Genomic DNA, 110,458 nt, shown 5'->3' with positions numbered 1-110,458 from the left:
TGACCGCGGGCCTCGGCGCCGAACGCAAGCAAGCCTGCCTGGAGGCGGCGCGGCCGCATGTCCTGCGACTGCTCGGCCCCAATTGCCTGGGCCTGCTCTCGCCGCACCTGGGCCTGAACGCCAGCTTCGCCCACACCGACGCGCTGGCGGGCGACGTGGCCTTCGTGTCGCAATCCGGCGCGCTGGTGACCGCGGTGCTGGACTGGGCCAAGTCGCGCCGCATCGGCTTCTCGCACATGGTCTCGCTGGGCGAGCGCTGCGACGTCGATTTCGGCGACCTGCTGGACCACCTCGCCAGCGACGCGAACACGCGGTCCATCCTGCTGTACATCGAGTCCATCGAGGCGCCGCGCAAGTTCATGTCGGCCGCTCGTGCGGCGGCGCGCAACAAGCCGGTCATCGTGGTCAAGGCAGGTCGCGCGGGCGGGGGCGTGGCCGCCGCCGCCTCGCACACCGGCGCCATGGCCGGCTCGGACGTGGTGTTCGATGCCGCCATTCGCCGTGCCGGCATGCTTCGCGTCGACACGCTGGAGGAGCTCTTCATCGCGGCCGAGACGCTGGCGCGCCTGCGCGGCACCGACGGCCTGCTCGACCGCGGCCTGACCCTGATGACCAACGGCGGCGGCGCCGGCGTGATGGCGGCCGATGCCGCGGCCCTGAGCGGCCTGCCCCTGCGCTCGCTGGGCCCCGCGCTGCGCGAGAGGCTCGACGAGGTGCTGCCGGCCACCTGGTCGCATGCCAATCCGATCGACATCATCGGTGACGCACCGGTCAAGCGTTATGTGGACACGCTGCAGGCCCTGCTCGCCGACCCCGACACCGGTGCCATCCTCTTCGCCCATGCGCCCACGGCCATCGTCCGCAGCGACGACATCGCCCGCGCCTGCGCGCCCATCGTGCGCGAGGCCGCCGGCCGCGTGATGGCCTGCTGGCTGGGCGACAGCGCCGTGGCCGAGGCCCGCCGCCTCTTCGAGGACGCCGGCGTGGCCGACTACCAGACGCCCGAGCAGGCCGTGAAGGCTTTCGGCATGCTCGCCACCTACCAGCGCAACCAGGCCCTGCTGCTTCAGGCGCCGACCGCGAGCGAGAACGGCCCGCCCGATCGCGGCGTGGTGCGCGCGGTGTTCGAAGGCGTGCGCGCCGCCGGCCGCAGCATGCTGAACGAAGCCGAGGCCAAGGCCGTGCTGGCCGCCTACGGCATCCCCACCGTGCGCACGCTGGAGGTGGCGCCGACGGCGGAGGCCGCCGCGCTGGCGGCGCGGGCGCTGGGCTACCCGGTGGCGCTGAAGATCGTCTCGCCGCAGATCAGCCACAAGTCGGATGTCGGCGGCGTGGCCCTGGACCTGCGCGACGAGAGCGCCCTGCGCCAGGCCGCCGACCGCATGCGGGCCCGCGTGCGCGAGCAGCGGCCCGAGGCCGGGCTGACCGGCTTCAGCGTCCAGCCCATGGCCGCCCGGCCGCACGCGGTGGAGCTCATCGTCGGAGCCTCGGTGGACCCGGTCTTCGGCCCGGTGCTGCTGTTCGGCCACGGAGGCACCGCCGTCGAGGTGCTGGCCGACCGCGCCATCGGCCTGCCGCCGCTGAACCGCGTGCTGGCCCGCGAGCTCGTCTCGCGGACCCGCGTGTCCCGCCTGCTGGCCGGCTACCGCGACCATGCGCCGGCGAAGCTCGACGCCATCGCCGACGTGCTGATCGCCCTGTCGCAGCTGCTGGCCGACTGGCCGGAGCTGGCCGAGCTCGACATCAATCCCCTGTGGGCCGATGCCGAAGGCGTGCTGGCCCTCGATGCGCGCGTGCTGCTGTCGGCGCCCGGGGCTGGCGGCGCCGGCGCCTCGCACTTCGCCATCGCGCCCTACCCGGCCGAGCTGGTGCAGCGCGTGGACTGGCAGGGCCGCGAAATCACCCTGCGCCCCATCCGCCCCGAGGACGGGCCGCAGCACCGCGAGTTCGTCGAGCAGCTGACGCCCGAGGACCTGCGGCTGCGCTTCTTCAGCAGCCGGCGCGAACTGCCGCGCAGCGAACTGGCCCGCCTGACGCAGATCGACTACGAGCGCGAGATGGCCTTCATCGCCGAGCTCGAAGAGGACGACGGCCGCCGCCGCACGCTCGGCGTGGCGCGCGCGGTGTGCGACCCCGACAACGTCGACGCCGAGTTCGCGGTGATCGTGCGCTCCGATCTCAAGGGCCGGGGCCTGGGGCGGCTGCTGATGGACGCGCTGATCCGCCACCTGACGGCACGCGGCACGCAGCGGATGGTCGGCTTCGTGATGCGCGAGAACTCGGCGATGCGGGAGCTGTCCCGTTCGCTCGGCTTCACCGCCGACGGACCGGCCGCCGAGGCCGACGTCCTGCGCTACGTCAGGCCGCTGGCCGCGACGGCCGGAACCGCGCTGGCTTGAGCCGCGTCAAGGTCCGTGCGGTGCCGCTGCCTAGGATGGAATGACCACTTCACCCGAGGACGAACGGCATGGACACCCCCACCCTGGACAAGCAAGGCCTGGCCCAGAGCCTGCGTCGCATGATCGACGAGGCGGACGGCTTGCTCAAGAGCGCCGCCCGCAGCGGCGACGAAGCCTTCGACTCGATGCGCGACCAGTTCACCGACCAGGTCCAGCAGATGCGCAGCCAGCTCGACCAGCTCGAGGAGACCGCCGTCTACCGCGCCCGCCGCGCCGCCCGCGCCGCGGACCACAGCGTGCATGAACACCCCTACGGCGCGATGGGCGTGGCCGCGGCCGTCGGCCTGCTGGTCGGCGTGCTGATCGGGCGTCGCTGACGCGACCCGCCATGGACGCGACTGCCGGCCTGCGCGGCGCGGCGCAGCAGGTGCTGGCCGACGTGATCGAGATCGGCCGCACCCGGCTGGAGCTGGCCACGGTCGAGCTGGAGGAAGAGCGGCTGCGCCTGGCCCGGCTGTGGGTCGGCGCCATGGTGACGCTGTTCCTGCTCTTCGCCGGCGTGATCCTGGCGGCGGCCTGGCTAGTGATGTGGTGCCCGCCGGAGCAGCGGCTGCTCGCGCTGGGCCTGCTGGCGCTGGGATTCCTGGCGGCCGCGGGGGCTTCGGCCTGGCGCTGGCAACGCATGGCCAGCACGAGGCCGCCGCTGCTGCAGGCCACGCTCGCCGAGTTGCGGCGCGATGAACAAGGATTGAGCCGTGGAGCCACTGCTTGAGCGCTGCCGCCCAACGCGCCCGAGTGCTGGCGGCGCGCCGCCATGCGCTGGTCGCCCGCTCTGCCCAGCAGCGACGCAGCTTGCACAACGATGCCGCCAGGCTGCGCCTGGCCCTGTCACCGGCGGCCTGGCTGGCCCGGGGTGCCGCGGGCGTGCGGCGCCATCCCGCGTGGCTGCTGGCGGGCATCGCAGGCCTTTTCGCCCTGAGACGTTTGGGCACACGTCGGTGGTTGGGTCATGCGTTGACGGCCTGGCAGTTGTGGCAGACCATGCAGCGCTGGTGGCCCGCCGATCGCGCGGGCGCCGGGAGCCGCGCGCCATGAGCTGCCGCCTTGTGCCCGGCCGCCACCCCGACACGAAGTCCTTTTCCCCATCGACCAGGAGAAGTTGCCATGGCCGTTCAAGCCGAGCACGAGTCGCCCTTGCCGTTCCCGCCGAACTGGTTCACCGCCGTGTCCGAGAACTGGTGGGCCCTGCAGTCCGCCCAGTGGCAGGCCGCCTCCGCCTGGCAGCAGGCCTGGGCCTCGATGCAGCAGGAGTGGTGGGATGAGTGGACCGCCCGCTGGGCCGGCGGGGCGCCCATCGATTGAGCCGGCCCCCTACGTCGCCTTCGGCGCCGGTCCCCCCGAGGGGGAGCAGTCTCCTAGGGGCGGCCCGTCGGAGACCGGGCCTGCCCTGTTCAGCGTCGAAGGATTGCAGAAGGTCTACGGCAGCGGCGAGGTGCAGGTGGTCGCCTTGCGCGATGTCGACCTCGACATCGCCCGCGGCGAGTTCATCGTGCTGCTGGGGCCCTCGGGCAGCGGCAAGTCGACGCTGCTGAACATCCTCGGCGGGCTGGACACGCCGAGTGCCGGCCGCGTGGTGTTCGATGGCGGTCCCGCCGGCTCGGCGGCAGTCGACCTGAGCACGGCGGGCGACGCGGCGCTCACTGCCTACCGCCGGCGCCACGTCGGCTTCGTCTTCCAGTTCTACAACCTGATCCCCAGCCTCACCGTGCGCGAGAACATCGCGCTGGTGACCGACATCGTCGAGGCGCCCATGCCGGTCGACGAGGCCATCGCCCGCGTGGGCCTCACGCCGCGGGGGGATCACTTCCCGGCCCAGCTCTCCGGCGGCGAGCAGCAGCGCGTCGCCATCGCGCGCGCCATCGTCAAGCGCCCGCAGGTGCTGCTGTGCGACGAGCCGACCGGCGCGCTCGACTACCAGACCGGCAAGCTGGTGCTGGAGACCATCGCCGACATCAACCGCACGCTCGGCACCACCGCGGTGGTGATCACCCACAACGCCGCCATCGCGGCCATGGCCGATCGGGTGGTCTACCTCGGTGACGGGCGCATCCAGCGCGTGGTCGCCAACGAGCACAAGCTCAGTCCTGCCGAGCTGGCCTGGTGAGCACGACATGAAGGCCCTGGACCGCAAGCTGCTGCGCGACCTGCGCCTGATGTGGAGCCAGGCCATCACGATCGCCCTGGTCGTGGCCACCGGCATAGGCGGCTTCATCGCGAGCCTGTCGGCCGTCGACTCGCTGGAACGGGCACGCGACGACTTCTATGCCGACGGGCGCTTCGCCGACGTCTTCGCGGCCGTCAAGCGCGCGCCCAACGCGGTGGCGGAGAACCTTCGCGCAGTCCCGGGCGTCGCGGACGTGCAGACCACGCTGGAGGAGTACGTCCGCGTCACGCTGGCCGGCGTGCCCGACCCGATCATCGGCCAGTTGATCGGGCTGGATCCGCGCGCCGCGCCGCGCATGAACCGCCTGAGCGTCAGCAGCGGCAAGCCGCTGGAGGCGAGCGGGCTTCGCGCCGACGGCGAGCTCGAGGCGCTGGTCTCCGAAGCCTTCGCGCAGGCCCGTGGCCTGAAGGCCGGCTCGCGCGTCACCGCCCTCGTCAACGGCCGGCAGCGCACGCTGCGCATCGTCGGCACGGCCCTGTCGCCGGAGTTCATCTTCGCGGGGCTCTGGGGCATGCCGGACATGCGCAACTTCGGCATCTTCTGGGTCGACCACGAGGCGCTCGCGGCCGCCTACGACATGCGCGGCGCCTTCAACCACGTCGCGGTCAAGCTCGCGCCCGCAGCCGCCCAGGCGCCGGCAGTGGATGGCCTGGCCCGGGTGCTGGGGCCCTACGGAGGGCGCGAGGCGCATGGCCGCGAAGAGCAGATCTCGAACTCGATGCTGAACGACGAGATCAGGAGCCAGCGCACGATAGGCATCACGCTGCCGGCCATCTTCCTCGGCGTGGCCGCCTTCTTGCTGAACGTGGTGGTGTCGCGCCTGGTCTCGACCCAGCGCGAGCAGATCGCGGCCTTGAAGGCGCTGGGCTATCCCAACCTTGCCATTGGCGTGCACTACCTGAAGTTCGTGCTGCTGGTCGTGGTCGCCGGGCTGGCGCTGGGGGTTCTCCTGGGCGACCGCCTCGGCAGCTTCTACACCGGGCTGTACGCCGAGTTCTACCGTTTCCCCCGCTTCGAGCACCAGGTGGCGCCCTGGTTGCTGCTGACGAGCGCGGCGATCACCGTGGCGACTGCCGTGCTGGGCACGCTCAACGCCGTCCTGGCCACGGTCAGGCTCGCCCCCGCCGAGGCGATGCGCCCGCCCGCGCCCGGCCACTACCACCGCACCCTGCTGGAGACGCTGGGCATCCAGCGCATGGGTCCGGCGCTGCGGATGATCGTCCGCACGCTGGAGCGCCGGCCCCTGCGCTCCGGCCTGTCGGTGGCCGGCATCTCGGCGGCGGTGGCCATCGTGATCCTGGGCGGCTTCTTCCGCGACGCGATCGACGCCATCCTCGACACCCAGTTCAACCTCTCGCTGCGCGGCGACGTGACGGTGTGGGCCGACGAAGCGGTCGATGCCGGCGCCCGGCTGGAACTGGCGCGGCTGCCCGGGGTGCGCGGGGTGGAGGCGACGCGCTTCGTCCCGGTGCGCTTCCAGAACGGCCCCCGCCAGGAGCGGGTGACGGTCCGCGGCTACGCGCCGCGCGCCGAGCTGTACCGCGTGATCGATGCCGACCAGCACCAGGTGCTGCTCGACGGCCGCGGCCTGGTGATGACCGACCGCCTCGCCACCAAGCTGGGCCTGGAGGTGGGCGAGCCGGTGCAGGTGGAGGTGCTCGAAGGCAAGGTGCGCCGTTTCAGCCTGCGGCTGGGCGGCACGGTGCAGGAGACCATGGGCCTGAATGCCTACCTCGACCGGCCGACGCTCAACCGGCTGCTGGGCGACGGCGATCTCGGCGGCGGCTACGTGCTCTCGATCGAGCCTGGCCGCGAGGCCGAGCTGCTGGAGGCCACCCGGGCGATGCCCCGCGTGGCGGGCGCCTTCAGCAAGGCCTCGATGCGCCGCAACATGGAGGAGATCAGCGCCCGCAACGTGCGCATCAGCAGCATCATCATGACGACCTTCGCCGTCGTCATCGCGGTCGGGGTGGTCTACAACAACGCCCGCATCGCGCTGGCCGAGCGCGGCTGGGAGCTGGCCAGCCTGCGCGTGCTGGGCTTCACCCGCGCCGAGGTCTCGGCCCTGCTGCTGGGCGAGCTGGCGATCCTCATCGCGCTGGCGCTGCCGCTGGGCATCGCGCTCGGCATCGCGCTCACCCATGGCCTGACGCTGCTGCTGCAGTCGGACCAGTTCGCCTTCCCGGCGGTGGTCAGCGCCTCCAACGCCGCCTGGGCGGCCCTCACCGTCATCGGGGCCGGTGTCGCCAGCGCACTGGTGGTGCGACGGCGCATCGACCGGCTCGACCTGGTGGCGGCCCTGAAGACACGGGATTGAAGATGCAACGCAAGACCTGGATCCTGCTCGGCGCGGGGGCCGCCGGTGCCATCGCCCTGTTCGCCTGGGCCTTCGCGCCGCGGCCGCTGAACGTCGAGACCGCGACCGTCTCGCAGGGGCACTTCGAGACCAGCATCGAGGAGGACGGCAAGACACGGCTGCGCGACCGCTACGTCGTCTCGGCACCGCTGGCCGGGCGGCTTTCGCGGCCTTCCTTGCGTGAGGGCGATGAGGTGCAGGCCGATGCCGTCGTTGCGCAGCTGAACCCCGTGCTGGCCCCGATGCAGGACGACCGCACGCTGCGCGAACAGCAGGCACGCGTCGAGATGGCCCTGGCGCAGGTCCGCAGCGCCGCGGCGCATGCCGAGGCCGCGCGCCTGGCCTGGGAGCAATCGCGCAACGACCTCACCCGCAACGAGCGCCTCGCGCTCGAGGGCTTCGTCTCGCCGACCAAGCTGGACAACGACCGGCTGGGCACCCTGGCGGCGCAGAAGGAGCTCGACGCGGCACAGGCCCAGCGGCGCGTTGCGGAGCACGAGGTGGAGCAGGCCCGCGCGGCGCTGAGCGCCGTGCGCAGCCCGGGCGGCGCCGGGGCACGGGTGTTCGAGGTCCGCTCGCCGGTCGCCGGCCGGGTGCTGCGCGTGACCCAGGGCAGCGAGGCCACGGTTGGCATAGGCGCGCCGCTGCTGGAACTGGGCGACACACGGCGGCTGGAGGTGGTCGCCGAGCTGCTGACGACCGATGCGCTGCAGGCCCTGCCCGGCAACCGCGTGGCCATCGAGCGATGGGGCGGCGCGGGTGTGCTCGAGGGCCGCGTGCGGCTGGTCGAGCCGGCGGCCTTCACCAAGGTGTCGGCCCTCGGCGTGGAGGAACAGCGCGTGGAGGTGCTGATCGATCTCACCAGCCCGCCCGAGCACTGGCAGGCCCTCGGCGACGGCTACCGCGTCGGTGTGCGCATCATCACCGCGGCGGTCGACCAGGCGGTCAAGGTGCCCTTGGGCGCGGTGTTCCCCCGGCCGGATGGCCAGGGCGGCGGCATGGCGGTGTTCGCCCTTCGCGGCGGCCGCGCGGCACTGGTACCGGTGACACTGGCGGCACGCAATGGCAGCGAAGCCTGGGTGCAGCAGGGGCTGAAGCCGGGCGACGAGGTGATCGTCTACCCGAGCGCCGCCGTCCGCGACGGAACTCGCGTGCGCCGCCGCACGGTCTGACGGCCGCCACGCGGCATCGACAGGAGCAAGACGACATGCAGGCGATGGTCCTGAACCGCCCCGGCCAGCCGCTCGAATGGACCGAGCGGCCGGACCCCGAGCCCGGCCCCGGCGAGCTGCGGCTGCGCGTGGAGGCCTGCGCCGTCTGCCGGACCGACCTGCACGTGGTCGACGGCGAGCTGCCGCTGCCGAAGCTGCCGCTGGTGCCGGGCCACGAGATCGTGGGCATCGTCGATCGCGTCGGCGAAGGCGTGGCCCAGGCGTGGCTCGGCCAGCGCGCGGGCGTGGCGTGGCTGGGCCACACCTGCGGCCACTGCCCCTACTGCCGCGGGGGCCAGGAGAACCTGTGCGACACGCCGGTCTTCACCGGCCACGGCCGCGACGGCGGCTTCGCCACCCACGTGCTGGCCGAAGCCGCCTTCTGCCTCCCGCTGCTGCTGCCGCTGGAGCCGGTCCGGATGGCGCCGCTGCTGTGTGCCGGCCTGATCGGCTGGCGCGCCCGGCGCCTGGCCGGCGAGGACATCCGCACGCTGGGCCTGTACGGCTTCGGCGCGGCCGCGCACCTGATCGCCCAGGTGGCCACGCACGAGGGGCTGCGCGTGTTCGCCTTCACGCGCCGGGGCGACGTGACGGCACAGGCCTTCGCGCGCGAGCTCGGCTGCGTGTGGGCGGGCGACAGCGACTCGCCGGCTCCGCAAGCGCTGGATGCCGCGATCATCTTCGCGCCGGTGGGCGCGCTGGTGCCGCTGGCCCTGCAGGCCGTGCGCAAGGGCGGCCGCGTGGTCTGCGGGGGCATCCACATGAGCGACATCCCGGCCTTCGCCTACCGCCTGCTGTGGGAGGAGCGGCAGCTGATGTCGGTGGCCAACCTCACGCGCGCCGATGCCGCGGAGTTCCTGGCGGTCGCGGCGCGCGTGCCGCTGCGCATCGAGACCACCTCCTATCCGCTGCGCGAGGCCAACCGGGCGCTGGCGGACCTGCGCGAAGGCCGGCTCGTCGGGGCGGCGGTGCTGGTGCCCTGAGCCGCTCGTTTCCCCCCTTGCGGCGCATCAACACAAAGCGGAGGGTTGGCCGAACAATCGGTTCATATTCACCTCGCCGCCTTGGAACCCCGATGTCTGCCGCCACCAGCCCCTCCCTGGAAGCCGTCCGCCAGCGCCTGGACGAGCGTGCCCGTCAACTCGAACAGCTCATCGCCGCCGAGCAGGTGCGCGAAGAGAGCGGCCATGACGTCACCGACCTCAAGGACGGCGCCGACGAAGAGGTGCAGGCCGAGATCGAGAGCGCCGACATGGGCCGCCACCTGGCCGAGTTGCGCCAGATCGAGCTGGCCCGCGCCCGCCTGCTCGCCGGGCGCTACGGCGAATGCACCGACTGCTCCGAACCGATAGCCCCGGCCCGACTCGCCGCCCAGCCGGCGGCCAGCCGCTGCACGGCCTGCCAGGCGCTGAGAGAGAAACGTTAGCCCCCACGGCCCCTCCCGGGGCCTGCCCCCCGAGGGGGCTCGCGCAGCGGAAGGAATGTTGGCCCCCACGCCCCCTCCCGGGGGCTGCCCCCCATGGGGGCTCGCGCAGCGGACCGGCAAAGCCGGATCCGCGCACGCCCTGGTAGGAGGCGGCTCCTGCGGAGCGCCTCGGGCGTCGGGGAACAGGCACGCTAGCGGGCGGCGTACAGGGCCATGGCGCCGAGGGCGGCGATGGCGTAGGCGGCTGCCAGGCGGCGGGCGAAGGGGCCGCTGCCTGCGGTGATGGCCAGAGCGGTCTTGGTGACCAGGCTGGCGAGGGCGGCCAGGGCGATGCCGGTGGCGGGGACGCCGGCGCCGTCCGCGTCGCTGGCGTGCAGGCGCGCGAGCGAGACGACCACCGGGTCCACGTCCACCAGGCCGGACAGCGCGGAGATGGCGTACACGCCGGCGTCGCCGAAGGCTGATTTCGCGAAAGCCACCGCCAGCGCCACGCCGGCCAGCAGGGCGCCGAAGCCCAGTACGGTGCCCAGGTCGAAGGGGGCCATCCGGGCGGGCGGGGATGCGGCCGGCGCACGGCCGCGGCGGCGCCAGTGCCAGGCCGCGGTGGCGAAGAGCAAGGCCCCGGCTCCCAGCAGGGGCGGCGCCACTTGCAGCGCAAGCGCCGGCCGGAGCACGGCCGCGATGACGACGATGCGAACCGACATCATGCCGCTGGCCGCCAGGGCGCCGGCCAGCGCCGGGGCCAGCAAGGCGCTGTCGCGCCGGGCGTCGCGAGCCAGGGCCAGCGTCGCCGCCGTCGAGCTCGCCAGGCCGCCCAGCACGCCGGTCCACAACAGGCCGCGCTCCGGGCCCGAGAAGCGCATGGCGGCATGCCCGGCGAGCGACAGGCCGGCGAGCAGCACCACCGCCCACCAGAGCTTGTACGGGTTCAGCACGCCGTCCGGCCCGTAGCCGGCGTCGGGCAGCAGCGGCAGCACCACGACGGAGAGCACCAGCAGCTGCAGGCCGGCGCGCAACTCCCCTTGCTCGACCAGTCGCAGCCAGCCGTGCAGCGTGGACTTGTAGTCCAGCAGCACAGCCGCCACCACTGCCGCCGCCAGTGCCGGCAACGCGTGGCCGGAGGCGGCCAACGCGCCGAGTGCGTAGGTCAGCAGCGCCGCCACGGCGGAGGTGGCGCTGAGGTCGCGCTCGGCGCGCACGGATTCCCGATAAGACACTGCGAGCAGGAGGGACAGGCCGACGGCGCCGCCCGCCAGCGGCAGCCCACCGAGCGCCTCGGGCAGGCTGGCCAGCACGCCTCCGGTCAGCCCGATCAGCGAGAAGGTGCGCAGCCCCGCCACGCGCGCCCCTTCCGCCCGGTCGCGCGCGCTCCAGCCGCGCTCCAGCCCGATCAGCAGGCCTGCCACCAGGGCGGCGGCGAGGCCGGACGCGGCGGGAGGCAGCTGGACGTCAAGCATCGGCGCATGATGCCGTGGCCCGCTGCCGACAGACTGGTGCCGCATCAAAGCTGCTACGCTTTGCGGCCTCCGCCACTCCGGGTCCTGCCTTGGCTGCCGTGTCGACTGCCCAGCACATCGCCGTCCTCGACGACGAGCCCGACATCACCACGCTGCTGTCGGGTTACCTCCAGAGCCAGGGCTTCCGGGTCAGCGCCGTGCACAACGGCCCGGCACTGATGGCCCTGATGGCCGCCGACGTGCCGGCGCTGGTCCTGCTGGACCTCGGCCTGCCGGGCGAGGATGGCTTCTCCATCGCCCGCCAGCTGCGCGAGCACCACCGCTGCGGCCTGGTCATCGTCACCGGCCGCGGCGATGCGATCGACAAGGTCGTGGGGCTCGAAGTGGGCGCCGACGACTACGTGACCAAGCCTTTCGACCTGCGCGAGCTGCTGGCGCGCATCAAGGCCGTCCTGCGCCGCATCGCGCCGGCCGAGCCTGCGCCGGCCGCCGCGGCCCCGGTTGCCGCCTCGCGCGACCAGCTCCGCTTCATCGGCTGGACGCTGGACGTCGCGGCCCGCCGGCTGGTCTCGCCGGACGGCCAGGACGTGGCGCTGACCACCGGCGAATTCGACCTGCTGCTGGCCTTCGCCCGCCACGCCGGCCGGGTGCTGTCCCGCGACTTCCTGCTCGAGAACACGCGCGGCCGCGAGGCCGGGCCCTTCGACCGCACGATAGACGTGCAGGTGGGCCGGCTGCGCAAGAAGCTCGAGCCCGACGCCGAGAATCCGCAGATCATCAAGTCCGTGCGCGGGGCCGGCTACATCTTCGTCCCGCCCGTCACCAACGCCTGAGGATGCCGATGACGCCGCCGCCCTTGCCTGACGTGCCGGCGCCGGCGCTGCCCAGCGGCATCGAGGAGCGGGCGGTCTTCCGCTCGCTGTTCCTGGCCAACCCGGATGCGCTGCTGCTGGTCGACCAGTCCGGCCAGATCGTCATGGCCAACCCGGGGGCCAGCGGCCTGCTGGGCTACAGCATCGAAGAGCTCACCCGCATGGGCGTCGACGCCCTGGTGCCCGACAGCATCCGCCCGCGCCATGCGTCCTACCGCGAGGCTTATGGCAAGGCGCCGCGCTCGCGCCCGATGGGCAACAACATGGACCTCGTCGCCAAGCGCAAGGATGGCAGCGAGGTGCTGGTCGAGATCGCGCTGAGCCCTCTGCAATCGCAGGGCCTGCCCTTCACGGTGGCGGCCATCCGCGACATCAGCGCCTACCCCCGCGTCAAGCAGGCGCTGCAACGCGCCCGCTACAGCGAGCACCTGGCGCAGCTCGGCCGGCTGGCGGTGGACACGCGCGACCCGCAAGTGTTGCTGGAGCAGGTCCCGGCGATCGCGGCGCAGGCGCTGCAGGTCGAGGTGTCGGTGGTCTTCCTGCTCGACGAGGACCGGCAGGCCTTCCGCGTCGCCGGCGTCGCGGGCGGCATGCCCGGCGAGCAGCTCGGCGACAAGATCCCCAACCGGCCCGACACGCCTCCCGGCTTCGTCGTCCACGGCGGCGTGCCGGTGGTGATCGACGACTACCGCAGCGAGCAGCGCTACGTCGTCCCGCAGCGCTACATCGAGGCCGGCCTGGTGAGCGCAGTGGCCGTGCCGCTGTTCGACCGCGGCCGCACCATAGGCGCGCTGACGGCCCGCTCGCGCACCGCACAGCGCTTCGGTGACGAGGAGAAGCGCTTCCTCGAATCGCTGGCCAACCTGCTCGCCACCAGCCTTCAGCGTGCCCATTCGGAAGAGGCGCTCAACCACGCCCAGCGGCTGGAAAGCGTGGGCCAGCTCACCGGAGGCATCGCGCACGACTTCAACAACCTGCTCACCGTCATCCAGGGCAACCTGCAGGTGCTCGAGGAGCGGCCCGCCGTCGTCGAGGATGCGTATGGGCAGCAGCTGGTGGATGCAGCCATGCGCGCCACTCGCCGCGCCGCCGAGCTGACGAGCAAGCTGCTGGCCTTCTCGCGCCGGCAGGTTCTGCAGCCGACGCAGGTCGACGTCAGCGCGATGATCGGCTCGCTGGCCGACATGCTCCGGCGCACCCTGGACCAGCGCATCGTGATCCAGGCCGACACCGCCGCCGGCTGCCCTCCGGCCATGGCGGACCCGGGCCAGCTGGAATCGGCGCTGCTCAACATCGCCATCAATGCCCGCGATGCGATGCCCGAAGGCGGGCGCCTGAGCTTCCGCTGCGAGGCGGTCGACCGCCTGCCGCCGGGCCTGCGCCGCGAGCTGGACGATCCCAGCGCCCGGGAGGAGCACTTCGTCGCCATCTCCATCGCCGACACCGGCTGCGGCATGCCCGAGGAGGTCAAGGAACGGGTGTTCGAGCCCTTCTTCACCACCAAGGGCGCCGGCCGCGGCACCGGCCTGGGCCTGTCCACGGTCTACGGCTTCGTCAAGCAATCCAGGGGCGCCATCCACATCGACAGCTCGCCCGGCGCCGGGACCACGGTGTCCCTTTTCATCCCGCAGCCCTGGGCCGATTCGGTGGGCGCCACGGGCGAGGAGCGAGCCGAGGCGGACCTGCCGCGCGGGCTGAAGGTGCTGCTGGTCGAGGACGACACCGAGGTGCGCAAGGTCGTGCAGGCCTTTCTCGACGCACTCGGCTGCCAGGTCACCAGCGCCGCGAGCGCGGAGCAGGCCCTGCTGTTGCTGGGCCCCGAAGCCAGCTACGACCTGCTGCTGACCGACATCGCCCTCGGCCCCGGAATGCGCGGCACCGAGCTGGCGGCTGAAGCCCAGCGGCGCTTCCCGCGGCTGGCCATCCTGCTGATGTCGGGCTTCTCGGCCGAGCTGATCGAGGCCGACCGCGACTCGCCGGCCAGCTGGGAGCTGCTGCGCAAGCCCTACAGCCGGGCCGAGCTGGCTCGGGCGATGGCGCGGCTGCTGTCTTCGCCGGCCGCCGGCTGAGACGCTCTACTCGAGCAGGCTGCCGGTCGCCAGCCAGTTGCCCAGCGCTCGCCGCCGGGCACGCAAGGCCGAGACCTCGGCCGCGCACTTGCGCAGCGCCGCGACCTCCGCCGTGTTCCAGCGGCGAATGACGGCGCTCGTGCAGCTGATGAGGCCCCACACTTCGCCGCGATCGCCGTACGAGGCCGCCAGCAGGGCCCGGATGTTGAACGGCACCAGCATCGTTTCCTTGACCCCTTGCAGCGCTGGATCGGCGAAGGTGTCCTCGCAGACATAGCGGCCCTGCCCGACGAGCGCGCCGAAGAACCCGCCGCCGGACTCGGGGAAGGCCGCGGCGCCCCGCACGATGCGCTGGCTGCCGCCGTCATAGGCCGCGACGCTGCGCATGACGCGCCGGCCGGGTTCGCCCGAGACACTCCAGAAGGTCACGTGCATGCAGGCCAGCGTCTGCTGGATGTGCTGGGCCACCCGGCCCGCCGCCTCGAGCTCGGTCATGCGCTCGGCCTCCAGTTCATGGGCCAGGTCGCGCAGCAGGAAGTGGAACTTCGGGGCACTCGTCACGTCTGCACTCGCCCCTTCGGGCTGACGGCCGCTCCACGCTCTATGACGCCGCCGGAAAGGACATCGGCCCGCAGCCCGCCGCGGTGCACGAAGCGCTTCACCACATCGGCGGCGGTGAGAGTGGCCGACGCGAGCGCACCCCCGAGGCCCAGGCAAGGCTCGCACAGGTCGACGCCTCGCAGCAGGACCCCTCCCACCTCGAACTCGACGCCCACCAGCTCGTTGAGCCGGACCCCGCGCGTCAGGAGGTTGCGATGCGTCACGGACAGATCCATGGCCCGCTGCTGCTCCTGCAGGAAGGCCTCTACCCGCTCGATCTCGATCAGGGTCAGGTTCTGGCCCGGTTCGTCGTGGCGGCCGAAATAGCGGTCCCCCTCGATGCCCGAGCCGGCGACGACGCGGACGAACTCCTGCTCGACCTGGGCGTCGCCGCAGCGGGGCGACGTGAAGATGCGTTCGACTTTCATGGGCTGGCCTTCCTGGAAGGCGACCATTCTCGCCAACCGCCAGGCCCCGGCGACGAAGGGTTCACGGCCGGCGACCTTCCTTCTCGACGCTCGCCCGCTTCGCGAGGGTGAACGGAATCAAGGCCGGCACGCGGCGCCGGTAGGTTTCATACCGCTCGCCGAAGGCCTCGACCATCCAGGCCTCCTCCAGTCGGAGCTTGCGCCGCAGCGCCGCCCAAGCAATGGCCACCGCCAGCAGGCCGCGCCACTCCCCTCGTGCCAGCGCGGACCCGACGAGGGCGAGCAGCAAGCCGGTGTAGATGGGGTGGCGCACCAGGGCGTAGGGGCCGCTCACCACGAGTTCATGCCCTTGCTTCAGCGTGACCGTGCCGCTCCAGTTGCGGCCGATGTGCACCCGCGCCCAAACCGTGAAGGCCAGCCCCGCCGCTGTCAGGAGCGCCGCCAGCCAGAACTCCCAGGCGGCCCAGGCGAACAGGCGCTCGTTCAGCCACCGGCCCGGGACGCGCCGGGCGCCCAGCAACCACAAGGCCACGAGCAGCGGGACGACGTGAAGCAGCCGCGAGCCCAGCGGCTCCCGCCGCTCGGTGGCTTTCATCCCCACGGCGGACACGCACCAGTACAGCACCCAGGCAAGCCACATCGCGTGAATGAGCTGGCGGTAGACGAGGTCCGGCATGGCGGGTCCAGTTTGCCGGACATCCCCGCTGCCGGTCGGGCACCGGCCCGAAGCGCTGCGCCCCTCGGGCGCGGCTCGTCTTACTGCAGGGTCGCAGGCGCCGGCGCCACGGCGCTCTGCACGAAGCTGACCAGCGCCATGACGTCGGGAATGTGCACGTCGCGACGGCCCTTTTCGGTGAAGCAGATGAGCTGCTGGCGGGCCAGGCGGGAGAGGGAGCGGCTGACCGTTTCCAGCGTCATGCCGAGGTAGTTGCCGATCTCGGCACGGGTCATGCGCAGGGTGATCTGGTCGGTGCGCAGGCCGCGCTTGGCGAGCGACTCGGCCCAGTACCGCAGGAAATCGGCCACGCGGGCGTCAGCGGGCAGCGAGCAGACGGACATCAGCGAATCGCGGTCGCGGCCGATCTCGCGGCTCATGGCCTCGTGCAGCACGCGCAGCAGCGCCGGGCGCAGGGCGCAGGCGGCGAGCACGGCGTCGTAGCGCATGACCCAGACTTCGCCGGTGTCCATGGCCACCGCGTCGCAGGCGTATTGACCGGCGGCGATGCCGTCGAAGCCCAGCCAGTCGCCGCGGAACTTCAGGGCCACCACCTGCTCGCGTCCGTCGGAAGACAGGTTGATGAGCTTGAACAGGCCGGAGTTCAGGACGTACAGGTTGCCGAAGCGCTCGCCCGCCTGGTAGAGGGTCTCGCCGGCGCGGACGATGCGGCGCTGGGGCTGGAGCTGCTCCTGGATCAGCCGCAGGACCTCGGCGATCTCCTGGCCGGCGGTCTGGAACTCGGCGGCACGCGCGCTGCGGGCGGCAGCGGTCATGGGCGCAGCGGCTTGGGAGACGGCGGGGTTCAGCATGGTGGGCTCCTGAGGGGTCTGTCTTTCGTCGGTGAAGCCACTGTAGAAACCGGCCTGCAACGGCGTGCCAACGGCGCGAGTCGCTCGGTAACACTCGGTCAACGCTCGGTGACGGCCGTGTATCAGCACAATCGGCCGGCCCAGCCGTTGATGCGGGTCAAAGCTCCCGCATCTCGGGCAGGTAGCCTTGCATCACCCCTGCAGAAGGTCAGTTTCGGACCTTGCGGACCCTGATGCCGACCTTGCCCTTCGATTTCCACGACAACGCCGACCGCCTGTCCGACAGCCAGCGCCGCGCCCTGGCCGCGACCGCCCTGGCGTTCAAGCAGGCGGCCCAGGCCGGCCAGACGGCCCGGCCGTTGCAGGGCAAGAACCTGGGCCTGATCTGCGAAGCGGACGACGCCCCCGACGCCGCCTTGTTCGAGGACGCCGCCAAGGCGCTCGGCGCGCACGTGGTGCGGATCCGCCCCAGCGTGGCCGGCCTGGGCAACGATGCCTCCCTGCCGCAGACCGCCCGCATGCTCGGGCGCCTGTACAACGCCATCGAGTGCCAGGGCCTGACGCAGCAGATGGTCGACCGGATCCGCCGCCATGCCGGCGTGCCCGTCTACGACGCCCTGTCGCGCGACAGCCCCAGCCATCGCGCCGTCGCCAGGATGATCGACGGCCAGAGTGACGGCGCCGACACCCTCGTCTACGTGCTGCAGGCGCTGCTCGTCGGCAGCGTGCCCTGAGTCCGCGCGGCCGTGCCGCTCGGACTTGAGCGACGGGTCGTCCTCACGAAGTCCTCCGTAGAAGGCAAGGCCTCACTCCCCGACGGTCAGTGCCTTCACCGCCTCCGCCAGCAGCGGCGTCAGGTCGATGGCGTTGCTCGGATGGGCCACGGTGTTGCAGCTCACGATGCGGGCGGCGCCGGCAGCCACCAGCAGCGAATCGGCGCCCGGCGTGAACAAGGCATGCACCCCGACGCACACCGGCGCGTCGAAGCCCTCGCCCCGCAGCAGCCGCACCGCCCCGGCCATGGTGTGGCCGCTGGCGACGATGTCGTCCAGCAGCACCGGCGTGTGGCCCCGCAAGCCGGCCAGTTCGGGCGCGGACTGGTCGATGTCGAAGTCGCCATGCCGCTGCTTGCTCAGCACGGCGAAGGGGCAGCGGACGCGGCGGGCCACCTCGCCGACCCATTGCGCGCTCTCGGCATCGGGGCCGATCAGCGCCGGCCGCTCGACCGATGCCTGCACCCAGTCGGCGATGGCCGGGGCGCTGGCCACGGCTCGTGCCGGGATGTCATACAGGGCCCGCAGGCTGGGGTGGCGGTGCAGGTGCGGGTCGACCGTCACCAGCCAGTCGAAGGCGCGTGAGACCAGGCGCGCGAAGCTGCGCGAGGTCACGGCCTCGCCGGGCCGGAAGCGCGTGTCCTGCCGCATGTAGGGCAGGTAGGGCGCGACCAGGCCCACCCGCGCGGCGCCGAGCTCGCGCAGGGCATCGGCCAGGAACAGCAGCGCCGGGATCTGCGGATCCGGCTCGTGCAGCGCCGCGACCACCGCCACCGCCTGCCCCGTCACGTCGCCGGCCACCCGCAGGTAGGTCTCGCCATCGGGGAAGCGCCGGTGGTCCAGCACGCCATAGGCGGCGCCCAGCCGGGTGGCCAGGCGGTCGGCGGCATCCTCGGCGCCGGGCAGCGCCATCAATTGCAACTTCATGCCGATTCCTCCGGCGGATCGATGGCGACGATGGGCGACGCCTGGCCGATCACGTAGGCCTGGGCATAGGCAAGCTCGCCCGGTGCGCCGGCGTGCAAAGTGAAAAGAGGCTGGCCGGCGGCGACCCGATCGCCCAGGCGAACGTGGATGACCGCGCCCGCGGCAGCGTTGCGCGGTGCGCCCGCGAGCTTGGCGGCCCGGGCCAGGCGCCGGTTGTCGACGGCACCGATGCGGCCGGCGGATGCTGCCGCCACGACTGCCGTGTGCGGCGCCCGTGGCGGCTCGCGCACGCCGCCCTGCGCCTCGCACAGGGCGATGAACTTGGCCAGGGCGAGGCCGCTGTCGAGCGTGCGGGTGGCCAGTGACAGGCCGTGGCCGGCAGGCGCGCGACCGGCCATCTCGAGCACCCGGCCGGCGAGGAACAGCGAGCGCTCGCGCAGGTCGCGCGGGGCGCCGGCCTCGCGGTGCAACACGGCCATCACGTCCAGCGCCTCCAGCGCCGGGCCGATGCCTCGGCCCACGGGCTGCCGGCCGTCCGTCTCGACCACCTGCACCTGCAGGCCGATCGCCTGCCCGACCTCGGTCAGGTTCGCGGCGAGCGATTGCGCCGCCGCGCTGCTGCGCACCTTGGCCGTCGGCCCCACGGGGATGTCGATCAGCACCCGCTCTGAGCCGACCGCGAGCTTCTTCGACAGCACCGAGGCCACCAGCTGCGCCTCGCTGTCCAGGTCCAGCGGCCTCTCGACGCGGATCAGCAGGTCGTCGGCCGGCGACAGGCGCGCCGAGCCGCCCCAGGCGATGCAGCCGCCTTCCCGCTCGACCACGCGCCGCATGGTGGCCAGGTCGAGCGCCACCGGCGCCAGCGTCTCCATCGTGTCGGCCGTGCCGGCCGGCGAGGTGATGGCCCGCGACGAGGTCTTGGGCATGGTCACGCCGCAGGCGGTGACGATAGGCACCACGATCAGCGTCGTGCGGTTGCCGGGCAGGCCGCCGACGCAGTGCTTGTCCATCACCGGCGTGCGCGGCCAGCGCAGGCGCTCGCCGACGTCGACCATGGCCCGGGTCAACGCGATCGTCTCCGCCGTGTCGAGCCGGCCGCCCGCACAGGCGGTGACGAAGGCCGCGAGCTGCAGGTCCGACAGCCGGCCCTCGCCGATGTCGGCCATCAGCGCGCGCAGCGACGGGTAGTCGAGCTTGCGGCCGTAGACCTTGGCGCGCACGAAGCGCAGAGAATCCAGCGGCGTCGCGTGGCGCACGCGCACCTCGTCGCCGTCGGCCACCTCCAGCAGGCTCCACGCGGCATCGGAAAGCGCCGCCTCGTCGTGCGCCAGCCAGTCCGCGTCCACGCGGTGCAGCAGGGCGGGCACCTGGCGGCCGTGGGCCAGCAGCTCCACCTGCGCCTGGGCCTCGAAGCCTTCGGCCCGGCAGACAGCACAGTCGCGCCGCATGTAGACCACCGGCTGCTGGTAGGTGTCGATTCGGGCGCGCCTGGCCTTCAGCGGCAGCTCGCTCACAGGTTCACCGTGTCGCGGTATTCCGGCACCGTGCAGGGCCAGTGGTGGCGCTCCTCGATCGCCTGGCGCAGCGCGTCGGCGGCCACCGGCTCGCCATGGGTGACGAAGATCTGGCGGGGGGCGGCCGGCAGCGCGCCGGCCCAGGCCAGCAGCTCGTCGCGGTCGGCGTGGGCCGAAAGAACGTCCAGGTGCGTCAGCTCGGCCCGCACCGGCACCTGCTCGCCGTGGATCTTCACGGTCGGCGCACCGGCCAGCATGGCGGCGCCGCGGGTGCCGGCGGCCTGGAAGCCGACGAAGAGGATGCCGTTCTTCGGATCCGGCGCGTAGGCCTTCAGGTGGTGCAGCACCCGCCCGCCGGAAGCCATGCCGCTGGCCGAGATGATGACCGCCGGCTCGCTCAGCAGGTTCAGGCGCTTGGACTCCTCCACCGAGTCGACGATGTGAGCAGCGCGCGCCATCACCTGACACTCGCCGGCGCCGAGCCGGTGCTCGCCCGGATGGTCGACGTAGATCCGCGTCGCCTCGGCCGCCATGGGGCTGTTGAGGTAGACCGGCACGTTGGCGATGCGCCGCTGGCGGCGCAGCTCGGCGACGATCCACATCAGCGTCTGGGCGCGGCCGACGGCGAAGGCCGGCACGACCAGCACGCCGCCGCGACTGGCAGTGCGGTTGATCACCTCGGCGATGGCCACCATGGCATCGCCCGCGGCGTGCGGGCGGTCGCCGTAGGTCGACTCCATCACCACCCAATCGGCCGCCTCGGGCGCCTCGGGCGGCCGCATCAGCAGGTCGTTGCCGCGCCCGAGGTCGCCCGAGAACAGCAGCGAACGGCCGTCCCACTCGACGCGCACGCTGGCCGCGCCGAGCAGGTGGCCGGCCCGGCGGTACACCACCCGCACGCCGGGGATGGGCTCGAAGCCGCGGTCGAAGTCGCGCGTCGAGAAGTGCTCCATCGCCTCGCGCGCCGCCTGCTCGGTGTAAAGGGGCAGCGCGGGCTGGTGCTTGGAGAAGCCGTGGCGGTTCGCGTAGTCGGCCTCCTCCTCCAGCAGCCGGCCCGAGTCGGCCAGCAGCAGGCTGCAAAGCGCACGCGTGCCCGGGGTGGCGTGGATCCGCCCGCGGAAGCCCTGGCGCACCAGCCGCGGCAGGTAGCCGCTGTGGTCCAGGTGAGCATGCGTCAACACCACCGCGTCGATCGACGAGGGCAGCACCGGAAAGCTGTCCCAGTTGCGCAGGCGCAGCTGCTTCAGGCCCTGGAAAAGCCCGCAGTCGACGAGCAGCCGCCGGCCCTCGTGCTCGAGCAGGTATTTCGAACCGGTGACGGTGCCGGTTCCACCGAGAAAGGTGAGCTTCATCGCGGTCGACCAGGAGGTGGCGCTTGCCAGTCAGCCGACGATAGGCCGCCCGGCGGCGGCCGGGTTGACCGCGGTCAACCGGCGGCGCGAGCCCCCGGCAGGCGTGCCTCAGCGCAGGGTCTCGTCGATCACCGACGGGGCGAAGTCCGGCATCGCTTCGGGCGGCACATCGGGTGCACGGCCGAGCGCCCACTGCAGCAGCTCGGCCGCGGGCATGGGCCGCGCAAACAGGAAGCCCTGCAGCTCATCGCAGCCGAAGCCCATCAGGATGTCGCGCTGGCCCGCCGTCTCCACGCCTTCGGCCACCACGCGCAGGCCGAGGGCATGGGCCAGGCGGACCACCGCGTCGACGATGGCGCGGGCGTCGGCACTGCGCTCCAGGTCCATCACGAAGCCCCGGTCGATCTTGACCTCGCGCGCCGGCAGCTGGCGCAGGTAGCTCAGGCTGGAGTAGCCGGTGCCGAAGTCGTCGATCGACAGGAACACGCCGATGCGCGCCAGGCTCTCGAAGGCGCGCTGGGTGGCCTCGATGTCCTCCATCGCCACCGATTCGGTGATCTCGCACAGCAGGTGGGCCGGGTCGACGCCGTGCTGCTCGAGCGCGCGGCAGATTCGCTGGGCGAGGTCATCCTCGCGCAACTGGTGGACCGACAGGTTGATGGCCACTCGCATGCGCATGCCGCGGTCGTTCCACTCGCGCATCTGGCGGCAGGCCTCCTCGATCACCCAGTGGCCGATGGCGCCTATGAGGCCGAAGCGCTCGGCCAGCGGGATGAAGGTGGCCGGGCTGATGGCGCCGCGCTGCGGATGCTGCCAGCGCAGCAGCGCCTCCACGCCGTGGATCAGCCCGCGATGGCCGTCGACCTTGGGCTGGTAGTGCAAGGACAGCTCGCCGCGCTGGGCGGCATGCCGCAGGTCGCCCTGCAGGCTGAGCTGGTTCAGCGGATCGGCGTCCATGTGGGGCTCGAACAGCACGAAAGTGTTGCCGCCGGCGTGCTTGGCCGCGTACATCGCCGCATCCGCGCGGCCGATGAGCTTGTGTCCGGCGCCATGGTCAGGATAGAGGGCGATGCCGATCGAGGCGGCGATCTCTATGCGCCGCCCCTGCAGCTCGAAGGGCTGGCGCAGGGCCGCGATCACCCGGCGGGCGAGCGTCGCGCAATCGGCCTCGTTGACGCCGCCCTCCATCAGCAGCAGGAACTCGTCGCCGCCGACGCGCGCCACGGTGTCGCTCTCGCGCGCGTTGCGGCGCAGGCGGTCCGCGGCCTCTTTCAGCACCACATCGCCCACGCCATGGCCGTAGGAATCGTTGACGGGCTTGAAGCCGTCCAGGTCGATGAACAGGACGGCGAGCCTTTCGTGATGGCGCTCGGCCATTCGCTCGTGGCTGCGCTCGGTGCGGGCCACGGCCTGGGCCAGGCGGTCCTCGAACAGCACCCGGTTGGGCAGCTCGGTCAGCGGATCCACGAAGGCACGGCGGCGCAGCTCCTCGTTGGCGACTTGCAGCTGCGCATTGGCCAGGCGCAGCGACTCGGCCAGTGCCAGCGCACGGCCCTGCAGGCGGGCGTCGAGGATGGACACCAGCCACGTCATCGTCAGCAGTCCGACCGACGCCAGCATCAGCAGCGTGCCCAGGCGGGACCCGGACAGGCCCGACGCGCTGAGGCACACCGAGCCCGTCGGGAAGGACGCCGCAGCCATGCCGGTGTAGTGCATGCCGCTGACGGCCATGCCCATCACGACCGAGGCAGCGACCTGGACCGAGAGGCTTCGCTGGTGCTCGAGCCGGCGCAGGAAGAAGAAGATGAGCAACGAGGCGGCCGAGGCGCCGACCGCGACGCCGGCCGAAAGGGCGACGAGCGCCGGGTCCCACACGATGGCGGGCGACATGTCGAGCGCCGCCATGCCGGTGTAGTGCATGGCGCAGATGCCCGCCCCCATGGCCAGCGAGCCCGCGACCAGTCGCACCGCGGTCAGGCGCCCGCGGCTGGCGACGCCCAGCGCGACGCCGCAGACCAGGACGCCGGCGAGCCACGAGGTGAAGGTCCATCCCGCCGTGTAGCCCAGCGGCACTGGAAGCGAGAAGCCCAGCATGCCGACGAAGTGCATCGCCCAGATACCGGTGCCCATGGCGATCGAGCCTGCGACCCACCAGGACAGGGCGACGAGCCGGTCGGGGGTGCGCACCCGCCGGGCGAGGTCCAGCGCCACGTACGACGCGAAGCTGGCGATGAGGAGGGACGCGGCGACGGTCCAGGGGTCGTAGCGGCTGGGGGCGAACGGCATGCGGTTCCAGGAACAGGCGAGCCGTCACGGCCCTTCGGAACACTATCGGCCAACGGTGGTCCATCCTGAGCCTGGCGTTCGCGACCTGCTGCCACATCCCCAATGAAAAGGGTCCGCCCCCGGCCTCACCGGCGGCACACTCGCCCTCTTCTGGCCGGACCATGTGGAGGTGGGCGATGGAGCTGAGGCAAGGGCTGCGGATTCTCGGGTTGCTGCTGCTGGCCTTCGGCGCGCGGGCCCAGCCGGCCTCGCCCGCGCCGACGGCCTCGGCAGCCTCGGCGCCTGCAGCCGCGCAGGCGGCGCCGGCGGCCGAGGCGGCGGCCAGCCAGCCCCCCGGCCAGCTCTACGCGCCGCGGGTGCAGCTCGACAGCTGGCCGATGCGCATCTTCGTCACCCGCGACATCTCGCCCGACACCCAGCCGATCCTGCGCCTGTACTACGCCGACGGCGCCTACCGCCAGGCGCTGTACTGCGACGTCGTGCCGGTCAACATCGCCCGGCGGCAAATCTGGGTGGGTGGGGCGGACAGCGACGGGCAGGATGCGCAACACGTCGGCACCTGGTTGCTGTTCATGCTCAAGCCGCACGGGCCGGCGGCGAACGCTGCCCCGGGCAGCGGCCCGGTCCGGCACGACTGCTCGGTGCCCGGGATGAAGTCGGTCGCGCGCGTCCAGCCGGTGCTGAGCTGGACCGAAGCCGGCTGCAACGGCGAGTGCCAGATCTTCGCCTCGGTGCCTCACATCTACCTCGGCAACGCCTGGAAGGCCACCGCCTACGCGCTGGCGGTGCTGCTCGCCTTCATCGGCCTGACCTGGCTCGGCGTGCGGCTGGCCTCGAAGGCGCCGGGCCTCGGCTACGCGCGGTTTCGCAGTTTCTTCGTGGTCGACCACGCGTTCTCGCTGTCGCTTTTCCAGATGGGGCTGTGGACCTGCGCGGTGGGCTTCATGGTGCTCTACCAGCTCTTCGCGGCCTTCGACGCGGCGAGCATCCCGGAGTCGCTGATCACACTGATGGGCACCAGCCTGCTCACGGCCGGGGCGAGCGCCGTGCTGAGCCAGAACGCCAAGGAGGCCCTGACGCGCCAGCTGGCCGGCATCCGCGAGTCGCTGGCCGCCACGGCCGCCGGTGCGGCCGAGCTCGCCACCGCCAAGCTGGCCCTGTCGCGCCTGGAAGCGGCCGTCAGGACGCGCTCCATGAGCCGCGGGCTCGCCGTCGAATCCGACGCGCTGGTGGCGGCCCTGGTGCCGGTGATGGCCGCGCCCGTGGCGGGTGCCCTCGACCCGGCCAAGGCCCAGGCCGCCGTGGATGCGCTGCAGCAGGCGGTGGCGCTGCTGCAGGCCAGGATCGAGCAGCTGCCGGATCCGGACGAAGGCCATGTCTCGCTGCGCCAGCGGCTGGTCGAGATGCTCACCGCCGAGGGTGACGCGGCGGAGGGCAAGACGCTGTCGCTGTCGCGGCTGCAGATGCTGTTCTGGACGGTGATCATCATCATCATGTTCATCGCCAAGAGCATCATCGCCGGGCTGCTCTGGGACATCCCGTGGACGCTGGTGGCACTGATGGGCGTGAGCCAGCTCGGCTACATCGGCGGCAAGTTCGGCCAGACGACGCCGGGGCAGGCCGCCACGCGCTGAGCGGCTGTTCATGCCGGATTCATCTGGGGTTCATCCGCCGGCGGCACGCACTCGCTAGAGTGCCGCATGTATCGACTGCGCCTTTCCATCGCCTTCGCCGTGCTGGTGGCCCTGGTCTTCGGCCAGGCCGCCTTCGTGTACTGGGGCGCCGAGCGGGTCAACGACTATGCGCGGCACAGCCGGCTCACGAGCGACATCCTGTCCGGGCTGCTGGAGCTGTCGGCCAACAAGCAGCGCCTTCGCGTCTGGACCTCGCAGCAGCTGATGGGCGCCGGCGCGCTGCCCGAGACGCGCGACAGGCTGCTCGAGCGGATGCACGCCGGCGCGGCGGATCTGGCACAGATGTCGCAGCGCCACCTGGAGTCCTGGCACCGGATCGCCGCGAGCGGCGACGGCCACGTGCCACCCGAGGTGGAACAGCTGGTCGACATCAGCCGCCTGCTGGACGACAACATCGCGGAGCTGCAGTCCCAGCTGCAGCGACTGCAGCCGCTGAGCGACAGCGCCCAGTTCTCCAGCGTCTGGCAGCAGATCAACCAGGTCTTCGACACCACGCACGGGCGCGACCTGCGCGACCTGCTCAACGGTGCGATCGAGCGCCAGCAGCGCGCCATCCCGATCGCCCGGGCGGCCACCGAGCAAGGCCTGGACCGCCTGCGCCTGCAGGCGTTGGTGATGGCCGCGGTGACCCTGGCCGTCGCACTGGCCTGGGCCTTGCACCTGAACCGCCGCCTGCAGCGGCCGCTGGACCGGCTGCTGGAGGGTACGCAGGCCCTGCAGGCCGGCGCGCTGGAGCACCGCATCCCCATCGGCTCGGGCGACGAGTTCGACCATGTCGCCGGCCACTTCAACGCGATGGCGGCCGAACTGCAGCACCACCGCCTGGAAGCCGACGCGGCCCTGCGCCGGCTCGAGGACGCGGTGCAGGCTCGCACGCAAGAGCTGCAGGATGCGCACGAGACGCTGCAGCGGCTCGATCAGCGCCGCCGCCAGCTCTTCGCCGACCTGGGCCACGAGCTGCGCACGCCGGCCACCGCGATCCGTGGCGAGGCCGAGATCGCGCTGCGCGGCGGCGACAAGCCGGCGGACGAATACCGCCAGACGCTGGCGCGCATCGTCGGCGGCGTCAAGCAGCTCACCGGCGTGGTGGAGGACCTGCTCCTGGTGGCGCGGGCCGAGGCGGACCAGCTGGTCATGCGGCCACGGCCGCTGCCGCTGGCCACGCTGCTGGCCGAGGCCATCGACCAGGCCGACGCCCTGGCGGCGCTGCGCGAGATTCAACTGCATGCCGAGCCGCCGCCCGCCCGCAGCCTCATCGTCCACGCCGATGCGGAGCGGCTGCGCCAGGCCCTGGTGATCGTGCTCGACAACGCGATCCGCTACTCGCACCCCGGCGGCGCCGTGCACCTGGGCTGGCGACGCACCGGCCAGGAGGTGGAACTGATCGTCCGCGACCAGGGCATCGGCATCTCTGCGCAAGAGCTGCCGCACGTGTTCGAACGCTTCGTGCGCGGCGAGCGCGCCCGCGAGCACAGGGCCGATGGCACGGGCATCGGCCTGTCGATTGCACAGGCCATCGTGCAGGCGCATCACGGCCGCATCGGCATCGACAGCGCGCCCGGCCAGGGCACGGTGGTCTCCATCGCCCTGCCCTGTGGCGACGACGCCGGCGCGACAATGCGCCCCGCATGAACCGGAACCTGCTTGTCGTCGAAGATGACCCCCGCGTCGCCGACTTCCTCGTCCGCGGCCTCAAGGCCGAGGGCTACGGCGTGCAGCTCGCGCGCACAGGCCCGCAGGGCCTGGAGATGGCCCGTGACGGCGAGTTGGCGCTGCTCATCCTCGACCTGATGCTGCCCGGCCTGAACGGCCTGGAGATCTGCCAGACCTTGCGCGCCGAGGGCCGGCACCTGCCCGTCCTGATGCTCACCGCCATGAGCACGACGGAGGACAAGGTCAAGGGCCTGCGCCTGGGCGCCGACGACTACCTCACCAAGCCGTTCGACTTCGAGGAGCTCCTCGCGCGCATCGAGGCCCTGCTGCGCCGCGGGCGCGAGCAGCGCGCCCAGGCCACCACGCTGCAGGTGGCCGACCTGGTGCTGGACCGCGAACGCATGCAGGTGCAACGCGCCGGCCGGCAGCTCACGCTCACCGCCAGGGAGCTGGCCTTCCTGGAGCTGCTGATGAGCGCGCCCGGGCGCCTGTTCAGCCGCGAGCGCATCCTCGCCAACGTCTGGGGTACGCACGAAGATCCGCTGACCAACATCGTCGACGTCTACGTCCGGCGGCTTCGCAGCAAGATCGACGAAGGGCATGCACTGCCGCTGCTGAAGACGGTGCGAGGCCTCGGCTACCGGCTCGACGACAGCACGTCCTGAACGGCCCGCCGCCGCGTTCATCTGCGGTTCATCGAGGCCTCATCGACCCTTCATCGGCCGGCCCGCCGCGGTTCATCTGGCCCTCGAAGAATGACTTCCGTACCGCGCTGTTGCGGTACGGCGCCGGACAAGAACGGCGTCATGTGCATCAGCCAAGAAAGGACTCTTCGATGAACCACCGCCGTGCCTTCGCCGCCGCCATCGCCGCCGTGGGCCTCTGCGCCGCCCTGCCCGCCCTGGCCCAGGCCGGCAGCACGCAAACCTGCGCCGCCACCGACGAGCGCCAGGTCGCCGCGCTGTTCGACCGCTGGAACGCTTCGCTCGCGACGCTGGATCCGGACAAGGTGGTCGCCAACTATGCGAGCGATGCGGTGCTGCTACCCACCGTCTCCAACCAGGCTCGCACCAACCCGCAGGAGATCCGCGACTACTTCGTCAAGTTCCTGAAGAACGGCCCGCAGGGCACCATCGACAAGCGTGTCATCAGGATCGGCTGCAACGTGGCCCAGGACGTCGGCACCTACACCTTCGCGTTCAAGGACGGCCAGACAGTGAACGCGCGCTACACCTACGTCTACGAATGGCGCAACGGGCAGTGGCTGATCGCCCACCACCACTCGTCGGCCATGCCTGAAGTCGTGGCGAAGAAGTAGGCGTCGGCGGCGGCAGGGGATTGCGCGGTCATGGCCGGAACGATATAAACCGTATATATCGTTTTCAGGAGTACTGCACCATGGCCGAGACCTCCCCCGCCGCCGCCAATGACGCCGACAACGCCGACACCCCCAAGAACAAGCTCGTGCGCGACAGCTTCACCATCCCCAAGGCCGAGTACGCCGTGCTCAACGAGCTCAAGCAGCGCGCCACCCGGCTGACCCAGCCGGCCAAGAAGAGCGAGCTGCTGCGGGCCGGCATCGCGCTGCTCAAGGGCCTGTCGGACCCGGCCTTCCTCGCGGCGCTGGCCGCGGTGCCCAACCTCAAGACCGGCCGGCCGAGGAAGGATGGCGAAGGCGAGGCGGACGAAGCGGGCGAAAAGATCAAGCGGCACGTCAAGGACAAGACCGCCCCCAAGGCCGGCGCGAACGGCGCCGCCGCCCCCGCGTCCAAGCCCGAGCGTGCAGCGGCCCGTGCCGCACGCCAGGCGGCCAAGCCCCAGAAGGCGGCAGACAAGGCGGGCAAGGTGGCGGCCCGCGCCGACAAGCCCAGCAAGCCCGAGAAGCAGGCCGCCAAGGCGGCGAAGGCTGCGGCCAAGGGGCGCAGCACCACCTGAAGCGCAGCCCCGACGCCGCCGATTGACCAGGGCGAAGGCGACGCCGGGGCGATTCAGTCGGCCCGAGCTTCGCGCGCCTGCCGGCGCAGGGCGACCGCGTCGGCCCTTACGATGTCGGCATCGTCGGCTCGCCCGAGCTTGAACACCCGCACGGCGGCCGACACGGTCTCGGCACGATCCTGCAAGCCGACGGCCGAGGCGGCCACCTGCTCCACCAGCGCAGCGTTCTGCTGGGTGATGGCATCGATGTGGCCGACCGCGCCGTTGACCTGCGAGATGCCGGCCAGCTGCTCCTGGGCGCCGCTGCTGATGGCCTGGATCAGGCGGGTCACTTCCTGCACCGAGCCGAGCACGCGATCGATGGCAAGGCAGGCGTCCGCGGCCTGGCGCGTGCCGGCCTGCACGCCCTCGCCTGACCTCTCGATCAGCGAACGCACCTCCTTGGCCGCGCCGGTGGTCCGCCGGGCCAGCGCGCGCACCTCGCCCGCCACCACGGCGAAGCCGCGGCCGTGCTCGCCGGCACGGGCCGCCTCCACCGCCGCATTGAGCGACAGCAGGTTGGTCTGCATCGCGATGCTCTCGATCACGCCGATGATCTCGCCGATGCGTTGCGAGGAGACGCTGATCTGCTGCATGGTGGCCGACAGGGTCTGCACCGCTTCGCTGCCGGCCTGCGTCACGGCATCCGCGTCGGCGGCGAGCCGGGCCGCACGGCACGCCGACTCGGCGCTCTGGCGCACCGTGGCGGTGATCTGCTCCATCGACGACGCGGTCTGCTCCAGGCTCGAGGCCTGGGACTCGGTGCGCGCCGACAGGTCGCGATTGCCGGCCGCGATCTCGTGCGTGGCCTCGCGCATGCATTCGACCTCGTGCCGCGCATCCCCCACGACCGACAGCAGGTTCACGTTGAGCTGGTTGAAGGCCACCGCCACCTCGCCCTGGAGCCCCGGCCGGCTCGCATCCAGCCGCTGGCGCAGGTCGCCCGCGGCCATGCGGTTGCAGGCGTCGAGCGCCATCTCCAGAGGCCGCAGGCTCAGGGCTTGCTGGCGCCACCAGGCCCAGGCGACCAGGGCCGCCAGGGGCAAGGCCGCGGCCGCCCACCGCACCGGGTCTCCCGCGGTCCACCCACCGGCGACGAAGGCGGCGACCGCCGGGACGATGGCCAGCCCGGCCAGGCGCCACCGCGGCGAAGGATGGCACCAGGCGGCCAGGCGGCCGCGCCATCCGGTCCGGACGACCCGGCCGGCCTGCAGGCAGATCGAGGGCTTCCCCTGCGACTGCTCGTCCCGCAGGCGGGCGTACAGCGCTTCGGCTCCGGCCACCTGCTCGCGCGTCGGGTGGACGCGCACCGACATGTAGCCCACCGGCGCGTCCCCCTCGATGATGGGCGTGACGTTGGCCATGACCCAGTAGCAGCGGCCGTCCTTGCGCCGGTTCTTCACCGCCGCCGACCAGGGCCGGCCCGACTGCACCGTGGCCCAGAGGTCGCGGAACGCCTCCGGCGGCATGTCGGGATGACGGATGAGGTTGTGCGGCTGGCCCAGCAGCTCGTCGCGCTCGAAGCCGCTGACGGCGACGAAGGCCGGGTTGCAGTAGACGATGCGACCCTTGAGGTCGGTGATGGAGACCAGGGTCTGGTCTGCGGGGTAGTCGAACTCGCCGTCGACGATCGGGCCGTTGTACCGCATGTTTGCTCCACGCCCCGGGGCGGGGCTGCCAGCAAGATCGGCACGCCCTGGCAAACTTCAACGGCGGCCTCGCGGCGACGACGGCCTCGTTTGCGCCAGGTCAACCCGGCACGTTTTCGGTCAATTCGATTCCTTGATCAGGCGGCCCGCCACGCGCTGCACCGGCCGTGCATTCATCGGATACAGGTGGGCGAAGATGTCCACCTGTGCGGGCGACACCGGCACCGGCGTCTTCATGACCATCCACAACACGCCCTCGCTGCAGGGCGGCGTGGTGAGCGAGCCCATGTAGGTGTAGTAGCGCCGGTCCTCGGGCAGGAGCTGGTTCAGGTCGATGGTGCCCGTGGCGGCCTGGGCCTCGTTCTTCTCCAGCGGCAGGGCGTTCCACACCGCCTGGATCACCGGCTGGGCGGCACCGCGGTCTAGCAGCACGGCGACGATGGCCAGCCTGCCCTGCGCGTCCTTGTGGACCAGGTGCGCCACCATGTCGTACTGGCGGCCGTTGATGCGCTCTTCCGACGGCCGATGAAAGTGGAACTGCAGCAGCTCGAAACGACGGGCCAGCACCGTGATCGCGTTGCCGGGCGGCAGGTTGACCTGCACCGTGTGGCCGTCGTCGATCACCGAGAAGCCGGTGGTCCGGTAGTCGAACTGGATGGGCTCCAGCTGCACGGCGATGCCGCCGCGGATGTCTATCGGGCTCTGGCGTTGGCCGGAGGCGCATTGGGCGTACTCGGCCTTCAGGTGGCCCCAGGCCTCGGGACCCGCCTCCCCGGCGTAGTCCCAATGGCCATCCGCCGAGGCGCGGCTCGGCGATGAACGGGCGGACGGGGCTTCCGACCGCCGGGCGGCGGCGGGCGTCGCGGCCACAGACCTGGGCACCGCGTTCGGCAGCGGCGCGGCGGGCGTGGCGGGCGTGGCGGGCGCGGCGGGCGTGGCGGTGGCAGCGTGGTTGTCGACGCGCATGACGCTGCCGCTTCGCGTGTCCGGCTTCTGCGCGCCCAGGCGCTCCGCCAGCTTCTGCCGCAGCACGTCCATCGGATCTTCGGCCGCTGCCCGCGGGCTGCTGGCGGCGGGTCGCGCCGGGCTGCGTTGCTCGGCCTCGGCGGCGTCTGCCCGCGGCAGCGAGGCCCCGGCCAGCACGAAGGCCAGGGCCGTCCAGGCCGAACGGCGCAGGGTCGGCGTGGCCAGGCGTGGCGCGGGCGCAGGGCGAAAGGGCTGGTCAAAGGGCATGGGCGGACTCCGGCGCCCCGGGATGTGGCACCGGGGCATCGCCCGGATTTCGGCGTCGCGCAGGCGTTCTTGAGGCCGGTGCAGCGGCCCTCAGAGCATCTCGAGCGGCGAGGGGCCGGCTGGCGGCGCGAAGAGCTCGTCGAGCCGACGCAGTTGCGCAGGCGTCAGGCGCACCTGGGAGGCGGCCGCGTTCTCCTTCAGGCGTTCGCGCTGGCCGGTCTTCGGGATGGCGATGACGCCGTCCTGCGCGAGCAGCCAGGCGAGCGCCACCTGGGAGGGCGCCATCCCGTGTTCCCTCGCGAAATGCGCCAACCCGCGCTGCCGCAGCAGCCGGCCTTGCTCGATCGGAGAGTAGGCCATGGCCGGGATGCGGCGCTCGCGCAGCCAGGGCAGCAGATCCCATTCGGGCCCGCGGCGCGACAGGTTGTAGAGCACCTGGTCGGTCTGGACGGCATTGCCGCCGGGCAGCGACCAGAGCTCAGCCATCTCGCCCGCATCGAGGTTGCTGACGCCCCAGTGGCGGATCTTGCCCTCGCGCTGCAGCGCCTCGAAGGCCTGCACCGTCTCGCCGAGCGGCACGCTGCCGGACCAGTGCAGGAGGTACAGGTCTATCGTCTCGATGCCCAGGCGCCGCAGGCTGTTCTCGCAGGCCGAAGGCATGGCGCGGCGCGAGGCGTTGTGGGGGTAGACCTTGGTGACGACGAAGACTTCTTCGCGACGGCCGCGGATCGCCTCGCCGACGAGCTGCTCGGAGGCCCCGTCGCCGTACATCTCGGCGGTGTCGATCAGCGTGAGGCCGAGATCGATGCCCAGTTGCAGCGTCGCCAGCTCCTCGGCCCGGCGCGAACGGTCTTCGCCCATGCACCAGGTGCCTTGCCCGAGGGCCGGCACGGAGACTCCGCAAGGCAGGGTGACGCGCTTCATCGTTGAACCTCCCAGCCCAGTCTCGGCTTCACCCAGGCCCAGGCGACGACGCCTATGCCCATCATCAGCAGCGAGGCCAGGGCCAGGCTGCGCGAGGAGTGCATCACCAGCGGGGCGATCGCGCCGGCCACCAGCGCATTGGCCACGCTGCCGATGCACGCCTGCAGCGAAGAGGCCATGCCTCGGCGGTCGGGCGCCTGGTCCAGCACCAGCAGTGTCACCACCGGCACCATCAGGGCCCAGCCGAAGGCGAACAGCGCGATCAGCGGTATGGCCCAGGCGGGATGCGGTGGCAGCACGAAGTTGAGCGCCACGTTGAGCAGCGAGACCGCGCCCATGATGCGAAAGCCGCGCCGGATCTGCCGTTGCGGCGGCAGCCGTCCGGCCAGGCGGCCCGACCACCAGGCCCCGGCCATGATCCCGCTGATGGTCGACAGGAAGAACCAGAAGAACTGCGTCGGCCCCAGGCCCAGCAGGTCGCCGAGGAAGACCGGCGCCGACAGCACGTACAGGAACATGCCGTTGAAGGGCACGCCCGAGGCGAAGGCCAGCGCGATGAACTTCGGGCTGGAGCCCATCTGCCAGTAGCCTCGCAGCAGGCTCCTCACGCCGAAGGGCTGCACCTGCGTCGGATGCAGGGTCTCGGGCAGCATGCGCCACATCGTCGTGCCGAGCAGCGCGCCCACTCCGACCAGGAACCAGAAGATCGAGTGCCAGCCGATGTGGACGAAGAGAAAGCCGCCGACGATGGGCGCGATGGCCGGTGCCACGCCGAAGTAGATCGTCACCTGCGACATCACCCGCTGCGCTTCGGAGGGCGGGAAGAGGTCGCGGATGATCGCGCGCGACACCACCATTCCGGCGCCCGCCGACATGCCCTGGACCGCGCGGAAGAACACCAGCGCCCCGATCGACTGGCTCAGCGCGCAGCCCACCGAGGCCAGCGTGAACAGCGCCAGCCCGCCCAGCACGATGGGCCGGCGGCCGAAGCTGTCGGCCAAAGCGCCATGGAAGAGGTTCATCACCGCGAAGCCGAGCAGGTATGCCGACAGCGTCTGCTGCATCTGCACCGGCGTGGCGCCGAGGGAGCCCGCGATGCCGGTGAAGGCCGGCAGGTAGGTGTCGATCGAGAACGGCCCCAGCATGCCGAGGCAGGCCAGCAGCGCAGCGAGCAACCAGCGCGGACCGCGCCAGACTTTGGAGGCTTCGGGGTTCATCGGCGAAGCCTGCGAGTGTAGGGGGCACTGTGGCCCGGCCCGTCCCCCAAGGGGGTTTGAACGGTCAGGCAAAGCGGGACCCGCCCAGGGCGGCCGCGCGTTCAGCCATCGATCCGCTCGTGCGGAAGTGAAAAGTGTGAAGCAGGCCGGTAGGCCGGATTCTGTGCGGCCATCGCCTCTTGCGAAGCGAAGGCCGTGACCGCCATTCCTCTGGGCCAGGCGGTTGCCCGCCTGGCTCGGTGCCACCTACCCGCCGGCTCAGCGAGCCGCGTCATAGCCGGCCTATTTGGTGTTGCTGCGCGTAGAGATTGCCGCGTTTCACCCTTGCCGGGGCTGAGCCCCGGCAAGGGTGGCTGCCCGGTTCGGGCTTGCGCCCGAGCCCATGGGCCTGCGCCCATGGGCGGCCGGCTTGCGCCAGCCCCGTGCAGAGCACCCCTGGTCGGGAACCCCGGCAAGACTCGTCTCTGTGGCTCTGATCCGCACCTCGCGGTGGACGGGCGTTACCCGCTACGCTGCTCTTTGCAGTCCGGACCTTCCTCCAGTGCCATCTTTCGATGCTTGCACCAGCGGCGGTCTGGCCTGCTTCACGGGTCGGATTGTCCCATGCGGGCGCATGCGCACGGCGGCAGGCACGACGCATCCTCAGACGAAGGGATGTGTCGCCTCCACTGCAGCGGGCACAAATGCCACCGCCGCGCGCGAACGCGGCGTCAACCCTGGATGGAGGTACCGCATGAAAGAACTCTCGCGTGTCGTGGCCGGCTTGTTGACCGTGGGGGCCTGCGTCGGCGCACAGTCCGCCAAGCTGCCGCTGTATGACGATTTCTCGACCACAGGCATCGACCGGTCGAGATGGTTTGAAACCGAGACGTGGCGCCTGGTGGAGAACGGCAAGGCCAAGCTCGGCCGCTGGATCTACGGCTCGACGGCGTCGAACGCCGGCACGACCACCGAATCGTTCAACCTGACCCTGGCCGGCGTCGCCATGCCCAAGGGCCTGGGGGCCACCATCAAGGTGACGGACCTGTCCATCAACGAGGGCTGCGCCGCCAACAGCTCGCCCAGCCTTCCCCGCGCGCGCATCATCGCCTCGTACTTCAACATCCGGCCCGGTGGCCCCGTGCCCGGCGACCGCACGGGGGATGTGCTCGCGCTGATCCATCTCATCCGCGCTTCCAATTCGTCGGATCCGCCCGACGTGTTGCGGGTGCAGGGACGAGTGGCCGAATGCACCAATGCCGATTGCAGCGGCACCGCGCTGCTCTACGCGGTGGAGCTGGGAACGGCAGCGAAGGGCGACCCGGTGCTCGCCCAGGTCGACTGGGACAAGAAGAACAACAAGTTCCGCTTCACCCGTGACAAGACGACGATCCAGGAGACGCCCTATACCGAGGACGACTCGTTCGAGCCTTCCCTGGGCTTCGCGAACCTGAGCCTGCGCAACGAGGCGGCCAACTGCACGGCCACCAAGGTGAAGTCCGGCCTGTCGGCGGAGTTCGACGACGTGCGCCTGAATCCTTGACCGCTCCACGGCGGCCGGGGGCGGGCGCCGGAGGACGTCAGCCCTGGGCCGTGGCGGCGGTTTGCGGGACGACCTGGGTCGGCGTGACCTGGCCGTAGTAGCGGTACTTGTAGCGGTAGTAGCCGCGGGCCGGAACGACCACGCAGGCGGAGACCATGCTGCCGACGACCAGGGCGGCCGTCAGCGCGATGAGGGGGCGGCGGTACTTCTTCATCGGGCATCCCTTGGGGGGTATGTGGTGATGACCAACCAACGCCCTGCGCGGCCCAGGGGTGGACCGCCGCTGCCCCTCTTTACACCACGTTGCACTGGCGCCAGGCCAGGGTCTCGCCCCCTCGCAACGGCTTGATACTGGCCTCGTCGGCAAACGGCATCGATTCGGGCAGCGTCCAGGGCTCGCGCTTCAACGTCACGGTGCCGGTGTTTCGTGGCAGGCCGTAGAACGCCGGACCGTGGTGGCCCGCAAAGGCATCGAGCTTGTCCAGGGCGCCGATCGATTCGAAGGCCTCGGCGTAGAGCTCCAGCGCCGAAGGCGCCGTGAAGCATCCCGCGCCGCAGACCGAAGCCTCCTTCATGACCGCGGCATGCGGGGCCGAGTCGGTGCCGAGGAAGAATCGATCCGAGCCCGACGCGATCGCCTCAAGGAGCGCCTGGCGGTGCACCTCCCGCTTGAGCACAGGCAGGCAGTAATAGTGCGGGCGCAGGCCACCCTGGAAGATGGCATTGCGGTTGTAGAGCAGGTGGTGCGCGGTGACGGTGGCCGCCGTGTGCGCGCCCGCGCTGGCCACGTACTGCGCCGCGTCCCGGGTGGTGATGTGCTCGAAGACGACCTTCAGTTCAGGGAAGTCGCGGCGCAGCGGCTGCATCACCTGATCGATGAAGACCGCCTCGCGGTCGAACACGTCGATGGCCGGATCGGTGACCTCGCCGTGCACCAGCAGCAGCAGGCCCTCTCGCTGCATGGCCTCGAGCGTCGTGTAGGTCTTGCGGATGTCCGTCACGCCCGCGTCGCTGTTGGTGGTGGCCCCGGCGGGGTAGAGCTTGAGCGCGACGATGCCTGCCTCCTTGGCGCGGCGGATCTCTTCCGGCGGCGTCAGGTCGGTCAGGTACAGCGTCATCAGAGGCTCGAAATCCGCCCCCGGCTGGCCGGCCTCGGGGCGGGCGGCGAGGATGCGCTCGCGGTAGGCCAGCGCCTGCCCGGTGGTCTTCACCGGCGGACGCAGGTTGGGCATGACGATGGCGCGGCCGAACTGGCGGGCGGTGTAGGGCAGCACGCTGGCCAGCGCAGCGCCGTCGCGCACGTGCAGGTGCCAATCGTCGGGGCGGGTCAGGGTGAGGGTGTCGGGGACTGCGGAAACGGGCATGGCCGGATTGTCGCAGCCGGCTCCTGCATCCGGCCGGCTTGTGGCGTCGTACACCCTCTTGCGACCGACTTTTGAAGGAGACCCTCATGACCTCGCCCCTGACCCTGGTCCAGAACGCCTACGCCGCCTTCGGCAGCGGCGACATCCCGGGCCTGCTGGCCCTGCTGTCGCCCGACGTTCGATGGGAGTTCGCCGGCGACAGCAAGGCCCCCTACACCGGCCGCTTCAGCGGCCATGGCCAGGTGGGAGAGTGGTTCCAGTGCGTCGCCCAGGCGGATGGCATCCAGGCCTTCGAGCCGCGGGAGTTCCTGGAGGGCCCGGACCACGTCACGGTGCTCGGCTGGGAGCGCACCCAGGCCCTGCCCGGCGGCGGCGTGTTCGAGTGCCAGTGGGTGCACGTCTGGCAGGCCCGCGACGGCCGGCTGACGCGCTTCTGGGGCATGCTGGACACGGAGGCGGCAGTCCGGGCGCGTCCCTGATATCCGCGCGGAGCGCTCGGCTTGATGCGGCGGCGAGGCGCGGGACTATGATCGATCGGACTGGACGCGACCCACCCCAAGCAGACATGTCCGAGCAGCCACCGGCCCCGCCCGCGGAAGAGTTCAGCGCCGACCAGTTCCGGCTGCTGGCGGACAACGTGCCCGCGCTCATCGCCTGCTACGACGCCACGACCCGGCGCTGCCTGTTCGCCAACAAGCAGTACGCGCGCACCTTCGGTTGCGACGAGCGCTCCATCGTCGGACGCACCTTTGCCGAAGTGATAGGCGAGACGGCCGCGCGCGAGATCGCGCCGCAGGTCGACCACGTGCTCTCGCAGCTCGAGCCGGTGATGTACGAGCGGCGCGTGCAGGGCGGCCAAGGCCAGCCGCACTGGCTGGAGGTGAACCTGCTGCCCCACGTCGGACCGGATGGCACGGCGCAGTCGTGCTTCGTGCTCATCAACGACATCACCAAGCACCGTCTGGCCGAGGCCGCGGTCCGCGAGTCGGAAGAGCGGCTGGCCAAGTTCATGCAGGGCAGCGCCGAGGGCATCGTGTTCCACAAGGACGGGCTGGTCACCGACGCCAATCCGCCGATCTGCACGCTGATCGGCTACAGCCTGCAGGAGCTGCTGGGCCGCCACGTGCTGAGCTTCATCGCGCCCGAACACGTGGCCCGTGTGCTGGCGGTGATGAGTGCGGGCCAGGAGACGGCCTACGAGCTGGCCATCCTGCACAAGGACGGCACGCCGATCCCGGTCGAATTCATCGTGCGTACCATGGTGCGCAACGGCGAGCGCTACCGCATGACCATCGTGCGCGACATGCGCGATCGCCACGCCGCCCAGGAGCGCATCCACCACCTGGCCCACCACGACGTGCTCACCGGCCTGCTGAACCGCGTCGCCTTCATGGAGCGGCTGGACCAGCTGATGGACGCTGCGCGGGGCAGCGAGGGCCGCCTAGCGCTGCTGTTCGTCGATCTCGACCACTTCAAGCGGGTCAACGACTCGCTCGGGCACCTGGTCGGCGACACGCTGCTGCGCACGGTGGCCAGCCGCATCACCGAATGCCTGCGCGCTTCGGACGTGGTGGCGCGCTTCGGCGGCGACGAGTTCATGGTGCTGCTGCCGGCCGCGCAGCAGCGCGAAGATGCCGAGGAGGTCGCTCACAAGCTGCTGCGGGCCATCGAGGCTTCGATGGAGGTCGAGGGCCAGTCGTTGTCGGTCACCCCGTCGATCGGCATCGCCTTCTTTCCAGATCATGGCGAGACACCGGCCACCTTGATCAAGCACGCCGACACGGCGATGTACGTGGCCAAGTCACGCGGCCGGGCGAACTGCCAGTTCTTCGAAGCATCCATGGCCCACATGGCCTATGAGGCGCTGCTGCTGGAGATCCAGCTCGGCCACGCGCTCGAAAGAGGAGAGTTCGAGCTGCTCTACCAGCCGATGGTGCGCGCCGGCGACGGCAGCTGCGTCGGCGCCGAGGCCCTCATCCGCTGGCACCACCCCGAGCGCGGTCTGCTCGGCCCGCAGGAGTTCGTGCCGGTGGCCGAGCAGCGGCGGCTGATGCAGCGGATCGGGCGCTGGACGACGCGCCAGGCCCTGCGCGCGGTCAAGGCCTGGCGCGAGCAGCATCCGCATTCGGCGCCGCTTCCGGTGACGGTGAACTTGTCCAGCCACGAGTTCCATGCCGCGGAGTTCGTGGACGACGTCGCGGCGCTGCTGCGCGAAGAGGGCGTGCCGGGCGGGTGGCTCGAATTCGACCTGACCGAACGCGTGCTGATGGACGACATCGACGGAGTACAGAAGTCGCTGGGAAGGCTGCGGCGGCTCGGGGTGCGGGTCGCGATCGACGACTTCGGCACCGGCCACTCCTCGCTGGCGCACCTGCGCGAGCTGGCGGTCGACCGCATCAAGATCGACCACTCCTTCGTCGGCAGCGTGCCCGGCGACACCAGCGCCGAGGCCATCGTGCAAGCCGTGGTGCAACTGGCCCACGGCCTGAAGCTCACGGTGACGGCCGAAGGCGTCGAGACCGAGCGCCAGCGCGCCGCCCTGGCCGCCATGGGCTGCGACGTGCTCCAGGGCTATCTGATCAGCCGCCCCCTGCCCGCCACGGCCTTCGGCGACTGGCTGGAGCAGCGGGCGAAAGTCGGCTGAAGGTCAGTGCTGGAGAATCTTCGACAGGAACTCCTTCGCACGCGGTGAGCGGGCGTCGGGGTCGCCGAAGAACTCTTCCTTCTTGCAGTCCTCGATGATCTTGCCCGCGTCCATGAAGACGACGCGGTGGCTGACCTTGCGGGCGAAGCCCATCTCGTGGGTCACGCACATCATGGTCATGCCTTCGTTGGCCAGCTGGACCATCACGTCGAGCACTTCGCCGACCATCTCGGGGTCGAGCGCCGAAGTGGGCTCGTCGAACAGCATCACGATCGGGTCCATCGACAGCGCGCGGGCGATGGCCACGCGCTGCTGCTGACCGCCCGAGAGCTGGCCGGGGTACTTGTCCTTGTGCGCCGTCAGGCCCACGCGCTCGAGCATCTTCAGCCCGCGCGCCTTGGCGTCGTCCACATTGCGACCCAGCACCTTCACCTGCGCCAGCGTGAGGTTCTCGGTCACCGAAAGGTGGGGGAACAGCTCGAAGTGCTGGAACACCATGCCGACGCGGCTGCGCAGCTTGGGCAGGTTGGTCTTGGGGTCGGCCACCGACACGCCGTCGACGACGATGTCGCCTTTCTGGAAGGGCTCGAGCGCGTTGACGGTCTTGATCAGCGTGGACTTGCCGGAGCCCGATGGGCCGCAGACCACCACGACCTCGCCCTTCTGGATGGAGGTCGTGCAGTCGGTCAGCACCTGGAAGCTGCCGTACCACTTGGAAACGTTCTTGATATCGATCATCGAGGGCATGGCGAGCCTTCTGGTTCAGCGAATGATGGCGATCTTCTTCTGCAGCCGCTTGACGACGGTGGACAGGGAGAAGCAGATGACGAAATAGACGACGGCGGCAGCGAGGTAGGTCTCCACCGGGCGGCCGTAATTCTTGCCGAGCGTCTCGAAGCCGTGCAGCAAGTCGTAGGCGCCGATGGCGTAGACCAGCGAGGTGTCCTGGAACAGCACGATGGTCTGCGTGAGCAGCACCGGCAGCATGTTGCGGAAGGCCTGCGGCAGGATCACGTAGCGCATGTTCTGCGCGTAGCTCAGGCCCATCGCCTGGCCGGCGAACACCTGGCCGCGCGAGATGGACTGGATGCCCGCACGCATGATCTCGGAGTAGTAGGCCGCCTCGAAGATCGTGAAGGTGACGATGGCCGACACCTCCTTGCCGATCGGACGGCCGAGGAACAGCGGGATCAGCAGGTAGACCCACAGGATCACCATCACCAGCGGGATCGAGCGCAGGCCGTCCACGTAGATGCGCGCCGGGATCTCGAGCAGCTTCAGGCCCGACAGGCGCATGAGCGCCAGCACGGTGCCGAGCAGGATGCCGCCCAGCATGGCGATGACGGTGAGCTGCAGGCTGAACGCCAGGCCGGACGCAACGAAGCCCTTCAGCAGGTCGAAGCTGAAGACCGAAAAGTCGAAATTGCTCATTTCGCCGCCCCGACAGTGCCCGGCACGCGCACGCGGTGCTCGATGAAGGCCATCACGCGGTTGACCGCGAACGCCGAGACGACGTAGAGCGCCGTGACACCGAGATAGATCTCGATGCCGCGCGAAGTCTCTTCCTGCGCCTGCATGGCGAACTGGATGAGCTCGGCGATGGACACCGCGAAGGCGACCGACGAGTTCTTGATGATGTTCATCGCCTCGCTGGTCAGCGGCGGCAGGATGACGCGGAACGCCATCGGCAGGATGACATAGCGGTAGGTCTGCGTGATGGTGAGCCCCATCGCCGAACCCGCCATCATCTGGCCGCGCGGCAGGCTCTGGATGCCGGCGCGCACCTGCTCGGCCACCCGGGCCGACGTGAAGAAGCCAAGCGCGCAGACCACCAGGACGAACGAGGGCACGCTCTTGAGCGCCGGCACGAGCGCGGGAATCACGTGGTACCAGATGAAGATCTGCACCAGCACCGGAATGTTGCGGAACAGCTCCACCCACGCGTTGCCGAACCACTGCAGGCCCTTGTTCGGCGCGGTGCGAAGCACGCCGATCAGGGAGCCGAAGACCAAGGCGACGATCCAGCCCAGCCCGGCCACCGAAAGTGTCCAGCCCCAGGCCGACAGCATCCAGTGGAGGTAGGTCTCACCCCCTCCGGTGTCCTGCAGGAAGACCTGCCAATCCCATGGATATGACGTCATGCGTTTTCTCCCGCCCGTCCCCTCGCCCGGGCGTCTCCACTCTTTCTCATGCTCTTGTTCGTACTAGCCAGTTCCGTGCCGCCCCGGCGCCGCGCGGCGCCCAGTGGACATCGCAGCGGGGGGGCTGTCAATCGGATGCAGCCTGCAAAAAAACGCCCACCCGGTGGCCGGGTGGGCGCCTCGGGTCGACTGGCTTACTTCTTGGCGTACTCTTCCGCCGGCTTGTCGTTCGGGTTGGCGATGGCGTTCTTCAGCGAGGCCGTCATCGGCATGTTCACCGTGACGTTGCGCGGCGGGATCGGGCTCATGAACCACTTGTTGTAGATCTTGTCGATCTCGCCGCTCTTCATCATCGCCTTGACCGCGTCGTCGACGACCTTCTTGAAGTGCGGGTCGTCCTTGCGGTACATGATGGCGATCGGCTCTTCCGACAGCGTCTCGCCGACGATCTTGAAGTCCGCCGGATTCTTGGCGTTGACGATGTTGCCGGCCAGGATGTTGTCGTCCATGACGAACGCATCGGCGCGGCCGGTGTCGAGCAGCAGGAAGCTGTCGGCGTGGTCCTTGCCGAACACCTCTTCGAAATTCACGCCGTTGGCGCGCTCGTGCTTGCGCAGCAGCTGCACCGAGGTGGTGCCGGTGGTCGTGGCGACCTTCTTGCCGTTGAGCTGGGCGATCGAGGTGATGCCCGAGTTCGCCTTGACGGCGATGCGCACGTTGGTCACGTACGTGGTGGGCGCGAAGGCGACCTGCTGCTGGCGGGTCGCGTTGTTGGTGGTGGAGCCGCACTCGAGGTCCACCGTGCCGTTGACGACCAGCGGAATGCGGTTCTGCGAGGTGACGAGGGTGTACTCGGTGGCCAGGGTGGGCAGCTTCAGCTCGCCCTTGAGGGCGTCGACGATGCGGTTGCAGATCTCGACGTGGTAGCCGGTGTACTTGCCGTCGCCGGTGGTGTAGGCCAGAGGGGCCGATGAATCGCGGGTGCCGATCACCACCTTGCCCGCGGCCTTGATCTTGGCCAGTGAGTCGCTGGCCTGGGCATGGGCCGAACCCACGGCGGCCAAAGCCACGGCGACCGCGAACAAAGACTTCTTCATGCGTGCTCCTTCAAAGGAAAAACGAGGTTCTGGTGTAACGGCAATCCGCGCCGCCGCGTCTACGTGCAAGCCCGTAGCGGCGGCGACAGCCCGCTCAAGCAGGAAGCAGGCCGCCACGCTGGGCGCGGACTGTAGCGGCTGCGCCCACTGGCCGGCCAATGCCGATTGGCTGAGGGGTCATGCGCGGCGTGCATGACGAGCAAGGGTTTCCACCATGCCCGCGGAGGATCAGCGCCGGGCCTGCAGGAAGCCCCAGAGCTCCTGCGCGCCGGCCTTGGCGTGGCGCGCCACCTCGGGGCGCTCGCGGTAGATGCGCACCTCCATGGTCAGCTCGTAGTCGGCCGAGCCGGCGGCCACCAGGCGCCTCGCCTTGAGCTCCTTGCGCACCGAGCTGGCCGGCAGGAAGGCCAGGCCGTGGCCCTCCAGCGCCATCGCCTTCAGGCCCTCGGCCATGTCGGTCTCGTAGATCGGATCCAGGTGCGGCGGCACCGGCGCGTGCTTGATGATCTGCTCGACGAGCCGACCCATGTAGGCGCCGGAGGCGTAGCTGAGGAAAGGCACGGGCGCCCCGGGCCGGCCCGGCAGGCGGACCTGCGGCTGCGCATCGCTGCTGGCCTTGGCATAGGGCGCGATGGTCTCGGTGCCCAGGCTCAGCATCTCGTAGCGGTCGGGGCTGAGCTGCAGCGGCTGGCTGGGGTGGTGGTAGGCGATCAGCAGGTCGCAGCTGCCTTCGGTCAGGCGCATCACGGCGTCGTGCACGTTCAGTGCGATCAGGCGGCTCTTCAGGCCGGGCAGGCGCTTGCGCAGGTCCATCAGCCAGTGCGGGAAGAAGGTGAAGGCCAGCGTGTGCGGCACGGCGAACTCCACCATGTCCTGGCCGCTCACCTGGTGGCCGCGCATCATGTTGCGGGTGGCCTGCAGGTTGCCGAGGATCTCCAGCGCCTGCGCGTGGAAGGTCTCGCCGGCGGGCGTCAGCCGCGTGGGGTAGGAGGAGCGGTCGACCAGGTCCAGCCCGGCCCAGGCCTCCAGGGCCTGGATGCGGCGCGAGAAGGCGGGCTGGGTCACATGGCGCAGCTGGGCCGATCGGGAGAAGCTTCGCGTCTCGGCCAGGCTGACGAAATCCTCAAGCCACTTGGTGTCCATCCGCGCGCGTCTGTTGTTGTGTCGTGTGCTGCAACTGCCACATGCGAGCATAGCGCCCGCCCTGCGCCAGCAAGGCCGCATGCGAGCCGCGCTCGATGATGCGGCCGGCCTCCATCACCAGGATCTCGTGCGCATCCACCACGGTGGACAGCCGGTGCGCGATGACGAGCGTGGTCTTGCCTCGCGAGGCGCTCTTCAACTCGGCCTGGATGGCCCGCTCGTTGGCCGAGTCGAGCGCCGAGGTGGCCTCGTCGAAGATCATGATCGGCGGGTCCTTCAGCAGGGTGCGGGCGATGGCCACGCGCTGCTTCTCGCCACCGGACAGCTTCAGCCCCCGCTCGCCCACCACCGTCTGGTAACCCTGCGGCTGGGTGGCGATGAACTCGTGGATGTGCGCCGCCTTGGCAGCGCCGATCACCTCCTCCTGCGAAGCGCCGGCGCGGCCGTAGGCGATGTTGTATTCGACCGTATCGTTGAACAGCACCGTGTCCTGCGGGACGATGCCGATGGCGCGCCGCAGGCTGTCCTGCGTCACGCTGCGGATGTCCTGCCCGTCGATGGTGATGCGGCCGGACTGCACGTCGTAGAAGCGGTAGACCAGCCGTGCCAGCGTGCTCTTGCCGGCCCCGCTCGCGCCGACCACGGCCACCGTCTTGCCGGCCGGCACCTCGAAGCTCAGGTCCTTCAGGATCGGCCGCGCCGGGTCGTAGGCAAAGCCCACGTCCTCGAAGCGGACGGTGCCGCCGCGGACCTGCAGCGGCGTCGCGCCCGGCGCGTCGGCCACCTCGCGCTCGCGCTCGAGCAGGGCGAACATCTTGTCCAGGTCGGTCAGGCTCTGCTTGACCTCCCGGTACAGCACGCCGAGGAAGTTCATCGGGATGTAGAGCTGGATCAGCAGCGCGTTGATCAGCACCAGGTCGCCCAGCGTCAGCTGACCGTTGACGACCCCCAGCGTGGCCCGCCAGAGCATGCCCAGCAGCGAGGCGGCGATGATCAGTTGCTGGCCAGTGTTGAGCAGCGACAGCGAATGCTGCGACTTGATCTGGGCGCGGCGGTAGGCATCCAGTCCCTCGTCGTAGCGCCGGGCCTCGAACTCCTCGTTGTTGAAGTACTTGACCGTCTCGTAGTTGAGCAGAGCGTCGATCGCCCGCGTGTGGGCCCGCGAGTCGAGCTCGTTCATCTTGCGCCGGAAGTGCGTGCGCCACTCCGTCACGGTGATGGTGAAGGTGATGTAGGCCGCCAGGGCGGCCAGGGTGATCCAGACGTAGCCGAGGTCGAACTTCGTGCCCAGCAGGACGAGCGCGAGCAGCAGCTCCACCAGCGTCGGCAGGATGGTGTAGAGCGAGTACGAGACCAGCGACTGCAGCGCCCGCGTGCCGCGCTCGATGTCGCGCGTCATGCCGCCGGTCTGCCGCTCCAGGTGGAAGCGCAGGCTCAGCGCATGCAGGTGGCGGAAGGTCTCCAGCGCGATCTGCCGCGAGGCGCCATGGGTCGCCTTGGCGAAGACCAGCTCGCGCAGCTCGGTGAAGACGCTGGTCGACAGGCGCAGCGCCGCATAGGCCAGCAGCAGGCCCGCCGGCACGACCAGGAGCGCGTGCGCATCGTTCGCCGGCACGTTCAGCGCGTCGACGAGGTGCTTGAGCAGCAGCGGCACGCCCAGGTTGGCCACCTTGGCCGCGATGAGGAAGACCAACGCCGCGCCGACCCGCCACCGGTAGGCCCACAGGTAGGGCACCAGTCGCTTGAGGGTCTGCGTGTCGGTGTGGGTGCGGGGGGAGACGGGGGCCGGCTCGCCGGACCCGGCCAGGGATTGACGACGCATCGTGGAGAATCGATCGGTTGACTGCTGCAATGTTTCAGGACCGGACATGACCGACCCCTCTGCCACCGCGACTCCCAGTGTGCCCGACGCCCTCGCCCAGCGTTTGCCCGATGACAAGGACCTGGTGTTGCGCGTGATGCCCATGCCGGCGGACGCCAATGGCAATGGCGACATCTTCGGCGGCTGGATCATGGCCCAGGTGGACCTGGCCGGCGCGGTGATGCCGGCCCGGATCGCCAAGGGCCGCATCGCCACCGTGGCGGTCAACGAGTTCGTCTTCAAGCAGCCGGTGTCGGTGGGCGACCTGCTGAGCTTCTACGCCAGCGTCGTTCGCGTCGGCAACACCTCGGTGACCGTGCACGTCGAGGTCTACGCCGAGCGCAACCCGCAGGACCTGTACGTGGTCAAGGTGACCGAGGCGAAGCTGACGTACGTCGCCATCGACGACCAGGGCCAGCCCCGCAAGATTCCGAAATAAGGCCCCCACGCCCCCTGCCGGGGGCTGCCCCCCATGGGGGCTCGCGCAGCGGACCGGCAAAGCCGGATCCGCGCACGCCCTGGATGCGAGCGGCGCTGCGCGCGCTCGGAAAGCGACGCAGAGCTGGCCAGAGGTGCGCAGCGGACCGGCAAAGCCGGATCCGCGCACGCCCTGGATGCGAGCGGCGCTGCGCGCGCTCGGAAAGCGACGCAGAGCTGGCCAGAGGTGCGCAGCGGACCGGCAAGGCCGGATCCGCGCAAGCGACTTGATTTGCAGTGCGTCACCGCGGCTCGGCAGCCGCGTCCCGATGCCGGCGGATCAAGAGAATCTTGAAAAGTCGGGCTGCCGCTTCTGGAAGAAGGCCTGGAAGGCCTCCATTGCCTCCGGGCTGCGGAGGCGCTGGCCGAAGAGCTGGGCTTCCTCGGAAATGACCTGCAGCACGCGCTCGCGGCGCGGCCCGTGCATCAGGCGCTTGCTGTCTCGCACGGCGCCCGGTGGCAGGGTGTTGAAGCGCTCGGCGATGCGGCGCGCATGGTTGACCACCTCGCCCGCGGGCAGCACGGCATTGGCGATGCCGCACTCCACCGCCTGCTCGGGCGTGAAGGGATCGCCCAGCAGCAGCTTCTCGGCGGCGCGGCGCGCGCCCATCAGCTCGGGCACCAGCAGGCTGGAGGCGAATTCAGGGACCAGGCCCAGGCCGACGAAGGGCATCGCGAGCCGCGCCTCGTCGCTCACGTAGACGAAGTCGCAATGCAGCAGCATCGTGGTGCCGATGCCGATCGCCGCGCCCGTGACGGCGGCGATGACGGGCTTGTCGCAGCCCAGCAGCGTCTTCATGAACTGGAACACCGCCGATTCCTCGCTCTGCGGCGGGCGCTGCATGAAATCCTCGATGTCGTTGCCCGAGGTGAAGATGCCCGGCTGGCCGGTCAGCAGGAGGGCGCGCACCGCGCCGTCGGCCTGAGCCGCGTGGATGGCATCGGCCATCGCCTGGTACATCGCCTGCGTCAGAGCGTTCTTCTTTTCGGGGCGGGCGATTTCTATCGTCGCCACGCCGTTGAGCGTGGCTGTCTTGATGGACATGGCGTCTCCTTGGGGTGGCCGCCGGCCCGGCACAGGCCAGTGAAACGGGCCGCGGGCGGTGCCGTCGATTCTGACAGCGCCATCCGCGGCCCCGACACGGGGCCATGGAGAGGGCTCTCCAAAGGAGGAGAGGCTGACAGCCGCTGAGGTTCAGCGCTTCGGATCCGGCTTGGCCGGCGCGGCAGTGGCTGCGGCCGCGATGGGCGACGCATAGCGCGTCACCAGCTCGTACGCGTTGGCGGACTTGCGCCGCCAGACGTCCACCAGGAACCACTCGCGCTCCTTGCCCTTGAGGCGGAAGCTCGCGATGGCCAGGTCGCCGCGGTCGTGCACCGCCAGCTCCCAGATCTCGGAGTCGGCTGCAATCGGCAGGTCGCCCGACTTGAGCCACTCCTCCCGCGGCACCGGCTCGCCGGGCCGTGCGGCGTTGCGCTGCTCGAACTCGGCGGCCAGGAGGCGATCCACCGCCTCCTTGTTGCCGCCGCGCAGCGCATCCATGAGGTCGTACTCCAGATCGTTGAAGACCTTGACGAAGCGCGTCATGGTCACGACCCGCTGCCGGGGCGGCGGACTCGCCGGCTCGGCAGCCGAGGCCGTCCCGATCAGGAGTACGGCGCCGGCCACCGCCAGCGCCATGCGCTCACATCGCCCCATCGTCAGGGGTACTGCATCGAGCACTTGCCGCCATTGGCGTTGACCCAGTTCTGCTGGATCAGGAACTTGCGCGGGCCCCATTGCACGTTGTAGTCGGAGCCGTTGGGCGCCGTCTGCGTCGTGCCGAAGGTCCAGGCGCACTTGTCGGCGTTCTCCATGCCGGTCGCCGTCTGCCACCAGGCGTTCAGGTCGGGGTCGGTCGCGGCCTCTTCCATCTCGTGCATGATCACGCTGGCCATGCCGTCCACGCCCGGGTTGTCGTTCGGGCTGGTGTTCTGGGCCGCGCAGGAGTTGATGCAGCGGGCCGCGTCACCGACGAACGAGTACTTGATGTCGGTGGACAGGACCGACGTGTGGGTGTGCCAGCCGCAGTAGGCGGTGCAGAAGCCCGAGGTCGCGTTGACGTCCTTGGTGGTCAGCAGGAAGTAGATGCCGTTCTTGTCGGCCGGGAACTTGCCCGAGGTGATCGCGTTGGAGATCAGCGTGCGGATCGCCGTGTCCGACAGTGCCGAGCCCGCCGACTTGGCCACGTCGTAGGCCTCGCCCCTGAGCTTGACGATGTTCTTGACGTTCTTCGTCGGGACGTTGTCCTGGTAGTAGGTCGTGTTGATGTTGTAGTAGGGGGTCCCGGTGATGTTGTTGATCATGTCCCGGATGATCCCCTTGCCAGTCGGGCTCTGGTTGTCCCAGTCGCCGTACCAGAGGATGTAGATCTTCTGCCCGCCCTTGGCCTTCATCACGGGGCCACCGTGGTAGTCGATGCCGTTGGCATCCGGCACGTTGTTGCCCTGGAGCTGGTAGCCCTGGGCAGCCGGCACGCCGTAGCCCTTGCCGGACGGCACCATTTGCACGCCTTGAGCCGCTTCGGAGGCCTGGGAGGCCTTCTCGCGCGTCGCGGCGGCTTGCGCGGTGGAAGCCAGGCCCAACATCAGGGCACAAGCCATCCACACGGTCGAGGAACGTGAATGCATGAACAGTCTCCAAAAGATCAAGGAAGCCGGCACCTGGCGGTTGCTGGGTACCGAACGCACCCGGTCCCGGACACACAGGTCGTGATGCCCGGGACGAGAGCCTGCATCCTAGAAAGACCGTTATGAGGCGGCAATGCCGCATCGGGCCTCAAACAAGGGGGACCGCGACAGCCAATGATCAATTTCTGTCCACAGCTGGGGTTGATGCTGTGGACGGAAGAATCCGAAGTGACCGATGCGTGGCAGGCCCCGCTGTTGCGGCGCGATGTGCTTCATCGCCTTGGGCGCGTTCGCGTAGAAGCCGTGCAGCGATTCGATGTTCCGCCGTGACATGAATTCGTCGTCGGCACCATCGCCGCCATTGCGCCAACACGCCGCCAGGCAGGTCGCCCACCTGGACGACTGATCCCCTTGGGGGACCGACGCCGAAGGCGGCGTAGGGGCCGACTCAGTCGTCGACGGGCCGATCCCTAGACGACTGATCCCCTTGGGGGACCGACGCCGAAGGCGGCGTAGGGGCCAATTCACGCCGGCTGGAACTCGGACCAGTGCTCGGCCAGGTGCATCAGGTGCGCGCGCGCGTACGTCGGCTTGTCGAGCGCGCCGTAGGCGAAGTGCGGCTGCAGGGCGCCGGCGTGGCGCTCGAAGCGGTCGAAGGCGGCAAGCAGGCGCTGCACCGCGCCATCGAGCGGCGCGTGGGCATCGAGCGCTGGCGCGCCGGGAATCGGCGCATCCAGCGGATGCTTCATCGCGCCTCGGGCATCGAAGACCTTGAAGGCCAGCGGCCCGACGGTGGCGCGAAACCACGCCGGCTTGGGCTGCGGAAAGCCGTCGAGCGAGTATTCGACGCTCTGCGCGGCGTGGTTCAGCACCTGCGCCAGACTCCAGGCGCCCGTCATGCGCGGTGGCTGGCCTGCCAGCGCGGCGATCGCAGCGCGGGCCTCGTCAAGCGTCTTGAATCGCATCGAACCACTCCAGATCCAGGCCACGGTACCCGCCGCCGCGGCAGCCGTGACCACACCGGCGGCGACCAGCACGTGCCGGCGAGTCACCACGTTCACACCGCCTCGAAGATGCCCGCGGCACCTTGGCCCGTGCCCACGCACATCGTCACCATGCCGTACTTCAGCTTGTGGCGACGCAGCGCGTGCACGACCGTCGAGGCGCGGATGGCACCGGTGGCGCCCAGCGGGTGGCCCAGCGCGATCGCGCCGCCCATCGGGTTGACCACCTCCGGGTTCAGCCCGACCGTGCGGATCACCGCCAGCGCCTGCGCGGCGAAGGCTTCGTTCAGCTCGATCCAGCCCATGTCGGCCAGCGACAGGCCGGCGGCCTTCAGCGCGACGGGGATCGCCTCGATCGGGCCGATGCCCATGATCTCCGGCGGGACGCCCCGGCTGGCGAAGCTGACGAAGCGGGCCAGCGGCTTCAGGTCGAACTGCTTGACGGCCTTCTCGCTGGCCAGGATCAGCGCGCCGGCGCCATCGCTCGTCTGCGAGCTGTTGCCCGCGGTGACGCTGCCCTTGGCGGCGAACACCGGCTTGAGCTTGCCCAGGCCTTCGAGCGAGGTGTCGACGCGCGGGCCTTCGTCCAGGCTCACCGTGCGCGTCTTGATCGAGACCTCGCCCGTGGCCAGGTCGGGGAATCGCTCCACCACGTCGACCGGACAGATCTCGTCGGTGAACTCGCCGGCCTGTTGCGCCTTCAACGCCTTCTGGTGCGAGGCCAGGGCGAAGGCGTCCTGGTCTTCACGGCTGACCTTCCATTGCTGGGCGACCTTCTCGGCCGTCAGGCCCATGCCGTAGGCGATGCCGACGTTCTCGTCCTTGAGGAACACGTTGGGGTTGAACGAAGGCTTGACCCCGGTCATGGGGATCATGCTCATGCTCTCGGCGCCGCCGGCGATCATCACGTCGGCCTCGCCTACGCGGATGCGATCAGCCGCCATCTGCACGGCCGACAGGCCGGAGGCGCAGAAGCGGTTGACGGTGATGCCGCCCACGCTGTTCGGAAGCCCGGCCAGCAGCATCGCGATGCGGGCCATGTTGGCACCCTGCTCGCCCTCGGGCATCGCGCAGCCGATGATGGCGTCCTCGATGGCCTTCGGGTCCAGCGTGGGGACCTGGGCCAGCGCGGCTTGCACGGCGCGCACCAGCAGGTCGTCCGAGCGGGTGTTCCTGAAGTAGCCGCGGCCGGACTTGCCGATCGGGGTGCGGCTGGCGGCGACGATGTAGGCGTCTTGAACTTGCTTCGTCATGATCTTTTCCTCGCTCAGTTACGCACCGGCTTGCCGGTCTGCAGCATGCCCATGATCCGTTCCTGGGTCTTGGGGTGGTCGAGCAGGCTGCAGAAGTGCTTGCGCTCTAGCGTCATCAGGTACTCCTCGGTCACCAGCGAGCCGGCCTCGACCTCGCCGCCGCAGACCACGTCGGCGATCAGGCTGGCGATGTGGAAGTCGTGCGGGCTGATGAACCCGCCGTCGCGCATGCCGACGAGGCTGGCCTTGATGGTCGCGATGCCCATGCGGCCGGCGACCGGGATCATCGACCGGGCCGGGGCGCGGTAGCCGGCGTCGGCCATAGCCTTGGCCTGGCTGATCGCGACGTGCAGCAGCTCGTCCTTGTTCGGAACGATGACGTCGCTTTCCAGCAGGTAGCCCAGCTTGCGCGACTCGAGCGCGCTGGTGCCCACCTTGGCCGTGGCCGCGGCCTGGAAGCCTTCCTTCAGGAAGTTCAGCAGGTCCGAGCCCGGGCCGGTCTGCGCGTTCTCGGCCGCACGGCGCGCGATGTAGGTCAGGCCACCGCCACCCGGCAGCAGGCCCACGCCCACCTCGACCAGGCCGACGTAGGTTTCCATCGCCGCGACGCGCTTCGCGCAGGCCACCGCGATCTCGCAGCCACCGCCCAGCGCGATGCCGCGCATCGCTGCGACCACCGGCACGCTGGCATAGCGCACGCGCAGCAGCGAGTCCTGCAGCTTTTTCACCTCAGGGGCGATGCCCTTGCTGCCGCTCTTCATGAAGACGGGCATCAGCGCCTCGAGGTTGGCGCCGGCGGAGAACACGTCGTCCGGCGACCAGATCACCAGGCCCTGGTACTTCTCTTCGGCCAGTTCCACGGCCTTGAGCAGGCCCTCGGTCACCGCCGGGCTGATGAGGTGCAGCTTGCAGGTGATGCTGGCGATCAGCACCTCGCCGTCCAGCGTCCAGACGCGGATGTCGTCGTTGCGGAAGACCTCCGTGCCGGCCTTGAGCGGGTCGGCCGCGCCGGCACCCACCAGGCTTTCCGGGAAGTGCTGGCGAGCGTAGACGGGCAGGTTCGAGCGCGGGATGTACTGGCCCTGCGCGGCGGACCACGAGCCTTCGGGGGTGTGGACACCGGTGCGGCCGTCGAACACCCACGCCGGCAGCGGCGCATTCGTCAGCGCCTTGCCGGCCTCGATGTCTTCCTTCACCCAGTTGGCCACCTGCTGCCAGCCGGCCTCCTGCCACAGCTCGAACGGGCCCTGCTTCATGCCGAAGCCCCAGCGCATGGCGAAGTCCACTTCGCGCGCCGAATCGGCGATCTCGGCCAGGTGCACGGCGACGTAGTGGAAGGAGTCGCGCAGGATGGCCCACAGGAACTGGGCCTGCGGGTTGGTCGACTCGCGCAGCAGCTTCAGGCGCTCGGCCGCGGGCTTCTTGAGGATGCGCTCGACGATCGGGTCGGCCTTGCCGCCGGCCGGCACGTAATCCGCCTTGGCCGGGTCCAGGCGCAGGATGTCCTTGCCGACCTTCTTGTAGAAGCCGGCGCCGGCCTTCTGGCCCAGGGCTCCCTGCTCGATCAGCTTGGCGAGCACGGGCGGCGTGGCGTAGCTTGGGAAGAAGGGATCGTCCTTCAGGTTGTCCTGCAGCGTCTTGATGACGTGGGCCATGGTGTCCAGGCCCACCACGTCGGCGGTGCGGAAGGTGCCGGAACTGGCCCGGCCCATCTTCTTGCCGGTCAGGTCATCCACCACGTCATACGACAGGCCGAACTTCCCGGCTTCGTGGATGGTGGCCAGCATGCCGGCGATGCCCACGCGGTTGGCGACGAAGTTGGGCGTGTCCTTGGCCCGCACCACGCCCTTGCCGACCGTGCTCGTCACGAAGGTCTCGAGCTGGTCCAGCACGGCCGGCCCGGTGGTCGGGGTGGGGATCAACTCGACGAGGTACATGTACCGCGGCGGGTTGAAGAAGTGGATGCCGCAAAAGCGCGGCTTGATGCTCTCGGGCAGCGCTTCGGCCAGCTTGGTGATCGAAAGGCCCGAGGTGTTGGAGGCGACGATGGCGTGCGGCGCCAGGAACGGCGCGATCTTCTGGTAGAGATCCAGCTTCCAGTCCATGCGCTCGGCGATGGCCTCGATCACCAGGTCGCAGTCCTTGAGCAGCTCCAGATGCTCCTCGTAGTTCGCCGGCTGGATGCGCGCGGCGTCCTCCGACACACCGAGAGGGGCGGGCTTGAGCTTCTTCAGGTTGTCGATGGCCTTGAGCGCGATGCCGCTCTTGGGGCCCTCTTTCGCCGGCAGGTCGAACAGGACGACCGGGACCTTCACGTTGACCAGATGGGCCGCGATCTGCGCCCCCATCACGCCGGCGCCCAAGACGGCGACCTTACGAACCTGGAATCGACTCATGGGTTCTCCTTTGGAATCGTGATCATTCAGCGGCCAGGAAGTCCCGGACCGCAGGCCAATAGCGCTCGCGCTCGTCGCGCAGGCCATGGGTGTGTTCGGCGCGTTGCAGCACCGTTCGTTCGATGTGGCGGCCCGCAGGCGCGGCGGCGGCCAGGCGGTCGCCATGCGCCACCGGTGTCCACGGGTCGCCGTGGCTGTGAATCAGCAGGACGCGCACGCCGGCCGGCAGGCGGGCCATGCCGAGTTCAGGCCGCAGCTTCTTTTCGACCGAAGGCGCAATGAGCCGGCCCATCTGCAGCACCGCATGCGCCACGGGGAACTGCTTCCAGAACATCGGCAGCGTGGGCGCGCAGCCCTCCGCCACCACGCGCTCGAAGGGATTGTCCGGTGCGCCCAGCGCATCGAGCGCGATCATCGCCCCGAAGGACGCGCCGAGCAGGTGCACCGGCAGGCCTTCGAAGCGATCTCGCGCCCACCGGCCCGCGGCCATCAGGTCGGCCGGCCAGTCGAAGTTGGTCGAAGGGCTTTCGCCGAAGCCGTTGAAGTCGAAGGCCAGGACGTGGAAGCCCTCGGCCAGGAGCATCTCGGCGTGGCCATGGCGCAGCCAGAAGCCCTTGGCCGCGAGACCCATCGGATGGGCACAGACGACCACGCCGCGCGCCCGGTCTTCCTCAGGTGATCGCAGCAGTCCTTGAAGCGTGGCGTGGCTGCCGCTTTCGATGGTCACGCGCTGCCAGCCCTGCTGGCTGACATCCGCCGGCCAGCGCCAGCCCTGGCCCATGAAGCGGCCGAAGAAGGGCTTCTTCAGCTGCCGATGCCAGAACCAGCGCGCACCGTCGCGCCCGGAGTGGGCGCGTTGCCAGGCCTGGGCGACGACCTCGCCCATCACTCCACCCGGATCCAGGTCTGCGAGCGGTAGAACGGGCCGATGTAGCCGCGCAGCTGAAGCTTCGCACCGCCATCGATCGGCTTGAGCCGCGTGCGATAGACCTTGCCGTTGTCCGGGTCGAGCACGTCGCCGCCGGTCCAGATCTCCTTGTCGTCGGCGTCCTGCTTGAGGTTGCGGATGATCGTCAGGCCGACGATGGGCTGATCCTTGCGATCGTCGCTGCACTTGTCGCACTTCGCGGTCTGTCGCTTGGGGTCGAAGACTTTCTCGATCCTGCCGGTCAGCACGCCGCCGTTGTCGGTGATGCGCACCAGCGACTTCTCGGTCTTGCCATCGTCGTCTATGGTCTTCCACAGGCCGACAGGGGTCGCGGTATCGGCCCAGGCGCCGGCAGCAGCCGTGGCCAGGGCGAGACCCATGCAGAGTTGGCGGATCGTCAAGTTCGTCTCCTCGAAAGGGATCAGAAAAGGGCTTCGTCCATCGCCATCAGCGGCTGCAGGCCTGCGCGGCAGCTGCGGATCAGGCCGGCCGTCTCGGGCAGCAGCTTGGCGAAGTAGAAGCGTGCCGTGATGAGCTTGGCGGTGTAGAACGGATCGGTGTTGCCGGCCTTCTGCGCGTCCAGTGCCACCTTCGCCATGCGGGCGAAAAGGTAGGCGAAGAGCATGTGCCCCACCACGCGCAGGTAGTCCACCGCCGCGGCGCCCACCTCGTCCTGGTTCTGGAAGGCCTTCATGCCGATCTCGGTGGTCAGCTTGGTGACCTTGTCGCCGATGTCGCCCAGCGGGTTGACGAACTCCTGCATGTCCTCGCGCACGCCCTCGTCCTCGACGAAGGCGGCTATTTTCTTGCCGAAGGCCTTGAGCTTCTTGCCGTTGTCCGACAGGATCTTGCGGCCCAGCAGGTCCAGCGACTGCACGGTGTTCGTGCCCTCGTAGATCATGTTGATGCGGGCGTCGCGCACGTACTGCTCCATCCCCGACTCGTGGATGTAGCCGTGGCCGCCGAAGACCTGCATGCAGTGCGAGGTCGCGATCCAGCCGTTGTCGGTGATGAAGGCCTTGATGATGGGCGTCAGCAGCGCGACCTCGTCGTCGCACTCCTTGCGCACGTCCTCATCGGGATGGGCCAGCGCCTTGTCCAGCTGCACCACGGTGTGGATGGCGAGGGCGCGGCCCCCCTCGGCATACGCGCGGGCGGTCAGCAGCATCTTGCGCACGTCGGGATGCACGATGATCGGATCGGCCGGCTTGTCCGGCGCCTTGGGGCCGGACAGCGAGCGCATCTGGAGGCGGTCCTTGGCGTAGGCGACGGCGTTCTGGTAGGCCACCTCGGTCAGGCCCAGCGACTGGTTGCCCACGCCCAGGCGGGCGGCGTTCATCATCACGAACATGGCCATCAAGCCCTTGTTCGGCTCGCCGACCAGCGAGCCGACGGCATCCTCGAGGATGAGCTGGCAGGTGGCATTGCCGTGGATGCCCATCTTGTGCTCGATGGCGTTGCAATGCACGCCGTTGCGCGCGCCGGGCGTGCCATCGGCATTGGGCAGGAACTTGGGCACGACGAACAGCGAGATCCCCTTGGAGCCCTGCGGCGCCCCGGGCAGGCGGGCCAGTACCAGGTGGACGATGTTCTCGGCCATGTCGTGCTCGCCGGCCGAGATGAAGATCTTCTGGCCGGTGATCTTGTAGCTGCCGTCGGCCTGCGGCTCGGCCTTGCTGCGCAGCATGCCGAGGTCGGTGCCGCAGTGCGGCTCGGTCAGGCACATCGTGCCGGTCCACGCGCCGCTGGTCAGCTTGCTCAGGTAAGTGGCCTTCTGTTCCGGCGTGCCGTGGGCGTGCAGAGCTTCATAGGCGCCGTGCGACAGGCCGGGGTACATCGTCCAGGCCTGGTTGGCGCTGTTGAGCATCTCGTAGAAGCACTGGTTCACCGTGTAGGGCAGGCCCTGGCCGCCGAACTCGGGGTCGCAGCTCAGCGCCGCCCAGCCGCCCTCGACATACTTGGCATAGGCCTCCTTGAAGCCCTTGGGCGTGGTGACCTCGTGCGTGGTCTTGTCCAGCGAGCAGCCTTCGGCATCGCCGCTGAGGTTCAGGGGGAACAGCACCTCGGACGCGAACTTGCCGCCCTCTTCCAGCACCGCGTTGATGGTGTCGGCGTCGACCTCGGCGAAGCTCGGGATCTGCTTGAACTCGCTGGTCACGTCGAGCACTTCATGCAGCACGAACTGCATGTCGCGCAGGGGCGGGGTGTACTGGGCCATCGAGAGCTCCTTGGGGCTTGTGACGAGTTATCGCCGCGCGGGGGCGGCAGCGGGCAGCTTCGCGCGCTCGAAGGCGCCCGCCGCTGCGTAGTGGGAAACGGTGCGGGCAAAACCCGCGCGCGCACGTTCGACGGCGCCGGGGCTGCGCAGGAATCGCGCGTCATGGTGCAGCGCGAGGATCAGGCCATGCACTTCGAACAGCAGCTGTGCGGCATCGGTGTCGGGCTGCAGATCGCCCACCTCGACCGCGAGTTCGATCGCACGCTTGAGGGCCGACTGCCACGAACGGACCATGTCGGCCAGCGCGTCGCGCACCGGCCCGGGTCGATCGTCGAACTCGACGGCGCCGCTGATGTAGATGCAGCCGGAGTCGATCTCGACCGACACCCGCTTGATCCAGTTCTCGAACAGCGCCATCAGGCGCGGCAGGCCGCGTTCCTCTCGGATCGCCGGGAAGAACACCTCTTCCTCGAACTTGGCGTGGTACTCGCGAATGACGGAGATCTGCAGCTCCTCGCGCGAGCCGAAGTGGGCGAACACGCCCGACTTGCTCATGCCGGTCACTTCGGCGAGCGCCCCTATCGACAGGCCTTCGAGGCCCATGTTCGACGCGAGGGCCAGTGCGGCATCGAGGATGGCAGCGCGCGTGGCCTGGCCCTTCTGGAGCGAGCGGGCGCTGGAACTCGAGCGGCGGTTGTCCAAGGGCAGTGACATGGCCAAGCCATGAAGCGAACGAACGGTCGTGCTATTTTGCAGAAATCCCTCGCTGCTGGGCGCCGGCGGCCGAGACTTTTTTAGGGTCGACGGCCTAGAGCCCGAGCGAACAGCCTCGAAGCAAGGGTTAACCCGCACCCTTCCTTCGCTCTTGTGCAAGCCCGATCGTCAAGGCCTTGGTGTTGAGGCCTGTCATGCCAAGGCGCTATGCTGCGAGTTGAACCTTTTCAGGTTCTCAGAACTGAGGTGCCCCGAATCATGGAGGTGTTGCAGCTCGACGTGTCCGGCCGCCCGCAGGCATGGATGACCGTCCGCGAAGCGGCCGTGCTCTATGCCAGCGACAGCATCGCCTGGACGCTCGGCGACACCTGCCACGTGCTGCGCGGCGGCGTGCAACGCGCCACCGGCGTGCAATCGCGCATCGAGGTGCATCCGATCATCGCGGTGCGCGGCGCGGTCCCCGCGCGCGCCTGGCGCCTGGCGCCGGCTCTGACGAATCCGAAGCTGTTCGTGCGCGACCGCGGGATCTGCGCCTACTGCGGCCACCGCTATGCCTTCGACGACCTGACGCGAGAGCACATCGTGCCCGTCTCGCGCGGCGGCCAGGACACCTGGATGAACTGCATCACGGCCTGCCGCTCCTGCAATGGCCGCAAGGGCAGCCGGCTGCCGGAAGAGGCCCACATGAGCCTCATCTACCTGCCCTACGTGCCCAGCCTGCATGAGGACATGATCCTGCGGGGCCGCCGCATCCTGGTCGACCAGATGGATTTCCTGCTCGCCAGCGTGCCCCGCAACAGCCGGCTGCACGACTGAGGCTCTCCTGAGCGGGCTCGGCCGGCCCCACGCTTCTTTACACACCGGGCGTACCGCCGTCGCGGCCGGGTTCCACAATCGACAGGCAACCTCTGTCAACGCCGCTCGCGGGCAGCCCGTTGGCCTGGGATCCCCTGAATTCCGTCCGGACGCGACGCCATGAAACGCATCACCCTCACCGCCGCCGCGCTGGCCGCCCTGGCCGGCCTCGCCGGCTGCATGACCACCAGCCCAGACGTCGTCCACCCGTACCACGCGCAACGCATGTCGCACGTGCAGGACGGCACCATCCTGTCGATCCGCCCCGTCACCGTCGAAGGTCAGCAAAGCGGCGCGGGTGCGGTCACTGGCGGCGTGGTCGGCGGCATCGCCGGCTCCTCGGTCGGCGGCCCGCGCGAGGGCGCCGTGGTGGGCGTGATCGGCGCGGTGGCCGGTGCCGTGATCGGCAACGCCATCGAGCGCGACGCCACGCGCGAAAGGGCCTACGAGATCATCGTGCAGCTGCGCAACGGCGATCGCCGAGCCATTGTGCAGGCCCAGGGCAGCGAGCCGCTGAATGTAGGTGACGCGGTGCTGCTGGTCACCACCGGCGGCCGCACGCGCGTGATGCTCGCCCCGGCCGGCACTGCGCCGGTTTCCGCCGCCCCCCCGCCCCCGCCGCAGGCCTACGCCGCACCGGCCGCGCCCGCCCTGCCGCCGCCGGTGGCCTCGCCGCCGCGCCCGCCGGCGCCCCCGGCCCCCGTGCCCGCCCGCGGCGCCGAGCCGCCGCAGACCAGCGCCTCCGCGCCCGTCTACACCCAACGCTGACACCGAACGCGGCCTGACCGCCGCTATGCTCGCCCTCCTCTTGAGGAGTGCGAGATGGCGATGGCGGACGGCCCGGCGGCCGGGCAACAGCCCGGCCGGACGGCAGCGAACGGCTGGTCGATCACCCCGCTGGCCTGGCTGGCCGGTGGCGCCGCCCTGGTCGGGCTGGGGCTCTTCACGCTGCAGCTCGCTCTGCGCCTGCCCTCGGGCCTGGGCATGGAGGACCTGCTCGGCTGGTCGCGCCGCGACAGCGTGTCGACCGCCGTCCAGCTCTGGTGCCAGTTCGCCTTGCGCTGGCGCAGCGCAGCCGCCTACGTGCTGGCGGACAGTGCGCTCTTCGTTCCGCTGTACGCGTCGCTCCTGCTGGTGACGCGCCAACGCCTGAGCCGGGCCATCACGCCGGGGCCGGGCCTGGCCGCCCGCGCCCTGTCCCGAGCGTTGGCACCCTTGGGCACCCTGGCCATCGCCCTGCTCGTCCTCGTCGATTTCGGCGAGAACGTCGTCGGCGCGCTGCGCCTGGGCATCTCGCCCGGTGTGACGGCCACGAGCGTGTTGACGGGTCTGGCCTTGCTGTTGCTGTTGTGGCGCTGGGCCGCCGCTGCGCCGGCTTGGCAGCGGTCGTTCACCTGCCGCGGCGCTGCTGCCCTGGTCGCCGCTGGCATCGTCCTTTTGCTGCTGGTGGGCCTGGCCGACGCCGGCGGCGCCTGCGTTCGAGCGGCGCGCGGCAGCCTGCCCGCGCCGTGGGCCGTTCTGCATGCCGCCAAGCCGGCGGCGATCACGCTGGCCCTGCTGCCGATCGGCGTCGCGGCGCTCGTCTGGTGGTTCGGCCTCGACCTCAACCTGGGCGTGCCGGACCAGCGGCGCGAGGCGGCGTTTCGCGCCTCCTGGCGGGCCGGCGTGGCGGGCGTCGTCGGCCGCAGCCGCTACGTGCTGGCCGTGCTGCTGATGTTCGGCCTGCTGACACTGGGGCTGGACCAGTGCCGCGACGTGCTTCTCGGCCTGGCCTATCCCGACCCCGCCGCCAGCCCTGGCGCGCTCCTGTGGCGGCGCGCGGTGCAGGGCCTCTGCGCGCTGTCGGTCGCGATGCTGGCCTACTCCTGCTGGCTGTGGACTCGCCTGACCGGCATGGTGCAGCGGCCGGGACTTTCGCTGGAAGGTGAACCGCGCGTCGCGGACGCGGTCGGCGCCTTCGCGCGCGGCTGGGCGCGCGTGCTGTCCATCGTGCCGCTGGTTCTCGTGGCGGCACTGGTCGCCTACACGGTCGGCGATGCCGTGACGGCGGGTTTGCGGGCCGCCCGGCCCGGCACCGTGGCCGGCCAGCTCGCCGGCACGCTGGTCGCCCTGCTGGGCTTCGGCATCGCGGCGTTGGCCTTCGGCGCATTCCTCCTGCAGTGGCGACGCTGGCATGCGCTGCCCCGGGCCGCCGACTACTACAACAGCGAGCCCGACATCTACCGCCTGCTGTGGGGCGAAGCCATCGCCTGGCGTGGTCGAGCCGAGCCGCCGGCGCCGGCCTCCGCCGCGCCAGGCTGCATCGCGCGGGGCCAGCGCCTGGCGGCATGGGCCGCGCCCCCGGTGCAATGGATCTCGCGCCTGCTGTGGCCCCTCGCCCACCCCGTGCTGTGGCCGCTCACCGCGCTGCTGCTGATGGCCGGCTTGCGATTGGCGATGGCCTGGCGGCCCGACGTCACCGCGCAGGCGCCCGCGACGATCGCCTTGCTGGCCCTGGCGCTGAACTGGTGGCTGGGCGTCGCGGGCCTGCTCACGCTGGCGGAGCAGCGCCGCGCCGTGGCGTGGAGCCTGGCGCTGCTGGCGTTCGTCGGCGTCTTCGCCGCGCTGGGTTGGGCCGACAACCACCGCCTGCCGCTCACCGCCCCACGGGCGGAGGACCTGGCGGCGCTGCGGTGGCAGGGTCTGGCGGCGACGGCCGTGCTGCTCGTCCTCGCCGCCGCGCAGTGGCTGCTGTTCTGCGCGCGGCACCAGGGGCCCAGGCGCTTGCTCGCCGGCTGGAGCACGACCCGCTTCAACGTCGCGCGCACCGGACTCGCCCTCACGCTCGCCCTGCTGGCCACGCTCGCCCTCAAGGCCATCGACCGCTGGAGCTCCCCGCTGGCCGCGCGCGCCGACACCCGTGCGCCGGGCCCGCGCCAGCCGCCCGGCCAGTCGCTCGCCAGCTGGGTGCTGCAGTTGCCGGATCCGCCCCCCGAGCAGGCCACGGTGCTGCTCGTCGCGGCAGAGGGCGGCGGCATCCGCAGCGCCTACTGGACCGCGCAGATCCTGGCCCGCCTGCATGATGCCGATCCGTCGATCGACCGCCGGATCGCGGGCCTCAGCGGCGTCTCGGGCGGTGCCGTCGGCATCGCCGTCTACCGCGCCTGCCTGGCCCAAACCGCCACGGGCGGTTCGGTCCGCAGCTGCGTCGAAACGGGCTTTCGCCGGCTCGACGCCCTCTCCCCGCTGATGGGCGGATTGCTGTTCGAGGATGCCTTCGCCCGGGTGCTGCCCACCACGATGAAGTGGGGCCCGATCGACCTCGCTTGCCGCCAGCCCGGCTGCACTCACCTGAGCCGGGCGCTGCCCTTCGAGCGGGAGTGGATCCGCCAGTTCGGCCACCTGGGCGATTCGCTCGGCGACCTCCCGGCCGCCGGCGGGCACCCCGTGCCGGTGCCGCCGCTGCTGTTCAACAGCACCTGGGTGGAATCCGGCAACCGCGCCGTGCTGGGCAGCTTCGATGCCCTCGCCCTGCCGGCCAGCAACGACCTGGTGGCCGAGCTGGGATCGTGGCCTCCGCTCATCACCGCGGCCCATGCAGGCGCGCGCTTCCCTTTCATCAATCCACTGGCCGCCCTGCCGCCCGAGCCCGGCGGCCAGCGCTCTCGAGGTCACCTCGCCGACGGCGGCTACCACGACAACAGCGGCACGGCGAGCCTCGCCGACCTGTGGCGCAGCCTGCAGCCGCTGCTGCAGCCCCCTTGGCGTGCGCGCCTGCTGCTCATCCGCAACGGCAGGCCCCGGATCGATTGCGAACAAGCCCCGCGCGACGGCCCGCCCGCGATCTGCCTGGACCCGCACGCCCGTCCGAGCGATGCCGAACTGCAGGCCGACCTGCTGCGCCCGGCCGATCGACGCCGGCTCGATTTGTTGTCCGACCTGATCGGGCCGGTGGTGGCGCTGGCCAATGTCTCGGGCATAGGAGCACACGGCCGCGAAGCCCCGGCCGGCCTGGCCGCCAGCCTGGCCGGCCAGCCCGACGCCGAAACCCCGTTGTTCTTCGACCAGCTCGACGACAACGAGCTGGTGCCGCTGGGCTGGTACCTCTCGCCTGCCGCCCGCGAGGCCATCGAAGGCCAGGCCGCGCTGTACTTCCGGCAATGGCCGGTGGCCATTGCCTCCGGCGAACATTCAGCTCCCCCGAGCCCCCTCCAAGCGGGGGCTCCAGCCAGTTCGACGACACCTCCCAGCCCTCCTCCACGAGGAGGGCACTAGCCAGTTCCTCGAAGGGCACCTACCGATCGTCAATCAAGCCAGTGCCTCCCTCTCGGAGGGAGGCTGGTGGGAGCTCATTGCTTGCTGGAGCCCCGCTGTTGGAGGGGGCTCGGGGGAGCCTGACGTTCGGCCGCCGGCCGCGGGCTTGGAGCCCGCGGCCTATCATCTTCCGCCCCATGAACCTCAAGCAACTCGAATACTTCGTCAGCGTCGCGGAGCTGGGCAGCTTCAGCAAGGCCGCCGTGGCGCTCGACATTGCGCAGCCGGCGCTGAGCCGGCAGGTGCGCGCACTCGAGGTCGACCTGCGAGAGACCCTGCTGCTGCGCAATGGCCGCGGCGTCACGCTCACCCCGGCCGGCCAGCGGCTGTTCCAGCACAGCGTCACCATCCTCAACCGCGTCTCGCAGGCCCGCGAGGACATGGGTGCGCAGCGCGACGAGCCGGTGGGCCGGATCACCGTGGGCCTGCCGCCGAGCATCAACCGGCAGCTCACCCTGCCCTTGATAGACGCCTTTCGCCGCCAGTTGCCGAAGGCTCGCCTGGCGATCGTCGAGGGCCTTTCATCACATATCGCCGAATGGCTCACGAGTGGCCGTGTCGACCTCGGCCTCGTCTACAACCCAGAGCCCGCATCGCACCTCACCATCGAGCCGCTGCTGCAGGAGCCGCTGTGCCTTGTCGGCGCGGCGAAGGATCATGAGCCGGCACGCGGGCCGGTCCCGCTGAAGGCCCTCGCCCGCTATCCGCTCGTGGTGCCCGAGCGGCAGCACGTGATGCGTCGCATGCTCGAGGCGCAGGCCACGCTCGCGGGCCTGACACTCGACATCGCGTGGGAGGTGTCCAGCATCGCGGCGATCATCGACCTGGTGTGTGCAGGTTATGGACACGCGGTGCTGCATGCGAGCGCGGTGCTCGCCTCCGGCCGTGCCGACGAGCTGGTGGCACGGCCCATCATCGAGCCGCCCCTCATGAGCGTGCTGTGCCTGGCCACTTCGGCCCACAAGCGTGCGACACCCCTGCAGCGCCACACCGCGCAATTGCTGGCGGAGCTGGTGCGCAGCCTGCCCCAGGGCAACGCGGCGCAGTCGCGCCCCGGCTGAGCCGGGCACGCCCCCCGGCGTGCGTTCGTGCAGCCTCATCCTGCGGGCTTCGCTCGGGTTCGCCCCATTGCCGTTGGAGCGGCGCGTGTCGACAGTCAGAGACAGCGCCAGTCAGCAGGAGTGCTCGGGCGCATCCGATCGACTTTCAGAAGATCAGTCGCCGCCAAAGGAGACAGCCATGAGTTCCGACACCCCGGTTCCGGCCTCGCGCCGGAGATTCCTGAAGAACGCCGCCACCGGCGCCGTTGCCACTGGCGCGCTGGCCGCACCCATGGTCTCGCGAGCGCAGACGACGAGCCTGCGCTTCCAGTCCACCTGGCCGGCGAAGGACATCTTCCACGAGTACGCGCTGGACTTCGCCAAGAAGGTCAACGACATGGCCGGCGGGCGCCTGAAGATCGAGGTGCTGCCCTCGGGTTCGGTGGTGCCTGCCTTCCAGCTGCTGGAGGCGGTCAACAAGGGCACGCTGGATGGCGGCCATGGCGTGGTGGCTTACCACTACGGCAAGAACTCCGCGCTGGCGCTGTGGGGCTCGGGCCCGGGCTACGGCATGGACCCGAACATGCTGCTGTCCTGGCACTACTACGGCGGCGGCAAGGCCCTGCTGGAAGAGATCTACAAGGCCATCAACATGGACGTGGTGTCGTACCTCTACGGCCCCATGCCCACGCAGCCCTTCGGCTGGTTCAAGAAGCCGATCGCCAAGGTCGAGGACATCAAGGGCCTGAAGTACCGCACCGTCGGCCTGGCGGTGGACATCTACACCGAGCTGGGCGCGGCGGTGAACCCGCTGCCGGGCTCGGACATCGTGCCGGCCCTGGATCGCGGGCTCATCGATGCCGCCGAGTTCAACAATGCGTCCAGCGACCGCATGCTGGGCTTTCCCGACGTGGTGAAGAACTGCATGCTGCAGAGCTTCCACCAGAGCACCGAGCAGTTCGAGATCCTGTTCAACAAGGGCAAATACGACGCGCTGCCGGCCGAGCTCAAGGCCATCATCGACTACGCCGTGCAGGCAGCCAGCGCCGACATGAGCTGGAAGGCGGTGGACCGCAATTCCAAGGACTACGACGAGATGAAGAAGTCCGGCGTCAAGTTCTACAAGACGCCTGATGCCATCCTGCGCGCGCAGCTCGCGGCCTGGGACAAGGTGATGGCCAAGAAGTCCGGCGAGAACCCGCTGTTCGCCAAGGTGCTCGCGGCGCAGAAGGCCTTCGCGCAGCGGGCCGGCCAGTGGCAGAACGACTACCTCGTCGATTTCAAGGTGGCATGGAACCACTACTTCGCGAAATAGGACCCCCGGCATGACGAGTACGTCATACCGTCCCCGGCGGGGGCTGCGCTGAAGCCATGTCGACCGACGCCATCCTGCACGCCGCCGAGAACCTGTCCACCTGGGTCGGCAAGGCTTTCGCCTGGCTCATCGTCGCGCTGATGGTGGTGGTCTGCGTCGAGGTGTTCAAGCGCTATGCGCTGAACGCCCCGACGGCCTGGATCTACGACGCCAACAACATGATGTACGGCACGCTGTTCATGATGTGCGGCGCCTACACGCTGTCCAAGGACGGCCACGTGCGCGGCGACTTCCTCTACGGCAGCATGAAACCTCGGCTGCAGGCCAGCCTCGACCTGGTCCTGTACATCGTGTTCTTCCTGCCCGGAGTCGGCGCCCTCACCCTCGCCGGTTGGGACTACTTCCAGGACTCGCTCGCGATGCGCGAGCAGACCTTCAACGCCACGCCGCTGCCGGTCTATCCCTTCAAGTTCATCATCCCCGTGGCCGGCACCATCGTCCTGCTGCAAGGGCTGGCCGAGATCCTGCGCTGCGTCGTCTGCCTGCGCCAGGGGGCATGGCCGGCTCGGCTGAAGGACGCCGAGGAGATGGACGTGGTCGAGCAGCAGCTGGCCGGCAGCACGTACATCGATGAATCGATCAAGGCCGAGGTGATCGAGAAGGCGCACGAGATCGACGAATCGGCGCGGCAGCGCAGCACCTGAGCCAGCGTCTCCAAAGCGCCGAAGACAACAAGCAGAGGGAACAGCAGATGTCACATGAAGCCCTCGGCATGACGATGCTGGTCCTCATCATCGTGGTGATCATGCTGGGCTTCCCCACGGCCTTCACGCTGATGGGCCTGGGCATGTTCTTCGGCTTCATCGCCTTCTACGAGCCTGCGCTGCCCTGGTACGACAACCACGTCTTCGACCTGTTCGTGCAGCGCGCCTACGGGGCGATGACGAACGAGACGCTGCTGTCGATCCCGCTGTTCGTGCTGATGGGCTACGTGATGGAACGCGGGGCGCTGGTGGACAAGATGTTCCATGCGGTGCAGCTCGCCTTCCGCCGAGTGCCGGGCTCCCTCGCGGTGGCGACCTTGATCATCTGCACCTTCTGGGGCATCGCCTCCGGCCTGGTCGGCGCGGTGGTGGTGCTGATGGGCGTGATCGCCATGCGTCCCATGCTCAACGCCGGCTACGACACGCGCCTGGCCGCGGGCGTCATCACCGCCGGCGGCACGCTGGGCATCCTCATCCCGCCCTCGGTGATGATCATCGTCTACGCCGCGGTGGCCGGGCAGTCGGTGGTCAAGCTGTACGCGGCGGCCATGTTTCCCGGCTTCTTCCTCGCCTTTCTGTACCTCGTGTACGTGATCGGCTGGGCGTTGATCCAGCCGCAGGTCGCGCCCAAGCTGCCGCCGGACAAGCAGCGCGCCGAGGTGACGCCCTGGGTGGCCCACCTGTCGGCACAGTATTCGACCCGCCTGCTGCCGGCGCTGGTGAAGGCGTGGTTCGCGCCGACCCGCGCACTGGCGGCCAACATCCCGGGCGTGCAGCCCGGCCGCTGGCTGCTCACCAAGAACCTGCTGAGCGCGCTGTCTCCAGCCATCCTCGCCGGGATCACGCTGGGGGCGGTGTGGTGGTACGTGACCATCTACTCGCAGCAGCAGGACGACGGTGGCGCGCCGGCGGCCGCGGTAGTCGAAGCCGCACCGGCCAAGGGGCCCAGCCCGACCGGCCTCGCGGAGCCGCCGGGCGCCGAAGAGCCTTCGACTTCCGGCACCGGCCTGGCCGCGCCGCCGGGCGCCGAGCCCGATGCCGCCGCCGGTGCCGAAGGCGCGCTCAAGCCCCTGGGCGAGCCGGTCGCCGCTCCGCATGCCGAGCCGGTCCCCGATGCCTTCTATGCCTGGTTCGCGGCCGCCTGCGTGCTCACGCTCGCCCTGCTGGCCTGGTACTACTGGCGCATGGACGCCGAGCAGTACGAGATCCTGCGGATGCTCGTCAGTTCGGTGATGCCGCTGGGCGTCCTGACCTTCGTCGTGCTGGGGGTGATCCTGTTCGGCATCACCACCGCCACGGAGTCGGCGGCCGTCGGCGCCGCCGGCGCGTTCCTCATGGCACTGCAGGCCCGGACGCTGAACTGGCAGCGCGTCAAGGAGGCGGTGTTCCTCACCGCCAAGACGACCGCCATGGTGTGCTGGCTGTTCGTCGGCTCGGCCCTGTTCTCGGCGGTGTTCGCGCTGCTGGGCGGGCAGCGCATCGTCGAGCAGTGGGTGCTCGGGATGAACCTGTCGCCGCTGCAGTTCCTGCTGCTGACGCAGGCCATCATCTTCGTGCTCGGCTGGCCGCTGGAGTGGACCGAGATCATCGTGATCTTCGTGCCCATCTTCCTGCCCTTGCTGCAGCACTTCCAGATCGATCCGCTGCTGTTCGGCACGCTCGTGTTCGTCAACCTGCAGGCGGCCTTCCTCTCGCCGCCGGTGGCCATGTCGGCCTTCTACCTGAAGGGCGTTTCACCGCCGCACGTGACGCTGAACCAGATCTTCGCGGGGATGATGCCGTACATGCTCATCGTGATCCTGTGCATGGTGATCATGTACGTGTGGCCCGGCATGACGCTGTGGCTGCCAGCTTGGCTTTACCACTGAGTCAATGGGGCCCCCACGCCCCCTGCCGGGGGCTGCCCCCCATGGGGGCTCGCGCAGCGGCCCGGCAAAGCCGGATCCGCGCACGCCCTTGAATGGGGCCTGCTCCATTGGAGCGCGAATCAGGTGGCGGCGTATGCTGAGCGTCTGCGCGCGCTTACCGGCGCACCACTGCAACGTCCGAGCCGACCACCCGTCGGCCGGGCAATCAGCCTGAAGCGAAACCATGACGCCACCTGATGCCATCGCGGCCCGCCCGGCCGTGCTCGACCTCATCGGCAACACGCCGCTGCTCGAAGTGACGCGCTTCGACACCGGCCCCTGCCAGCTCTTCCTCAAGCTCGAGTCGCAGAACCCCGGCGGCTCCATCAAGGACCGGATCGGCCTGGCGATGATCGAGTCGGCCGAGCGCGACGGCCGGTTGCCGCCCGGCGGGACCGTCATCGAGGCCACCGCGGGCAACACCGGCCTGGGCCTGGCGCTCGTGGCCCGCGCCAAGGGCTACAAGGTGGTCCTCGTCGTGCCGGACAAGATGAGCGCCGAGAAGGTGCTGCACCTGAAGGCGCTCGGCGCGGAGGTGCACTGGACGCGCTCCGACGTGGTCAAGGGCCATCCCGCCTACTACCAGGACATGGCGGCGCGCCTGGCCAAGGAGATCCCGAACAGCTGGTACAGCGACCAGTTCAACAACCCGGCCAACCCGCTGGCGCACGAGACCACCACCGCGCCGGAGATCTGGCAGCAGATGGGCCACTGCGTCGATGCCGTCGTCTGCGGCGTGGGCTCAGGCGGCACGCTGACCGGCCTGAAGCGCTACTTCAACCGGGTCTGCCCCCCGACCGAGATCGTGCTGGCCGACCCCAAGGGTTCGGTGCTGGCCGACTACATCGCCACCGGCAAGATAGGCGAGGCCGGCTCCTGGGCCGTCGAAGGCATCGGCGAGGATTTCATCCCGTCCATCGCCGACCTGAACGGCGTCCGGCAGGCCTTCACGATCGACGACGAGGAGAGCTTCTCCACCGCCCGCGAGCTGCTCAAGCGCGAGGGCATTGCGAGCGGTTCGTCCACCGGCACCCTGCTGGCCGCGGCGCTGCGCTACTGCCGCCAGCAGACCACGCCGAAGCGCGTGGTGACCTTCGTCTGCGACACCGGCACGCGATACCTGTCCAAGGTCTACAACGACGCCTGGATGTTCGACCAGGGCCTGCTGCACCGTCATGCGGTGGGCGACCTGCGCGATCTCATCTCGCGCCGCATGGAGGACGACGCCGTGATCAGCGTGACGCCGGAGGATGCGCTGCTCACCGCCTTCCAGCGCATGCGGGCGGCCGACATCTCGCAGCTGCCGGTGATGGAGGGCGGCAGGCTCGTCGGCCTGCTCGACGAGTCGGACGTGCTGCTGCGCGTGCAGGGCGACGCGGCGAAGTTTCGCGAACCCGTCAGCAGCGCGATGAGCACCCATGTCGAGACACTCGCCCCGACCGCCGGCTTCCCGGCGCTCACCGGCACGCTCAAGCAGGGCCTCGTCGCCGTCATCGCCGACAAGGACCGCTTCTATGGTCTGATCACGCGCTTCGACCTGCTGAACCACCTCCGAAGGAACCTGGCATGAGCCTGGAAAGAAACCCCAAGCACGGCTTCGCCACCCGCACCATCCACGGCGGGCAGGCGCCCGACCCGACGACTGGCGCCGTCATGCCGCCGATCTACGCCACCTCGACCTACGTGCAATCGAGCCCGGGCGTGCACAAGGGCTACGAATACTCGCGCTCGCAGAACCCGACCCGCGAAGCTTTCGAGCGCTGCATCGCGAACCTGGAGAACGGCCAGCGCGGCTACGCGTTCGCCTCGGGGCTCGCGGCCATGTCGACCGTGCTCGAGTTGCTGGACAGCGGTGCCCACGTCATCGCCAGCGACGACCTCTACGGCGGCACCTTCCGCCTCTTCGAGCGCGTGCGCAAGCGCTCCGCCGGCCACCAGTTCAGCTTCATCGACATGACCGACCCGGCGGCGGTGCGAGCCGCCATCCGGCCGAACACGAAGATGGTCTGGGTCGAGACGCCCTCGAATCCCCTGCTCAAGCTCATCGACCTGGAAGCGGTGGCGGCGATCGTCCGCGAGCACGATCTCCTCGCGGTGGCGGACAACACCTTCGCCAGCCCCTGGGGCCAGCGCCCGCTGGAACTCGGCTTCGACATCGTCGTCCACTCGACGACCAAGTACCTCAACGGCCACTCGGACCTCGTCGGCGGCGTGGCGGTCGTCGGCCGCGAGACGCGGCACGCGGCGATCGCCGAGCAGCTCGCCTTCCTCCACAACGCCGTCGGTGCCATCGCGGCACCCTTCGATTCGTTCCTCGCCTTGCGTGGCGTGAAGACGCTGGCGTTGCGCATGGAGCGGCATTCGAGCAACGCGCTCACGCTGGCCCAGTGGCTCGAGGCTCAACCCCAGGTGGCCAAGGTCTACTACCCGGGGCTGGAGAGCCACCCGCAGCACGCACTGGCCCGGCGCCAGATGCGCGCCGGCTTCGGCGGCATGATCTCCGTCGACCTGAAGGGTGACCTCGCGGGCGCCCGGCGCTTCCTCGAGACCTGCGAGCTGTTCTCCCTGGCCGAGAGCCTGGGCGGCGTCGAGAGCCTGATCGAGCACCCGGCCATCATGACCCACGCCTCCATCCCGGCCGAGCAGCGGGCGCGGCTGGGCATCGGCGACACGCTGATCCGCCTGTCCGTGGGCGTGGAGGACGTGAACGACCTGCGCGAGGAGCTCACCCGCGCGCTGGCCGCCGTATGAGCGAGGGGCCGGCGTTCTCGCTGCGGGCGGCAAGGGAGCAAGACGTCCCCTTCCTCCTGCGGCTGCGCGAGGTCGCCATGGACCCGCACCACCGTGCGGCCGGCGTGTTCCAGACACCGGCCGAGATGGAGGAGCGCGTGCGAAGCCACTGGGACGAAGCGCAGGTGATCGAGGTCGACGGGCGGGCCGCCGGCCTGTGGAAGCTCTGGCGCCGCCAGGACGCCTGGTGGATCCTGCAGGTCCAGCTGATGCCCGAGCACCAGGGCCGTGGCATCGGGGCCGCGCTGATCCGCGGGCTTCAGGCGCAGGCCCGCTCGGCCGGCATGCCGCTCAGGCTCAAGGTGCTGAAAACCAACCCGGCGTGGCGGCTGTACGAGCGGCTGGGCTTCGTGGTCGTCGGGGACGACGAACACGGCTACGAGATGCTGAGCGGCGCCTGAACCGCAAGCAGGGCCTTCAGCCCGCCTCAGGATGGGCGCGCCGCTTGAAAGCTCAGCGCGTGGCGGTCAAGCCGGTCGCGTGGACGTGGTGGTCACCGTGGCCGCAGGAGGCACAGGCCTCCTCGAACACCATCTGGGCGCAGTCCATGCAGTTGCCGCAGTTGGACGCGACCCGGGTCAGGTCCTGCAGCAGCTCGAAATTTGTCACGCCTTCGTTGACGACACGGTGGATGTCGCGGTCAGACACACGGTGGCAGAGGCAGACGATCATGGCAGCAAAGGCACGCGAGGCATTACCGAGGACGTGCCGACAGTCTAGCTCAAATAGGAATCCTTCTCATTCTTATTGTCTGATCCAGCGCAAGGACAAACGAGCCAAAGTGCCGGCAGCCCCCGCGCCGGCACGCGCCCTGGCGCTTCAGCCCTCGCCGCCCGTCGGGCCGGCGGCCGACTGCAGCCAGTTCTGCTCGCCCATCTGGGCGATGAGATCGATCTGGGTCTCGATGTGGTCGATGTGTTCCTCGGTGTCCTCGAGGATGTCCTCCAGCAGCTCGCGCGAGACGTAGTCGCGCACCGATTCGCAGTAGGCGATCGCCTCCTTCAGGTGGACCTGGGAGGCGTACTCGAGCTTGAGGTCGCAGTGCAGCGTCTCCACCGCCGTCTCGCCGATGAACAGCTTGCCGAGATCCTGCAGATTGGGCAGGCCGTCGAGCATGAGGATGCGCTCGATCAGGCGATCGGCGTGCTTCATCTCCTCGATCGACTCGTCGTATTCGTGCTTGGCCAGCCGTGCGAGGCCCCAGTTCTTCTGCATGCGTGCGTGCAGGAAGTACTGGTTGATCGCGGTCAGCTCCATCTTGAGCTGGGCATTGAGGGCCTGCAGCACCTGCGGGTCGCCTTGCATGGTGTTCTCCTTTTTCGTCGTTGGGGGCGAACGCGCATTGTGCGGCGACACCGGCCGGATGGCGAGGAACGGTGGGCGGACGATCAGTGCGCCGGATGCGAAACGGCCTGCCGCCGGTCACCCGGGGCAGGCCGCGAAAGGAGCTGGCGGCGCCTGACGCGCCGGACCTCAGTTGATGCGCACCAGCTGGTCGCGCAACTGGGCCGGGACGTCCTGGATCAGCATGATCGCGATGCTGCCGTCCTTGGAGGTGTTGTTGTGCGCCGTCTTTTCGGCGTCCATGGTCGATGCCACCGCTTCAGGCGACAGCGTGTACATGTTGCCGCTCAGCGGATCGACCGCAAACCAGCCGATCAGGCCGCCGAAGACGAAGTTGCCGGCGATGTACCAGCCGTTCGGGCTGGACGTGACCGGGATCACCTGGGTCTTGAAGCCGGGCTTGGTGATGGTGACCTTGAAGCTCTTGCCGCCCCAGTAGCGGCCGGTGCTCTTGTTGAGCGTGACCGAAGTCGGCGTCTGGCCCGCGAAGACCTCGGTGCCGGCCTCGTCGGTGATCACGACCTTGGCGTCGCTGGGGGTGCTGGCGATGGGCAGGGTCTGGGTCGGCGAGCCCATGATCGTGGCGCAACCGGACAGGGATGCCACGAGGGCGGCTGCAAGCAAAGTTTGGCGAATGGCCATGGTGGATTCCTCCCTCCGCAAAGATGAACAGGATGTTTTTGGCCCGAGCGGAGAAATGACGGGCGCGGAATTGTAAACAGACGTTGCTGAACAGCAGGTTCTCCGCCCAGCGCGCGGAATGCCTGTCCAGCGGTGTCCCGTAGCATGGGCATCATTCCCTGGGGCGAAGACGAGTCCCTTGTCAGCTACCCAGTCCGTTGATCCATCCCATCGCATGCCCAAGTCAGCCCTGACCTCAGTCCTCCTCACCGCCGCCGTCTTCGCCGCCGCGATCGTGTTCAACCCCTCCGCCGACAAGCACCGCGAGAAGATCCGGCAGGTCACCGCCGAACGCCACCCGGTCGCCGGTGCGCTCGGGCTCGGGGCCCTGACGGCCTTCGTCTCCAGCTACCACTCCTGGGGCGTGGCCTCGTACACGACGGCGAACCAGAAGGTGCTGTCCATCGGCGCCTTCGGCGTGGTGGTCGTGCTCGACCAGCAGCCGAAGGGCTGATGACCCCATGAGGCGCACCACGATCCGCCGGTCTCGCGAAGAGGCTGACTCCATCGAGACGCAGTTGCCGTGACCCCAGGCGAACTGCAAGGCGACCTCGGCTTCACGGTACGCCAGCGCAAGAACGGCGAGCTGCAGGTCCTGCACCACGGCCGGCTCGCCTCCACCTTGCGTGGCGAGGACGCCGCCGTGCTGCTGGAAGAACTGGCCACGGGCAGCCATGCCGATGGCCAGCAGCTGATGGCGCGGCTGACGGGCAACTACAAGCGCGGCAACGAGCGGACGGCGCAGCGGCACCCCCGCAATCGGGGCGGCTGAGCCTCGATCAGCCCTCGTCCATCCAGTCGGCCAAGGCAGGGCTGGCTGATTCGCGCCAGCTCGCACCGTCGCGAAGGGCGAACCACGCGGCGACGCCGTGACGCTCGGCCCAGCGCCGGCCCTCCTCAAGTCCCATCACGAACAGCGCCGTCGCCAGTGCGTCGGCGCGCGCGCAGCACGGGTCCAGCACGCTGACCGACGCCAGGCCATGAGCGACCGGCCGGCCGGTGCGCGGGTCCAGGGTGTGCGAGAGCCACCGGCCATCGCCATCGAGGTAGCCCTGGCGGTAGTCGCCCGAGGTGGCCACCGCTTGTCCTGTCAGGGCCACCCGCAACGGCGGCAGCGTACCGGCGGCGGGGGGACGCTCCAGCGCGACCCACCACGGCTGGCCGTCGGGCTTCAGGCCCTCGCCGCGCAACTCGCCGCCGAGTTCGAACAGGAGGTGGTGGTGTCCTTCCGCGCGCAGCGCCGCCACCACCGCGTCAACGGCATGCCCCTTGGCGATGGCCGAGAGATCAAGGCGGCAGTCGCCGGGCTGCTGCCACTGGCCCGAGCCGTCATGCTGCAAGCGACGCCACGCACCGGCGACGGACGGGCGCTCGTCAGGCTTGAAGCCGGGGCTGTCGTAGCGACCCGCCGGCCCGAAGCCCCAGCGCTCGACCGCGTCCCCCAAGGCCGGGTCGAACGCACCCGCGCTGGATTGCGCGATCTCGTGCGCCAGCCGCATCACTGCATCGAAGTCCGGCGACAGCGCGAGCCAGCCACCCGGAGGCAAGCGGTTGAAGCGCGTCAGCTCCGAGTCCTCGCGCCAGTGGCTCATCTGGCGCTCCAGCTCGTCGAGCACACCCTGCACGCGCGTGGCGACGTCAGGCACCACCAGCGACGGCGGCGCCACCAGCACCAGCTGCCAGTTCGTGCCCATGCTGTGGCCGGACAACCGGTGCAGCACAGACTGCCGCGGCGGCGTCATCAAGGGCATCGCGGGCGGCAGCAGCACGATGGGCCGGCCGGCCGCGATGGCCACGCCGGTCACCGGGGGCGAACCTCGAAGGTGGCGGAGTAGCTCAGGCGCTGCTCCGGCGGCGCTTCGGGCGTCGCGCCGGGCGTGGCGTGCGACACGCCGAGCCAGTAGCGCCCCGGCAGCTGCCAGGCGACGGTGAACTGGCCCTGCGCGTCGGTGCGCAAGTTCTGCTCGCCCATCTTGTAGCGGTAGCGATTGCCGCCGGGCAGCAGGCTGACGGCGGCATCGGCGAGCGGCTTGCCTTCCAGCAGCAACTTGAACCGGGTCCGGTCGCCGTCGCTCAGGTCCACCGGCGAATCGAGCGGGATGAGCTCCAGGCCGGTATTGGTGGAAGCGAAGGGCCGGTCGCTGGCGCGCTGGCGGGCGACGAAGGTCTCGACGCGGCTGGCCAGGCGGGTCACTTTCACTTCGCTCGCATCGGCCGGTCGGGCCTTCTCCCAGGCCTCGCGCGTGCCGCGGAAGCGCTTGACCTCGCCGCCCTGGCGGTAGCTGACCATGACGCTGTCGCTCAGGTTGGCGATTCGATAAGTGCCGGGCTGGTCCAGCGTCAGCTCGAAGCTGCTGCGATGGCGCGAGCTGGTGTTGACTGCCGACGGTGCGACCGCACGGCCGTCGGGTCCTGTGACGGTCAGCCCCTCCAGCGGCAGGCCGCGGGCGTCGAACTCGAACAGGTCCTCCGACGCAGCGGCGTCGATGGCCACCACGTTGTCCTTGCCGTCGAGCAGGGTGGCGTTGGGCAGCAGCCACGGGTGGTGGGCCTGTGCGGCCGCCGAGGCCGTGGCCATGACCAGGGCTGGCAGCAGGCGGCGATCGAGAAGCAGGCGGTTCATGGACGTTCTCCCTGGGTTCACGGCTTGGCCTGCAGGCTCACGGCGCCGAGCTCGTGCTCGCCTTGCGCCTTGGCGACGGCGGCCGACTTGAGCGGCCATTGCAGGGGCAGGCGCAGCACCTCTCGGCCGCCTCCTTCTCGTGCGGCCTCGACCACGATCTCGTAGTCGCCGGCCGGCAGGCTCGACAGCACACGCGAGCCGCCGAGCTGCAGCACGTGCTCGCCCGGCGCGCGGGTGGCGCCCGTCACGCCGTCGATCGGCAGCTGTGCATCGCGGCCAGCCTGGCGCCACCACTGGCGCAGGTCGCGCAGCCACTTGGCGCCGCCGTTGTCCTTCTTCTTCAGGTCGTACCAGACGCCCAGGTGGCCGGCAAAGCCCTGGTCGCCGGCGCGCTGCAGCCACATCGCGACATAGGGCACGTGGTACTCCGCGACGTTCAGCCGCGGAATGTCGATCTTCAGGGCCAGCTCGGCGGCCTGGGCGGCCGGTGAGGCGGCCGCGACGGCAGCAGCGCCTAGCGAGGCCGCGGTGCGAATGAGCATCGGAGAAGCCATGAGGGAAGTGGTCATGAGGAAGGATTCGCTGATCAATGCGCCGCCCAGACGGCGAGCAGCGCCGGCAGCACCAGCCCCGCCGCCACCAGCGGCCAGGTGCTGGGCCGCCGGCGGGCATGCAGGGCCAGCAGCAGCAGGCCGGTGACGGCCGCCATCACGCAGGCCGCGGCGAAGATGTCGATGAAGGCGCTCCACAGGGCCCCGGTGTGCCGGCCCTTGTGCAGGTCGTTGAGCCAGGCGATGGAGCCGCGGTCGCTGTCCTCCCACTCCAGCAGGCCGCTGCGTCGGTCTATGCGCAGCCAGGCGTCGCCGCCGGGGCGCGGCAGCGCCAGGTAGATCTCTTCGGCGCTCCATTCGGCGATCGCTCCGTCGGGCCAGGACAGCGCGAGCTCAGCACGCCAGCCATCAGCCAGCGACGCAGGCAGCGGCGCACGCGTCGTCGTGCCTTCGGCGCGAGGCGCGGCCCGATCGAGCACGGAACGCTGGGCCACCGTCAGCTGCAGTTCGCCGCTGCGCACGACCGGCCTGGCCTCGATGGCCCCGGCATGGTTGAGCGTGATGCCGGTGAGCGCGAAGGCCAGCAGCCCGGCCAGCGTCAGCGCCGAACTGATCCAGTGCCAGGGCAGGATGGCCTTGAGCCAGCGGGCGCGGGACTGCGAGCGGCGGGCGGCGTCATCGGCCAAGCGCGCGCTCACGGCGGCGGATTCGCTCATGGGCGCACCCATCGGCGCAGGAGGTTGTGGTAGCAGCCGGTGAGCTGCACGCGCGCCGCCTCGTCGGCACCGGTCTGGGTCAGGCGCTGGATGGCCGTGTCCAGGTCGAACAACAGGGCGCGCTCGCCGACGTCCGCCACGAGGCTTTGCACCCACATGAACGAGGCCAGGCGCACGCCGCGGGTCACCGGCTCGACCCGGTGCAGGCTCGTCGACGGGTACAGCACCAGGTCGCCCGCCGGCAGCTTGACGGCATGCGCGCCGTAGGTGTCCTCGACCAGCAGCTCACCACCGTCGTAGGAGTCGGGCTGCGCAAGGAAGAGCGTGGCCGAGATGTCGGTGCGCAGCTTGCGGCCGCTGCCCGGCAGCAGGCGCACCGCGTTGTCCACGTGCGTGCCGAAGGTCTCGCCGCCTTCGTAGCGATTGAACATTGGCGGGTAGACCTGGTCCGGCAGGGCCGCGCTGATGAACAGCGGGTGTCGCTCCAGCGCGGCCAGGACCATGTCGCCCAGCTCGCGCGCCAACGGCGAACCTTCGGCGAGCTGGCGGTTGCGCTTGACCGCCGCGCCCTGGTGGCCGGCCGTGGCCAGGCCGTCGACCCACTCGGCCGCGAGCAGCGCGGATCGCGCCGACTCGACTTGCGTGGCGTTCAGCACGCCAGGGATGTGCACGATCATCGCAATCCGCCTGCCGGTTCGTCAGAAGCGGACCGTGCCGCTGATCAGCGCCGTGCGGCCGCGCACGGGCGTGGCGCGGCCGGCGCTGCTGGCTTCGAAGTACGTCGCGTCGCCGAGGTTCTGCAGGTTCAGCCGCACTTCCCACGATTTCTGCAGGTAGGCCACGGTCGCGTCCCAGCGGGTGTAGCCATCGACCTTCGCGGTCTCGAAGTTGTTCAGCCAGCGCTCGCTCGCGTATTGCATGCCGCCGCCCAGCTCCCACTGCGGCGCAAACCGCCAGGTGGTCCACACCGTCGCGTTGTGACGGGGGGTGTTGGGCGCCGTCTTGCCCTGGGCCACGATGCCCGCGTCGGTGCCGCTGCCGACCTGCGGCGATTCGACGATCCTGCCGTCCATGAAGGTATAGCCAGCGAAGATCTCCCACTGCGGGTTCAGGCGGCCGGTGGCGCCGAGCTCCAGCCCGTCGACGCGGACGAGGCCTTCGGTCACCTGCGTGCCCGTGGCGTCCTGGGTGCGCGGGTTGGTCTTCTCGACGCGGAAGAGCGCGCCCGTCACCGTCAGCTCGCCCTCCATCAGGTCGAGCTTGGTGCCGATCTCGTAGGAGTGGTTCTTCTCGGCGTCCAGCGCGGCGGTGCTCGCGCTCTGCGTCACCGTCTCGGCCGACGGGTTGAACGAGGTGCCGTACGAAACGTAATAGGTCTGCAGGGCGCTGGGCTGCCACAGCAGGCCGGCACGCGGGCTCCACATCGTCTCGGACTTGGGCACCGCCGCTTCCGTCGTGTCGGCCGGGAAGCCGTCGGGCAGCACGTACTTGGTCAGGTCGGAGTGCACCTTGAAGCGCTCGCCGCGCAGACCCGCAACGAGCTTCCAATGCGGCGTGAGATCGACCTGGTCGTTGAGATAGGCCGCCATCGTGTCAGCGGTCGTCTTCGTCGTGCGCGACAGGGCGTGCTCGCCGGTGATGTCGCGGTAGGCCGGCGTGCCGAGGTTGATGAAGGTGTCGGCCGCGGGCGTGTTCCAGGCGTAGCGGTCGTCGCGGCTGCGCTCGCGGGCCAGCTCGATGCCGGCGGTCAGCTGGTGCGCCATGCCGCCCAGCGTCTGCTTGCTCGTCACGTCGAGCTGGCCGATGAGCGATTCGTCCTTGATCCGGCGTTCGCGGGTCGAGCGTGGCGCGCTCAAGTCATCCAGGTCGTCCGATCGCGTGGGCACGCCGCCATCGGCGCGCACCACGGTGCCCAGCGGGTTGGCGCGGGCGTCGGTGCGGTTGCTGCTCGCCAGCACCCGGCCGCGAATGATGGTGGCGGCGCTCCATTGGTGCTGCACGGTGGCCGACAGCACGTTCACGTCCTGGTTGAACTTGTCGTCGGTATAGCCGTAGTAGTTGTGGGCCGGTGCGTCGACGGGCATGCGAACGGTGCCCGTGCCGGCCGTGGTGACGAAGGGGAAGCCGTAGTCGGGGATGTCGCGGTTGCGCTGCAGCAGCGCCTGCAGCGTCACCTCGGTCGGCGTGCCGATGCCGAAGCGCACCGACGGCGCCACGCCGTAGTCGTCGTTCTTCGTCACGTCGCGCGTCGACTGCACCGACTGGCCAAAGGCCGCCACGCGGAAGGCGGAGCTGTCGGACAGCTGCCGGTTCAGGTCGGCCGTCGTGCGGTAGTAGTCGTCGGTGCCGACCGTCAGGCCCACTTCGCCGCGGTCGCGCAGGTCGGGCTTCTTGCTGATCTGGTTGATCACGCCGCCGGTGGAGCCGCGGCCGAACAACATCGACGACGGCCCCTTGAGCACTTCCACCGCCTCCAGCGCGAAGACATCGCGGGTGTACTGGCCGCGGTCTCGCATGCCATCGAGATAGACGTCGGTACGGGCCGAGAAGCCGCGCAGGTTGATGTTGTCGCCGATCACGCCGCCCTCGCCGGCGCCCAGCGTGATGCCGGGAACGTTGCGCAGGGCGTCCTTCAACGAGGCGGCCGCCTGCGAATCGAGCATCTTGCGGTCCAGCACCGTGATGGACTGCGGCACGTCCCGCAGCGGGGTCTCGAACTTGCCGCCAGTGCTGGCCTGGCTGTTGTCACGCTCGACGGTGGCGGTGGCCTTGACCGCCGGAAGCGTCTGCTCGGCGGGCGGGCTTGCCGGCGCGGTCTGCGCATGGGCGCCGCTGCCGAAAACCAGGGCCAGCGTGGCGGCCCTGAGGCTCAAGGGCATGGCGGCCGCGGCGGGGCGAAGGAACTTGTCGTTGTTCAAGGCAGTCTTCTCTCTCGGGACTCAGGTGGGCCGGGCGGGCGAGCGGCTGGCGGGCAATGGTGGTGAAAGCTGGAAAACGTCAGGGCGACTCGGGCTGGCTCACGAAGCCGATGTGGTGCAAGCCGGCACGCGAGGCATCGGCGAGGGTCTCGGCCACGGCGCGGTAGGCCACCGACTGGTCGGCACGAAGGTGCAGCTCGGGCAGGGGCGACTGCTGCGCCGCGGCCCCGAAGCGCTGGGCTGCGTCGGCCCGGCTCACCGGCTCGCCGTTCCAGTAGCGCTGGCCGGCGGCATCGATCGCGAACTCGATCTTCTGCGGCTTGAGCTCGTTGGGCTGCGAGCTGACCTGCGGCAGGTCGAGCTTGACGGAGTGCGTGAGCAGCGGAGCGGTGACGATGAAGATCACCAGCAGCACCAGCATCACGTCGATGAGCGGGACCATGTTGATCTCGTTCATCGGCGTGGCAGCGCGCCGCGTGTCGAAGCTGGCGAAGGCCATGGTGTGCTCGCTTCGCTCAGGCGCCGGCGCGCGCCGGCAGGCTGTGCACGTTGGCTGCCGGCTCGGTGTTGCCGCGCAGCGTCTGGCCTAGCGTCAGGAAGGAAAGCAGTTCGAACGCGAAGGCATCGAGCTGCGACGTCAGCACGCGGTTGCTGCGCGCGAGCCAGTTGTAGGCCATCACCGCGGGGATCGCGACCGCCAGGCCCAGGCCCGTCATGATCAGCGCCTCGCCTACCGGGCCGGCCACCTTGTCCAGCGTGCCGGCGCCGCTCATGCCGATGGCGACCAGCGCGTGGTAGACGCCCCAGACGGTGCCGAACAGGCCGACGAAGGGCGCGGTGGCGCCGATGGTGGCCAGCAACGTGAGGCCGCTCTCGAGTTGCATGGTCTCCTCGTCCAGCACCTTCTTGATGGTGCGGGTGAGGAACTCCTGCTCGCTGCCGGCTTCGGACAGGCGCGCGGCTCCGTACTTGGCGTGGTGCGCCTTGGCGTGCATGGCGTGTGCGCTCAGGTGCGCGAAGGGCTCGTGCACGCCGTGCGTGTTGATCTCGCCCTGCACCTCGTACAGCGAGGTGGCGTTCCAGAAGAAGGCGAGGAAGGACTTCGAGCGGCGCTCGCGGACGTACTGCGTCAGGCCCTTCTTGGCGATCAGCACCCAGGAGATGACGGACATCAGCAGCAGGATGGCGAGCAGCGCCTTGCCTACCGCATCGCTTTGCCCCAGGAAGTGGGCGACGCCTAGCGAGCCGGGTTCGTTCATGACTTGTTTTCCAGTTCGAATTGAATGGGCACCGTGGTCCAGACGACGAGCGCCTGGCCGTTCTCTGTGTAGGGCTTGAATCGGGCAGCGCGCACCGCCGTGAGCGCGGCGTTGTCCAGCCGCGGCGAGCCGGACGAGCGCGAGACCAGCACCTGGCGCGCGTGGCCGTCGGCGCCGATCTCGACCTTCAGCAGCACCTCACCCTGCTCTCGCAGCCGGCGCGAGGCCAGCGGATAGACGGGCGCCGGCGGCTCGAGGTAGGCCACCGCGGTGGAAGGGATGGTGCGCGGAGCTGCTATGACCGATGGTGCGGGGGGAGCCGGCGGCGCCGCGGGTTCCACGGCCGCAGGGGGCGGCGCGGGCTCGGCCGGCGGGGGAGGAACCGCCATGGCGGCGGGCGCGGGCTCAGCCCTCGGCGCAGCAGCGATGACCGGGGCGGGCGCGGGCGGCGGCGGGCGCGGCACCACCCGCGGTGGAGGCGGAGGTGGTGGGAGCGGCGCCGGCGGCGCGTCCGCGGCCACGAAATCGACGACCAGCGGCGCCACCTCCGCCACGGCCTCGCGCACCGAGGCGATCTGCATCAGGCCCCAGGCGGCGCCCAGATGGGCCGCGCAGACGCCGGCAATCAGCCCGCGCTGGGCCCAGGGGGGCAGGGGCGTCGACGACGAGCCACTCGCCATGCGGGCTGTCCACGCCGTGCCGGCGGGGCGCACGCTCGATCGGTCGGCAGGTGATTCCAAGGGCTTCTCGCGCAGCAAACAAGCAGGCCGCACGAAAGCGGCCTGGACTTAGGGTGTTGGCTGGCGATAGCTGGCTGTTGCGCTAGATTTTATTGAGAAGCATTCTCGTTTGCAATCAGATCCTCGCGCCGCTGTTGCGCAACATCAAGGATTCGCTGCTTTCAGCCGGCCAGGGTGACCAGCTGTGGCGCCGCGTAGTCGCGGCCGACCAAGTCCATCACCCGCTCCAGGCTCTGGCGCTGGCGCGCGGACAAGGCGTCAAGGGCGACGCGCCCGATGGCGTCGCACGGGAACCGGAAGGCCCGGCCCATTTCGTACAGCGAATCGAATCGCAGCTCGTAGTGAAAGCCGGATCCGGTGGTCGAATGGCCGGGATCGGCAAGACGCTGGAGGGAATCGGCAAACTTGTCCATCTTGCCGGGGTTGCAAGCAAGGTTTGAGCCAGAAGCCCGGCTCGGCCATCCCTCCGTCCAGGTCGTCGGCGGCCTGTTCCGCTCCGTTGTGGGGCGACCCTCACGACAAAGGAATCCGCATGCGCTCGAATCGGCGCCTTATCCTGGCCCTGTCCACCCTTGCCATGGCTGCTTCGGCGGCCTCCCATGCCCAGATGACCAGCACCACCCCCGCGACCGAGCGCCGCAGCACGCTGGGCGACCAGCAGTCTGTCGCGATCACCATCTACAACGAGGACCTGGCGCTGGTGAAGGACGCGCGCAAGGTCGCCCTGGAAGAAGGTGCCAATCGACTGGCCTTGCGCGACGTGAGTGCGCGCATGCGCCCCGAGACGGCGCAACTGCGCAGCCTCACCGCGCCAGGCTCGCTCACTTTGCTGGAGCAGAACTTCGACTTCGACCTGCTGACGCCGGCCAAGCTGCTGGAGAAGTACGTCGGACGCACGGTGCGCATCGTCAAGACGCACCCCACCACCGGCGCCGAAACCGTGGAGACCGCGGAAGTGCTGTCGGCCCAGGAAGGCGTGGTGCTGAAGATCGGCGACCGCATCGAGACCGGCGTCCCCGGGCGCATCGTCTTCGACGGCGTGCCGAGCAACCTGCGCGACCGCCCCACCCTGGTCACCGACCTGGTGAACCGCCGAGCCGGCCCACAGGACCTGGAGCTGTCCTACCTCACCGGCGGCCTGGCCTGGAAGGCCGACTACGTGGCCGAGCTGAATGCCGACGACTCCGGCCTGGACCTGAACGGCTGGGTGACATTGACCAACCGCAGCGGCACCGCCTATGCCAACGCCAAGCTGCAGCTGGTGGCCGGTGACGTGAACCGGGTGCGCGACGAGATGGTCCGTGCCAAGGGCGAAGCCCGCATGGCGCTGGCGGCGGCCGCCCCGGCGGAGCCGATGTCGCAGGAGGCGCTGTTCGAGTACCACCTCTACACCCTGAACCGGCCGACCACGCTGGCCGACAACCAGACCAAGCAGGTCGCTCTGCTGGGCGCGACGGGCGTGCCGGTGAGCAAGGAGCTGCTAGTCCAGGGCGCCGACTACTACTACCGCTCCAGCGTGGGCGACATCGGGCAGAAGCTCAAGGCCGGCGTCTACGTGGAGTTCGCCAACAAGGAGACATCGCACCTGGGCATGCCACTGCCCAAGGGTGTCGTGCGCGTCTACAAGCGCGACAGCGCCGGCAACGCGCAATTCGTTGGCGAGGACCGCATTGATCACACCGCGAAGAACGAGACCGTGCGCCTGCGCCTGGGCGAGGCCTTCGACGTGACCGCCGACAAGAAGCAGACCGACTTCCGCCGCCGCGAGCCGGCCAACAAGGCGAGCTACGTCATGGAGAGCGCCTACGAGATCGTGCTGCGCAATGCCAAGGCGGAGGCGGTGACGGTCACGGTGCGCGAACCCGTCCCGGGCGACTGGCAGATGCTGGAAGAGAACCAGCCGCACAAGAAGGTGGCGGCCGGCACCGCCGAATGGCGGCTCAAGGTGCCTGCCGAGGGCAGCACCACGCTGAAGTACCGGGTGCTCGTGAGGTACTGATCCTGATGGGTGGCCTCCCCGCGGTCGGGGAGGCCGCCCTCAGGCAACGGGTCGGTTCGAGGCCGTGTAGCGCACCTCGCGCACGCCGACCTCCCGCACTTCGGCGTCGATCACCTCGCCCGCGGGGCCCGGCGGGCGCCGCCCGAAGGCCGTGGGCGCGGCGCCCCCCCGGGAACGTCGCCAGGCCAGCCTCGCCAGCACGGCCGTGGCGACCAACAGGCCGATCGCCAGCGCGCCGGCCATCAAGGCCAGCCCGAACAGCGTGCGAAGCACGCGCCCGGCGCCGACGATGAAGCTCTGCAGCATGGGCATCCGCATCACTCGTCCTGACCGCCGAAGATGCCCAGCAGCGCCAGCAGCGACTGGAACACGTTGTAGATGCTCAGGTACACGCCCAGCGTGGCGGTGATGTAGTTGGTCTCGTAGCCGTCCTGCACGCGCTTCAGGTCGTGCAGGATGAAGGCCGAGAAGATGCCGATGGCGACCACCGACAGCGTGACCATCAGGGCGCTGGACTGGATGAAGAAGTTGGCGATGCCTGCCACCAGCAGCATCACGGCGCCGATGAAGAGCCACTTGCCCATCGCGCTCAGGTCGCGCTTGATGACCGAGGACAGCGTGGCCATGCCCAGGAAGATCACGCCCGTGCCGGCGAAGGCCGTCATGATCAGCGCCGCGCCGTTGCCCAGGCCCAGCACGGCACCGATCAGGCGTGCCAGCATCAGGCCCATGAAGAAGGTGAAGCCCAGCAGCACCGGCACGCCGGCCGCCGAGTTCTTCGTCTTCTCGATCGCGAACATGAAGCCGAACGCGCCGGCCAGGAAGACCATCAGGCCGATGCCCGGGGTCATGGCCTGCGCGAACCCGCTTGCGACGCCGATCCAGGCGCCCAGCACCGTAGGCACCATGGACAGAGCGAGAAGCGCGTAGGTGTTGCGCAGCACGCGGTTGCGCTGCGCCACCGGCGCGTAGCCGCCGCCGTGCAGGCGTTCTGAGGAGACGGATTGGAGGTTCATGTCGATTCCTTTCGAGGGCCCGTATCGGGAAGAGCCGGGCCGAAGCTTGAATGTAGGCTCTTCAACGCTCCGAGAAAAGTCGTATCTCTCGTAGCCTGTCTTCGGTAAAACCGCATCAAGCAGCACTCTCCGCGGCGGCCTGGGCCAGCCGCTTGGTGCGGGCGCGGATGTTGAGCACCTCGACCGCCAGCGAGAAGGCCATCGCGACGTAGATGTAGCCCTTGGGCACGTGCTTGTCGAAGGCCTCGGCGGTGAGCGCCATGCCGACCATCACCAGGAAGGCCAGGGCCAGCACCTTGATCGAAGGATGCTTGTCGACGAACTCGCCGATCGGCTTGGCCGCGAACATCATCACGCCCACCGCCGCCAGCACCGCGGCGATCATCACGCCGATCTGGTCGACCATGCCGACGGCCGTGATCACGGAATCGAGCGAAAAGACGATGTCGATGATGGCGATCTGGCCGATCACGCCCCAGAACAGACCTCGGCGGGCCGATTCGGAAGGCTTGGCCGTCTCGTCGGGCGAATGCTCGTCGCGGGCTTCCACCTCGATGAAGATCTCGCGCGAGGCCTTCCACAGCAGGAACAGGCCGCCGAACAGCAGCACCAGGTCACGCCCGCTGATGCCCTGGCCGGCCACGCTGAACAGCTCCGCCGTCAGTCCCATGACCCAGCTCAGCGACAGCAGCAGCAGCACCCGCGTCAGCATCGCGAAGCCCAGGCCCAGGCGGCGGGCCTTGTCGCGCTGCTCCTGCGGCAGGCGGCCGACCAGGATGGACAGGAAGATGATGTTGTCGATGCCCAGCACGATCTCGAGACCGGTGAGCATGAAGAAGGCGATCCAGAGGTTGGGGTCGAGCAGGGCATCCATGGCGGGCGTGGGCTGAAGGTCGGAAAGGCAGCACTGTAGGCAGCGCCATCTTGAGCGTAAAGTCGAACTTCGCGCCGCCATGATGCGAAAAAACCGAAGCGTTCATGAACTTCAAGCACCTGCACTACTTCTGGGCGGCCGCCAAGGCCGGGGGCATCGTGCGTGCCGGGGAGCAGTTGCACATCTCGCCGCAGACCTTGTCGGGCCAGATCAAGCTGCTGGAAGACCGGCTGGGATGCGCGCTGTTCCGCAAGGCCGGCCGGGGACTCGAACTGACGGAGGAAGGTCGGCTGGCGCTGGAATATGCCGACCAGATCTTCGCCCTCGGCGCCGAACTCGAATCTCGCGTGGGCAAGGGTGTGCAAGGCAGCGAGCAGTCGCTGGACTTCCACGTCGGACTGGCCGATTCCGTCCCCAAGGCCGTCGCCTACCGCCTGCTGGAGCCCGCGCTGGGCGTTGCCGAATATGTGCGCCTGATCTGCCACGAGGGGCGCTTCGCCGACCTGCTGGGCCAACTCGCCGTGCACCGGCTGGACCTGGTGATCGCCGATGAACCCATGAGCCGGCAGGTCAGCGTCAAGGGCCACAGTCAGTTGCTGGGATCGACGGCGATGAGCTTCTTCGCCTCGCCGGCGCTCAAGCGCGGCCTGGAGGGCGAGTTCCCGGGCTGCCTGAACGGCGCCCCGATGTTGCTCCAGGGGCGCTCTTCGGCCATGCGCCAGCGGGCGGACTTCTGGTTCGCCGCGCGCCGGATCCGGCCGCGGGTGATAGGCGAGTTCGACGACGCAGCGCTGATGAAGGCCTTCGGCGGCGAGGGCCGCGGCGTGTTCATGACGCCCACGGTGCTCGAGTCCGAGACCTCGGCGCAATATGGGGTGCGCGTGGTGGGCCGAACAGACGAGCTGGTCGAGGAGTTCTACGCCGTGACCGTGGACCGCCGCTCGCCCCATCCTTGCGTGGCCGCGGTCACCGCGCAGGCGGGGGCCCAGCTGCTGGGAAGCTGAGCGGGCCGCGCCCGGCCGGCGCGCTGATTGCCGCCCCTGTCGGATGAGCCTGAAAGACCTCGACCCGTGGGGCCACTGGATCGTCCTCGCCCTGGGCCTGATCGCCGCCTCGCTGATCGCACACCGATTGTTTCGGCCGGTGGTGCGCCGCATGGCGAGCTGGTCTGCCGTGCTGGTGGGCATGGTGCATCGCTGCGATCGCCCCCTGCAGTGGGCCCTGCCCCTGGCCGCCTTGCAATTGCTGTGGGAGGGCCTGCCCGACGGCCTGGCCGGCGCCAGCCTCGTCCAGCATGCCAACGGCTTGCTGCTGATCGGCGCCCTGACGGCGCTGGGCATGGCCGGGGTGCGGGGCGTCGCCGACGGCGTGCTTGCCCGGCATCCCGACACGGTCGCCAACAACCTGACGGCGCGAAGGGTGCACACCCAGACCAAGGTGCTGTCGCGCATCGTCAGCGGCGCTGTGCTCGTGGCGGGGGTGGCCTTCATGTTGATGTCGTTCCCGCGGGCGCGGCAGTTCGGCGCCAGCCTGCTGGCCTCGGCGGGCGTGGCGGGCCTGGTGGTCGGCCTGGCCGCCAAATCGGTGTTCGGCAACCTCCTGGCCGGTCTGCAGATCGCCTTGGCGCAGCCGATCCGCATCGACGACGTCCTCATCGTCGAAGGCGAATGGGGCCGGGTGGAGGAGATCACCGCCACCTACGTGGTGCTGCGCATCTGGGACGACCGGCTGATCATCCCGCTGGGCTGGTTCAGCGAGCACCCGTTCCAGAACTGGACGCGCACCACCGCCGACCTGCTCGGCACCGTCTTCCTCTGGGTCGATTTCGGCGTGCCGCTGGACGAGCTGCGGGCCGAGGCGCGCCGCCTGTGCGAGGCTTCGGCGAACTGGGACCGCCGCGTGTGCCTGGTGCAGGTGACGGACGCGAACGACAAGGCGATGCAGCTGCGTGTGCTGGTCAGCTCCAGTGACTCGGGGGCCAACTTCGACCTGCGCTGCGAGGTGCGCGAGGGTCTGATCGACCTGCTGCGGCGCCGCCACCCCGGCGCCCTGCCCCGCCTGCGCGCCGAATGGACGGCACCGACGGCCGAGCGACCCGCGGGATGATCTTTCACTGGGGCGGGGCCCGAAGCGGTTACCCTGACGGCCCCCATGCAAAAGCATTCCCGCACTCCAGCGCGCCCAGCCGGCCCTCCCTCGCTGCCCGATCCTCGCCATGTGAGCCGCCTGCCGCCGCACATCGGCCAGGCCCAGTTCAACCGCATCCGGCACGCTGCCTACGCGCTGCCCCAGGTCGTCAAGCCGGCCGATTACGCCAACGGCCCCGACGAACCCGGCTCCGACGAGCAGATGGATCGCCTCGGCTTCGTGATGGTGAACAAGGCCGCGGCCGGCCAGCGCCCGAGCCGCTGGATCGACCCGGCGCTGTTCGATGCGGCCCTGGCCCATCTGGAAGCCGTCGACCTCAACGCCGACGCCCGCAGCCTGATGCTCGAGCGCAGCACGGCGCTCGAAGCCGCCGCGGTGTCGCGCCGGGCCGGCCAGTGGAGCCGGCTCGTGCGGCATCCGCTGCCGGTCCCCAGCACTGGCTGGCGCGTGCCTGTGCTGTTCCGGGTCCCGGTCGACCCTGAAGTGGCCTGGGCCTTCTACCGCAGCGGCGACGAGCCGGCCCTGCATGCCGCGCTCGGCGCACCGCAGCCCTATCCCCAGGCCGCCGAGCTGATCGCGCACTTCGAATCACTCATCGAGCGCAGCCGCCAGCTCAACCCGACCCACCTGGAGTCCCTGCTGCCCCGGCTGCAGGCCGAGATGGCCGCACACCAGCCGCTGCGGGACGATCCCGCCGCACTGCCGCTGCTGAAAACCGCCGCCGATCGGGCCCAGGACCGCTGGGAACACCAGGTCAGCGAGCTCGACACCCTGGCCAGCCTGAACAATGAGCTCGCCTTCGGCGGCTACCCGGACACCTTCGAGAAGGCGCGCCGGCTGCAGCGCCAGGTCACCCTCTACGTCGGGCCGCCCAACAGCGGCAAGACCCACGCCGCCTTCGAGCGCCTGGCGCAGGCCCTGGACGGCGCCTACCTCGCGCCCCTGCGCCTGCTGGCGCTCGAGGGCCGCGACCGGCTGGTGGCGCGCGGCGTGCCCTGCTCGCTGCTGACCGGCGAGGAGAACGTGCCGGCGCCCGATGCGCGCGTGGTCTCCAGCACCATCGAGATGGTCGGCACCAATACGATCATCGACGTGGCGGTGATCGACGAGGCGCAGATGATCTTCGACTCGTCGCGCGGATGGGCCTGGACCCAGGCCATCGTGGCCGTGCCGGCGCGCGAGGTGATCATCATCTGCTCGTCGTATGCAGTGGCGGCGATCGAGCGCCTGCTGGGCCTGTGCGGCGAGGCTTGCCACATCAGGCGCTTCGAGCGCAAGCAGCATGTCGAGCGGCTGACGCACGCCGTGCCCGTCGAGGGCGTGAAGAAGGGCGATGCAGTCGTTGCCTTCAGCCGGCGCGACGTGCTGATGCTGCGCGACCAGATCTCCGCCGCCGGCCATCCGGTCTCGGTGGTCTACGGCGCGCTGCCGCCCGAGGTGCGCCGCAACGAGGCCGAGCGCTTCGCCAGCGGCCAGTCGCACGTGCTCGTCGCGACGGATGCCATCGGCATGGGCCTGAACCTGCCGATCCAGCGGGTGCTGTTCAGCACCATGAGCAAGTTCGACGGCGTCGCGGACCGCCCGCTGAACGAATCGGAGGTCCACCAGATCGCTGGCCGCGCGGGCCGCTACGGCATCCACGAGGAAGGTTTCGTGGGGGTGCTGAGCGAGGCCGAGCCGGGCGCGGCGCGGCTGCTGAAGGAACTGCTCGTCAAGCCGCCGCGCGCGCCGCGTGATTTCAAGGCACCCGTCGCTCCCAACACCTGGCATGTGCAGACCATCTCGTCACGCCTGGGCAAGACGAAGCTGCGCGAGGTGCTGGGCGTGTTCGTCGACCGGCTGAAGCTCGACGACCAGCACTTCGCCGTCGCCGAACTGGACGCGATGCTCGAGCTGGCCGAAGGCCTGGATCGCCACGCCGGCAGCCTCACGTTGCGCGAGCGTTTCGTCTATGCCCAGGCCCCCGCGGACACCCGCAACGAAGAGTCGCTGCAGGAGTTCCTGGACTGGGCCTGGCAGCACGCCGACACCGGCCGGGTGGGCGCACCGTGGTTCCTCGGCCAGGTGAGCAGCCACAGCCGGCTGGATGCGATGGAGCAGGCGCTCAAGGCCTGCTCGCTATGGCTGTGGCTGGACCTGCGCTTTCCCGGCGTCTACGGCCGCCTGGACGAGGTGCTGGCACTGCGCGCGGAGCTGAACGAAGGCATCGAACGCCAGCTCAAGGGCAAGCGGCCGCTCGCGCAACGCCGAGCGCGGCGTCAGTTCGCCAGGTGAATTGGGGCCCCCGGCCCGACGAGTACGCTCGGGCCACCCCCCGAGGGGGTAGCGCGGCCGCTTCGACATCGGCCGTGCGCTGGCCGCGCCGGAATCAGGCGGCGAACTTGCTGAAGACCAGCGTGGCGTTGGTGCCGCCGAAGCCGAAGCTGTTCGACATCGCGGTGTTCACGGGCGCATCGAGGCGTTCGCGCAGGATCGGCAGGCCTTCGGCCGCGGGGTCCAGCTGCTCGATGTGGGCTGAAGCGGCAGCAAAGCCGTGCTCCATCATCAGCAGGCAGTAGATCGCCTCCTGCACGCCGGCCGCGCCGAGCGAGTGGCCCGAGAGCGACTTGGTCGAGCTGATGGCAGGCACCTTGCTGTCCGCAAAGACCCGGCGCACGGCGTTCAGCTCAGCCAGGTCGCCCACCGGCGTGGAGGTGCCGTGGGCGTTGATGTAGTCCACCGGTGTCTTGACCGTGGCAAGCGCCTGCTGCATGCAGCGCACGGCGCCTTCGCCGGACGGGGCCACCATGTCGTGGCCATCGGAGGTGGCGCCGAAGCCGACCAGTTCGGCCAGGATGTGGGCGCCGCGCGCCTGGGCGTGCTCCAGCGACTCCAGCACCATCATGCCGCCGCCGCCGGCGATGACGAAACCGTCCCGCGAGGCATCGAAGGCGCGGGATGCGCGCTCGGGCCGGTCGTTGAAGCTGCTGGACATCGCGCCCATCGCGTCGAACAGCAGCGAAAGCTCCCAGCTCTCTTCTTCACCGCCGCCGGCGAAGACGACGTCCTGCTGGCCCCACGCGATCAGCTGGCCGGCATGGCCGATGCAATGCGCGCTGGTCGAACAGGCCGAAGTGATGGAGTAGTTGACGCCCTTGATGTGGAAGGGAGTCGCCAGGCAGGCCGACACGGTGCTGCCCATGGTGCGCGTCACCATGAACGGCCCGACGCGCTTGATGCCCTTGGCGCGCAGGGTGTCGGCCGCCCAGACCTGGTTGAAGCTCGAGGCGCCGCCCGAGCCCGCCACCAGGCCGGTCCGCGGGTTGGAGACATCCTCCGGCGACAGGCCGGCGTGCTCGATGGCCTGCTGCATCGACAGGTAGGCGTAGCCGGCCGCATCGCCCATGAAGCGCAGGGTGCGGCGGTCGATCGCCGCCTCCAGGCTCAGATCGGGCCGGCCGCTGACCTGCGAGCGCATGCCGAGCTCGGCGTAGCGCGGGTTGGACTTCAGGCCTGAGCGGCCCTCTCGCAAAGTCTGCGCAACCTCTTGCCGGTTGTTGCCGAGGCTGGAGACGATGCCGTAGCCGGTGACGACGACGCGACGCATGTCAGAAGTCTTCCGTCGAGGTGAACAGACCGACCTTGAGGTCGGTGGCCGAATAGATCTCGCGGCCGTCGGCGAACAGCCGTCCGTCGGCGATGCCCATCACCAGCTTGCGCTCGATCACGCGCTTGAGCTCGAGCTTGTAGGTGACCGTCTTCACGGTCGGCAGGATCTGGCCGTAGAACTTCACTTCGCCGGAGCCGAGCGCCCGGCCGCGGCCGGGGTTGCCGCGCCATCCGAGCCAGAAGCCGACCAGCTGCCACATGGCATCGAGCCCCAGGCAGCCCGGCATCACCGGGTCGGATTCGAAGTGGCAGTCGAAGAACCACAGGTCCGGCCGGATGTCGAGTTCGGCCTCGATGCTGCCCTTGCCGTGCGCGCCGCCGGTGTCGTCGATGCGGACGATGCGGTCCATCATCAGCATCGGCGGCAGCGGCAGCCGGGCATTGCCGGGGCCGAAGAGTTCGCCGCGGCCACAGGCGAGAAGCTCCTCGCGGCTGTACTGGTGGCGGCCCTGCGCACGTTGGCTGGGCTGGGCGGGGGCGGGAGAGAGCGTGTCCTGCATGGGTCGGTCGGGCGCGCGGTTGCGCGGGGCGCCATTCGGGTGCGAGAAGCCGAGATTGTGCCCGGCCCGACGTGACGTCTACGCGACCGGCGTCAAGCCCGCGTTGGGCGCCCCGGCACGCGGTCGGCCGCGAGCAGCGCGTTCCTGCGCGACGCGGCGGCTCCACCACAGCCAGACGCCCGTGGCGCTGAACAGAGCAATCGCCGCGCCCAGCGCCGAGATGAGCACCCGGCCCGGCAGGCCGAGGAGGCGGCCCGAGTGCAGCGGGAACATGCTCTGCAGGAACAGGTCGCCGGCACTGCCGGTGCCGGGAACGTGGGCACCGGCCAGCTCGCCGGTGCGACTGTCGAAATAGAGCCAGGCGTTGCCCAGGCCGCCGTCGCCGTGGTCGTGGCCCGCCCTGAAGAAGCCCACGCCCCACAGGCCGAACTCCGGCGAGAGGAACACGCCGCCGGCCGGCTCGGTGAAGCCGCGGCGCCGAGCCTCGGCCTCGGCGCGCGCCAGCACTTCGGCCCGTCCGACCCGCGGCTCGATCGGCCGCGCGGCGGGGCTGCGGCTGGCGAACGGGGACCGGGTCAAGGGCGAGAACCACTCCACCACCGGGCGCATGACCTGGGTGTTCAGGTTCATGGACACCGAGGTGACCGCCAGCATCAGCACCAGCAGGAACAGCCAGACGCCGCCGGAGCGGTGCAGGTCGAACACCAGCCGGCGCCCGCCGGCAGACCAGCGGAAGCTGAACGAGCGCTTCCACTGGCTCGCCTTGGGGAAGGAGATGACGATGGCCGCCAGCGTGTCCAGCACCCAGGCGACGGCGATCAGGCCCATCAGCCAGAGGCCCCATTCGATGCCGCCGCTGGCCGGCAGATGCATCGAGTAGTGCAGCTTGTAGAGGAAGGGCAGCAGGTTCTCGCGCGTGAGCGACACCGCGCCCCACTCGCGCCGGCCCTGGAGGGCGCCAGTAGCCGGGTCCAGGGCGACCTGGTTGTAGCCGGGCTGGTAGAGGGCGCCGGCGGTGTCATCCCAGCGCGGCGTGACAGAAGCGACGAAGGTGTGGCCCGGCTCGATGGCCAGCGGGTGGTAGCTGACGCGCACCCGCGGGTCGGCCGCTTCGATGCGCGAGACCAGCTCGTCCACGGGCCATGCGGGGCCGTCCGTGCGAGCCTCGTACAGCGCCGGGTTGAGCCAGGCGTCGAGCTCGTGGTCCCAGGAGATGACGGCGCCGGTCGCCCCGGCGATGAAGAGAAACACCGCCGCGGCCAGGCCGAACCAGCGGTGCAGGCGGACGAGGAGGCTGCGCATCGCGACTCCGGCTGCGGAACAACGGGTCCCGGTGCTGGCGGAGGGCTGGCGAGGGCAGTGAACGCATTCTATTGAGAATGGTTCCTATTTGCATAAAGCCAACGGGCGGCGGGTATTTCAGCGATGACCCGCTCGATCACTCGGCTTTTTGATCGGCAATGCGAATCAGTCGTATTACGATGCCGGCATGACGATCCCGACCCCGCCGCCGACGCCTCCCGGCCTCCCGCCGAGCCCGGCGCCGACTGCCGTTCTCCAGTTCCACACGCCTCGCGGCCCGCAATACCGAAGTGAGGATTTGCTCGGCGCCGGCGACGAGGCGCTGATCATGCACGCCGGCCAGGTCTATCGGCTGCGCCGCACCGGCACCGGCAAGCTCATCCTCACCAAGTAGAGCGCTCCGTACGGCGGCGCCGGCGGCCACTCCTGCGCCGTCGGCCGGGGCCCTTCATCCCCCTGCTCTTCACACCAGCGCCGCGCCAACAGCCAGCCGGCGTGGCCGACGACCAAACGCGCCAGCCCCGGCTGCCAGCGACCGGCGCGCTCGAGCATCGTCTGGAGACTCTCGCCTCCTCCGGGCTGGCAGCCGCTGAAATCGGCGCACCAGGCGTCCAGCTCGGCACGAGGGATCTCGTGCCAGGGCCGGCCCTCCCAATCGCCGAAGTGAAGTTCCGCCAGGGCCGGGTCGACATGGTGCTGCCAGCCCCAGCGGCGCAGCCACCGTCCGACATCGGCGCAGCGCCGCAGCGACGAGGTCACGACGATGCGCGGCAGCTCATGGCGACGTGCAGCGCGCTGGATTCGCCTGGCCAGGCGCTTGGCGCGCCGCGGGTCGACCCGCAGGTCGGTGCCCGCGCCTATGCAGCGGCCCTCGGCGCCTTCGGGCCTCGGGTGGCGCCAGGCCAGCAGCAGATCAGCCGCCAGCGGCACCGTCACACCGCGCACAGCGCGAGCAGAGCCGCTACCTCGGTGAACTGCTCCGCTGCGCCCAGCGTGTCGCCGGTGTAGCCGCCCAGGCGGCGGCGCAGCCAGTGGCGCATCAGCAGCGGCACGCTGGCGGCGAGCACCAGGACAGCCAGTGCACGGCCGGGCGAGAACGCCCCCACGCCCGCGCCGACGGCCACCAGCCCGAAGCCCCACGCCAGTGCCGTGGTCCATTCGACCGGGCCGATCGCGGTGGCCAGCGGCTTGGCCTTGGCATGCTCGGCATCGCCCGCGTAGGGCAGCAATGCCATCAGGGTCACCGCGCCGGCGCGTCCCAGTGCATGCGAAAGAACCATGGCTGCAACGACAAGTGGCCATGGGCCAGCGCACAGCGAGGCCATCAATGCCACCCTGGTGCCCAATACGACGATCAAGGCCACTGCGCCATAGCTGCCGATGCGCGAGTCCTTCATGATGGCCAGGGCCCGCTCGCGCGGGACGGTGCCGCCCAGCGCATCCAGGGTGTCGGCCAGGCCGTCCTCGTGGAAGGCACCCGTGATCGACACGGTGGCCGCCAGCGCCAGCAAGGCCGCGACGACGGGCGGCCACAGCATCGAGGCGGACAGCAGCACCGCCGCGCCGACGGCCCCCACCAGCGCGCCCACCAGAGGGAAGTGGCGCGCCGATGCGTTCAGCCACTCCGGCTCGAAGCCGACCCAGCGCGGCGATGGCACCCGGGTGAGGAACTGCAGCGCGACGAAGCCCAGCCGCAGTTCGCGCAGCAGCGCCTCCATCAGGCCTGCTCGCCGACTTTCTCGCTGACCCCGGCCGACTCGAAGCTCGCCATCTCCTCGAGCACCCGGCAGGCCGAGTCGATGACCGGCCAGGCGAGCGCGGCGCCGGAGCCCTCGCCCAGGCGCAGTCCCAGGTCGAGCAGCGGCTGGACGCCGAGCACCTTCAGCCAGCGCGCGTGGCCGCTTTCGGCCGAGGCGTGCGCAAACACGCAGCGCTGAAGCACCGCCGGTGCCAGCGCCGCGGCCACCGCGACGGCGGCCGTGGTGATGAAGCCGTCGACCACGACGAGGCGGCGCTCGGCCGCGGCCTGCAGCACCGCGCCGGTCATGGTCGCGATCTCCAGCCCGCCCAGCGCCGCCAGCGCGTCCAGCGGCTCGATGGCCGCCGCGTGCAGCGCGAGCGCCTCGCCGAGCACGCCCAGCTTGCGCGCCAGGCCGGCGTCGTCGAGACCCGTGCCGCGGCCCACGCAATCGACCAGCGGCAGGCCAGCCAGGCGGCTCATCAGCAGGCTGGCGGCCGAGGTGTTGCCTATGCCCATCTCGCCCAGCAGCAGCACGTTGCCGGGCAGCGAGCGCAGCAGCGCGGCGCCGCGGTCCATCGCCTGCTCGCACAGCGCGCGCCCCATGGCCGGGGCACGGCTCGAATCCGCGGTGCCGAGCGCGAGCTTGGCGTCGACGAGGCCGGCGCGGGTGCCGAAATCGTGCTTCACGCCGCAATCGGCCACCGTCAGCGCCAGGCCGTGCTGGCGCGCCAGTACCGACACCGCCGCGCCGCCGGCCAGGAAGTTCTCGACCATCTGCCAGGTCACGTCGCTCGGGTAGGCCGAGACGCCGCGTGCGGCGATGCCGTGATCGGCCGCGAAGACCACGAGTTGCGGGGCCTCCAGCCGCGGCCGCTCGCGGCCCTGCACCAGCGCGATCTGCAGGCCCAGGGCCTCGAGCCGGCCCAGGGCTCCCAGCGGCTTGGTGAGGTGGTCCAGGCGGTGCTGAACGCGAGCGGCGAGCGCGGCGTCGTCCAGGCTGGCGATGTTCAAAGGTGCGTTCATCTTGTCAGTCATGTGCTGGCGTGGGCCCAGTCGGCAAAGAGGCGATGCAGCTGCGCCACGCCGTCGGTCAGCGCCGCGGGGCCGGGCTGCAAGATGTCGCAGGACTTGATCTCGTGCAGGCGGCCGTCGCGCACCGCGGGCACCTCGGCCCAGCCGGGCCGCGCGGCCACCTTCTCGGGCCGGAACTTCTTGCCGCACCAGGAGCCGACGATCAGCTCCGGCGCGCGGCGCGCCGGCTCCAGCGGGTCGGCGATGACCCGGTCGCGCCCCATGCGCTGCGAGCCCAGCTCGGGGAAGACGTCGTCACCCCCCGCGATGCCGATCAGCTGCGAAACCCACTGGATGGCGCTGATCATCGGCTCGTCCCATTCCTCGAAGTAGACGCGCGGCCGCCGCGGCCAGCGACCCGCGACCTGCGCCATCGCCGCGAAGGCGCGCTCGCGTTCGGCTATCCAGGCCTCGGCCGGCGCAGCGCACCCCACCAGGCCGGCCACCAGCCGCAAGGTGGCGAAGATCTCGGCCACGCTGCGCTGGTTGGTCACCAGCACGTTCAGGCCGGCGCGGATCAGCTTGTCGGCCAGCGCCGCCTGCATGTCCGAGAACCCGATCACCAGGTCCGGCTCGAGCGCCACGATCTTGTCGACCTTGCCGTCGAGGAAGGCCGACACGCGCGGCTTCTCGTCGCGTGCCCGTCGCGGCCGCACGGTGTAGCCGGAGATGCCGACGATGCGCTGCTCCTGCCCCAGCAGGTAGAGCCATTCGGTGGTCTCTTCGGTCAGGCAGACGATGCGCTGCGGGCCGATGGCGGCGATGGCGTCAGGCGTGGCTTGGGTCATTCGCAAAGGCGCGCGAGCAGGCCGGGCGCGAAGCAGGAGTCGATCATGTCGGCCAGCTCGTCGAAGCTGTCGTCCAGGCTTTTCACGCCGACACCGAAGAGGGCGCGCAGCACTGCGGGCGATTCGAACAGGCCGTGCACGGAGGTCGCCAGCACCGAGCCGGCTGCCCAGGCCAGCGGCAGGCCCTCGCGGTCGCGCAGCACCGCCGTGGCGCCCTGCCCGTCCAGGGGCGAGGTGCGTCCCTGCCGGATCTCGTAGCCCGAGACCTCCACGCCGTTCAAGGCCCGCCAGGGGCCCGACGCCAGGCCGGTGAAGCTGCCCGAAGCGCGGCCCACCCGCTTGTGTGCCTCGTAGCGGGTGACCAGCGGCAGCAAGTCGAGGCCCGGCCAGTTGCCGGCCTCGCCGTCCACACCCTCCGGGTCGGACAGGGTGCGACCGAGCATCTGCAGCCCGCCGCACACGCCGAGCAGCGGCCTGCCGGCCGCGGCGTACAGGCGCAACATGCGGTCAAGCCCCTGCGCGCGCAGCCAGGCGAGGTCGCCGCTGACCTGCTTGGAGCCGGGCAGGACGATCCAGTCGGCGCCGTGCAACTGGGCCACGCTGCGGGCCCAGACCAGGCGCAGGCCCGGCACCTGGCGCAGCGGTTGGAACTCGTCGAGGTTGCTGACCTGCGGGTAGGCGACCACCGCCACCGTGCGCACCGGAGCAGCCACGCCCTGCAGGGGAGCCGCCGACGCGATGGGATGGTGGTCGAAGACCCCGTCCTCTTCCGGCACGCCGTGGTCGCGCCGCATCGGCAGCACGGCCGCGAGCGGCACGCCGGTCATCTGCTCCAGTTGCTCCGGGCCGGGCGCCAGCAGGCTGGCATCGCCGCGGAACTTGTTGAAGACGAAGCCGGCCAGCGTGGCCCGCAGGTCCTTGGGCAGCAGGGCCCAGCTGCCGTAGCAATGGGCGAAGGCGCCGCCGCGGTCGATGTCGGCCACCATGAGGCTGGTGAGGCGGCCACTCTCCGCGGCCCATCGCGCGGTGCCCAGGTTGACGTAGTCCTCGGCGGCGAGGTTGATCTCGGCGGGCGACCCAGCGCCTTCGATCACCAGCAGCTCGTGGCGGTCCCGTAGGCGGGCGAAGCTCTCGCGGGCGGCCATCGCCAGCTGGTGGCTGCGTTCGCGCCACGGCATGCGCGACAAGCCGGGCGCCACCCGGCCGTTGACCACGACCTGGCTCGTCGTCTCGCCCTCGGGCTTGAGCAGGACGGCGTTCATGTCGACGCTGGGCTCGACGCGCGCCGCCAGCGCCTGGAAGTACTGCGCCGCGCCGATCTCTCCGTAGCGGCCGTTCTGGCCGGCCACCACGCGGGCGTTGTTGCTCATGTTCTGCGCCTTGAACGGCGCCACATCGATGCCGCGCCGCGCCGCCCAGCGGCACAGCGCGGTCGTCAGCAGGCTCTTGCCGGCGCCGCTGGAGCAGCCCCAGACCATGATCGCGCGTGCCGTCATCAGGATTCCGTGGTCAACAAGGTTGGGTCGTCTGGTCGCTCGTGCAGCGCCTGGCGCAGGGCGTCCATCGACGCCGGCGGCTGCGCACTCAAGCGTACCCAACCGGACAGGCCGAACGAGCCGGCGTTGCGCACGGCGATGCCGCAAGTGCGCAATGTTTGGGGGGTGACGCCGGCCGGCAGGCGAGCACACACGAAGGGTGTCACGCTGGGCTGCACTTCGGCACCGGCGGCCAGCAGCAACTGAACGAGTGTCCGCTTCCATTGGCGCAGCCGGGGACGCTGCTCGGCCAGCCATTGCTGGGCACCATCGCCGACCCAGGCTTCGAGCAGGGCCACGCCGTCCGCGCCAAGAGGCCATGACGGTTCCGTCGCCGCCAATGCGGTGGCCCAGAGCGCGATGTCGCCTCCGCCATTCGGTGAGATGGCGTACGCGGCCCGCACGCCGGGCAGCCCCAGCGCCTTGTTCGGGCTGACCAGCTGGAAGACCGCGTCACGGGCCGCGCCGCCCCAGGCGCTGCTGCCTTCGAGGCGCAAGGGCGCGTAGACGGCGTCCAGCACAGTGGTGCAGAGCTTCAAGTCCGCCGGGGGCGGGCTGTCCTGGCCGAGCGGGCTCGATGGATCGGCGCACCAGCGCAAGGTCGGCGCCAGTTCGTCGTCCTGCCCTTTGGTGACCACGGCACGACCATGCGCCTGCGCCGCCGCCGCGTAGTCCCCGTAGGCATGCCGCGGCACCTGCACCGGCCCGGGCGCGAGCCGCGCACCCACCGCCGTGATGCGCTGGATGAACTCGCTCGCGCTGGCCGCGATGACGATGCGCGAGACCTCAACGCCATGCCAGCCCGCCAGCTGCTCGCGCAGCCGGTGGTAGGCCGGATCGGGATAGCGGGAAGGATCGGCGCGGCGCAAGGCCTCGAGCGCGAGAGGGCACGGGCCCGCGGCGTTGGCGTTGGTGGAGAAATCCCAGCGTGCCACGCCGCGCGCGTCCGGGCCGCCGTGCGTCCGGCTCATGACAGCCCTCCCTTGGCGACCAGCGCGGCGGCGGTCAACGCCATCGCCGCCCAGGCCGCTGCACGGGCACGGCTCAAGGCCCCGCGCAGGGCGATCGCATCAGGCACAGGCGCGGCGCCGTTCAGCACGTAGACGCCGGGCTTGGCCAGGCGCACGCCCAGATGCAGCGCCATCGCGCCCATGGGCCAGCCGCCGTTGGGCGAAGGCGTGTGGCGGGCCTCCTGCGCCAACGCCCCCCAAGCGGGACGAACGCCGAGCAACAGTGCCGCCGTGATCCGCGCCGGCACCCACGACAAGGCATCGTCCGCCCGAGCGGCCCATTTGCCGGCCCATTCATAGCGGCCGCGATAGCCCCACATCGCATCGGCCGTGTTGGCCAGGCGGTAGACGGCCGCTCCCGGCAGGCCGAGCACGGCATACCAGGCCAGTGGCGCTATGACGGAGTCGTTCAGGTTCTCGGCCAGGGTCTCGATCGCCGTCTGCCGGATCGCCGCCTCGTCGGCCTGCCGAACGTCTCGGCTGACGAGGCGAGACAGCCGGATGCGCGCGGCCTCCAGGCCTTGGGTCTCGAGGGCCGTCTCGACCGCGGCGACCTCGTCGCGCAGCATGCGCCAGGCAAAGCAGGGCTTGAGAAGGAGGCCGAGCACGATGGCGGCGACCAGGGCCGGCAGCCTGCTCGCGAGCAGGGTCTCGACCCACCACGCCGCACCGCCGATGAGCGCAGCGAGCGCCAGCCAGGCGATGGCGCCCGCCGCGAACGCCGGCGCCGGCCGCCAGGTGCTGATCCGCCGCCCGACCGGGCCGAGCACACGTCCCAGGGCTGCCACCGGATGCCAGCGATTCGGAGGCTCGCCGAACAGCAGGTCCAGCGTCCAGGCCAGCAGCAGCGCTGCCATGGCGCTGGTCACGGCAGCAGCTCCGGCGCGCAGAACACCAGCTCGGTCGGCGACAGCGGGGGTCGCGATGCCTCGCGGCGGGGCGTGCCGGGCCCCAGGTTCAATGGCGCGGAAAAGCCCGGCCCGCCCCAGACGAAGGTGTGGAACTCGCCGTCCTCCCCGCAAGGGCAGACCGTGGCGGGCAGGCGCGCCAGCAGCGCCGCGTCGAATTCGGCGCCGCAGAAGGACGCCTCGAGCCGTGCCGTGTCGACGCACACCAGCCGTGCCTTGATGCCTCGGCGCACGATCTCCTCGGCCAGTGCGGCCCGTGGCTCGCCCCAGAGCGGGAACACGGCTTCGAGGCCGGCGCGTTCGCACATGGGTTGCAGCCAGTCGCGGTGGGCCTGCAGGTCGATGTCGCCGAACACCATGTGGCTGTGGCCGCTGTCCTTGAGCTGCTGCAGCGCGGCACCGAAGGCGTGGCCGTAGTCGCCGGGCCCGACGACGGCGGGATGCCAGGTGCCGCCCAATGCCGCCACCTGCGCGGCGATGAGCGCCGAGGGCAGCGCATGGCTCTTGCTCGTGCCGTCGATGTCGAGCATGGTGAGGAAGCTGCGCACCTCCAGCCCGGCCTCACGGGCGCGCAGCAGCGCGAGGCACGAATCCTTGCCGGCGCTCCAGCTGATGGCAGCGGTCTTCATGGGCTCTCAGTCCTCTATCCCGCGCTGCGCCGGCACACCGGCCGTGAAGTGGTGCTTGACCAGGCGCATCTCGGTCACCGTGTCGGCCAGCTCGATCAGTTCCTCGGGGGCGTTGCGGCCGGTCAGCACGACGTGGGTGTTAGGGGGCCGCTCCCGCAGCGCCGCCAGGACCACCTCCAGCGGGATCCAGCCGTAGCGCAGCGGGTACGTGATCTCGTCCAGCACGACGAGGAAGTGCTCGCCCCCGCGGATCGTCGCCTCGGCCCGGGCCCAGCCTTCGCGTGCCAGCTGCGCCGAGTGATCGAGGTCGCGGCTCTTCCAGCTGAAGCCATCGCCGAGGCCCTCGATCGGCACGCCCAGCTGTTCGAACAGCCGGTGTTCGCCGAAGCGAGCCGAGGGCACCTTCATGAACTGGTAGACCTTGACCGGCTTGCCGCGGCCATGCGCACGCAGGGCCAGGCCGAAGGCGGCCGTGCTCTTGCCCTTGCCGTCGCCGGTGTGGACGAGGACCAGGCCGCGCCGTTCGCCTTCGGGCTTGGGCGTGCTGCGGTCGATGGGGGGTGCTTCGATTTCCATTCAGTCCTCCAGGCACGGCAAGGCCACGGGGTGGCCGCCGCGTTCGTCGATGTGGATGGCGTGGTCGAACGTCGCCTGCAGCGCGGCGCGCAACGCCGGTTCGGCGGGCGCGCCCTCGGCCTGCACCACGCCCTCGCGCAACACCAGCAGGTGGTCGGCCCGCAGCGCCAGCGTCAGCTCATGCAGCACGGTGACCACGGTGTGGGTGGACGCCAGGCGGCGCAGCAGGCGCACCAGCGCCACCTGGTGCGGCGGATCGAGGTGCGCGGTCGGTTCGTCCAGCAGCAGCACCGGGGCGCCGGTGGCCAGCGCGCGAGCCAGCAGCACGCGCTGGCGCTCGCCGCCGGACAGGGCCTGGAGCCGGCGAGCGGCCCAGGCGGTGCAGCCGGTCGCATGCATCGCGGCCTCGACCGCCGCTTCGTCGGCCGGCGTGGACTCGCCCAGCAGGCCCTGGTGCGGCAGGCGGCCCAGGGCGACCGTCTCGCGCGCCGTCAGCTCGCCACTGGCAGGCCCCGACTGCGCGAGCCAGGCCAGCCGCTGCGCCCGCACGCGCCGCGGCCAGTCGGCCAGGGGCCTGCCTTCGAGGCGCACCTCGCCTCGGCTGGGAACGACGAGGCCGGCCAGCGCGCGCAGCAGCGTCGACTTGCCCGCGCCATTGGGGCCGACGATCGCCGTCCAGCCGGGAGCCAGGGACGCGCTGACGCCGCGCAGCACCTCTCGCTGCCCCAGCTCGACGAACAGGCCGCGCGCTTCAAGCACCGCCGGCCTCCTTCCGATGCAACAGCCGCATCAGGTAGCCGCCGCCCAGCAACGCGGTCACGACGCCCACCGGCAGCTCCTGCGGCGCGATCAGCCTGCGCGCCACCACGTCGGCCCCGAGCAGCAGCACGCCGCCCATGGCCGCACTGGCCAGCAGCGTGTAGCCCTGCGGTGCCGGCGCATGGCGGCGCACCAGGTGCGGTGCGACGAGGCCGACGAAGGCGACCAGCCCGGCCTGCGAGACCGCCAGCCCCGTCGCCAGGGCCAACAGCAGAACCAGCACCAGCCGCAGCCGCGGCAAATCGAGCCCCAGGCTGGCCGCGCTGTCCTCGCCCAGCGTGAGCGCATCCAGCGCGCGGGCATGGCGGCGCGCCAGCGGCAACAACAGCGCGAGGCCGCCGAAGAGCCAGGCGCAACTGGACCAGCCGAGAAAGCCGGTGCTGCCCAGCAGGAAGCTCTGCTTGCCGCGCAGGGCCTCGGGCGAGAGGGTCGTCACCAGGTCGCTCGCCGCGCCCAGCACCACGCCGACCACCACGCCGGCCAGCAGCAGGCGCATCGGCTCTCGTGCGCCGCGCGCCATCGCGAGCGTGAACACCAGCCCGGCCAGAGCCCCCACGAAAGCGGCCACGACCAGGCCGAGCCGGCCGAGCCACTCCGCGCTCGCCAGCCCGATGGCGACGCCGCCCAGCGAGGCGCCGGCCAGCACCAGCACCACCGCCAGGCCGGCGCCCGCCGCCGTGCCGAGCAGGTAGGGATCGGCCAGCGGGTTGCGGAACAAGCCCTGCGCCAACGCACCGGCCAGGCCCAGCAAGGCGCCCACCCCCCAGGCGCCCAGGGTGCGCGGTGCCCGGATCTGGCCGAGGATGAGCGCGGCCTGCTCGCCCTGCAGGTCCGCCATGAATTCATGCCACGACAGGCCCGACGGCCCGGCCGCCAGGCCGAGTGCGCCGAGCACCAGGCCCATCGCGGCAAGGGTGACGAGCAGTCGATGCCGGCGCCGTCGCTCGAGGCGATCGGCATCGAGCTGCGCTTGGGCCCGCGCCGCCACTGGCGGTGACGGCGGCAAGCTCATCGAACGCCCTCCCCCGAGCGCTCGAGGCCCACCAGGCAATCCGCCAGCGCGCGCGCCGCTTCGCCCATGCGGGGCCCGGGCCGGATCAGCAACTCGTAGTGCGCCGTGTCGAACCCGCAAGCCCGGCGCGGCAACGCGCGCAGCGCCTGCCATCCGGGCCGGCCCGGCATGGAGCGCAGCGCCCGGTCCGAGGCCATGACGACGTCGGGCTGGGCGCGCACGATGTACTCGGGGTTGAGCTTGGGGAACGGTCCGAGCTCGCGCGGCACGGCGTTGTCCATGCCCAGCCGTGCCAGCGTCTCGCCGATGAAGGAGCCGGCGCCTGCGGCATAGGGATCGGGCGCCACTTCGAAATAGACCTTCTGTCCGCGCAGCGAGGGAGGCACGCGCGACGCGGCGGCGACCACGTCTTTCTCGATGCCTGACCAGACCGCCTCCGCCGCGCCGGGCGTGCCGAGCAGCCGCGCCAGGAGCGTCAGCGTGCGCCGCACGTCGGCGTGGGTCTGCGACTCGAGGATCACCACGCGCTGGCCCAAGGAACGCAGCCGCTCTATCACCCTCGCCGATTTCGCGGCCAGGATCACGTCGGGCTTGAGCGAGACGATGCGCTCGACCTGCGCATCCTCCAGTCCGCCCAGCTGAGGCAGCGCACTCACCGAGGCGGGCCAGTTCGAGTAGCGGTCGACGCCCACCAGCCTCGTGCCGGCGCCGAGAGCACACACGGTTTCGGTCAGCGAGGGCAGCAGGCTGACGATGCGCTGCGGCGGCGCGGCCAGGCGATGTTCGGTGCCGCCGTCGTCGCGCAGCACGATCTCGGCCGCCGCCTGCAGCGACAGCATCAGCCCGCACAACAGGATGAGCAGCTGCCGCGCCCTCATGGCCGCTTCACCGCCATCTCGAGGCCAGCCACCATCAGCGTGACGCGCTCGCACACCGCGGCCACGCGCTGGTGCAGCAGGCCCAGCGCATCGAGGAACTGGCGGCTCTCGCGAGACAGGGGCGCCAGGCCCAGCCCGATCTCGTTGGACACCAGCACGACCGGCCCCGCCGCCTCGCGCAGGGCATCGCACAGCGCAGCCTGGCGGGCGAGCCATTGCGACTCGGTGAGCGCAGGCCCGGCCAGTGGCAGCCGCAGCTGCGTCAGCCATAGAGTGAGGCAATCCACCACCAGCAGGCGCTGCGGCGACGAGTGCTCGGCCACCGCCTCGGGCAGCTCGTGCGGCACCTCGAGCGCCTGCAAACGCGGCACGCGCGCGGCGCGATCGGCACGATGGCGTGCGATGCGCTCGGCCATCTCGCCGTCGCCCGCCAGTGCGGTCGCGATCAGCACGGCCTCGCGCCGGTGGCCATACGCCAGCCAGTCGGCCGCACGCTGCTCGGCGCAGCGCGACTTGCCGCTCTTCTGGCCGCCGAGGATGAGCTCGTGCATGGGCCGCGCCGCTATCTCAAAGCGCGTCGAACGCGTAGCGGATGCCGATCCAGGCCTGGCGGCCCAGGCCCTGGTAATCGCGCACCGGTTGCACATCCTCGTCGGTGGCGTTCAGCAGCTTGGCCTCCAGCGACCAGCGCGGCGCGAACTGCCAGCGCAGGTTCAGGTCGAGCGTGGTCTCTTCAGCCAGCTGGTAGCTGCTGCCATCCGGCCGCGAACCCACCTGCAGCACTGCGGCGCCGAAACGCCAGTCGCCGCTGGTGTAGTCGGCGGACAGGCTCAGCTGGTGCGCGGCGCGGCGGTTCAGCCGGGCGCCGGTGTCGGTGTTCTTCGCATCGAGGAAGTCCGCGACGCCTCGCAGCTCCCAGCCGCCCAGATGCCAGCCGCCGGACAGGGTCAGGCCTTGCATCCGAGCGTGGCCGACGTTGGCCGCGCAGCCGAAGTCGTAGGCCGCGTCCGCGGGGCACAAGCTGCGGTCGCTTTCGTAGACGATGAGGTCGCGCGTGCGGTTGCGCCAGGCGGTGGCCGAGACATCGAAGTCTTCCCAGCGGCCGTCGACGCCGAACTCCATGCTGATGCCACGCTCCGGCTGGATGCCTGGCACGCCGTAGCCGGGGTAGTACAGGTCGTTGAAGCTCGGGGCGCGGAAGGACGAGCCTGCCAGGGCACGCAGGCGCCAGGTCTCGTCCAGCTTCACCTTGCCGCCGAGGCGGCCCGTCGTCACCTGGCCGTAGACGGAGTTGTCGTCGTGGCGAAGATCGGCCTGCGTGCTCACCGGGCCGACCTGGCCGAGCCAGGCGAGGATCAGCGCGTTGTTGTCGCGCTTGACGTCGGCGACGTAGTTGCTCGAAGAGGCCTTCTCGGTCAGCCCCTCGTAGGCGAAGGTCAGGCGCTGGTCGCCGTCGACGCGCCAGGTGGCCTGGGCATCGAGCTGCTCCCGCCGCGTGCGGAAGCGGTCGATCTGCGTGCCGCCGCTGCGAAGGTCGTCCTCCTGCGTCGAAGCGCGCAGCGTGGTGGTCCAGTCGGCGCCCCAGTGGGCGCGGTAGTCGAGCGCGGCGAACTGGTTGTCCAGCTTGTTGCGGAAGTCCGGCCGGTTGTCCTGCGCATAGTCGGACGGCAGGAACTCGCTGCTGTCGAATTGCGAGTTCAGCTGGGTCGACATCACGCTGAGGCCGATGCGCTGGCCTTCGACGACGTTCCAGCCGAGCTGGGCTTGCGCGGTCGTGCGGCGCGAGCCGTCGTGGTCGGGGTTGTAGTTGCCGAACTGGTCGTTCGGCCGCAGGGCCGACACGCCATCGAGCTGGTCGTGCGAGAGCGAGCCGGCGAGGTCGATCGCGCCCACGCGGCCGCTGGCGTTGAGGGAACCCTCCAGCGCGCCGTACTGGCCGGCGGCCAGCCAGGCGCCGAAGCGCGTCCGGCCATCGGCCTGGCGGGTGAAGATCTGCACCACACCGCCGGCACCGTCCGCGCCGTAGAGGCTGGAGCCCGGGCCGCGCAGGATCTCGATGTGGTCGATCATCCCGAGGCTCAAGCCCTCGAACGCCACCTGGCCCAGCGTGGCCGACCCGACGCGCACGCCATCGACCAGCACCAGCGTGTTGCCCACGCCGGCGCCGCGCATCATCAGGCCGGCCGAGGCGCCGGGGCCGCCATTGCGCTGCAACTGCAGGCCGGCCTCGCGGCGCAGCAGGTCCTCCAGCGAATCGGCGGTCGAGGCCTGGATCTGGTCGGCGTCGATGACGACGAGGTCGCCGGCCAGGCGGCCGGCGGGCACCGGCTCACGCGAGCCGGTGACGACGATGCGCTCCGGATCGACTGCGGCGGCAGCGGCGGTGGCCACGGCAGTGGACTGGGCGTGGGCGGGGGCGAAGGAAAGCGCGGCGGGCAAGGCGCAGGCGAGCGCCAGGGCGGCGCGGGGCCGGGCGAGCAGGACGGACATGGATACAGCGGCGAAGACGACACACGTGCATGCCGGCTTCCCCGCCAGCTCGCACCTCACGGCGCGCTGCACTTGCGTGCGGCACGCCACCTCGTTGGCCGGTATCCGGGCTGGCGGAGGCGACCCGTGACCCCTTCCCGAATGCCTTGCGGGCACGCAGTGGGTTTGTCGTCACGAGCAGAAAGCAGCCTCGATCGAGACCGCCTTCGTCCGCTTACCGTTGCGGGGGCAGCGCAGGTTGGGGTCGTCACCGTGGGCACGACCCGCCCTGCTTCCCGTTGAACTGCGCCGACCCAGGATGGCCGGCGCGAGCACCAACGGCCGGGATCATAACGGCTGAGGCTGACGCAGCCCCGGGTCAGATCAAGAGACGATGGGGCGGCAGTCCCGTGGTATGCCTGCGACGGTAAAGACACATGCGACTCATTCGTATTTAGAATGCGCCGTCTTTCCAGCCTCCACCGACCGCCCCGTCCCGGCGTCCCCGACCAGAACATGAAGCTCCCGCTCCCTCTTGCCGCCGCGATGCTGGCCCTGTCCGCCACCGCCCACGCCGACGAAAACCTGCTGGGCTACGTCCGCGGGGCCGAGGTGTTGCCCAAGGGCGCGACCGAGTTCTACCAGTGGTTCACCCAGCGCGCCGACAAGGGCCAGGGCACCTACCGCGCGCTCGATTCGAAGACCGAGATCGAGTACGGCCTGACCGACCGCTTCCAGGTCTCCGGTGAGCTGAACGCCATGTCGTTGAACACCTCGGGCCTGGTCATCGACGGCTACCTGCCCGGCGCGAACAAGTTCGGCCTCAAGCCCAGCAGCATCGAGCTCGGCACCAAGTACAACTTCCTCAGCCCGGCCAAGGACGACTTCGGCCTGTCCAGCATCTCGACCTTCGAATACGGCTGGATCGACCCGCACTCGGGCCGCAAGAAGACCGAGTTCGAGTTCGAGTCCACCCTGGCCGCGCAAAAGTACTTCCTCGAAGGCCAGCTGACCTGGGTCGGCAACATAGGCCTGCGCGCCGCCTACGAAAAGCGCGCCGCCATCTCCAACCTGCCGGAAGGCTTCGACTGGCCGACCGACCCCGAGATGGAGATCAACGCCAAGGTCGGCACCGGCCTGTCCTACCGCTTCGCGCCGGGCTGGTATGTCGGCGCCGAGGCGATGCACGAGACCGAGTGGGAGACCGAGGTCGGCACCGAGCGCTGGTCGCTCTTCGCCGGCCCCTCGATCCACTACGGCGGAGAGAAGTGGTGGGGCACCTTCACCTGGTTCCAGCAGGTCCGCGGCGGGGGCGAGAAGTACGCCGGCCAGACCGACACCGACCTGCACCTGATCGAGAAGACCAAGCGCGAGATCCGCCTGAAGGTCGGCTACAACTTCTGAGCCATTCCTTCCCCCTCACCGCGATGCCGCCGCCGCCATGCCCCGCCCTCTCGAACTGACCGCCCTGCTGCTGCCGACGGCCTTCCTGGCCCAGGCCCACGCCACCGATTACCTCAGCGTGGCGCAGGCGCAGACCCTGCTGTTCCCGGCGGCGAAGACGTTCACGGATGCCACGCTCAAGCTCACGTCCGATCAGCGCGACAAGATCAAGGACCAGGCCGGCGTGCGGCAGCGCACTGACGAAGTCAAGGTCTGGCGTGCCGAGCGCGATGGCCAGCAGCTCGGCTGGTTCTTCGTCGACGAGGTGATAGGCAAGCACGAGTTCATCACCTACGCCACGGCGGTGGGCCGCGACGGCAAGGTGCTCGGCATCGAGATCCTGAGCTACCGCGAGACCCACGGCGGCCAGGTGCGCGATGCGGACTGGCGCAAGCACTTCGTCGGCAAGTCGCTCGGCGACAAGTTCAAGCTCGACGAGGACGTGCCCAACATCAGCGGCGCAACGCTGTCGTGCCGCAACCTGCTGGATGGCGTCAAGCGCCTGCTGGTCGTCCAGCAGCTCTACCTGTCCCGCGGCTGAGCAACGCCATGGGCCGGCTCCAACGCATGCGGCCGCTGCTGGGCACTTTCGTCGAGATCGGCGTGGAGGCCGACGCGCCGGATGTCGAGCTCGCCCGCATGATCGACGCGGGATTCGCCGAACTCGAACAGGCGCAGGCGCGGTGGAGCTTCCAGTCGACCGACAGCGAACTGACCCGCCTGAATGCCGCCGGCGGGCAAGTGCTGCGGGTGCATCGCCGCACGGTCAGGCTGCTGCGACTGGCGCGAGCGATGACGGCGCACAGTGGCGGCCTCTTCGATTGCACAGTGGGGGGCACGCTGGTCGAGGCCGGCGCCCTGCCGGACCATGGTGGCGCGCCGGCCTTGCCGCGCGGCGAAGCCGGCGACATCGAGATCGGCGAAGGCTGGGCGCGGCTGAAGCGCGCGGTGCGGTTGACGCTCGACGGCATCGCGAAAGGCTTCGCCGTCGACCTGGCCGTGAGCGCCCTTCGCCGTCAAGGCGCCGCTGCCGGCTGGGTCAATGCCGGTGGCGACCTGCGCGTGTTCGGCGAACTGGTGCTGCCGGTGTCCCGCCGCGAAGCCGATGGCCGGCTGACACCGCTGGGAGGGCTGCGCTGCGGGGCGCTGGCGAGTTCCGGCGTGCGGCTTGGTGAACCCGAACGATTCCCGGCCCTGCTGGTCGGGCGAGGCGCTCGCCGCCTGCCGCGGGGCGTGCACAGCGTCATCGCGCGCAGCGCCTGGCGAGCCGACGCCCTGACCAAGGTCGCCGCAGCCGCGCCGGCACGCGAACGCGCGGCCCGCGTGCGCGCACTCGGCGGCTGCCTCATCGAGAACCTGGAGGCGCAGGCGTGAGCCATCACCCGTCGCATCAGCACCACCCTCATCCGGTGCTGCGCCTCCCAGCGTGGCAACGCCGCGTGCTCAACCTCACCGCCGCGCTGTTGCTGGTCACCGGCATCGTCTGGCTCGGGGTGCACTACAGCATCGGCGCGGGCGCCGGCGAGTTGCCGCATCCGCTCGAGGTGCTGTGCATGCGGGTGCATGGCGCCGCGGCCTTCGCCGGTCTCTTCGCGCTCGGCATGCTGGCGGCGGCCCACGTGCCGGCCGGCTGGCGCGTGACGCGCAGCGCGCACCGCCGGGCAGACCGGGCGACCCAGCGCCACACCGGTGTCGCGATGTTGAGCCTGGCAGCGCTCATCGTCCTCACCGGCTATGCGCTGTACTACTTCGCGCCCGAGGACTGGCGGCCCGCCATGGGCTGGCTGCATGCCGGGGCCGGCTTCGCGATGGCGGCGCTCGGCTTCGTGCATGCGCGCCTGCTGCGGTCGCGCCACGCGGCCGCGGCTCACGTGGCCCAGCCCCTGCGCGAAAGCTCGCCGAGCTCCGCGCCGCGCTGACGCCTACGCGCGCGCCAAGGTGCGCAGGGCCCGCACGAGCGTGTCGACCTCGTCCGCCTGGTGCGCGGCGCTGAGCGCGATGCGCAGCCGGGCGGTGCCGGCCGGCACGGTGGGCGGGCGGATCGCCGGCACCCACAGGCCGGCATCCTGCAGGCCGGCCATCACGCGCAGGCTGCTTGCGTTGTCGCCTATGACCAGCGGCTGGATGGCGGTGGCGGACTCCATGAGGCGCCAGCCGGCTGCGTCGACCGCGGCATCGGCACCCGGCGAAAGCCCGTCACGCAGCCGGGCGATCAACCGCTCGAGATGCGCACGGCGCTCGTCGCCCTCTGCACTGCCGACCACGCGCAGGGCCGCTCGCAAGGCCTCGGCCAACAGGGCCGGCGCCGCGGTGGCGTAGGTGTAGCTGCGCGTCTTCTGAAGCAGCCATTCGACCAGGCGTTCCGGCCCCGCCACGAAGGCGCCTGCCACGCCGAGAGCCTTGCCCAGCGTGGCCATGTAGAGCACGCGCGGCGATGCCTGGGCGCCCGTCAACCCGACGGCGGCGACGGCCCCGCGACCCTGCGGCCCGAGCAGGCCGAAGCCATGCGCGTCGTCGAGCAGCAGCAGCGCGTCGTGCCGCTCGGCCAGCGCGAGCAGCGCGGGGATGTCCGCCACGTCGCCGTCCATGCTGAACACGGCATCGCTGAGGATCAGCTTGCGGCGCGCGGGCTCCGCGGCCAGCTGCGCGTCGAGCGCGGCGAGATCGGCATGGTCGAAGCGGTGGATTGCCGCCTTGGACAGGCGCGAGCCGTCGATCAGGCAGGCGTGGTTGAGCGCATCGGAAAAGATCGCGTCGCCCGCGCCGACCAGCGCCGGCACGATGCTGGCGTTGGTCGCGAAGCCGGCGTAGAAATACAGCGCCCGCGGCAGTTGAACGAAGGCGGCGAGTTCGCTCTCGAGCAAAGCGTTGGCAGCGCTGTAGCCGCTGACCATCGGCGAGGAACCGGCGCCTACGCCGTAGGTCTCGACGGCCTCATGCACCGCCGACTTGAGCGCCGGGTGGCCGGCGAGGCCCAGGTAGTCGTTGCTGCAGAAGGCCAGCATGGAGCGGCCGTCGACCGTCATGCGGGCCCCCGCTTCAGGGACCACGACGCGACGCTTGCGCGTCAGGTGGGCAGCGTCCAGTTCGGCCAGGCGG

At 70.3% G+C, this 110,458-nt stretch carries 108 protein-coding genes, 1 other RNA gene and 1 riboswitch (2 of these 110 only partly in view); of the genes, 43 read left to right on the top strand and 66 right to left on the bottom strand.

Going from position 1 to position 110,458, the window contains the following annotated elements:
• The 10 genes from ACS5PM_RS17645 to ACS5PM_RS17600 form a co-directional block, all read left to right on the top strand.
• Positions 1-2,399, top strand: partial view of a bifunctional acetate--CoA ligase family protein/GNAT family N-acetyltransferase gene (locus ACS5PM_RS17645; RefSeq protein WP_439388967.1) — the 3' portion only. It extends 298 nt beyond the left edge of the window; the window shows 2,399 of its 2,697 coding nt (coding positions 299-2,697); its start codon lies beyond the left edge, outside the window; it ends in the stop codon at positions 2,397-2,399.
• A 68-nt stretch (positions 2,400-2,467) separates the two neighbouring features.
• On the top strand, positions 2,468-2,776 hold the full coding sequence (locus ACS5PM_RS17640) for an ElaB/YgaM/YqjD family protein (protein ID WP_439388966.1): 309 nt from the start codon (positions 2,468-2,470) through the stop codon (positions 2,774-2,776).
• 11 nt (positions 2,777-2,787) lie between these two features.
• Positions 2,788-3,171, top strand: a complete 384-nt coding sequence (locus ACS5PM_RS17635; RefSeq protein WP_439388965.1) for a phage holin family protein — start codon at positions 2,788-2,790, stop codon at positions 3,169-3,171.
• Positions 3,168-3,494 carry a YqjK family protein gene (locus ACS5PM_RS17630; protein ID WP_439388964.1) on the top strand — a complete coding sequence of 109 codons (327 nt, stop codon included), beginning with the start codon at positions 3,168-3,170 and terminating at the stop codon, positions 3,492-3,494. Before ACS5PM_RS17635 ends, ACS5PM_RS17630 begins: the two co-directional genes overlap by 4 nt.
• Before the next feature lie 69 nt (positions 3,495-3,563).
• Complete coding sequence (locus tag ACS5PM_RS17625; protein WP_439388963.1) at positions 3,564-3,761, top strand: hypothetical protein; 198 nt, start codon at positions 3,564-3,566, stop codon at positions 3,759-3,761.
• A 103-nt stretch (positions 3,762-3,864) separates the two neighbouring features.
• Entirely contained in the window at positions 3,865-4,563 is a 699-nt protein-coding gene (locus ACS5PM_RS17620; RefSeq protein WP_439388962.1) for an ABC transporter ATP-binding protein, read from the top strand.
• A 7-nt stretch (positions 4,564-4,570) separates the two neighbouring features.
• Entirely contained in the window at positions 4,571-6,940 is a 2,370-nt protein-coding gene (locus tag ACS5PM_RS17615) for an ABC transporter permease (protein ID WP_439388961.1), read from the top strand.
• 2 nt (positions 6,941-6,942) lie between these two features.
• On the top strand, positions 6,943-8,151 hold the full coding sequence (locus tag ACS5PM_RS17610; protein WP_439388960.1) for an efflux RND transporter periplasmic adaptor subunit: 1,209 nt from the start codon (positions 6,943-6,945) through the stop codon (positions 8,149-8,151).
• 35 nt (positions 8,152-8,186) lie between these two features.
• Positions 8,187-9,173, top strand: a complete 987-nt coding sequence (locus ACS5PM_RS17605) for a zinc-dependent alcohol dehydrogenase family protein (protein ID WP_439388959.1) — start codon at positions 8,187-8,189, stop codon at positions 9,171-9,173.
• Between the two features lie 92 nt (positions 9,174-9,265).
• Positions 9,266-9,616: a TraR/DksA family transcriptional regulator gene (locus ACS5PM_RS17600; RefSeq protein ID WP_439388958.1), complete on the top strand. Its 351-nt coding sequence runs from the start codon at positions 9,266-9,268 to the stop codon at positions 9,614-9,616.
• A gap of 191 nt (positions 9,617-9,807) precedes the next feature.
• Here ACS5PM_RS17600 and ACS5PM_RS17595 read toward each other — a convergent pair whose 3' ends face one another.
• On the bottom strand, positions 9,808-11,073 hold the full coding sequence (locus ACS5PM_RS17595; RefSeq protein ID WP_439388957.1) for an MgtC/SapB family protein: 1,266 nt from the start codon (positions 11,071-11,073) through the stop codon (positions 9,808-9,810).
• A 98-nt stretch (positions 11,074-11,171) separates the two neighbouring features.
• On the opposite strand from ACS5PM_RS17595, the gene ACS5PM_RS17590 reads away from it, so the two are divergent.
• Complete coding sequence (locus ACS5PM_RS17590; RefSeq protein WP_439388956.1) at positions 11,172-11,906, top strand: response regulator; 735 nt, start codon at positions 11,172-11,174, stop codon at positions 11,904-11,906.
• 8 nt (positions 11,907-11,914) lie between these two features.
• Complete coding sequence (locus ACS5PM_RS17585; protein WP_439388955.1) at positions 11,915-14,014, top strand: ATP-binding protein; 2,100 nt, start codon at positions 11,915-11,917, stop codon at positions 14,012-14,014.
• A gap of 6 nt (positions 14,015-14,020) precedes the next feature.
• Here the strand turns inward: ACS5PM_RS17585 and ACS5PM_RS17580 are convergent, their stop codons facing one another.
• The 4 genes from ACS5PM_RS17580 to ACS5PM_RS17565 form a co-directional block, all read right to left on the bottom strand.
• Entirely contained in the window at positions 14,021-14,575 is a 555-nt protein-coding gene (locus ACS5PM_RS17580) for a GAF domain-containing protein (RefSeq protein ID WP_439388954.1), read from the bottom strand.
• Positions 14,572-15,042 carry an MOSC domain-containing protein gene (locus ACS5PM_RS17575; protein ID WP_439388953.1) on the bottom strand — a complete coding sequence of 157 codons (471 nt, stop codon included), beginning with the start codon at positions 15,040-15,042 and terminating at the stop codon, positions 14,572-14,574. Before ACS5PM_RS17575 ends, ACS5PM_RS17580 begins: the two co-directional genes overlap by 4 nt.
• A gap of 61 nt (positions 15,043-15,103) precedes the next feature.
• A complete protein-coding gene (locus tag ACS5PM_RS17570; RefSeq protein WP_439388952.1) occupies positions 15,104-15,718 on the bottom strand; it encodes a methyltransferase family protein in 615 nt (204 codons plus the stop codon).
• A gap of 80 nt (positions 15,719-15,798) precedes the next feature.
• Positions 15,799-16,569, bottom strand: a complete 771-nt coding sequence (locus ACS5PM_RS17565; protein WP_439388951.1) for a Crp/Fnr family transcriptional regulator — start codon at positions 16,567-16,569, stop codon at positions 15,799-15,801.
• 233 nt (positions 16,570-16,802) lie between these two features.
• Between ACS5PM_RS17565 and ACS5PM_RS17560 the strand changes: the two genes are divergently transcribed.
• On the top strand, positions 16,803-17,303 hold the full coding sequence (locus ACS5PM_RS17560; protein ID WP_439388950.1) for a Rossmann-fold NAD(P)-binding domain-containing protein: 501 nt from the start codon (positions 16,803-16,805) through the stop codon (positions 17,301-17,303).
• 72 nt (positions 17,304-17,375) lie between these two features.
• On the opposite strand, the gene ACS5PM_RS17555 is transcribed toward ACS5PM_RS17560, so the two are convergent.
• The 4 genes from ACS5PM_RS17555 to ACS5PM_RS17540 all read right to left on the bottom strand — a co-directional run bounded on the left by ACS5PM_RS17555 (position 17,376) and on the right by ACS5PM_RS17540 (position 23,421).
• Positions 17,376-18,269, bottom strand: coding sequence for a ribose-phosphate pyrophosphokinase (locus tag ACS5PM_RS17555; RefSeq protein ID WP_439388949.1), 894 nt, complete (start codon positions 18,267-18,269; stop codon positions 17,376-17,378).
• The gene (locus ACS5PM_RS17550) at positions 18,266-19,783 is read right to left on the bottom strand and encodes a thymidine phosphorylase family protein (RefSeq protein WP_439388948.1); all 1,518 of its coding nucleotides are present in this window, start codon (positions 19,781-19,783) and stop codon (positions 18,266-18,268) included. The genes ACS5PM_RS17555 and ACS5PM_RS17550 overlap by 4 nt, the downstream gene beginning before the upstream one ends.
• Positions 19,780-21,135, bottom strand: coding sequence for an MBL fold metallo-hydrolase (locus ACS5PM_RS17545; protein WP_439388947.1), 1,356 nt, complete (start codon positions 21,133-21,135; stop codon positions 19,780-19,782). The genes ACS5PM_RS17550 and ACS5PM_RS17545 overlap by 4 nt, the downstream gene beginning before the upstream one ends.
• Before the next feature lie 108 nt (positions 21,136-21,243).
• The gene (locus tag ACS5PM_RS17540; protein ID WP_439388946.1) at positions 21,244-23,421 is read right to left on the bottom strand and encodes a putative bifunctional diguanylate cyclase/phosphodiesterase; all 2,178 of its coding nucleotides are present in this window, start codon (positions 23,419-23,421) and stop codon (positions 21,244-21,246) included.
• A 176-nt stretch (positions 23,422-23,597) separates the two neighbouring features.
• Between ACS5PM_RS17540 and ACS5PM_RS17535 the strand changes: the two genes are divergently transcribed.
• The 5 genes from ACS5PM_RS17535 (at position 23,598) to ACS5PM_RS17515 (ending at position 28,703) form a co-directional block, all read left to right on the top strand.
• Complete coding sequence (locus ACS5PM_RS17535; RefSeq protein WP_439388945.1) at positions 23,598-25,055, top strand: hypothetical protein; 1,458 nt, start codon at positions 23,598-23,600, stop codon at positions 25,053-25,055.
• Between the two features lie 66 nt (positions 25,056-25,121).
• Complete coding sequence (locus ACS5PM_RS17530; RefSeq protein ID WP_439388944.1) at positions 25,122-26,747, top strand: sensor histidine kinase; 1,626 nt, start codon at positions 25,122-25,124, stop codon at positions 26,745-26,747.
• Positions 26,744-27,433 carry a response regulator transcription factor gene (locus ACS5PM_RS17525; protein WP_439388943.1) on the top strand — a complete coding sequence of 230 codons (690 nt, stop codon included), beginning with the start codon at positions 26,744-26,746 and terminating at the stop codon, positions 27,431-27,433. Before ACS5PM_RS17530 ends, ACS5PM_RS17525 begins: the two co-directional genes overlap by 4 nt.
• Before the next feature lie 170 nt (positions 27,434-27,603).
• Positions 27,604-28,086 carry an SgcJ/EcaC family oxidoreductase gene (locus ACS5PM_RS17520; RefSeq protein ID WP_439388942.1) on the top strand — a complete coding sequence of 161 codons (483 nt, stop codon included), beginning with the start codon at positions 27,604-27,606 and terminating at the stop codon, positions 28,084-28,086.
• A gap of 80 nt (positions 28,087-28,166) precedes the next feature.
• Positions 28,167-28,703 (top strand): hypothetical protein, encoded by a 537-nt coding sequence (locus ACS5PM_RS17515; protein ID WP_439388941.1) that lies wholly within the window; start codon positions 28,167-28,169, stop codon positions 28,701-28,703.
• Between the two features lie 53 nt (positions 28,704-28,756).
• Here ACS5PM_RS17515 and ACS5PM_RS17510 read toward each other — a convergent pair whose 3' ends face one another.
• The 5 genes from ACS5PM_RS17510 to rnpB all read right to left on the bottom strand — a co-directional run bounded on the left by ACS5PM_RS17510 (position 28,757) and on the right by rnpB (position 34,351).
• Positions 28,757-30,391 (bottom strand): methyl-accepting chemotaxis protein, encoded by a 1,635-nt coding sequence (locus ACS5PM_RS17510; RefSeq protein WP_439388940.1) that lies wholly within the window; start codon positions 30,389-30,391, stop codon positions 28,757-28,759.
• Between the two features lie 120 nt (positions 30,392-30,511).
• Positions 30,512-31,624: a carbonic anhydrase gene (locus ACS5PM_RS17505; protein WP_439388939.1), complete on the bottom strand. Its 1,113-nt coding sequence runs from the start codon at positions 31,622-31,624 to the stop codon at positions 30,512-30,514.
• A gap of 90 nt (positions 31,625-31,714) precedes the next feature.
• Entirely contained in the window at positions 31,715-32,548 is an 834-nt protein-coding gene (locus tag ACS5PM_RS17500) for an aldo/keto reductase (protein ID WP_439388938.1), read from the bottom strand.
• The gene (locus tag ACS5PM_RS17495; protein WP_439388937.1) at positions 32,545-33,765 is read right to left on the bottom strand and encodes a multidrug effflux MFS transporter; all 1,221 of its coding nucleotides are present in this window, start codon (positions 33,763-33,765) and stop codon (positions 32,545-32,547) included. The genes ACS5PM_RS17500 and ACS5PM_RS17495 overlap by 4 nt, the downstream gene beginning before the upstream one ends.
• A gap of 134 nt (positions 33,766-33,899) precedes the next feature.
• Positions 33,900-34,351, bottom strand: an RNA gene (gene rnpB, locus ACS5PM_RS17490) — RNase P RNA component class A.
• 147 nt (positions 34,352-34,498) lie between these two features.
• Between rnpB and ACS5PM_RS17485 the strand changes: the two genes are divergently transcribed.
• Positions 34,499-35,287 (top strand): hypothetical protein, encoded by a 789-nt coding sequence (locus tag ACS5PM_RS17485; RefSeq protein ID WP_439388936.1) that lies wholly within the window; start codon positions 34,499-34,501, stop codon positions 35,285-35,287.
• A gap of 37 nt (positions 35,288-35,324) precedes the next feature.
• On the opposite strand, the gene ACS5PM_RS17480 is transcribed toward ACS5PM_RS17485, so the two are convergent.
• Both ACS5PM_RS17480 and pyrC read right to left on the bottom strand, forming a co-directional pair.
• On the bottom strand, positions 35,325-35,501 hold the full coding sequence (locus ACS5PM_RS17480; RefSeq protein WP_439388935.1) for a hypothetical protein: 177 nt from the start codon (positions 35,499-35,501) through the stop codon (positions 35,325-35,327).
• Between the two features lie 79 nt (positions 35,502-35,580).
• The gene (pyrC, locus tag ACS5PM_RS17475; protein WP_439388934.1) at positions 35,581-36,651 is read right to left on the bottom strand and encodes a dihydroorotase; all 1,071 of its coding nucleotides are present in this window, start codon (positions 36,649-36,651) and stop codon (positions 35,581-35,583) included.
• Between the two features lie 86 nt (positions 36,652-36,737).
• Here pyrC and ACS5PM_RS17470 point away from each other — a divergent pair, with 86 nt between their 5' ends.
• Both ACS5PM_RS17470 and ACS5PM_RS17465 read left to right on the top strand, forming a co-directional pair.
• Positions 36,738-37,130 (top strand): nuclear transport factor 2 family protein, encoded by a 393-nt coding sequence (locus tag ACS5PM_RS17470; protein ID WP_439388933.1) that lies wholly within the window; start codon positions 36,738-36,740, stop codon positions 37,128-37,130.
• An 86-nt stretch (positions 37,131-37,216) separates the two neighbouring features.
• Positions 37,217-39,295 carry a putative bifunctional diguanylate cyclase/phosphodiesterase gene (locus tag ACS5PM_RS17465; RefSeq protein WP_439388932.1) on the top strand — a complete coding sequence of 693 codons (2,079 nt, stop codon included), beginning with the start codon at positions 37,217-37,219 and terminating at the stop codon, positions 39,293-39,295.
• A 3-nt stretch (positions 39,296-39,298) separates the two neighbouring features.
• Here the strand turns inward: ACS5PM_RS17465 and ACS5PM_RS17460 are convergent, their stop codons facing one another.
• The 6 genes from ACS5PM_RS17460 to ACS5PM_RS17435 form a co-directional block, all read right to left on the bottom strand.
• Complete coding sequence (locus ACS5PM_RS17460) at positions 39,299-40,033, bottom strand: amino acid ABC transporter ATP-binding protein (protein WP_439389023.1); 735 nt, start codon at positions 40,031-40,033, stop codon at positions 39,299-39,301.
• Between the two features lie 24 nt (positions 40,034-40,057).
• Complete coding sequence (locus ACS5PM_RS17455; protein WP_439388931.1) at positions 40,058-40,726, bottom strand: amino acid ABC transporter permease; 669 nt, start codon at positions 40,724-40,726, stop codon at positions 40,058-40,060.
• Positions 40,723-41,436 (bottom strand): amino acid ABC transporter permease, encoded by a 714-nt coding sequence (locus ACS5PM_RS17450; protein WP_439388930.1) that lies wholly within the window; start codon positions 41,434-41,436, stop codon positions 40,723-40,725. The genes ACS5PM_RS17455 and ACS5PM_RS17450 overlap by 4 nt, the downstream gene beginning before the upstream one ends.
• A 194-nt stretch (positions 41,437-41,630) precedes the next feature.
• Positions 41,631-42,533, bottom strand: a complete 903-nt coding sequence (locus tag ACS5PM_RS17445; protein WP_439388929.1) for an amino acid ABC transporter substrate-binding protein — start codon at positions 42,531-42,533, stop codon at positions 41,631-41,633.
• Positions 42,534-42,761: 228 nt separating this feature from the next.
• Positions 42,762-43,676 (bottom strand): LysR substrate-binding domain-containing protein, encoded by a 915-nt coding sequence (locus ACS5PM_RS17440; protein ID WP_439388928.1) that lies wholly within the window; start codon positions 43,674-43,676, stop codon positions 42,762-42,764.
• Positions 43,657-45,498 carry an ABCB family ABC transporter ATP-binding protein/permease gene (locus ACS5PM_RS17435; RefSeq protein WP_439388927.1) on the bottom strand — a complete coding sequence of 614 codons (1,842 nt, stop codon included), beginning with the start codon at positions 45,496-45,498 and terminating at the stop codon, positions 43,657-43,659. Before ACS5PM_RS17435 ends, ACS5PM_RS17440 begins: the two co-directional genes overlap by 20 nt.
• A gap of 46 nt (positions 45,499-45,544) precedes the next feature.
• Between ACS5PM_RS17435 and ACS5PM_RS17430 the strand changes: the two genes are divergently transcribed.
• Positions 45,545-45,976, top strand: coding sequence for an acyl-CoA thioesterase (locus ACS5PM_RS17430; RefSeq protein WP_439388926.1), 432 nt, complete (start codon positions 45,545-45,547; stop codon positions 45,974-45,976).
• 318 nt (positions 45,977-46,294) lie between these two features.
• On the opposite strand, the gene ACS5PM_RS17425 is transcribed toward ACS5PM_RS17430, so the two are convergent.
• From ACS5PM_RS17425 to ACS5PM_RS17380, 10 genes are all read right to left on the bottom strand, one after another.
• On the bottom strand, positions 46,295-47,059 hold the full coding sequence (locus tag ACS5PM_RS17425) for an enoyl-CoA hydratase (RefSeq protein WP_439388925.1): 765 nt from the start codon (positions 47,057-47,059) through the stop codon (positions 46,295-46,297).
• Between the two features lie 150 nt (positions 47,060-47,209).
• Positions 47,210-47,695: a nuclear transport factor 2 family protein gene (locus tag ACS5PM_RS17420; protein WP_439388924.1), complete on the bottom strand. Its 486-nt coding sequence runs from the start codon at positions 47,693-47,695 to the stop codon at positions 47,210-47,212.
• 20 nt (positions 47,696-47,715) lie between these two features.
• Positions 47,716-48,684 (bottom strand): hypothetical protein, encoded by a 969-nt coding sequence (locus ACS5PM_RS17415; protein WP_439388923.1) that lies wholly within the window; start codon positions 48,682-48,684, stop codon positions 47,716-47,718.
• Between the two features lie 524 nt (positions 48,685-49,208).
• On the bottom strand, positions 49,209-49,745 hold the full coding sequence (locus ACS5PM_RS17410; protein ID WP_439388922.1) for a DUF1569 domain-containing protein: 537 nt from the start codon (positions 49,743-49,745) through the stop codon (positions 49,209-49,211).
• Positions 49,742-50,941: an acetyl-CoA C-acyltransferase gene (locus ACS5PM_RS17405; RefSeq protein ID WP_439388921.1), complete on the bottom strand. Its 1,200-nt coding sequence runs from the start codon at positions 50,939-50,941 to the stop codon at positions 49,742-49,744. Before ACS5PM_RS17405 ends, ACS5PM_RS17410 begins: the two co-directional genes overlap by 4 nt.
• Positions 50,942-50,955: 14 nt before the next feature.
• A complete protein-coding gene (locus tag ACS5PM_RS17400; RefSeq protein WP_439388920.1) occupies positions 50,956-53,337 on the bottom strand; it encodes a 3-hydroxyacyl-CoA dehydrogenase/enoyl-CoA hydratase family protein in 2,382 nt (793 codons plus the stop codon).
• Between the two features lie 22 nt (positions 53,338-53,359).
• Positions 53,360-54,223 carry an alpha/beta hydrolase family protein gene (locus ACS5PM_RS17395; RefSeq protein WP_439388919.1) on the bottom strand — a complete coding sequence of 288 codons (864 nt, stop codon included), beginning with the start codon at positions 54,221-54,223 and terminating at the stop codon, positions 53,360-53,362.
• The gene (locus tag ACS5PM_RS17390) at positions 54,223-54,645 is read right to left on the bottom strand and encodes a DUF2147 domain-containing protein (protein ID WP_439389022.1); all 423 of its coding nucleotides are present in this window, start codon (positions 54,643-54,645) and stop codon (positions 54,223-54,225) included. The genes ACS5PM_RS17395 and ACS5PM_RS17390 overlap by 1 nt, the downstream gene beginning before the upstream one ends.
• 41 nt (positions 54,646-54,686) lie before the next feature.
• Positions 54,687-56,483: an acyl-CoA dehydrogenase C-terminal domain-containing protein gene (locus ACS5PM_RS17385; protein WP_439388918.1), complete on the bottom strand. Its 1,797-nt coding sequence runs from the start codon at positions 56,481-56,483 to the stop codon at positions 54,687-54,689.
• 27 nt (positions 56,484-56,510) lie between these two features.
• The gene (locus ACS5PM_RS17380) at positions 56,511-57,197 is read right to left on the bottom strand and encodes a TetR/AcrR family transcriptional regulator (RefSeq protein WP_439388917.1); all 687 of its coding nucleotides are present in this window, start codon (positions 57,195-57,197) and stop codon (positions 56,511-56,513) included.
• A 258-nt stretch (positions 57,198-57,455) separates the two neighbouring features.
• On the opposite strand from ACS5PM_RS17380, the gene ACS5PM_RS17375 reads away from it, so the two are divergent.
• The 10 genes from ACS5PM_RS17375 to ACS5PM_RS17330 all read left to right on the top strand — a co-directional run bounded on the left by ACS5PM_RS17375 (position 57,456) and on the right by ACS5PM_RS17330 (position 70,562).
• Complete coding sequence (locus ACS5PM_RS17375) at positions 57,456-58,013, top strand: HNH endonuclease (RefSeq protein ID WP_439389021.1); 558 nt, start codon at positions 57,456-57,458, stop codon at positions 58,011-58,013.
• 159 nt (positions 58,014-58,172) lie between these two features.
• On the top strand, positions 58,173-58,820 hold the full coding sequence (locus ACS5PM_RS17370) for an outer membrane lipoprotein (RefSeq protein ID WP_439388916.1): 648 nt from the start codon (positions 58,173-58,175) through the stop codon (positions 58,818-58,820).
• Between the two features lie 54 nt (positions 58,821-58,874).
• Positions 58,875-62,306, top strand: coding sequence for a hypothetical protein (locus ACS5PM_RS17365; RefSeq protein WP_439388915.1), 3,432 nt, complete (start codon positions 58,875-58,877; stop codon positions 62,304-62,306).
• 176 nt (positions 62,307-62,482) lie between these two features.
• Entirely contained in the window at positions 62,483-63,406 is a 924-nt protein-coding gene (locus ACS5PM_RS17360; RefSeq protein ID WP_439388914.1) for a LysR family transcriptional regulator, read from the top strand.
• Positions 63,407-63,584: 178 nt separating this feature from the next.
• Positions 63,585-64,700, top strand: coding sequence for a TRAP transporter substrate-binding protein (locus ACS5PM_RS17355; protein ID WP_439388913.1), 1,116 nt, complete (start codon positions 63,585-63,587; stop codon positions 64,698-64,700).
• Positions 64,701-64,756: 56 nt separating this feature from the next.
• The gene (locus ACS5PM_RS17350; protein ID WP_439388912.1) at positions 64,757-65,404 is read left to right on the top strand and encodes a TRAP transporter small permease subunit; all 648 of its coding nucleotides are present in this window, start codon (positions 64,757-64,759) and stop codon (positions 65,402-65,404) included.
• A 47-nt stretch (positions 65,405-65,451) separates the two neighbouring features.
• Positions 65,452-67,332, top strand: a complete 1,881-nt coding sequence (locus ACS5PM_RS17345) for a TRAP transporter large permease (RefSeq protein ID WP_439388911.1) — start codon at positions 65,452-65,454, stop codon at positions 67,330-67,332.
• A gap of 223 nt (positions 67,333-67,555) precedes the next feature.
• On the top strand, positions 67,556-68,941 hold the full coding sequence (locus tag ACS5PM_RS17340) for a pyridoxal-phosphate dependent enzyme (RefSeq protein ID WP_439388910.1): 1,386 nt from the start codon (positions 67,556-67,558) through the stop codon (positions 68,939-68,941).
• On the top strand, positions 68,938-70,122 hold the full coding sequence (locus ACS5PM_RS17335; RefSeq protein WP_439388909.1) for a trans-sulfuration enzyme family protein: 1,185 nt from the start codon (positions 68,938-68,940) through the stop codon (positions 70,120-70,122). The genes ACS5PM_RS17340 and ACS5PM_RS17335 overlap by 4 nt, the downstream gene beginning before the upstream one ends.
• A gap of 77 nt (positions 70,123-70,199) precedes the next feature.
• Positions 70,200-70,562, top strand: a complete 363-nt coding sequence (locus tag ACS5PM_RS17330; RefSeq protein WP_439388908.1) for a GNAT family N-acetyltransferase — start codon at positions 70,200-70,202, stop codon at positions 70,560-70,562.
• A gap of 52 nt (positions 70,563-70,614) precedes the next feature.
• On the opposite strand, the gene ACS5PM_RS17325 is transcribed toward ACS5PM_RS17330, so the two are convergent.
• The 3 genes from ACS5PM_RS17325 to ACS5PM_RS17315 form a co-directional block, all read right to left on the bottom strand.
• On the bottom strand, positions 70,615-70,833 hold the full coding sequence (locus ACS5PM_RS17325) for a (2Fe-2S)-binding protein (protein ID WP_439388907.1): 219 nt from the start codon (positions 70,831-70,833) through the stop codon (positions 70,615-70,617).
• Positions 70,834-70,980: 147 nt separating this feature from the next.
• Entirely contained in the window at positions 70,981-71,466 is a 486-nt protein-coding gene (gene bfr, locus ACS5PM_RS17320) for a bacterioferritin (RefSeq protein ID WP_439388906.1), read from the bottom strand.
• A 168-nt stretch (positions 71,467-71,634) separates the two neighbouring features.
• A complete protein-coding gene (locus tag ACS5PM_RS17315; protein WP_439388905.1) occupies positions 71,635-72,147 on the bottom strand; it encodes a hypothetical protein in 513 nt (170 codons plus the stop codon).
• A gap of 214 nt (positions 72,148-72,361) precedes the next feature.
• Between ACS5PM_RS17315 and ACS5PM_RS17310 the strand changes: the two genes are divergently transcribed.
• A complete protein-coding gene (locus tag ACS5PM_RS17310) occupies positions 72,362-72,640 on the top strand; it encodes a hypothetical protein (protein ID WP_439388904.1) in 279 nt (92 codons plus the stop codon).
• A 69-nt stretch (positions 72,641-72,709) separates the two neighbouring features.
• The gene (locus tag ACS5PM_RS17305; RefSeq protein WP_439388903.1) at positions 72,710-72,958 is read left to right on the top strand and encodes a hypothetical protein; all 249 of its coding nucleotides are present in this window, start codon (positions 72,710-72,712) and stop codon (positions 72,956-72,958) included.
• Between the two features lie 7 nt (positions 72,959-72,965).
• Here the strand turns inward: ACS5PM_RS17305 and ACS5PM_RS17300 are convergent, their stop codons facing one another.
• The 10 genes from ACS5PM_RS17300 to ACS5PM_RS17255 all read right to left on the bottom strand — a co-directional run bounded on the left by ACS5PM_RS17300 (position 72,966) and on the right by ACS5PM_RS17255 (position 81,406).
• A complete protein-coding gene (locus ACS5PM_RS17300; RefSeq protein ID WP_439388902.1) occupies positions 72,966-73,991 on the bottom strand; it encodes an FAD:protein FMN transferase in 1,026 nt (341 codons plus the stop codon).
• Positions 73,988-74,809: a DUF4198 domain-containing protein gene (locus ACS5PM_RS17295; RefSeq protein WP_439388901.1), complete on the bottom strand. Its 822-nt coding sequence runs from the start codon at positions 74,807-74,809 to the stop codon at positions 73,988-73,990. Before ACS5PM_RS17295 ends, ACS5PM_RS17300 begins: the two co-directional genes overlap by 4 nt.
• 17 nt (positions 74,810-74,826) lie before the next feature.
• Positions 74,827-75,378, bottom strand: a complete 552-nt coding sequence (locus ACS5PM_RS17290) for a DUF2271 domain-containing protein (RefSeq protein ID WP_439388900.1) — start codon at positions 75,376-75,378, stop codon at positions 74,827-74,829.
• 17 nt (positions 75,379-75,395) lie between these two features.
• Positions 75,396-76,076 carry a PepSY-associated TM helix domain-containing protein gene (locus ACS5PM_RS17285; protein ID WP_439388899.1) on the bottom strand — a complete coding sequence of 227 codons (681 nt, stop codon included), beginning with the start codon at positions 76,074-76,076 and terminating at the stop codon, positions 75,396-75,398.
• Positions 76,073-76,753: a Fe2+-dependent dioxygenase gene (locus tag ACS5PM_RS17280; protein ID WP_439388898.1), complete on the bottom strand. Its 681-nt coding sequence runs from the start codon at positions 76,751-76,753 to the stop codon at positions 76,073-76,075. The genes ACS5PM_RS17285 and ACS5PM_RS17280 overlap by 4 nt, the downstream gene beginning before the upstream one ends.
• 21 nt (positions 76,754-76,774) lie before the next feature.
• Positions 76,775-78,994, bottom strand: a complete 2,220-nt coding sequence (locus ACS5PM_RS17275; RefSeq protein ID WP_439388897.1) for a TonB-dependent receptor — start codon at positions 78,992-78,994, stop codon at positions 76,775-76,777.
• A gap of 79 nt (positions 78,995-79,073) precedes the next feature.
• Positions 79,074-79,493 (bottom strand): ExbD/TolR family protein, encoded by a 420-nt coding sequence (locus ACS5PM_RS17270; protein ID WP_439388896.1) that lies wholly within the window; start codon positions 79,491-79,493, stop codon positions 79,074-79,076.
• Positions 79,494-79,509: 16 nt separating this feature from the next.
• Positions 79,510-80,253: a MotA/TolQ/ExbB proton channel family protein gene (locus ACS5PM_RS17265; protein WP_439388895.1), complete on the bottom strand. Its 744-nt coding sequence runs from the start codon at positions 80,251-80,253 to the stop codon at positions 79,510-79,512.
• Complete coding sequence (locus ACS5PM_RS17260; protein WP_439388894.1) at positions 80,250-80,993, bottom strand: energy transducer TonB; 744 nt, start codon at positions 80,991-80,993, stop codon at positions 80,250-80,252. The genes ACS5PM_RS17265 and ACS5PM_RS17260 overlap by 4 nt, the downstream gene beginning before the upstream one ends.
• A gap of 161 nt (positions 80,994-81,154) precedes the next feature.
• Positions 81,155-81,406: a hypothetical protein gene (locus tag ACS5PM_RS17255; RefSeq protein WP_439388893.1), complete on the bottom strand. Its 252-nt coding sequence runs from the start codon at positions 81,404-81,406 to the stop codon at positions 81,155-81,157.
• 119 nt (positions 81,407-81,525) lie between these two features.
• Here ACS5PM_RS17255 and ACS5PM_RS17250 point away from each other — a divergent pair, with 119 nt between their 5' ends.
• Positions 81,526-82,992 carry a DUF4139 domain-containing protein gene (locus ACS5PM_RS17250; RefSeq protein ID WP_439388892.1) on the top strand — a complete coding sequence of 489 codons (1,467 nt, stop codon included), beginning with the start codon at positions 81,526-81,528 and terminating at the stop codon, positions 82,990-82,992.
• A 39-nt stretch (positions 82,993-83,031) separates the two neighbouring features.
• Here the strand turns inward: ACS5PM_RS17250 and ACS5PM_RS17245 are convergent, their stop codons facing one another.
• From ACS5PM_RS17245 to ACS5PM_RS17235, 3 genes are all read right to left on the bottom strand, one after another.
• The gene (locus ACS5PM_RS17245; RefSeq protein ID WP_439388891.1) at positions 83,032-83,304 is read right to left on the bottom strand and encodes a hypothetical protein; all 273 of its coding nucleotides are present in this window, start codon (positions 83,302-83,304) and stop codon (positions 83,032-83,034) included.
• 5 nt (positions 83,305-83,309) lie between these two features.
• Entirely contained in the window at positions 83,310-84,008 is a 699-nt protein-coding gene (locus ACS5PM_RS17240) for a Bax inhibitor-1/YccA family protein (protein WP_439388890.1), read from the bottom strand.
• 115 nt (positions 84,009-84,123) lie between these two features.
• On the bottom strand, positions 84,124-84,882 hold the full coding sequence (locus ACS5PM_RS17235; RefSeq protein ID WP_439388889.1) for a TerC family protein: 759 nt from the start codon (positions 84,880-84,882) through the stop codon (positions 84,124-84,126).
• A gap of 104 nt (positions 84,883-84,986) precedes the next feature.
• On the opposite strand from ACS5PM_RS17235, the gene nhaR reads away from it, so the two are divergent.
• The 3 genes from nhaR to ACS5PM_RS17220 are packed head-to-tail and all read left to right on the top strand — an operon-like array spanning position 84,987 to position 89,304.
• A complete protein-coding gene (nhaR, locus tag ACS5PM_RS17230; protein ID WP_439388888.1) occupies positions 84,987-85,886 on the top strand; it encodes a transcriptional activator NhaR in 900 nt (299 codons plus the stop codon).
• Positions 85,887-85,929: 43 nt separating this feature from the next.
• A complete protein-coding gene (locus tag ACS5PM_RS17225) occupies positions 85,930-86,988 on the top strand; it encodes a mechanosensitive ion channel family protein (RefSeq protein ID WP_439388887.1) in 1,059 nt (352 codons plus the stop codon).
• 45 nt (positions 86,989-87,033) lie between these two features.
• Entirely contained in the window at positions 87,034-89,304 is a 2,271-nt protein-coding gene (locus ACS5PM_RS17220) for a helicase-related protein (RefSeq protein ID WP_439388886.1), read from the top strand.
• Positions 89,305-89,398: 94 nt separating this feature from the next.
• On the opposite strand, the gene fabB is transcribed toward ACS5PM_RS17220, so the two are convergent.
• The 3 genes from fabB to ACS5PM_RS17205 form a co-directional block, all read right to left on the bottom strand.
• Positions 89,399-90,616 carry a beta-ketoacyl-ACP synthase I gene (fabB, locus tag ACS5PM_RS17215; RefSeq protein ID WP_439388885.1) on the bottom strand — a complete coding sequence of 406 codons (1,218 nt, stop codon included), beginning with the start codon at positions 90,614-90,616 and terminating at the stop codon, positions 89,399-89,401.
• A 1-nt stretch (position 90,617) separates the two neighbouring features.
• Entirely contained in the window at positions 90,618-91,178 is a 561-nt protein-coding gene (fabA, locus tag ACS5PM_RS17210; protein ID WP_439388884.1) for a 3-hydroxyacyl-[acyl-carrier-protein] dehydratase FabA, read from the bottom strand.
• A gap of 78 nt (positions 91,179-91,256) precedes the next feature.
• Positions 91,257-92,480 carry a PepSY-associated TM helix domain-containing protein gene (locus ACS5PM_RS17205; RefSeq protein WP_439388883.1) on the bottom strand — a complete coding sequence of 408 codons (1,224 nt, stop codon included), beginning with the start codon at positions 92,478-92,480 and terminating at the stop codon, positions 91,257-91,259.
• Between the two features lie 187 nt (positions 92,481-92,667).
• On the opposite strand from ACS5PM_RS17205, the gene hemP reads away from it, so the two are divergent.
• A complete protein-coding gene (gene hemP / locus ACS5PM_RS17200) occupies positions 92,668-92,874 on the top strand; it encodes a hemin uptake protein HemP (protein WP_439388882.1) in 207 nt (68 codons plus the stop codon).
• On the opposite strand, the gene ACS5PM_RS17195 is transcribed toward hemP, so the two are convergent.
• The 14 genes from ACS5PM_RS17195 to ACS5PM_RS17130 are packed head-to-tail and all read right to left on the bottom strand — an operon-like array spanning position 92,826 to position 105,937.
• On the bottom strand, positions 92,826-93,416 hold the full coding sequence (locus ACS5PM_RS17195; protein WP_439388881.1) for a histidine phosphatase family protein: 591 nt from the start codon (positions 93,414-93,416) through the stop codon (positions 92,826-92,828). The genes hemP and ACS5PM_RS17195 overlap by 49 nt on opposite strands.
• Complete coding sequence (cobS, locus tag ACS5PM_RS17190) at positions 93,413-94,198, bottom strand: adenosylcobinamide-GDP ribazoletransferase (RefSeq protein ID WP_439388880.1); 786 nt, start codon at positions 94,196-94,198, stop codon at positions 93,413-93,415. Before cobS ends, ACS5PM_RS17195 begins: the two co-directional genes overlap by 4 nt.
• A complete protein-coding gene (cobT, locus tag ACS5PM_RS17185; RefSeq protein ID WP_439388879.1) occupies positions 94,198-95,244 on the bottom strand; it encodes a nicotinate-nucleotide--dimethylbenzimidazole phosphoribosyltransferase in 1,047 nt (348 codons plus the stop codon). Before cobT ends, cobS begins: the two co-directional genes overlap by 1 nt.
• An 8-nt stretch (positions 95,245-95,252) precedes the next feature.
• On the bottom strand, positions 95,253-96,080 hold the full coding sequence (locus tag ACS5PM_RS17180) for a cobalamin-binding protein (protein ID WP_439388878.1): 828 nt from the start codon (positions 96,078-96,080) through the stop codon (positions 95,253-95,255).
• Complete coding sequence (locus ACS5PM_RS17175) at positions 96,077-97,576, bottom strand: cobyric acid synthase (RefSeq protein ID WP_439388877.1); 1,500 nt, start codon at positions 97,574-97,576, stop codon at positions 96,077-96,079. The genes ACS5PM_RS17180 and ACS5PM_RS17175 overlap by 4 nt, the downstream gene beginning before the upstream one ends.
• Positions 97,576-98,586, bottom strand: coding sequence for an aminotransferase class I/II-fold pyridoxal phosphate-dependent enzyme (locus ACS5PM_RS17170; RefSeq protein WP_439388876.1), 1,011 nt, complete (start codon positions 98,584-98,586; stop codon positions 97,576-97,578). Before ACS5PM_RS17170 ends, ACS5PM_RS17175 begins: the two co-directional genes overlap by 1 nt.
• The gene (gene cbiB / locus ACS5PM_RS17165) at positions 98,583-99,494 is read right to left on the bottom strand and encodes an adenosylcobinamide-phosphate synthase CbiB (RefSeq protein WP_439388875.1); all 912 of its coding nucleotides are present in this window, start codon (positions 99,492-99,494) and stop codon (positions 98,583-98,585) included. Before cbiB ends, ACS5PM_RS17170 begins: the two co-directional genes overlap by 4 nt.
• Positions 99,491-100,162, bottom strand: a complete 672-nt coding sequence (locus tag ACS5PM_RS17160) for a Dph6-related ATP pyrophosphatase (RefSeq protein ID WP_439388874.1) — start codon at positions 100,160-100,162, stop codon at positions 99,491-99,493. The genes cbiB and ACS5PM_RS17160 overlap by 4 nt, the downstream gene beginning before the upstream one ends.
• Before the next feature lie 6 nt (positions 100,163-100,168).
• Positions 100,169-100,738 carry a cob(I)yrinic acid a,c-diamide adenosyltransferase gene (gene cobO / locus ACS5PM_RS17155; protein ID WP_439388873.1) on the bottom strand — a complete coding sequence of 190 codons (570 nt, stop codon included), beginning with the start codon at positions 100,736-100,738 and terminating at the stop codon, positions 100,169-100,171.
• Positions 100,739-101,497 carry an ABC transporter ATP-binding protein gene (locus ACS5PM_RS17150; RefSeq protein WP_439388872.1) on the bottom strand — a complete coding sequence of 253 codons (759 nt, stop codon included), beginning with the start codon at positions 101,495-101,497 and terminating at the stop codon, positions 100,739-100,741.
• A complete protein-coding gene (locus ACS5PM_RS17145) occupies positions 101,490-102,569 on the bottom strand; it encodes a FecCD family ABC transporter permease (protein ID WP_439388871.1) in 1,080 nt (359 codons plus the stop codon). The genes ACS5PM_RS17150 and ACS5PM_RS17145 overlap by 8 nt, the downstream gene beginning before the upstream one ends.
• Positions 102,566-103,447 carry an ABC transporter substrate-binding protein gene (locus ACS5PM_RS17140; RefSeq protein WP_439388870.1) on the bottom strand — a complete coding sequence of 294 codons (882 nt, stop codon included), beginning with the start codon at positions 103,445-103,447 and terminating at the stop codon, positions 102,566-102,568. Before ACS5PM_RS17140 ends, ACS5PM_RS17145 begins: the two co-directional genes overlap by 4 nt.
• The gene (locus ACS5PM_RS17135) at positions 103,444-103,998 is read right to left on the bottom strand and encodes a bifunctional adenosylcobinamide kinase/adenosylcobinamide-phosphate guanylyltransferase (protein ID WP_439388869.1); all 555 of its coding nucleotides are present in this window, start codon (positions 103,996-103,998) and stop codon (positions 103,444-103,446) included. The genes ACS5PM_RS17140 and ACS5PM_RS17135 overlap by 4 nt, the downstream gene beginning before the upstream one ends.
• Before the next feature lie 16 nt (positions 103,999-104,014).
• Positions 104,015-105,937 carry a TonB-dependent receptor domain-containing protein gene (locus ACS5PM_RS17130; protein ID WP_439388868.1) on the bottom strand — a complete coding sequence of 641 codons (1,923 nt, stop codon included), beginning with the start codon at positions 105,935-105,937 and terminating at the stop codon, positions 104,015-104,017.
• Positions 105,938-106,016: 79 nt separating this feature from the next.
• A riboswitch (cobalamin riboswitch) is annotated at positions 106,017-106,271 on the bottom strand.
• A gap of 161 nt (positions 106,272-106,432) precedes the next feature.
• On the opposite strand from ACS5PM_RS17130, the gene ACS5PM_RS17125 reads away from it, so the two are divergent.
• From ACS5PM_RS17125 to ACS5PM_RS17110, 4 genes are read left to right on the top strand one after another with little or no spacing between them, the layout of a single operon-like run.
• On the top strand, positions 106,433-107,320 hold the full coding sequence (locus tag ACS5PM_RS17125) for a DUF6662 family protein (RefSeq protein WP_439388867.1): 888 nt from the start codon (positions 106,433-106,435) through the stop codon (positions 107,318-107,320).
• Between the two features lie 37 nt (positions 107,321-107,357).
• Entirely contained in the window at positions 107,358-107,900 is a 543-nt protein-coding gene (locus ACS5PM_RS17120; RefSeq protein WP_439388866.1) for an FMN-binding protein, read from the top strand.
• An 8-nt stretch (positions 107,901-107,908) separates the two neighbouring features.
• Positions 107,909-108,733: an FAD:protein FMN transferase gene (locus tag ACS5PM_RS17115; RefSeq protein WP_439388865.1), complete on the top strand. Its 825-nt coding sequence runs from the start codon at positions 107,909-107,911 to the stop codon at positions 108,731-108,733.
• Positions 108,730-109,278, top strand: coding sequence for a hypothetical protein (locus ACS5PM_RS17110; RefSeq protein WP_439388864.1), 549 nt, complete (start codon positions 108,730-108,732; stop codon positions 109,276-109,278). Before ACS5PM_RS17115 ends, ACS5PM_RS17110 begins: the two co-directional genes overlap by 4 nt.
• A gap of 3 nt (positions 109,279-109,281) precedes the next feature.
• On the opposite strand, the gene ACS5PM_RS17105 is transcribed toward ACS5PM_RS17110, so the two are convergent.
• Positions 109,282-110,458, bottom strand: partial view of an aminotransferase class I/II-fold pyridoxal phosphate-dependent enzyme gene (locus tag ACS5PM_RS17105; protein WP_439388863.1) — the 3' portion only. The gene runs 26 nt beyond the window's last position; the window shows 1,177 of its 1,203 coding nt (coding positions 27-1,203); its start codon lies beyond the right edge, outside the window; the stop codon is at positions 109,282-109,284.

Origin of the sequence: Ideonella flava (assembly GCF_051857595.1) — a bacterium.
In the GTDB taxonomy this organism is placed as follows: Bacteria; Pseudomonadota; Gammaproteobacteria; order Burkholderiales; family Burkholderiaceae_C; genus Ideonella.
Note: the sequence above shows the minus strand (reverse complement) of the source record. Positions and strands in the feature narration are given on the sequence as shown.

Bases quoted from the DNA above. Each gene is read 5' to 3' on its own strand.
- ACS5PM_RS17330 (WP_439388908.1), top strand. From the start codon at position 70,200: ATGGACCCGCACCACCGTGCGGCCGGCGTGTTCCAGACACCGGCCGAG.
- ACS5PM_RS17395 (WP_439388919.1), bottom strand. From the start codon at position 54,223: ATGGGCGAGGTCGTCGCCCAGGCCTGGCAACGCGCCCACTCCGGGCGC.
- ACS5PM_RS17545 (WP_439388947.1), bottom strand. From the start codon at position 21,135: ATGAAGCTCACCTTTCTCGGTGGAACCGGCACCGTCACCGGTTCGAAA.
- ACS5PM_RS17460 (WP_439389023.1), bottom strand. From the start codon at position 40,033: ATGATCGATATCAAGAACGTTTCCAAGTGGTACGGCAGCTTCCAGGTG.
- ACS5PM_RS17640 (WP_439388966.1), top strand. From the start codon at position 2,468: ATGGACACCCCCACCCTGGACAAGCAAGGCCTGGCCCAGAGCCTGCGT.
- fabA (WP_439388884.1), bottom strand. From the start codon at position 91,178: ATGCAGGACACGCTCTCTCCCGCCCCCGCCCAGCCCAGCCAACGTGCG.
- ACS5PM_RS17310 (WP_439388904.1), top strand. From the start codon at position 72,362: ATGCCCAAGTCAGCCCTGACCTCAGTCCTCCTCACCGCCGCCGTCTTC.
- ACS5PM_RS17145 (WP_439388871.1), bottom strand. From the start codon at position 102,569: ATGAGCTTGCCGCCGTCACCGCCAGTGGCGGCGCGGGCCCAAGCGCAG.
- ACS5PM_RS17445 (WP_439388929.1), bottom strand. From the start codon at position 42,533: ATGAAGAAGTCTTTGTTCGCGGTCGCCGTGGCTTTGGCCGCCGTGGGT.
- ACS5PM_RS17480 (WP_439388935.1), bottom strand. From the start codon at position 35,501: ATGAAGAAGTACCGCCGCCCCCTCATCGCGCTGACGGCCGCCCTGGTC.
- ACS5PM_RS17420 (WP_439388924.1), bottom strand. From the start codon at position 47,695: ATGGCGCTGGCGGTGGCCGGCGCCGTACTCCTGATCGGGACGGCCTCG.
- ACS5PM_RS17290 (WP_439388900.1), bottom strand. From the start codon at position 75,378: ATGACCACTTCCCTCATGGCTTCTCCGATGCTCATTCGCACCGCGGCC.
- ACS5PM_RS17585 (WP_439388955.1), top strand. From the start codon at position 11,915: ATGACGCCGCCGCCCTTGCCTGACGTGCCGGCGCCGGCGCTGCCCAGC.
- ACS5PM_RS17140 (WP_439388870.1), bottom strand. From the start codon at position 103,447: ATGAGGGCGCGGCAGCTGCTCATCCTGTTGTGCGGGCTGATGCTGTCG.
- ACS5PM_RS17555 (WP_439388949.1), bottom strand. From the start codon at position 18,269: ATGAAGTTGCAATTGATGGCGCTGCCCGGCGCCGAGGATGCCGCCGAC.
- cobO (WP_439388873.1), bottom strand. From the start codon at position 100,738: ATGGAAATCGAAGCACCCCCCATCGACCGCAGCACGCCCAAGCCCGAA.
- ACS5PM_RS17540 (WP_439388946.1), bottom strand. From the start codon at position 23,421: ATGCCGTTCGCCCCCAGCCGCTACGACCCCTGGACCGTCGCCGCGTCC.
- nhaR (WP_439388888.1), top strand. From the start codon at position 84,987: ATGAACTTCAAGCACCTGCACTACTTCTGGGCGGCCGCCAAGGCCGGG.
- ACS5PM_RS17285 (WP_439388899.1), bottom strand. From the start codon at position 76,076: ATGAGCGAATCCGCCGCCGTGAGCGCGCGCTTGGCCGATGACGCCGCC.
- ACS5PM_RS17500 (WP_439388938.1), bottom strand. From the start codon at position 32,548: ATGAAGCGCGTCACCCTGCCTTGCGGAGTCTCCGTGCCGGCCCTCGGG.
- cobT (WP_439388879.1), bottom strand. From the start codon at position 95,244: ATGAACGCACCTTTGAACATCGCCAGCCTGGACGACGCCGCGCTCGCC.
- ACS5PM_RS17345 (WP_439388911.1), top strand. From the start codon at position 65,452: ATGTCACATGAAGCCCTCGGCATGACGATGCTGGTCCTCATCATCGTG.
- ACS5PM_RS17295 (WP_439388901.1), bottom strand. From the start codon at position 74,809: ATGAACCGCCTGCTTCTCGATCGCCGCCTGCTGCCAGCCCTGGTCATG.
- ACS5PM_RS17565 (WP_439388951.1), bottom strand. From the start codon at position 16,569: ATGCTGAACCCCGCCGTCTCCCAAGCCGCTGCGCCCATGACCGCTGCC.
- ACS5PM_RS17120 (WP_439388866.1), top strand. From the start codon at position 107,358: ATGCCCCGCCCTCTCGAACTGACCGCCCTGCTGCTGCCGACGGCCTTC.
- pyrC (WP_439388934.1), bottom strand. From the start codon at position 36,651: ATGCCCGTTTCCGCAGTCCCCGACACCCTCACCCTGACCCGCCCCGAC.
- ACS5PM_RS17415 (WP_439388923.1), bottom strand. From the start codon at position 48,684: ATGCATTCACGTTCCTCGACCGTGTGGATGGCTTGTGCCCTGATGTTG.
- ACS5PM_RS17435 (WP_439388927.1), bottom strand. From the start codon at position 45,498: ATGCGTCGTCAATCCCTGGCCGGGTCCGGCGAGCCGGCCCCCGTCTCC.
- ACS5PM_RS17335 (WP_439388909.1), top strand. From the start codon at position 68,938: ATGAGCCTGGAAAGAAACCCCAAGCACGGCTTCGCCACCCGCACCATC.
- ACS5PM_RS17255 (WP_439388893.1), bottom strand. From the start codon at position 81,406: ATGGACAAGTTTGCCGATTCCCTCCAGCGTCTTGCCGATCCCGGCCAT.
- ACS5PM_RS17325 (WP_439388907.1), bottom strand. From the start codon at position 70,833: ATGATCGTCTGCCTCTGCCACCGTGTGTCTGACCGCGACATCCACCGT.
- ACS5PM_RS17355 (WP_439388913.1), top strand. From the start codon at position 63,585: ATGAGTTCCGACACCCCGGTTCCGGCCTCGCGCCGGAGATTCCTGAAG.
- ACS5PM_RS17610 (WP_439388960.1), top strand. From the start codon at position 6,943: ATGCAACGCAAGACCTGGATCCTGCTCGGCGCGGGGGCCGCCGGTGCC.
- ACS5PM_RS17315 (WP_439388905.1), bottom strand. From the start codon at position 72,147: ATGGCCATTCGCCAAACTTTGCTTGCAGCCGCCCTCGTGGCATCCCTG.
- ACS5PM_RS17510 (WP_439388940.1), bottom strand. From the start codon at position 30,391: ATGCGGTACAACGGCCCGATCGTCGACGGCGAGTTCGACTACCCCGCA.
- ACS5PM_RS17360 (WP_439388914.1), top strand. From the start codon at position 62,483: ATGAACCTCAAGCAACTCGAATACTTCGTCAGCGTCGCGGAGCTGGGC.
- ACS5PM_RS17605 (WP_439388959.1), top strand. From the start codon at position 8,187: ATGCAGGCGATGGTCCTGAACCGCCCCGGCCAGCCGCTCGAATGGACC.
- ACS5PM_RS17375 (WP_439389021.1), top strand. From the start codon at position 57,456: ATGGAGGTGTTGCAGCTCGACGTGTCCGGCCGCCCGCAGGCATGGATG.
- ACS5PM_RS17505 (WP_439388939.1), bottom strand. From the start codon at position 31,624: ATGCCCTTTGACCAGCCCTTTCGCCCTGCGCCCGCGCCACGCCTGGCC.
- ACS5PM_RS17350 (WP_439388912.1), top strand. From the start codon at position 64,757: ATGTCGACCGACGCCATCCTGCACGCCGCCGAGAACCTGTCCACCTGG.
- ACS5PM_RS17495 (WP_439388937.1), bottom strand. From the start codon at position 33,765: ATGAACCCCGAAGCCTCCAAAGTCTGGCGCGGTCCGCGCTGGTTGCTC.
- ACS5PM_RS17615 (WP_439388961.1), top strand. From the start codon at position 4,571: ATGAAGGCCCTGGACCGCAAGCTGCTGCGCGACCTGCGCCTGATGTGG.
- ACS5PM_RS17205 (WP_439388883.1), bottom strand. From the start codon at position 92,480: ATGCGCAGCCTCCTCGTCCGCCTGCACCGCTGGTTCGGCCTGGCCGCG.
- ACS5PM_RS17440 (WP_439388928.1), bottom strand. From the start codon at position 43,676: ATGGACACCAAGTGGCTTGAGGATTTCGTCAGCCTGGCCGAGACGCGA.
- ACS5PM_RS17250 (WP_439388892.1), top strand. From the start codon at position 81,526: ATGCGCTCGAATCGGCGCCTTATCCTGGCCCTGTCCACCCTTGCCATG.
- ACS5PM_RS17245 (WP_439388891.1), bottom strand. From the start codon at position 83,304: ATGCCCATGCTGCAGAGCTTCATCGTCGGCGCCGGGCGCGTGCTTCGC.
- ACS5PM_RS17175 (WP_439388877.1), bottom strand. From the start codon at position 97,576: ATGACGGCACGCGCGATCATGGTCTGGGGCTGCTCCAGCGGCGCCGGC.
- ACS5PM_RS17575 (WP_439388953.1), bottom strand. From the start codon at position 15,042: ATGAAAGTCGAACGCATCTTCACGTCGCCCCGCTGCGGCGACGCCCAG.
- ACS5PM_RS17560 (WP_439388950.1), top strand. From the start codon at position 16,803: ATGCCGACCTTGCCCTTCGATTTCCACGACAACGCCGACCGCCTGTCC.
- ACS5PM_RS17365 (WP_439388915.1), top strand. From the start codon at position 58,875: ATGGCGATGGCGGACGGCCCGGCGGCCGGGCAACAGCCCGGCCGGACG.
- ACS5PM_RS17270 (WP_439388896.1), bottom strand. From the start codon at position 79,493: ATGGCCTTCGCCAGCTTCGACACGCGGCGCGCTGCCACGCCGATGAAC.
- bfr (WP_439388906.1), bottom strand. From the start codon at position 71,466: ATGCAAGGCGACCCGCAGGTGCTGCAGGCCCTCAATGCCCAGCTCAAG.
- ACS5PM_RS17160 (WP_439388874.1), bottom strand. From the start codon at position 100,162: ATGAAGACCGCTGCCATCAGCTGGAGCGCCGGCAAGGATTCGTGCCTC.
- ACS5PM_RS17465 (WP_439388932.1), top strand. From the start codon at position 37,217: ATGTCCGAGCAGCCACCGGCCCCGCCCGCGGAAGAGTTCAGCGCCGAC.
- ACS5PM_RS17385 (WP_439388918.1), bottom strand. From the start codon at position 56,483: ATGGCCCAGTACACCCCGCCCCTGCGCGACATGCAGTTCGTGCTGCAT.
- ACS5PM_RS17135 (WP_439388869.1), bottom strand. From the start codon at position 103,998: ATGCACGAGCTCATCCTCGGCGGCCAGAAGAGCGGCAAGTCGCGCTGC.
- ACS5PM_RS17400 (WP_439388920.1), bottom strand. From the start codon at position 53,337: ATGAGTCGATTCCAGGTTCGTAAGGTCGCCGTCTTGGGCGCCGGCGTG.
- ACS5PM_RS17220 (WP_439388886.1), top strand. From the start codon at position 87,034: ATGCAAAAGCATTCCCGCACTCCAGCGCGCCCAGCCGGCCCTCCCTCG.
- ACS5PM_RS17470 (WP_439388933.1), top strand. From the start codon at position 36,738: ATGACCTCGCCCCTGACCCTGGTCCAGAACGCCTACGCCGCCTTCGGC.
- ACS5PM_RS17600 (WP_439388958.1), top strand. From the start codon at position 9,266: ATGTCTGCCGCCACCAGCCCCTCCCTGGAAGCCGTCCGCCAGCGCCTG.
- ACS5PM_RS17455 (WP_439388931.1), bottom strand. From the start codon at position 40,726: ATGAGCAATTTCGACTTTTCGGTCTTCAGCTTCGACCTGCTGAAGGGC.
- ACS5PM_RS17225 (WP_439388887.1), top strand. From the start codon at position 85,930: ATGAGCCTGAAAGACCTCGACCCGTGGGGCCACTGGATCGTCCTCGCC.
- fabB (WP_439388885.1), bottom strand. From the start codon at position 90,616: ATGCGTCGCGTCGTCGTCACCGGCTACGGCATCGTCTCCAGCCTCGGC.
- ACS5PM_RS17390 (WP_439389022.1), bottom strand. From the start codon at position 54,645: ATGGGTCTCGCCCTGGCCACGGCTGCTGCCGGCGCCTGGGCCGATACC.
- ACS5PM_RS17635 (WP_439388965.1), top strand. From the start codon at position 2,788: ATGGACGCGACTGCCGGCCTGCGCGGCGCGGCGCAGCAGGTGCTGGCC.
- ACS5PM_RS17525 (WP_439388943.1), top strand. From the start codon at position 26,744: ATGAACCGGAACCTGCTTGTCGTCGAAGATGACCCCCGCGTCGCCGAC.
- ACS5PM_RS17370 (WP_439388916.1), top strand. From the start codon at position 58,173: ATGAAACGCATCACCCTCACCGCCGCCGCGCTGGCCGCCCTGGCCGGC.
- ACS5PM_RS17595 (WP_439388957.1), bottom strand. From the start codon at position 11,073: ATGCTTGACGTCCAGCTGCCTCCCGCCGCGTCCGGCCTCGCCGCCGCC.
- ACS5PM_RS17240 (WP_439388890.1), bottom strand. From the start codon at position 84,008: ATGAACCTCCAATCCGTCTCCTCAGAACGCCTGCACGGCGGCGGCTAC.
- ACS5PM_RS17280 (WP_439388898.1), bottom strand. From the start codon at position 76,753: ATGATCGTGCACATCCCTGGCGTGCTGAACGCCACGCAAGTCGAGTCG.
- ACS5PM_RS17535 (WP_439388945.1), top strand. From the start codon at position 23,598: ATGGAGCTGAGGCAAGGGCTGCGGATTCTCGGGTTGCTGCTGCTGGCC.
- ACS5PM_RS17405 (WP_439388921.1), bottom strand. From the start codon at position 50,941: ATGACGAAGCAAGTTCAAGACGCCTACATCGTCGCCGCCAGCCGCACC.
- ACS5PM_RS17130 (WP_439388868.1), bottom strand. From the start codon at position 105,937: ATGTCCGTCCTGCTCGCCCGGCCCCGCGCCGCCCTGGCGCTCGCCTGC.
- ACS5PM_RS17520 (WP_439388942.1), top strand. From the start codon at position 27,604: ATGAACCACCGCCGTGCCTTCGCCGCCGCCATCGCCGCCGTGGGCCTC.
- ACS5PM_RS17530 (WP_439388944.1), top strand. From the start codon at position 25,122: ATGTATCGACTGCGCCTTTCCATCGCCTTCGCCGTGCTGGTGGCCCTG.
- ACS5PM_RS17180 (WP_439388878.1), bottom strand. From the start codon at position 96,080: ATGACCCAAGCCACGCCTGACGCCATCGCCGCCATCGGCCCGCAGCGC.
- ACS5PM_RS17625 (WP_439388963.1), top strand. From the start codon at position 3,564: ATGGCCGTTCAAGCCGAGCACGAGTCGCCCTTGCCGTTCCCGCCGAAC.
- ACS5PM_RS17570 (WP_439388952.1), bottom strand. From the start codon at position 15,718: ATGCCGGACCTCGTCTACCGCCAGCTCATTCACGCGATGTGGCTTGCC.
- hemP (WP_439388882.1), top strand. From the start codon at position 92,668: ATGACGATCCCGACCCCGCCGCCGACGCCTCCCGGCCTCCCGCCGAGC.
- ACS5PM_RS17235 (WP_439388889.1), bottom strand. From the start codon at position 84,882: ATGGATGCCCTGCTCGACCCCAACCTCTGGATCGCCTTCTTCATGCTC.
- ACS5PM_RS17115 (WP_439388865.1), top strand. From the start codon at position 107,909: ATGGGCCGGCTCCAACGCATGCGGCCGCTGCTGGGCACTTTCGTCGAG.
- ACS5PM_RS17485 (WP_439388936.1), top strand. From the start codon at position 34,499: ATGAAAGAACTCTCGCGTGTCGTGGCCGGCTTGTTGACCGTGGGGGCC.
- ACS5PM_RS17380 (WP_439388917.1), bottom strand. From the start codon at position 57,197: ATGTCACTGCCCTTGGACAACCGCCGCTCGAGTTCCAGCGCCCGCTCG.
- ACS5PM_RS17340 (WP_439388910.1), top strand. From the start codon at position 67,556: ATGACGCCACCTGATGCCATCGCGGCCCGCCCGGCCGTGCTCGACCTC.
- ACS5PM_RS17170 (WP_439388876.1), bottom strand. From the start codon at position 98,586: ATGAGCCGGACGCACGGCGGCCCGGACGCGCGCGGCGTGGCACGCTGG.
- ACS5PM_RS17430 (WP_439388926.1), top strand. From the start codon at position 45,545: ATGACCGACCCCTCTGCCACCGCGACTCCCAGTGTGCCCGACGCCCTC.
- ACS5PM_RS17515 (WP_439388941.1), top strand. From the start codon at position 28,167: ATGGCCGAGACCTCCCCCGCCGCCGCCAATGACGCCGACAACGCCGAC.
- ACS5PM_RS17125 (WP_439388867.1), top strand. From the start codon at position 106,433: ATGAAGCTCCCGCTCCCTCTTGCCGCCGCGATGCTGGCCCTGTCCGCC.
- cobS (WP_439388880.1), bottom strand. From the start codon at position 94,198: ATGGAGGCGCTGCTGCGCGAACTGCGGCTGGGCTTCGTCGCGCTGCAG.
- ACS5PM_RS17450 (WP_439388930.1), bottom strand. From the start codon at position 41,436: ATGACGTCATATCCATGGGATTGGCAGGTCTTCCTGCAGGACACCGGA.
- ACS5PM_RS17425 (WP_439388925.1), bottom strand. From the start codon at position 47,059: ATGTCCATCAAGACAGCCACGCTCAACGGCGTGGCGACGATAGAAATC.
- ACS5PM_RS17265 (WP_439388895.1), bottom strand. From the start codon at position 80,253: ATGAACGAACCCGGCTCGCTAGGCGTCGCCCACTTCCTGGGGCAAAGC.